The 115,343-nt window shown below is 40.7% G+C and carries 113 protein-coding genes, 1 tRNA gene, 1 other RNA gene and 1 pseudogene (1 of these 116 running past the window's edge); 30 read left to right on the forward strand and 86 right to left on the reverse strand.

Annotated elements, in window-relative coordinates:
• Nucleotides 1-460 precede the first annotated feature (460 nt).
• The 3 genes from fdxA to AC6CHI_RS12655 all read left to right on the forward strand — a co-directional run bounded on the left by fdxA (nt 461) and on the right by AC6CHI_RS12655 (nt 2,427).
• A complete protein-coding gene (gene fdxA / locus AC6CHI_RS12645; RefSeq protein WP_004938070.1) occupies nt 461-784 on the forward strand; it encodes a ferredoxin FdxA in 324 nt (107 codons plus the stop codon).
• Between the two features lie 137 nt (nt 785-921).
• Nucleotides 922-1,638 (forward strand): peptidase M15, encoded by a 717-nt coding sequence (locus tag AC6CHI_RS12650; RefSeq protein WP_498121653.1) that lies wholly within the window; start codon nt 922-924, stop codon nt 1,636-1,638.
• A 123-nt stretch (nt 1,639-1,761) separates the two neighbouring features.
• On the forward strand, nt 1,762-2,427 hold the full coding sequence (locus AC6CHI_RS12655) for an O-methyltransferase (RefSeq protein ID WP_498121655.1): 666 nt from the start codon (nt 1,762-1,764) through the stop codon (nt 2,425-2,427).
• 125 nt (nt 2,428-2,552) lie between these two features.
• Here the strand turns inward: AC6CHI_RS12655 and AC6CHI_RS12660 are convergent, their stop codons facing one another.
• From AC6CHI_RS12660 to AC6CHI_RS12695, 8 genes are all read right to left on the reverse strand, one after another.
• Nucleotides 2,553-3,395, reverse strand: coding sequence for a universal stress protein (locus AC6CHI_RS12660; RefSeq protein ID WP_458892431.1), 843 nt, complete (start codon nt 3,393-3,395; stop codon nt 2,553-2,555).
• A 122-nt stretch (nt 3,396-3,517) separates the two neighbouring features.
• Complete coding sequence (locus tag AC6CHI_RS12665; RefSeq protein WP_498121657.1) at nt 3,518-4,135, reverse strand: DapH/DapD/GlmU-related protein; 618 nt, start codon at nt 4,133-4,135, stop codon at nt 3,518-3,520.
• Nucleotides 4,128-4,724, reverse strand: coding sequence for an IMPACT family protein (locus tag AC6CHI_RS12670; protein ID WP_498121659.1), 597 nt, complete (start codon nt 4,722-4,724; stop codon nt 4,128-4,130). The genes AC6CHI_RS12665 and AC6CHI_RS12670 overlap by 8 nt, the downstream gene beginning before the upstream one ends.
• A gap of 120 nt (nt 4,725-4,844) precedes the next feature.
• On the reverse strand, nt 4,845-5,591 hold the full coding sequence (lptB, locus tag AC6CHI_RS12675) for an LPS export ABC transporter ATP-binding protein (protein ID WP_458892428.1): 747 nt from the start codon (nt 5,589-5,591) through the stop codon (nt 4,845-4,847).
• On the reverse strand, nt 5,591-6,157 hold the full coding sequence (gene lptA, locus AC6CHI_RS12680; RefSeq protein WP_498121661.1) for a lipopolysaccharide transport periplasmic protein LptA: 567 nt from the start codon (nt 6,155-6,157) through the stop codon (nt 5,591-5,593). The genes lptB and lptA overlap by 1 nt, the downstream gene beginning before the upstream one ends.
• On the reverse strand, nt 6,141-6,695 hold the full coding sequence (lptC, locus tag AC6CHI_RS12685) for an LPS export ABC transporter periplasmic protein LptC (RefSeq protein WP_458892426.1): 555 nt from the start codon (nt 6,693-6,695) through the stop codon (nt 6,141-6,143). Before lptC ends, lptA begins: the two co-directional genes overlap by 17 nt.
• Nucleotides 6,696-6,739: 44 nt before the next feature.
• Nucleotides 6,740-7,279, reverse strand: coding sequence for a KdsC family phosphatase (locus AC6CHI_RS12690; RefSeq protein ID WP_458892425.1), 540 nt, complete (start codon nt 7,277-7,279; stop codon nt 6,740-6,742).
• 3 nt (nt 7,280-7,282) lie between these two features.
• Nucleotides 7,283-8,260 carry a KpsF/GutQ family sugar-phosphate isomerase gene (locus AC6CHI_RS12695; protein WP_498121881.1) on the reverse strand — a complete coding sequence of 326 codons (978 nt, stop codon included), beginning with the start codon at nt 8,258-8,260 and terminating at the stop codon, nt 7,283-7,285.
• A gap of 254 nt (nt 8,261-8,514) precedes the next feature.
• Between AC6CHI_RS12695 and cysS the strand changes: the two genes are divergently transcribed.
• A complete protein-coding gene (cysS, locus tag AC6CHI_RS12700; protein WP_498121662.1) occupies nt 8,515-9,936 on the forward strand; it encodes a cysteine--tRNA ligase in 1,422 nt (473 codons plus the stop codon).
• Nucleotides 9,937-10,001: 65 nt separating this feature from the next.
• Nucleotides 10,002-10,077: transfer RNA gene (locus AC6CHI_RS12705), tRNA-Gly, on the forward strand.
• Nucleotides 10,078-10,655: 578 nt separating this feature from the next.
• Here the strand turns inward: AC6CHI_RS12705 and AC6CHI_RS12710 are convergent.
• The 3 genes from AC6CHI_RS12710 to AC6CHI_RS12720 all read right to left on the reverse strand — a co-directional run bounded on the left by AC6CHI_RS12710 (nt 10,656) and on the right by AC6CHI_RS12720 (nt 14,593).
• On the reverse strand, nt 10,656-12,002 hold the full coding sequence (locus tag AC6CHI_RS12710) for an OprD family outer membrane porin (protein ID WP_498121663.1): 1,347 nt from the start codon (nt 12,000-12,002) through the stop codon (nt 10,656-10,658).
• A gap of 86 nt (nt 12,003-12,088) precedes the next feature.
• Complete coding sequence (locus tag AC6CHI_RS12715; protein WP_498121665.1) at nt 12,089-13,477, reverse strand: MFS transporter; 1,389 nt, start codon at nt 13,475-13,477, stop codon at nt 12,089-12,091.
• A gap of 171 nt (nt 13,478-13,648) precedes the next feature.
• The gene (locus AC6CHI_RS12720) at nt 13,649-14,593 is read right to left on the reverse strand and encodes a dihydrodipicolinate synthase family protein (RefSeq protein WP_458892421.1); all 945 of its coding nucleotides are present in this window, start codon (nt 14,591-14,593) and stop codon (nt 13,649-13,651) included.
• Nucleotides 14,594-14,766: 173 nt separating this feature from the next.
• Between AC6CHI_RS12720 and AC6CHI_RS12725 the strand changes: the two genes are divergently transcribed.
• Nucleotides 14,767-15,696 carry a LysR family transcriptional regulator gene (locus AC6CHI_RS12725; RefSeq protein WP_498121667.1) on the forward strand — a complete coding sequence of 310 codons (930 nt, stop codon included), beginning with the start codon at nt 14,767-14,769 and terminating at the stop codon, nt 15,694-15,696.
• Nucleotides 15,697-16,365: 669 nt separating this feature from the next.
• On the opposite strand, the gene AC6CHI_RS12730 is transcribed toward AC6CHI_RS12725, so the two are convergent.
• Both AC6CHI_RS12730 and AC6CHI_RS12735 read right to left on the reverse strand, forming a co-directional pair.
• A complete protein-coding gene (locus tag AC6CHI_RS12730) occupies nt 16,366-17,691 on the reverse strand; it encodes an NAD(P)/FAD-dependent oxidoreductase (RefSeq protein WP_498121668.1) in 1,326 nt (441 codons plus the stop codon).
• A gap of 2,419 nt (nt 17,692-20,110) precedes the next feature.
• Nucleotides 20,111-22,165 (reverse strand): TonB-dependent siderophore receptor, encoded by a 2,055-nt coding sequence (locus AC6CHI_RS12735; protein WP_498121670.1) that lies wholly within the window; start codon nt 22,163-22,165, stop codon nt 20,111-20,113.
• Between the two features lie 486 nt (nt 22,166-22,651).
• Between AC6CHI_RS12735 and AC6CHI_RS12740 the strand changes: the two genes are divergently transcribed.
• Nucleotides 22,652-24,175: a cryptochrome/photolyase family protein gene (locus AC6CHI_RS12740; RefSeq protein ID WP_498121671.1), complete on the forward strand. Its 1,524-nt coding sequence runs from the start codon at nt 22,652-22,654 to the stop codon at nt 24,173-24,175.
• A 4-nt stretch (nt 24,176-24,179) separates the two neighbouring features.
• The gene (locus AC6CHI_RS12745) at nt 24,180-24,320 is read left to right on the forward strand and encodes a DUF2256 domain-containing protein (RefSeq protein WP_458892415.1); all 141 of its coding nucleotides are present in this window, start codon (nt 24,180-24,182) and stop codon (nt 24,318-24,320) included.
• A gap of 93 nt (nt 24,321-24,413) precedes the next feature.
• On the opposite strand, the gene AC6CHI_RS12750 is transcribed toward AC6CHI_RS12745, so the two are convergent.
• Nucleotides 24,414-24,668 carry a TIGR03643 family protein gene (locus AC6CHI_RS12750; RefSeq protein WP_498121672.1) on the reverse strand — a complete coding sequence of 85 codons (255 nt, stop codon included), beginning with the start codon at nt 24,666-24,668 and terminating at the stop codon, nt 24,414-24,416.
• 219 nt (nt 24,669-24,887) lie between these two features.
• On the opposite strand from AC6CHI_RS12750, the gene AC6CHI_RS12755 reads away from it, so the two are divergent.
• From AC6CHI_RS12755 to AC6CHI_RS12765, 3 genes are read left to right on the forward strand one after another with little or no spacing between them, the layout of a single operon-like run.
• Nucleotides 24,888-25,457 carry a nuclear transport factor 2 family protein gene (locus AC6CHI_RS12755; RefSeq protein ID WP_498121673.1) on the forward strand — a complete coding sequence of 190 codons (570 nt, stop codon included), beginning with the start codon at nt 24,888-24,890 and terminating at the stop codon, nt 25,455-25,457.
• Nucleotides 25,430-25,930, forward strand: coding sequence for a chalcone isomerase family protein (locus AC6CHI_RS12760; protein WP_498121675.1), 501 nt, complete (start codon nt 25,430-25,432; stop codon nt 25,928-25,930). The genes AC6CHI_RS12755 and AC6CHI_RS12760 overlap by 28 nt, the downstream gene beginning before the upstream one ends.
• A 17-nt stretch (nt 25,931-25,947) precedes the next feature.
• On the forward strand, nt 25,948-26,643 hold the full coding sequence (locus AC6CHI_RS12765; protein ID WP_458892411.1) for a response regulator transcription factor: 696 nt from the start codon (nt 25,948-25,950) through the stop codon (nt 26,641-26,643).
• On the opposite strand, the gene AC6CHI_RS12770 is transcribed toward AC6CHI_RS12765, so the two are convergent.
• The 10 genes from AC6CHI_RS12770 to AC6CHI_RS12815 all read right to left on the reverse strand — a co-directional run bounded on the left by AC6CHI_RS12770 (nt 26,640) and on the right by AC6CHI_RS12815 (nt 35,929).
• Entirely contained in the window at nt 26,640-27,965 is a 1,326-nt protein-coding gene (locus tag AC6CHI_RS12770; protein WP_498121677.1) for a sensor histidine kinase, read from the reverse strand. The two genes, AC6CHI_RS12765 and AC6CHI_RS12770, sit on opposite strands and share 4 nt — an antisense overlap.
• Before the next feature lie 28 nt (nt 27,966-27,993).
• Nucleotides 27,994-29,043, reverse strand: a complete 1,050-nt coding sequence (locus AC6CHI_RS12775; protein ID WP_498121678.1) for an SAM-dependent methyltransferase — start codon at nt 29,041-29,043, stop codon at nt 27,994-27,996.
• An 8-nt stretch (nt 29,044-29,051) separates the two neighbouring features.
• Entirely contained in the window at nt 29,052-29,831 is a 780-nt protein-coding gene (locus AC6CHI_RS12780; RefSeq protein WP_498121680.1) for a DUF1295 domain-containing protein, read from the reverse strand.
• A gap of 27 nt (nt 29,832-29,858) precedes the next feature.
• Nucleotides 29,859-31,058 (reverse strand): class I SAM-dependent methyltransferase, encoded by a 1,200-nt coding sequence (locus AC6CHI_RS12785; protein WP_498121682.1) that lies wholly within the window; start codon nt 31,056-31,058, stop codon nt 29,859-29,861.
• A gap of 6 nt (nt 31,059-31,064) precedes the next feature.
• Nucleotides 31,065-31,850, reverse strand: a complete 786-nt coding sequence (locus tag AC6CHI_RS12790; RefSeq protein ID WP_498121684.1) for a DUF1365 domain-containing protein — start codon at nt 31,848-31,850, stop codon at nt 31,065-31,067.
• A 21-nt stretch (nt 31,851-31,871) separates the two neighbouring features.
• Nucleotides 31,872-33,140: an NAD(P)/FAD-dependent oxidoreductase gene (locus tag AC6CHI_RS12795; RefSeq protein WP_498121686.1), complete on the reverse strand. Its 1,269-nt coding sequence runs from the start codon at nt 33,138-33,140 to the stop codon at nt 31,872-31,874.
• A complete protein-coding gene (locus AC6CHI_RS12800) occupies nt 33,137-34,120 on the reverse strand; it encodes an acyl-CoA desaturase (protein WP_498121687.1) in 984 nt (327 codons plus the stop codon). Before AC6CHI_RS12800 ends, AC6CHI_RS12795 begins: the two co-directional genes overlap by 4 nt.
• Nucleotides 34,121-34,226: 106 nt before the next feature.
• A complete protein-coding gene (locus tag AC6CHI_RS12805) occupies nt 34,227-34,805 on the reverse strand; it encodes a lipocalin family protein (RefSeq protein ID WP_498121688.1) in 579 nt (192 codons plus the stop codon).
• 223 nt (nt 34,806-35,028) lie between these two features.
• Entirely contained in the window at nt 35,029-35,430 is a 402-nt protein-coding gene (uraH, locus tag AC6CHI_RS12810) for a hydroxyisourate hydrolase (protein WP_498121689.1), read from the reverse strand.
• A gap of 10 nt (nt 35,431-35,440) precedes the next feature.
• Complete coding sequence (locus AC6CHI_RS12815; RefSeq protein WP_498121883.1) at nt 35,441-35,929, reverse strand: GlcG/HbpS family heme-binding protein; 489 nt, start codon at nt 35,927-35,929, stop codon at nt 35,441-35,443.
• Nucleotides 35,930-36,035: 106 nt separating this feature from the next.
• Between AC6CHI_RS12815 and AC6CHI_RS12820 the strand changes: the two genes are divergently transcribed.
• On the forward strand, nt 36,036-36,707 hold the full coding sequence (locus tag AC6CHI_RS12820) for a heavy metal response regulator transcription factor (RefSeq protein ID WP_498121691.1): 672 nt from the start codon (nt 36,036-36,038) through the stop codon (nt 36,705-36,707).
• Complete coding sequence (locus tag AC6CHI_RS12825) at nt 36,704-38,086, forward strand: heavy metal sensor histidine kinase (RefSeq protein ID WP_498121885.1); 1,383 nt, start codon at nt 36,704-36,706, stop codon at nt 38,084-38,086. The genes AC6CHI_RS12820 and AC6CHI_RS12825 overlap by 4 nt, the downstream gene beginning before the upstream one ends.
• 13 nt (nt 38,087-38,099) lie before the next feature.
• On the opposite strand, the gene AC6CHI_RS12830 is transcribed toward AC6CHI_RS12825, so the two are convergent.
• The 8 genes from AC6CHI_RS12830 to AC6CHI_RS12865 form a co-directional block, all read right to left on the reverse strand.
• Nucleotides 38,100-38,813, reverse strand: a complete 714-nt coding sequence (locus AC6CHI_RS12830) for an ABC transporter ATP-binding protein (RefSeq protein ID WP_498121692.1) — start codon at nt 38,811-38,813, stop codon at nt 38,100-38,102.
• Nucleotides 38,806-40,029 carry an ABC transporter permease gene (locus AC6CHI_RS12835; RefSeq protein WP_498121693.1) on the reverse strand — a complete coding sequence of 408 codons (1,224 nt, stop codon included), beginning with the start codon at nt 40,027-40,029 and terminating at the stop codon, nt 38,806-38,808. The genes AC6CHI_RS12830 and AC6CHI_RS12835 overlap by 8 nt, the downstream gene beginning before the upstream one ends.
• A complete protein-coding gene (locus AC6CHI_RS12840) occupies nt 40,026-41,252 on the reverse strand; it encodes an efflux RND transporter periplasmic adaptor subunit (RefSeq protein ID WP_498121887.1) in 1,227 nt (408 codons plus the stop codon). The genes AC6CHI_RS12835 and AC6CHI_RS12840 overlap by 4 nt, the downstream gene beginning before the upstream one ends.
• A gap of 608 nt (nt 41,253-41,860) precedes the next feature.
• Nucleotides 41,861-42,352: a flavin reductase gene (locus AC6CHI_RS12845; RefSeq protein WP_498121888.1), complete on the reverse strand. Its 492-nt coding sequence runs from the start codon at nt 42,350-42,352 to the stop codon at nt 41,861-41,863.
• Nucleotides 42,353-42,543: 191 nt separating this feature from the next.
• A complete protein-coding gene (locus AC6CHI_RS12850; RefSeq protein WP_498121695.1) occupies nt 42,544-43,575 on the reverse strand; it encodes a methionine synthase in 1,032 nt (343 codons plus the stop codon).
• Nucleotides 43,576-43,612: 37 nt separating this feature from the next.
• Nucleotides 43,613-44,605: a DUF1852 domain-containing protein gene (locus tag AC6CHI_RS12855; RefSeq protein WP_498121697.1), complete on the reverse strand. Its 993-nt coding sequence runs from the start codon at nt 44,603-44,605 to the stop codon at nt 43,613-43,615.
• A gap of 902 nt (nt 44,606-45,507) precedes the next feature.
• Nucleotides 45,508-46,734 carry a CaiB/BaiF CoA transferase family protein gene (locus AC6CHI_RS12860; protein ID WP_498121699.1) on the reverse strand — a complete coding sequence of 409 codons (1,227 nt, stop codon included), beginning with the start codon at nt 46,732-46,734 and terminating at the stop codon, nt 45,508-45,510.
• Between the two features lie 120 nt (nt 46,735-46,854).
• The gene (locus AC6CHI_RS12865; protein WP_498121701.1) at nt 46,855-48,072 is read right to left on the reverse strand and encodes an acyl-CoA dehydrogenase; all 1,218 of its coding nucleotides are present in this window, start codon (nt 48,070-48,072) and stop codon (nt 46,855-46,857) included.
• 228 nt (nt 48,073-48,300) lie between these two features.
• Between AC6CHI_RS12865 and AC6CHI_RS12870 the strand changes: the two genes are divergently transcribed.
• The 3 genes and pseudogenes from AC6CHI_RS12870 (at nt 48,301) to AC6CHI_RS12880 (ending at nt 50,743) form a co-directional block, all read left to right on the forward strand.
• Nucleotides 48,301-49,266: a LysR family transcriptional regulator gene (locus AC6CHI_RS12870; RefSeq protein WP_498121703.1), complete on the forward strand. Its 966-nt coding sequence runs from the start codon at nt 48,301-48,303 to the stop codon at nt 49,264-49,266.
• Between the two features lie 12 nt (nt 49,267-49,278).
• A pseudogene (locus AC6CHI_RS12875) lies at nt 49,279-49,401 on the forward strand (Sir2 family NAD-dependent protein deacetylase); the annotation flags it as partial.
• A 190-nt stretch (nt 49,402-49,591) separates the two neighbouring features.
• Entirely contained in the window at nt 49,592-50,743 is a 1,152-nt protein-coding gene (locus tag AC6CHI_RS12880) for an acyltransferase family protein (RefSeq protein ID WP_498121705.1), read from the forward strand.
• Between the two features lie 350 nt (nt 50,744-51,093).
• Here AC6CHI_RS12880 and AC6CHI_RS12885 read toward each other — a convergent pair whose 3' ends face one another.
• The 3 genes from AC6CHI_RS12885 to AC6CHI_RS12895 are packed head-to-tail and all read right to left on the reverse strand — an operon-like array spanning nt 51,094 to nt 53,078.
• Nucleotides 51,094-51,876 carry a glutathione S-transferase N-terminal domain-containing protein gene (locus tag AC6CHI_RS12885; protein WP_498121890.1) on the reverse strand — a complete coding sequence of 261 codons (783 nt, stop codon included), beginning with the start codon at nt 51,874-51,876 and terminating at the stop codon, nt 51,094-51,096.
• Nucleotides 51,877-51,887: 11 nt separating this feature from the next.
• Nucleotides 51,888-52,400: a ribonuclease E activity regulator RraA gene (rraA, locus tag AC6CHI_RS12890; protein WP_498121707.1), complete on the reverse strand. Its 513-nt coding sequence runs from the start codon at nt 52,398-52,400 to the stop codon at nt 51,888-51,890.
• Nucleotides 52,401-52,412: 12 nt separating this feature from the next.
• Nucleotides 52,413-53,078: an NAD-dependent epimerase/dehydratase family protein gene (locus AC6CHI_RS12895; protein WP_498121709.1), complete on the reverse strand. Its 666-nt coding sequence runs from the start codon at nt 53,076-53,078 to the stop codon at nt 52,413-52,415.
• Nucleotides 53,079-53,293: 215 nt separating this feature from the next.
• On the opposite strand from AC6CHI_RS12895, the gene rpsT reads away from it, so the two are divergent.
• Complete coding sequence (gene rpsT, locus AC6CHI_RS12900) at nt 53,294-53,560, forward strand: 30S ribosomal protein S20 (protein ID WP_458892388.1); 267 nt, start codon at nt 53,294-53,296, stop codon at nt 53,558-53,560.
• Nucleotides 53,561-53,689: 129 nt separating this feature from the next.
• Here the strand turns inward: rpsT and AC6CHI_RS12905 are convergent, their stop codons facing one another.
• The 3 genes from AC6CHI_RS12905 to AC6CHI_RS12915 all read right to left on the reverse strand — a co-directional run bounded on the left by AC6CHI_RS12905 (nt 53,690) and on the right by AC6CHI_RS12915 (nt 58,204).
• On the reverse strand, nt 53,690-56,371 hold the full coding sequence (locus AC6CHI_RS12905; protein ID WP_498121711.1) for a M66 family metalloprotease: 2,682 nt from the start codon (nt 56,369-56,371) through the stop codon (nt 53,690-53,692).
• Between the two features lie 189 nt (nt 56,372-56,560).
• Nucleotides 56,561-57,295: a phosphoglycerate mutase family protein gene (locus tag AC6CHI_RS12910; RefSeq protein WP_458892386.1), complete on the reverse strand. Its 735-nt coding sequence runs from the start codon at nt 57,293-57,295 to the stop codon at nt 56,561-56,563.
• 51 nt (nt 57,296-57,346) lie between these two features.
• On the reverse strand, nt 57,347-58,204 hold the full coding sequence (locus tag AC6CHI_RS12915; protein ID WP_498121713.1) for a 3'(2'),5'-bisphosphate nucleotidase CysQ family protein: 858 nt from the start codon (nt 58,202-58,204) through the stop codon (nt 57,347-57,349).
• 743 nt (nt 58,205-58,947) lie between these two features.
• Here AC6CHI_RS12915 and AC6CHI_RS12920 point away from each other — a divergent pair.
• From AC6CHI_RS12920 to AC6CHI_RS12935, 4 genes are all read left to right on the forward strand, one after another.
• The gene (locus AC6CHI_RS12920) at nt 58,948-59,622 is read left to right on the forward strand and encodes an HAD-IA family hydrolase (protein WP_498121714.1); all 675 of its coding nucleotides are present in this window, start codon (nt 58,948-58,950) and stop codon (nt 59,620-59,622) included.
• Nucleotides 59,615-60,055, forward strand: a complete 441-nt coding sequence (locus tag AC6CHI_RS12925; RefSeq protein ID WP_458892383.1) for an RNA-binding S4 domain-containing protein — start codon at nt 59,615-59,617, stop codon at nt 60,053-60,055. The genes AC6CHI_RS12920 and AC6CHI_RS12925 overlap by 8 nt, the downstream gene beginning before the upstream one ends.
• 147 nt (nt 60,056-60,202) lie before the next feature.
• Nucleotides 60,203-61,249 carry a recombinase RecA gene (recA, locus tag AC6CHI_RS12930; protein ID WP_498121716.1) on the forward strand — a complete coding sequence of 349 codons (1,047 nt, stop codon included), beginning with the start codon at nt 60,203-60,205 and terminating at the stop codon, nt 61,247-61,249.
• Between the two features lie 80 nt (nt 61,250-61,329).
• On the forward strand, nt 61,330-61,929 hold the full coding sequence (locus AC6CHI_RS12935; protein WP_498121718.1) for a regulatory protein RecX: 600 nt from the start codon (nt 61,330-61,332) through the stop codon (nt 61,927-61,929).
• A 25-nt stretch (nt 61,930-61,954) separates the two neighbouring features.
• On the opposite strand, the gene ffs is transcribed toward AC6CHI_RS12935, so the two are convergent.
• Nucleotides 61,955-62,051, reverse strand: an RNA gene (gene ffs, locus AC6CHI_RS12940) — signal recognition particle sRNA small type.
• Between the two features lie 287 nt (nt 62,052-62,338).
• On the opposite strand from ffs, the gene AC6CHI_RS12945 reads away from it, so the two are divergent.
• Nucleotides 62,339-63,223 (forward strand): YbgF trimerization domain-containing protein, encoded by an 885-nt coding sequence (locus tag AC6CHI_RS12945; protein WP_498121720.1) that lies wholly within the window; start codon nt 62,339-62,341, stop codon nt 63,221-63,223.
• A 41-nt stretch (nt 63,224-63,264) separates the two neighbouring features.
• Here the strand turns inward: AC6CHI_RS12945 and lpxA are convergent, their stop codons facing one another.
• The 12 genes from lpxA to rimO all read right to left on the reverse strand — a co-directional run bounded on the left by lpxA (nt 63,265) and on the right by rimO (nt 75,588).
• The gene (lpxA, locus tag AC6CHI_RS12950) at nt 63,265-64,053 is read right to left on the reverse strand and encodes an acyl-ACP--UDP-N-acetylglucosamine O-acyltransferase (RefSeq protein ID WP_498121721.1); all 789 of its coding nucleotides are present in this window, start codon (nt 64,051-64,053) and stop codon (nt 63,265-63,267) included.
• A gap of 7 nt (nt 64,054-64,060) precedes the next feature.
• On the reverse strand, nt 64,061-64,537 hold the full coding sequence (gene fabZ, locus AC6CHI_RS12955) for a 3-hydroxyacyl-ACP dehydratase FabZ (protein WP_241625106.1): 477 nt from the start codon (nt 64,535-64,537) through the stop codon (nt 64,061-64,063).
• 7 nt (nt 64,538-64,544) lie between these two features.
• Nucleotides 64,545-65,615 (reverse strand): UDP-3-O-(3-hydroxymyristoyl)glucosamine N-acyltransferase, encoded by a 1,071-nt coding sequence (lpxD, locus tag AC6CHI_RS12960; protein ID WP_498121723.1) that lies wholly within the window; start codon nt 65,613-65,615, stop codon nt 64,545-64,547.
• Between the two features lie 3 nt (nt 65,616-65,618).
• Nucleotides 65,619-66,113: an OmpH/Skp family outer membrane protein gene (locus AC6CHI_RS12965; protein WP_498121725.1), complete on the reverse strand. Its 495-nt coding sequence runs from the start codon at nt 66,111-66,113 to the stop codon at nt 65,619-65,621.
• Between the two features lie 47 nt (nt 66,114-66,160).
• Entirely contained in the window at nt 66,161-68,653 is a 2,493-nt protein-coding gene (gene bamA / locus AC6CHI_RS12970; protein WP_498121726.1) for an outer membrane protein assembly factor BamA, read from the reverse strand.
• A 37-nt stretch (nt 68,654-68,690) separates the two neighbouring features.
• Nucleotides 68,691-70,046, reverse strand: a complete 1,356-nt coding sequence (gene rseP / locus AC6CHI_RS12975) for an RIP metalloprotease RseP (RefSeq protein ID WP_498121728.1) — start codon at nt 70,044-70,046, stop codon at nt 68,691-68,693.
• A gap of 1 nt (nt 70,047) precedes the next feature.
• Nucleotides 70,048-71,244 carry a 1-deoxy-D-xylulose-5-phosphate reductoisomerase gene (ispC, locus tag AC6CHI_RS12980; protein WP_498121730.1) on the reverse strand — a complete coding sequence of 399 codons (1,197 nt, stop codon included), beginning with the start codon at nt 71,242-71,244 and terminating at the stop codon, nt 70,048-70,050.
• Nucleotides 71,245-72,069: a phosphatidate cytidylyltransferase gene (locus tag AC6CHI_RS12985; protein ID WP_498121732.1), complete on the reverse strand. Its 825-nt coding sequence runs from the start codon at nt 72,067-72,069 to the stop codon at nt 71,245-71,247. It lies immediately after the preceding gene.
• A gap of 3 nt (nt 72,070-72,072) precedes the next feature.
• The gene (gene uppS / locus AC6CHI_RS12990) at nt 72,073-72,825 is read right to left on the reverse strand and encodes a polyprenyl diphosphate synthase (RefSeq protein WP_458892372.1); all 753 of its coding nucleotides are present in this window, start codon (nt 72,823-72,825) and stop codon (nt 72,073-72,075) included.
• A gap of 5 nt (nt 72,826-72,830) precedes the next feature.
• The gene (gene frr / locus AC6CHI_RS12995; protein WP_458892371.1) at nt 72,831-73,385 is read right to left on the reverse strand and encodes a ribosome recycling factor; all 555 of its coding nucleotides are present in this window, start codon (nt 73,383-73,385) and stop codon (nt 72,831-72,833) included.
• Between the two features lie 79 nt (nt 73,386-73,464).
• Complete coding sequence (gene pyrH / locus AC6CHI_RS13000) at nt 73,465-74,193, reverse strand: UMP kinase (protein WP_458892370.1); 729 nt, start codon at nt 74,191-74,193, stop codon at nt 73,465-73,467.
• Nucleotides 74,194-74,244: 51 nt separating this feature from the next.
• Complete coding sequence (gene rimO, locus AC6CHI_RS13005; RefSeq protein WP_498121735.1) at nt 74,245-75,588, reverse strand: 30S ribosomal protein S12 methylthiotransferase RimO; 1,344 nt, start codon at nt 75,586-75,588, stop codon at nt 74,245-74,247.
• A 351-nt stretch (nt 75,589-75,939) separates the two neighbouring features.
• Between rimO and glnL the strand changes: the two genes are divergently transcribed.
• A complete protein-coding gene (glnL, locus tag AC6CHI_RS13010; protein ID WP_498121737.1) occupies nt 75,940-77,049 on the forward strand; it encodes a nitrogen regulation protein NR(II) in 1,110 nt (369 codons plus the stop codon).
• Nucleotides 77,036-78,511, forward strand: coding sequence for a nitrogen regulation protein NR(I) (gene glnG / locus AC6CHI_RS13015; protein WP_458892367.1), 1,476 nt, complete (start codon nt 77,036-77,038; stop codon nt 78,509-78,511). The genes glnL and glnG overlap by 14 nt, the downstream gene beginning before the upstream one ends.
• 50 nt (nt 78,512-78,561) lie before the next feature.
• On the opposite strand, the gene AC6CHI_RS13020 is transcribed toward glnG, so the two are convergent.
• Entirely contained in the window at nt 78,562-78,885 is a 324-nt protein-coding gene (locus AC6CHI_RS13020) for a hypothetical protein (protein ID WP_498121739.1), read from the reverse strand.
• A gap of 140 nt (nt 78,886-79,025) precedes the next feature.
• Here AC6CHI_RS13020 and AC6CHI_RS13025 point away from each other — a divergent pair, with 140 nt between their 5' ends.
• Nucleotides 79,026-79,931 carry a LysR family transcriptional regulator gene (locus AC6CHI_RS13025; protein WP_498121740.1) on the forward strand — a complete coding sequence of 302 codons (906 nt, stop codon included), beginning with the start codon at nt 79,026-79,028 and terminating at the stop codon, nt 79,929-79,931.
• 259 nt (nt 79,932-80,190) lie between these two features.
• On the opposite strand, the gene map is transcribed toward AC6CHI_RS13025, so the two are convergent.
• The gene (map, locus tag AC6CHI_RS13030) at nt 80,191-80,988 is read right to left on the reverse strand and encodes a type I methionyl aminopeptidase (protein ID WP_498121742.1); all 798 of its coding nucleotides are present in this window, start codon (nt 80,986-80,988) and stop codon (nt 80,191-80,193) included.
• A 301-nt stretch (nt 80,989-81,289) separates the two neighbouring features.
• Between map and brnQ the strand changes: the two genes are divergently transcribed.
• Together brnQ and AC6CHI_RS13040 are read left to right on the forward strand one after the other, a co-directional pair.
• Complete coding sequence (brnQ, locus tag AC6CHI_RS13035; protein WP_498121743.1) at nt 81,290-82,582, forward strand: branched-chain amino acid transport system II carrier protein; 1,293 nt, start codon at nt 81,290-81,292, stop codon at nt 82,580-82,582.
• A 489-nt stretch (nt 82,583-83,071) separates the two neighbouring features.
• Nucleotides 83,072-83,314, forward strand: coding sequence for a hypothetical protein (locus AC6CHI_RS13040; RefSeq protein ID WP_458892362.1), 243 nt, complete (start codon nt 83,072-83,074; stop codon nt 83,312-83,314).
• A 41-nt stretch (nt 83,315-83,355) separates the two neighbouring features.
• Here the strand turns inward: AC6CHI_RS13040 and AC6CHI_RS13045 are convergent, their stop codons facing one another.
• The gene (locus AC6CHI_RS13045) at nt 83,356-83,814 is read right to left on the reverse strand and encodes a hypothetical protein (protein ID WP_498121745.1); all 459 of its coding nucleotides are present in this window, start codon (nt 83,812-83,814) and stop codon (nt 83,356-83,358) included.
• 106 nt (nt 83,815-83,920) lie between these two features.
• Between AC6CHI_RS13045 and AC6CHI_RS13050 the strand changes: the two genes are divergently transcribed.
• Nucleotides 83,921-84,787: an alpha/beta hydrolase family protein gene (locus AC6CHI_RS13050; RefSeq protein ID WP_498121747.1), complete on the forward strand. Its 867-nt coding sequence runs from the start codon at nt 83,921-83,923 to the stop codon at nt 84,785-84,787.
• Between the two features lie 93 nt (nt 84,788-84,880).
• Here the strand turns inward: AC6CHI_RS13050 and AC6CHI_RS13055 are convergent, their stop codons facing one another.
• Nucleotides 84,881-86,413 (reverse strand): TerC family protein, encoded by a 1,533-nt coding sequence (locus AC6CHI_RS13055; RefSeq protein ID WP_498121748.1) that lies wholly within the window; start codon nt 86,411-86,413, stop codon nt 84,881-84,883.
• A 765-nt stretch (nt 86,414-87,178) separates the two neighbouring features.
• Between AC6CHI_RS13055 and AC6CHI_RS13060 the strand changes: the two genes are divergently transcribed.
• A complete protein-coding gene (locus AC6CHI_RS13060; RefSeq protein WP_498121750.1) occupies nt 87,179-87,643 on the forward strand; it encodes a MarR family winged helix-turn-helix transcriptional regulator in 465 nt (154 codons plus the stop codon).
• A 176-nt stretch (nt 87,644-87,819) separates the two neighbouring features.
• On the opposite strand, the gene AC6CHI_RS13065 is transcribed toward AC6CHI_RS13060, so the two are convergent.
• The 3 genes from AC6CHI_RS13065 to AC6CHI_RS13075 form a co-directional block, all read right to left on the reverse strand.
• Nucleotides 87,820-89,985 (reverse strand): malate synthase G, encoded by a 2,166-nt coding sequence (locus AC6CHI_RS13065; protein WP_498121751.1) that lies wholly within the window; start codon nt 89,983-89,985, stop codon nt 87,820-87,822.
• A 361-nt stretch (nt 89,986-90,346) separates the two neighbouring features.
• Nucleotides 90,347-91,495 carry a cell division protein ZapE gene (zapE, locus tag AC6CHI_RS13070; protein ID WP_498121753.1) on the reverse strand — a complete coding sequence of 383 codons (1,149 nt, stop codon included), beginning with the start codon at nt 91,493-91,495 and terminating at the stop codon, nt 90,347-90,349.
• A gap of 83 nt (nt 91,496-91,578) precedes the next feature.
• Nucleotides 91,579-92,586 (reverse strand): AraC family transcriptional regulator, encoded by a 1,008-nt coding sequence (locus AC6CHI_RS13075; RefSeq protein WP_498121755.1) that lies wholly within the window; start codon nt 92,584-92,586, stop codon nt 91,579-91,581.
• 200 nt (nt 92,587-92,786) lie between these two features.
• Here AC6CHI_RS13075 and AC6CHI_RS13080 point away from each other — a divergent pair, with 200 nt between their 5' ends.
• Nucleotides 92,787-93,695, forward strand: coding sequence for a LysO family transporter (locus AC6CHI_RS13080; RefSeq protein WP_498121757.1), 909 nt, complete (start codon nt 92,787-92,789; stop codon nt 93,693-93,695).
• Between the two features lie 63 nt (nt 93,696-93,758).
• Here the strand turns inward: AC6CHI_RS13080 and pyrF are convergent, their stop codons facing one another.
• The 28 genes from pyrF to AC6CHI_RS13220 all read right to left on the reverse strand — a co-directional run.
• A complete protein-coding gene (pyrF, locus tag AC6CHI_RS13085) occupies nt 93,759-94,439 on the reverse strand; it encodes an orotidine-5'-phosphate decarboxylase (RefSeq protein WP_498121758.1) in 681 nt (226 codons plus the stop codon).
• A 489-nt stretch (nt 94,440-94,928) separates the two neighbouring features.
• Nucleotides 94,929-95,294 (reverse strand): lipopolysaccharide assembly protein LapA domain-containing protein, encoded by a 366-nt coding sequence (locus tag AC6CHI_RS13090; protein ID WP_498121760.1) that lies wholly within the window; start codon nt 95,292-95,294, stop codon nt 94,929-94,931.
• Nucleotides 95,295-95,311: 17 nt separating this feature from the next.
• Complete coding sequence (locus tag AC6CHI_RS13095; protein WP_458892350.1) at nt 95,312-95,617, reverse strand: integration host factor subunit beta; 306 nt, start codon at nt 95,615-95,617, stop codon at nt 95,312-95,314.
• A 161-nt stretch (nt 95,618-95,778) separates the two neighbouring features.
• The gene (rpsA, locus tag AC6CHI_RS13100) at nt 95,779-97,455 is read right to left on the reverse strand and encodes a 30S ribosomal protein S1 (RefSeq protein WP_458892349.1); all 1,677 of its coding nucleotides are present in this window, start codon (nt 97,453-97,455) and stop codon (nt 95,779-95,781) included.
• A 110-nt stretch (nt 97,456-97,565) separates the two neighbouring features.
• Nucleotides 97,566-98,249 (reverse strand): (d)CMP kinase, encoded by a 684-nt coding sequence (gene cmk / locus AC6CHI_RS13105; protein ID WP_498121761.1) that lies wholly within the window; start codon nt 98,247-98,249, stop codon nt 97,566-97,568.
• 18 nt (nt 98,250-98,267) lie between these two features.
• Nucleotides 98,268-98,699 carry an SRPBCC family protein gene (locus tag AC6CHI_RS13110; protein ID WP_498121763.1) on the reverse strand — a complete coding sequence of 144 codons (432 nt, stop codon included), beginning with the start codon at nt 98,697-98,699 and terminating at the stop codon, nt 98,268-98,270.
• A gap of 74 nt (nt 98,700-98,773) precedes the next feature.
• Nucleotides 98,774-99,274, reverse strand: a complete 501-nt coding sequence (tadA, locus tag AC6CHI_RS13115; RefSeq protein ID WP_458892346.1) for a tRNA adenosine(34) deaminase TadA — start codon at nt 99,272-99,274, stop codon at nt 98,774-98,776.
• A 4-nt stretch (nt 99,275-99,278) separates the two neighbouring features.
• Entirely contained in the window at nt 99,279-100,403 is a 1,125-nt protein-coding gene (locus tag AC6CHI_RS13120; protein WP_458892345.1) for an enoyl-CoA hydratase/isomerase family protein, read from the reverse strand.
• The gene (gene ung / locus AC6CHI_RS13125; protein ID WP_458892344.1) at nt 100,400-101,113 is read right to left on the reverse strand and encodes a uracil-DNA glycosylase; all 714 of its coding nucleotides are present in this window, start codon (nt 101,111-101,113) and stop codon (nt 100,400-100,402) included. Before ung ends, AC6CHI_RS13120 begins: the two co-directional genes overlap by 4 nt.
• Nucleotides 101,114-101,155: 42 nt before the next feature.
• Nucleotides 101,156-101,752, reverse strand: coding sequence for a 6-pyruvoyl trahydropterin synthase family protein (locus tag AC6CHI_RS13130; RefSeq protein ID WP_498121765.1), 597 nt, complete (start codon nt 101,750-101,752; stop codon nt 101,156-101,158).
• Nucleotides 101,753-101,860: 108 nt separating this feature from the next.
• Nucleotides 101,861-102,808, reverse strand: coding sequence for a type II secretion system minor pseudopilin GspK (gspK, locus tag AC6CHI_RS13135; RefSeq protein WP_498121766.1), 948 nt, complete (start codon nt 102,806-102,808; stop codon nt 101,861-101,863).
• 37 nt (nt 102,809-102,845) lie between these two features.
• Nucleotides 102,846-103,478, reverse strand: a complete 633-nt coding sequence (locus AC6CHI_RS13140) for a type II secretion system protein GspJ (protein ID WP_498121768.1) — start codon at nt 103,476-103,478, stop codon at nt 102,846-102,848.
• 2 nt (nt 103,479-103,480) lie between these two features.
• On the reverse strand, nt 103,481-103,852 hold the full coding sequence (gene gspI, locus AC6CHI_RS13145) for a type II secretion system minor pseudopilin GspI (RefSeq protein WP_498121770.1): 372 nt from the start codon (nt 103,850-103,852) through the stop codon (nt 103,481-103,483).
• Nucleotides 103,842-104,417: a prepilin-type N-terminal cleavage/methylation domain-containing protein gene (locus AC6CHI_RS13150; RefSeq protein WP_498121771.1), complete on the reverse strand. Its 576-nt coding sequence runs from the start codon at nt 104,415-104,417 to the stop codon at nt 103,842-103,844. Before AC6CHI_RS13150 ends, gspI begins: the two co-directional genes overlap by 11 nt.
• Nucleotides 104,418-104,430: 13 nt before the next feature.
• Nucleotides 104,431-105,030 (reverse strand): TetR/AcrR family transcriptional regulator, encoded by a 600-nt coding sequence (locus AC6CHI_RS13155; protein WP_458892338.1) that lies wholly within the window; start codon nt 105,028-105,030, stop codon nt 104,431-104,433.
• Between the two features lie 54 nt (nt 105,031-105,084).
• Nucleotides 105,085-105,858 carry a TatD family hydrolase gene (locus AC6CHI_RS13160; RefSeq protein ID WP_498121773.1) on the reverse strand — a complete coding sequence of 258 codons (774 nt, stop codon included), beginning with the start codon at nt 105,856-105,858 and terminating at the stop codon, nt 105,085-105,087.
• 25 nt (nt 105,859-105,883) lie between these two features.
• A complete protein-coding gene (locus AC6CHI_RS13165; protein ID WP_458892336.1) occupies nt 105,884-106,225 on the reverse strand; it encodes a PilZ domain-containing protein in 342 nt (113 codons plus the stop codon).
• A gap of 11 nt (nt 106,226-106,236) precedes the next feature.
• Nucleotides 106,237-107,223: a DNA polymerase III delta subunit-related protein gene (locus AC6CHI_RS13170; protein ID WP_498121775.1), complete on the reverse strand. Its 987-nt coding sequence runs from the start codon at nt 107,221-107,223 to the stop codon at nt 106,237-106,239.
• Nucleotides 107,224-107,235: 12 nt separating this feature from the next.
• A complete protein-coding gene (gene kdsB / locus AC6CHI_RS13175) occupies nt 107,236-107,997 on the reverse strand; it encodes a 3-deoxy-manno-octulosonate cytidylyltransferase (protein WP_458892334.1) in 762 nt (253 codons plus the stop codon).
• Nucleotides 107,998-108,006: 9 nt separating this feature from the next.
• Nucleotides 108,007-109,011, reverse strand: coding sequence for a tetraacyldisaccharide 4'-kinase (gene lpxK, locus AC6CHI_RS13180; protein ID WP_498121776.1), 1,005 nt, complete (start codon nt 109,009-109,011; stop codon nt 108,007-108,009).
• Nucleotides 109,012-109,014: 3 nt separating this feature from the next.
• A complete protein-coding gene (gene msbA / locus AC6CHI_RS13185) occupies nt 109,015-110,742 on the reverse strand; it encodes a lipid A export permease/ATP-binding protein MsbA (protein WP_498121778.1) in 1,728 nt (575 codons plus the stop codon).
• Entirely contained in the window at nt 110,742-111,164 is a 423-nt protein-coding gene (locus AC6CHI_RS13190; protein WP_458892331.1) for an ExbD/TolR family protein, read from the reverse strand. The genes msbA and AC6CHI_RS13190 overlap by 1 nt, the downstream gene beginning before the upstream one ends.
• A gap of 8 nt (nt 111,165-111,172) precedes the next feature.
• Nucleotides 111,173-111,811, reverse strand: a complete 639-nt coding sequence (locus AC6CHI_RS13195) for a MotA/TolQ/ExbB proton channel family protein (protein WP_498121780.1) — start codon at nt 111,809-111,811, stop codon at nt 111,173-111,175.
• Nucleotides 111,812-111,840: 29 nt separating this feature from the next.
• On the reverse strand, nt 111,841-112,728 hold the full coding sequence (locus AC6CHI_RS13200) for a ParB/RepB/Spo0J family partition protein (RefSeq protein ID WP_498121782.1): 888 nt from the start codon (nt 112,726-112,728) through the stop codon (nt 111,841-111,843).
• Nucleotides 112,725-113,507, reverse strand: a complete 783-nt coding sequence (locus AC6CHI_RS13205) for a ParA family protein (protein WP_458892328.1) — start codon at nt 113,505-113,507, stop codon at nt 112,725-112,727. Before AC6CHI_RS13205 ends, AC6CHI_RS13200 begins: the two co-directional genes overlap by 4 nt.
• 23 nt (nt 113,508-113,530) lie before the next feature.
• On the reverse strand, nt 113,531-114,163 hold the full coding sequence (gene rsmG / locus AC6CHI_RS13210) for a 16S rRNA (guanine(527)-N(7))-methyltransferase RsmG (RefSeq protein ID WP_498121784.1): 633 nt from the start codon (nt 114,161-114,163) through the stop codon (nt 113,531-113,533).
• Between the two features lie 85 nt (nt 114,164-114,248).
• Nucleotides 114,249-114,938 (reverse strand): N-acetylmuramate alpha-1-phosphate uridylyltransferase MurU, encoded by a 690-nt coding sequence (murU, locus tag AC6CHI_RS13215; protein ID WP_498121786.1) that lies wholly within the window; start codon nt 114,936-114,938, stop codon nt 114,249-114,251.
• A protein-coding gene (locus tag AC6CHI_RS13220; protein WP_498121788.1) for an aminoglycoside phosphotransferase family protein crosses the window boundary here: on the reverse strand, nt 114,935-115,343 show its end. It continues 608 nt past the right edge of the window; 409 of the gene's 1,017 nt are visible here — the last part of the coding sequence; the start codon falls outside the window, past its right edge; the stop codon is at nt 114,935-114,937. The genes murU and AC6CHI_RS13220 overlap by 4 nt, the downstream gene beginning before the upstream one ends.

Genomic DNA, 115,343 nt, shown 5'->3' on the forward strand with positions numbered 1-115,343 from the left:
TAATGTCGTAATTATAAAGTTTGCCGTATAGTATAAAAAATTAGCGACTATAGCCAGTGCTGATCTTAAATTTAGGGCACTTTGTGACATAAATTGGCAATGAAACTTTTAAAGTTAATCTCAGGAAATAAACATTTCTAGTTAAGAAATAATCGTTTATTACATAATAATTAAATGAATTTAATATTACTTAATCAGTAGAATTTGATGCACTTTGAAGTTAAGAGTAATATTACAATAAAACAAACAACTCTAATACATTGTTTTTTATATATATTTAATTTAAACATGCGTCAAAGTGGTCTTTTTTAAAGCCTTTATTTAGATTGATTATCATTTACTTAGATGTATTTCATGCAATTGAATAACAAATATCAATAAAAGCAATTGTTAGTTCAGTACTTTTTTGCCTAAAATACGTCATGAGTAATTAAAACCATATTTTTAGGTAGCTGTCGCCATGACCTTTGTTGTCACTGAAAACTGTATTAAATGTAAATATCAAGACTGCGTAGAAGTTTGCCCTGTTGACTGTTTCTACGAAGGTCCTAACTTCTTGGTGATCAACCCGGATGAATGTATCGACTGCGCATTGTGTGAACCAGAATGTCCAGCAAATGCCATTTTCTCAGAAGATGAATTACCAGAAGGTCAAGAAGTCTTTATTGAGCTAAATGCTGAACTTGCACAAAAATGGCCAAACATTACTCAAATCGGTGACCAACCTGCGGACCGTGAAGAATGGAATGGTAAAGCAGACAAGTTACAATACTTGGAAAAATAAGCCTTAAAAAAGATCAGCAATTGTGCTGATCTTTTTTTATACCAAAAGCACACATTTGATTGCAAAATTTCCAAATTTACTTAAGTATTTTCGATTAAAATAAGCAACTATATTTCTAAGCATTTGATTTTTCATACATGAAGCATTTTTTCAAGGGTTTGCTCGGCTTGAGTATGATCCCTTTGGTTATGATTGGATGCAGCTCATCTCCTCATAAATCTGTGCAAGGCACTCCTCATGGTAAGCGTATTTACATACCTCAAGAGCGTGTCATTATCGAACGCCCTATTCCACCAAAGATCATTCCTTATACCTATAATAGCTGGGTTGCAGTAAGTAACAACTTAAGAAATGTGCGTGAGTACGAGATTTTCTTAGACAAAAATAATGTCGGGAACATTGTTCCTAGCTTCGAATTGTTAAGAACAGCACGTGACTGGCAAAAATGTGGTCGCTCGCAATATATGATCCCAACACGTGAATTATGGAATAACTTAATTCCGACGCTACGTGTATTTAAATATTTAGTTGCAGCGAAGGTACTCACGGATTTTGAAGTGACCTCGGTGTATCGCGACTTGCCCCTCAATCAATGTGCTGGTGGTGCGAGTTCTTCTCGTCATCTATTCAACTCCGCAATCGACTTTCGTATCGGACCTGAATACCCACAACCTGAAGATTATGCCTATATTGAACATACTAAATTTAAACTCTGCCAGTTCTGGGAACAGCACGGTCAAAGTTTAAATATGGGCTTAGGCTTATACTCATCTGGACAAATTCACATCGACACTCAAGGTTATCGTACTTGGGGACCAGATTTGAGCCGCTACTCATCCATGTGTAATTATTAAATGCTGAATTTCGCAGAGGTCTTTGACCTCTGTTTTTATTTTCATTGATTAATTTAGACAGAGAATTGCACTCTGTCTAGAAAAGTTTAAAATGCACTGATTCAAATTTTAGGCGCCAAGATTATGCAAAAAATGTGGTCAGAGATCGATAATTTTATCGATACACATTTAATTCCAGAAGATCCTATTCTTTTACAAACACTTGAAAATACAGCTCAAAAAGGCTTTCCTGACCACCTTGCTGTTGCGCCAAATCAAGGAATGCTTTTACAAATGTTGATTCAGATGAATCAATGTAAACGTGTGCTTGAACTCGGAACCTTTGCCGCTTATAGCACCATGTGGTTAGCGCGCGCCTTACCTGAAGATGGGTATATTCTCACCATTGAAGGTCGAGATACACATGCCGCACTCGGTCAAGAAAATATTGACCGTGCAAATTTACCCCAAACGGTTGAATTAAAAGTCGGACGCGCAGCAGATGTGCTTAAAGCCTTACCTGCGGATTTTGAACCTTTCGATTTTATTTTTATCGATGCAGATAAACAAAGTTATCCTGAATATCTTGAGCTGAGCTTGAGTTTATCGCATTCCGGTACGGTGATTGTACTCGACAATGTGATTCGTGCAGGCGACATTATCAATCCAGATAATCACAAACCAAGTATCGAGGGTTTACGCGAAACCTTTGCACGCCTTCAAAATCATCCAAAACTCTTGTCTTGCACTGCGCTGCAAACTGTAGGGAGTAAAGGTCATGATGGTTTCGCAATTGCGATTGTAAAATAACCGATAGCGAGCAAAAAACAACCTTCTGTATTTTCACTTTAAAATACAGACGTTTACATATCCTATCCATATAGTTATCCACATATAATGCGGATAACTATATTCAACACTCAATGTTTCAATATTTACTTCGCTACTAAAAGCGGTACTGTTGAATTCCTGAATATAGTGGTGGTAATACTGCCTAAGAAGAATTGATGAAGCTTGCTATGGCTAAATGCGCCCATGACAATTAATTTAATATCATGTTCTCGCTGATAATCCAAGATGTTTTCTGAAACATCACCATAACGATATTCAACCACTACATCTAAGCCAGCATCTCTTAAATATTGTGAAGGGTCATTTAGTATTTCAGGATGATCACCCACATACAGTAAATGACATTGCAATAAGCGCAATAAATCACTTTGTGCAATGCGATGCATCATCTTCACACAAGTAGGCGAATACTCGTAAGCAAAAATAAAACGTGTCGGAGGAACAAAGTTTTCTCCTACTGTTAAAACGGTACTACTCACACCACGAATAAAGTTTTCGACATTGCCACCGATCGGTTTGTTACGTTCTGCTGAGCGCTCCCCTACACGACCAATAACCGCAATATCATCCTCTTGGAGCACATGAAAACTTTGTTCTAGGAAATCCCCTTTTTCTTGTATATGGGTTGCTTCTAGGTCATATTTTTCTTTGACCATTTCAGAAATGTGGTTGAGTAAATTATTACTGTAATCCAGTGCCAATTGGCTTTGTTTTTGTTCAAGCTCAGCGAGTTCTTTCAGTAACATGGCATTACTTTCAAAGCCAATCACCCCACTGATTTCACCTAAATGGTAGCTTGCGGGATAGTAATCTAACACTTGTAATAACACGAGTTCGCGTTGAGTTTGTTTTGCGATCCAAGCCGCGGCTTCAGCGACCGCATTAATGCAAGGAGAAGAATCTATACAAGCTATTACCCGTTTCATTGTATGCCTCTCAATTAGCCTCTGGGGACTATAGGTCTAGTTGTTGACTCTAAACTTAGCACATCTATATGAGAGTTGGCATCTTTTGTGTAACCGAGAGTGATGAAAAATAAACAATTATTCTATTCACGGTAACGAATAAAGCGAGCTGGGTTACCCGCGACAATCTCTCTTTCCGCAACATCTTTGGTGACCATACTTTGCATGCCGACTATGGCATGATCCGCTATATTCACCCCATCTTTGACCCCAACGTGAGCACCGAGCCAGACATCTCGTCCAATTTCGATCCCTTGCGAACGTACGGGTTGCTGATAAATAGGCTGATCGAGTTGCATCCCATGATCAAATGCATACAAGTGGCTATATGCAGCAATACGAACCTGATCATGCAATTTAATCCCTGCACGCCCACCATCTAAAATGCAATGATGATTGATGGCGACTTCATTGCCGATGTCCAAAGGACCATGCAAGGTACAATCTGCAGCAATAAAGCAGTTATCACCAATGCGAATGGTCCGCCCACGTTCGGCAAAAATATGTGCCAAGGGAGAAATAAAACAGTTTTGACCAATCTCTACCGTTTCCATTTCTCTTAAATATTGTTGATATTCATTCTGCCATTGCTCCGCCCAAGCACGGTGTTTCGGTTTTAAACTCCAGTACAGCCAAGGCATGTAATTGAGTCGATGCTTATGCTGCTCACGATATTTTAATAATGGATCTTGCTCAGTCATGTTGCTCTTCTACCACCTTGAGTTGCTCTCTGCCACGGGTCACATCACGAATTTTATCCATTAATTCTGCAATCTGATGAACCTGTAATTGAATTTGTACGCTGACTCCATCTGCGGTGTATTGTTCCTGATAGTCAATGCTTTGCTGATTTAACTCGTATTGAAAAATCGGCCATTCTGAAAACTGACAGGCAAAATGCGCTACTTTCTTTTCAATCAGTTCAATTTTCTCTGCCAATAGTAGCGCTTGACCTGCACACCCACCATACGCACGCACTAAACCGCCAGTGCCGAGTTTCACTCCACCATACCAACGATTCACCATCACTAACACATTGGTCAGCTCATTGCCTTCTATGGTGGCAAGAATCGGACGTCCAGCTGTCCCCGAAGGCTCCCCATCATCATTAAAGCGGACTTGATGCCCAATCTTCCACGCCCAACATTGATGCGTCGTGGTTAAATCACGATTTTCCTCGAGAAAAGCCTTCACCTCCTGCTCGTTTTCTACAGGCACAGCAAACGCTTGAAATCGACTTTTTTTGATTTCTTCTTCATAAGTAACTTGGGCAGCAATGGTAAATGGCATATCAGACAGGAAATAACAGATAGAAAAAAGTAAGGTTCAATACTATATTGAAACACAAGCCTAAGAAAAAACCTCCATTTCAATGGAGGTTTTTATACGAATTATCATCAAACCTTGTGATTAGACCATGAAGTCTTCGCCCAAGTAGACCTGACGCACTGTTTCATTTTCCAAGATTTCTTGCGGTGTACCTTCAGCAATTACAGAACCTTCACTGACAATATAAGCACGCTCACAAATCGCCAAGGTTTCACGCACGTTGTGGTCGGTAATCAACACCCCAATGCCACGATCTTTGAGCGTACGAATAATGTCTTTGATGTCATTGACTGAAATTGGATCGACCCCAGCAAAAGGTTCATCAAGCAACATAAATTTCGGATCTGCTGCCAAAGCACGGGCAATTTCCGCACGACGGCGCTCACCACCCGACACACTCATGCCTAAAGAATCTTTAATATGCGTGATTTTAAAGTCCGCCAATAATTCCACTAAACGCTGTTGACGTTGTTGCTTGTTTAAATCTTTACGGGTTTCCAAAATCGCCATGATATTTTCAGAAATGGTCAGTTTTCTAAAAATAGAAGCTTCTTGCGGTAAATAGCCAATACCCTTGCGCGCGCGCTCATGCATGGCAAGATCGGACATATCCAAATCATCCAGATGAATTTCACCCTTATCCATACGTACCAGTCCTACCACCATATAGAAACTGGTGGTTTTACCCGCACCATTCGGACCAAGCAAGCCCACAATCTGCCCGCTTTGCATGCTAAAAGAAACGTCTTTGACGACCCAACGTTTGCTGTAATTTTTGGCAAGATGCTTAATACAAAGCGTTTGTGTTGCAGTATCAACTTGTTCCATTAATCACGCGCTCCTGGGAAGGATTTAGTACTTGAAGATGGAATCACAATTTGTACACGACCTGATGATGAACCTGTGCTGTTTGGTGTTCCTATCGCTTCAATATCCCCTTTATTCATACTGTATTTCAGGGTATTCCCGCGAATACTCGCGCCATCTTGTTCCAACAATGCACCACCAGACATGGTGATGATGCCTGTTTCAGCGTTATACACAATTTTTTGGGCCTGACCTTTGGCTAAGCCCTTATTGGCATCGAGCTGCTGTTGGAAACGCGCAGGTGAACCCGATGCAGTAATTGAACTGATTTGTTTTTTCTGGTTTAGATTAGCAACAATTGACGCTGCCTGTAAACGCATGGTGCCCTGCTCAATAATGACATTGCCTGAATAAGTGGTGATGCCTGTTTTTTCATTAAAGGTCGCGCGGTCAGCCACCAAGGAAATCGGCTGATTGCGATCTGAAGGAATCGCAAAAGCAGAAGATGCAGCCATAATAACGATACTGAGTACTGCCGCTTTTTTAAGGAAAGCTTTATGAGCTTGAAACTTAAGATTTTGGTTCATACTTTCCTCGAATATTAAAAAATTCGTATTGACCATCATTCAAATTGGCTTTCAATCCCTGACTGATAAATTCTGCCTGAGGAGATTGAACAGTCACTTGATGATCTGTTTCAATGACACGTGTTTGTGGAAATGCTGTCAGTTCATCTGTCAGAAATTGCATTTTCCCTTGCCCTTGATCAAGCAATTTAGTTGCAACAACTTGCTGGGACAGAATGACTTTTTTATTGTCCTCATACCCATTGGCTTGTTTGGCAAAAAAAGTCGCATCAACCGCGCCATTTTTATACATAGAAGCATTCAAGTTTTCGAGCTTAGAGGTTTGCTTTTGCATATCTTGCTCCAGTCGGTCGACTTGAGCACGGACATAGAGATTTCCAGCATCATCGGTTTGGGTTAAATTAATTTTTTCTGCCGAATAGGTCATACTCCGTGCAGATTCAATTTCTAATTTATTTCCCTTACCGCTGTAATAGTAATAACCACCACTTACAGCAGCAATTGCAATCGCCGTGATATATAAAACTTTGGTATCCATAAGTGTGGTTCTTCACTAAAAACAATTATGTACGTATATAAACATTAATGCGGGATTGAAATAAATTTTTCAAGTAGCTCTTGGTAAGTACCTTTTGCCATCAGGAGCATATCGCAGATTTCACGCACAGCACCACGACCACCCATGGCCTGAGTAACCAAGTCAGCACGGCGACGTACTTCAACATGACCATTGGGTACAGTGACTTTCATACCTGCAATTGCAAAAGCAGACAGATCGGGCCAATCATCCCCCATGTACAGACAGTCTTCAGGAGAAAGATTTAATTGTGCACAGGCTTCACGTAAAGCCACACCTTTATCTTCACGCCCTTGGAAAACCAAGTCTACACCCAAGTCCGACATTCGTTTTTCAACAATATTGCTTTTACGCCCAGTGATAATAATCACTTTAATGCCTGACTTTTGCACCAATTTCATGCCTAAACCATCACGAATATCAAAGGATTTTATTTCATCCCCTGTATTGGTTAAGGTCACAAAACCATCACTTAAAATCCCATCGACATCTAACACTAACGCTTGAATATGACGTGCTTGTTCTAATAACACATAAGATGCCATGGATTAATTTACCCCTGCTTGAATTAGGTCATGCATGCTAATTACACCAATCACTTTATTGGCATTATCAACCACCACAAATTGGTTAATTTTTTTATCGCGTAATTTCTCTAAGGCCTGCACAGCACGTGCTTCCTGTGAAATTGTCGCTGGATGTTGAATCATTACTTGCGAAACTGGAAGATTGACATCAAAACCTTGCTGTTTGTCGATGAGACGACGTAAATCCCCATCGGTAAAAATCCCCAATAAACGATCTTCACTGTCTACAACTGTGGTTAAACCCAAACGCTTGTTTGAAATTTCATATAACACTTTATTCATTGGGGTTTCAGGTGCAACCTTTGGCAGCTCATTGCCTGTATGCATTAAGTGTTTTACATGCAACAACAAACGCTTGCCCAAAGCACCCGCAGGATGCGAACGCGCAAAATCATCAGCGGTAAAGCCACGCGCTTCCAATAAAGCCACGGCCAAAGCATCACCCAAAGCTAAGGTTGCAGTCGTACTCGAAGTTGGGGCCAAACCAAGTGGACAAGCCTCTTGAATATTGCCCAAAGTCAGTGCCACATCTGCATTTTGTGGCATAGGCCCTGTATCGTCACCACTGATGGTAATTAAAGGCACTTCAAGATGTTTAATCAATGGCATGAGCATCATGATTTCATCACTCTTGCCCGAGTTTGAAATCGCAATCAGTACATCACCACGTACCAACATACCCAAATCACCATGTCCAGCTTCACCTGGATGCATAAAGAAAGATGGTGTACCCGTAGAAGCAAAGGTTGCCGCCATTTTACGACCAATATGACCAGACTTACCCATGCCTGTCACAACCAAGCGACCTTTGCACTGTAAAATAATTTCGCAAGCACGACTAAAACGCTCATCAATTTGAGTGGCTAAAACGCCTAATGCTTGTTCTTCTATGCGCAAAGTTTCTAATGCGGCTTTTTGAAAATCGATTGGATTCGGCATGGTTTGTAGATTCAACGTTGGCAACCTTAAACTCAATATGAGCTTATTTTAGGGTATTTAATCATTAATCCAATAATGATTTACCCTGTATCAAGTAAAAAAGAATTTTCGCAATTTTATCATATCTATGCAATTCACACGTTTCTAAATGTATAAGTTTTCACTTGCTTATAAAAATAACGCATAAAACTTTGTGAATCATGGACCTTACGTTATGATGAACCATCTTTTTGTTATCGCAATATGAAAGCCCTATGCAACCTTTTGTTCTATACAATTCAGAGCAACGTAAAAAAGTAGAATTTGTGCCACGTAAAGAAGGTCATATCGATATGTATGTCTGTGGTATGACCGTTTACGATTACTGTCATATCGGGCACGCACGTGTGATGGTTGCATTCGACTACATTATTCGCTTTTTGCGTAGTCAGGGCTGGAATGTCAAATACGTCCGCAACATTACCGACATTGACGACAAAATTATTAAACGCGCCAATGAAAATGGTGAAAGTATTACTGCTCTGACAGATCGCTTTATTCAGGCGATGAATGAAGATGCAGAAAACTTGGGCTGTTTACATCCTGATGAAGCGCCACGTGCCACTGACTATATTGACCAAATGCAAAGCATGATTGGGAACTTAGTCGATAAAGGTACAGCTTACCCTGCCAGCAATGGCGATGTGTATTTCCAAGTTGAAAAATTTGCCAAATATGGTCGTCTCTCTGGTCGCAAGCTTGAAGATATGCAAGCAGGTGCTTCAGAGCGCGTCGATGTTGAAGTAGAAAAGAAACATCCATTTGACTTTGTATTGTGGAAACACGCCAAAGAAAATGAACCGGCTTGGGCTTCACCATGGGGTAATGGACGTCCGGGTTGGCATATTGAATGTTCAGCAATGTCGACGTGCTGCCTAGGCAACCATTTTGATATTCACGGTGGTGGTTCTGACTTAATGTTCCCGCATCATGAAAATGAAATTGCCCAAAGTGAAGCTTCGACGGGTGAACAATATGTGAACTATTGGATGCATGTTGGCTTCATTAATGTTGATGGCGAGAAAATGTCAAAGTCATTAGGCAACTTCTTTACCATCCGTGATGTAATGGATAAATTCCATCCCGAAGTGATTCGCTACTTCATTGTGTCTTCACACTACCGTAGCCCTGTGAACTTCTCTGATGTAGCCTTAAAAGAAGCAAAAACGACCTTAAGCCGTTTCTATCATTCATTTAAAGCGTATCAACAAGTTTATGGCAACCATTTAGTTGAACAATTAGATGACACTCTGGTTGAACGCTTTAATGCTGCAATGCGTGACGACTTTAATACCGCAGAAGCAATTGCTGTCCTGTTTGAAATCAACAAAGAACTAAATCGCGCTGTAAAAGAAGAAAATGCTGAACAAGCTGCTGTCTTCTATGCAACACTTCGTCACCTCACCAACATTTTAGGTTTGGTTCAGCATGATGTTGAAGAGTTTTTAAAATCGGATATTGGTCAAGAAGCTTTAGGCTTGTCTGAATCTGAAATTGAAGATTTGATTCAACAGCGCCAAGATGCGAAAAAAGCCAAAGATTTTGCTAAGGCAGATGACATTCGCCAGTCTTTACTGGACCAAGGTGTAGTCTTAGAAGATACCCGTCAAGGTACTGTATGGCGTCGTGCTGATTAATTCAGCAGTTGTGCATATAGAGAGTTGACAGCTTATTAAAACTCTCTATAATGCACATCCATATTGCGGGAATAGCTCAGTTGGTAGAGCACAACCTTGCCAAGGTTGGGGTCGCGAGTTCGAGTCTCGTTTCCCGCTCCAAAATACGAAAAAGCCCTCATCGAAAGATGGGGGCTTTTTTCTTATTGTTTTTTAATAAATTTATTTATCATCAGAAATTCTTACACTCCAAAAAGCAACATTACAAAACTCCCCTTTTTTTAGTTTTCAACTATTCTGCTGGTAGATTGCTTGGCGCTCAACAGCTTTGTTGTACAAAGACTTATAAGCTAAATCTTTCCTATATCACTTACATTAAAGTCAGAACCAGAGGGTGAGATTACCCTAATTCTGTGAATTTATTTAAGACTACAATACCTCACATGCACTTGGTTAATCTGACTTGAAAAGTACTTTGCCAATAATTTATCACCGAATAATCTAGTGCTACTCAAATCAAGACCACAAATTTAAAAAAGCTCTGCTCAAAACCTGTGACCATGCGTAAAGAGAGTCAAAATAGAGATTTGATTACAAGACAGCATTGAATAGCGATATCGGAATAAGTTTGATTACAACCACATCCATTATGGAATAACCAACTCGACCACAAGTTCATTTACAACCACTCTCGCAGCCCTAGCCTCACCAAGTCAAAAGACTAAACCACTACCATTGTCCTAAAATTGGTGTGAATAATTGATTAAAAAACGATGCTGATCCCAATCTTTACGAGTCATACCGTTAATTTTTTCTCCCAACTGCCCTTTTTTAAACTTTGAGTCGTAGTTTAAGTAAGAGTAGCGAATATCCATGTTCTTCACCCAAGGAATGGCATAACTTAACGTTAAATCCAAGAATTTCTCTTTTCCTTCAAGATCACTACTAATATTGCTTTGATGCGCTCCAAAACCGTAAATATATTTAGCTTCTGTTTTTAGACCTTTAATCGTATCCTTCCAATCATACTTAAGCCGAAATGCAATAGCTGTTTCATCATTATTAGTAAAATCAGGTCCAATGCTTGAAGAGGTAGGAAATGGATTTGTACCATGGTCTTGCGTTAAAACATTGGCACGATCAGAAGATGTAGAAAAACTATCTTCCAACCAAAAACCATCAAATTTAGAAATAGCAAATCCCGCCTCAACATTCTGCTTTGACCAATTCAGATCCAAGAAATATCCTCGCCCTCGGTTATCAATCTCTTGCCCTTTAACGCAATCTAAATCAAATTCAGCACCACATTTGAACAAATTGCCATTATCACGAGAAAAAAATGCACCACTACTCAAGCGCCAATTGTTCTCTGCCACCGGAAGTTTGTATTGAAGTATTACGCCATACTTCTCCAAATAGTTTTTGCTTTTTAGATATTCCGCTGCAATACTCACATTCTGAGCCTGATATAATCCACCAATGACGCCAACATAAGAAATTCGTTCATTATTATCTGTGACCAATTTTTCAAAAGAATCCATACTGCGTGGCTTCCACCGATCATAATAAGAAATATAGGTCTTTACCTGATCATTAAGTTTTAACTTCATACTAGCTCCTGAGAATGTATCAGGAACTGCACGATTCGTTGTACTTTTAAGTAGTATTGAATCTTGCATTTGGCGCCCGACTTTAATCTCACCAATCTCTAAAATTTTGGCCTTAAGAAACAGTTGACCCAAAGTTGCAAAATTTTGATCTAATTTTCCATTTGGCTGAAGTTCTAATAATTGGGTTGTAGGTTTACCTGAGTCGAATAATTTCATCACTGCATACAACGATCCATCCATCCCCAACCAGTTTGCCCAGTAGTTAGATCGATAATTAAATTCAGCCCCTAACGCACTTTGCTCATAGCCGACTTCAGCAGGGTGAGCATTATTTAAGGTCGGATGAGCTATCCCTTCATCATTCCAATAACGAGTATTTAGTTTTAGTTCTAATGTACCCAAATGAGATGGCTGTTCTGCATTACTCCATGTACATATAAAACAGCCCACCACCCCACATAAAATATATGGATTCATTTAAAGTTCCTTTTTTTAGGCATGAATGACCTTTTGCCTAACTTTTATCGTTAGGCAAAATTCACCCTAGAGAGTCAAAAAGTTGTTTAAGGAGAGAGTTTTTCGAGCATTTGACCTTTGGTTTCTATGGCAAACCAGAACGTCACAAGCCCACCAACTAATGCAACCACAGCCAAGACACTAAAAACATATTGGATACCATAACCCGATACTACAAGCCCAACCATGAGTGGTCCAATTGCAGATCCCGCACGTAACCAAGCTGTACTAAATCCAATCCCCATGGCTCTTAGTCTGGTTGGATATAATTCGGCAGCATATAAATACAAAGAGAAAGAAATGGTCTGTAAAATTGCATAACTTAAAGATGCCAGAACAACAACCTCTGTAGCTGTTTTCGCCCCAAGTATAGACAGACTCATTAATGGAATGATGGCTAGAAAGAATGCCGCAGTATACCAAGGGCGACGCCCCACTTTATCAATCATTAACGCGCAGATGATCGAAGCAATAACCCCAACACCAGAAGTAATCCAACCGTAGCCTAAACTGGTTTGTAGAGATAAACCAAAATGTTGCTTATAAAGTGATGGTAGCCATGTCACCATTGCATTGTTCACCATATAGACACAAAACCACATACCCCAGAGCGTGAACGTACGCTTACGATAGATCCCTCTAAACAATTCACGCCAATCAGTTTTTGCCATAGATTGTGGATTAATTTCCTTCACAATTGGCTCAGGTAGAACTTTTCCACTTTTTACAGCCCCTTGTTCAAAAAGCGTTACTACACGGTCGGCCTCTTCAAAACGCCCTTTCGACGCTAACCAGCGCGGGGATTCTTTTAAGAAAAATCGTAAAGGAATAACCAACACTGAGGGAATAAGCCCGACGATAAACATGACCTTCCAGCCGTATATAGGCATTAAGAAATAAGCAGCCATTCCTGCAAACATCAATCCCAAAGGAAATAAAACTTCGTACAATAAGAAAAACTTGCCTCGTTTTTCCGCACCAATAAACTCATTAATATAAGCACTAGCGACAGGCACCTCCCCACCCGTTCCGACCCCCTGAAAGAATCGAAAGATTAATAATGATAGGCCACTCCAGGCAAATAAACAGGCGATGTCCATCGCAACAAAAAGCAGGATGGTAAATGAGAGAACTTTTAACCGACCGACCTTTTCAGCCAGTGATCCAAAGAAAACAGCACCAAATAATTGACCAACATATCCAGCAGCAATAATTGCGCCTACATATGCAGGGGTTAAATGCCATTCGCTAATCAGTTGAGGTAAAGCGAAGGCAATTGCGAGCACAGTATAGGCATCAAAAAATGTTGCTATACCAATCGTGACTCGCATAAATTGCAAGCGTCGCGTCACAGGAATTCGTTCTAGTCTTGCAATAATTTCAGCATTTTTTTGTTGATGATGATGAATTAACTCCATGTCTGCTAGATTTGTCATCCTCAATCTCCTTATCAACTACGTTCCTCGTAGTTTCTTTGTTATTCGCTGCAACTACCTGTCACCAGCAATGTCGTACTTTTTAATTATTATTTTTAGTTCATGTCCGAAATTTGCCTCAGGCAGCGTACATGATAAAAGGGCTAACGTAAAATGTTAGCCCTTATAGTATTAAGCAACCGCCTGTTTTTCAGACACTTTAGCAATACCCGCTAATCGCATCGCTTCATGAATCTCTTGCTCTGCTCCTTCTGCTAGCGGCAATAATGGCGAACGTACTGTTGCATGATCCAAAATTCCACGTGCAACCAGCGCATGCTTTAATGCCACCGTTCCTTCCATATGTGAACCACGATGGTAGACATTACGTGTCACTGGCAAAAGTTGATCATGAATCGCACGGGCTTTTGCATAATCTTTAGCCTTACCCGCTTTAATCATTTCAATTAAAAGTTCTGGCGCGATATTGCCATACCCGACTAATGCACCATCTACATCAAACATGGTATGTAATAGATATTCATCGTGACAGGTTAGAATTTGTAAATCTGGGCGTTCACGACGAATAATTGGAATTTCCACATCCCAACGACGCATATTACGCACGCCATTCTTCATCGCAAAAACACCTGGTTGAGCCGAAATATCCAATAAAGTATCTAAGTCATAAGTGGCTTTAGTCGCATCTGGATATTGGAAAAGAATGGAAGGTAGACCGCTCTCTTCATAAATAGCCTTATAACGATCCTGTGGAGCACCTTTTTGATAACCAAAACGTAACCAGCCATGTGATGGATAAACCAGACCAGCAGCGGCGCCAGCTTCAACTGCACGCTTAGCTTCTTGTGCAGCAACTTCAGTTCCTTCTAAAGTAATTCCTGCAATGACTGGAATCTTGTTATCTACCGACTTAACAAAACTTTCAATGACTTGTTGCTGCTCTTTTTGAGAGAGGAATGTACCTTCCCCTGCATGCCCCAGAACAACCAAACCTTTAACTCCATCAATGCTACCAAGCCAAGAACCTAGTCGTTGGATCGCAGCATGGTCAACAGCACCATCACGAGTAAATGGAGTCACAGGGGCTGGTGTTAAACCGCGTAAATCAATGCTCATCTTTTGCATCCTTGTAAATCATCAAGTTAAAGTTATAAAATTAATATAATTCAATAATTTAATTGAATATTTAAACTTTATGATTAAAGTATAGGATGTATCATTTTTTTCGAGAATCCGTTATTTTCTTATTTCAGCTATACTGAATTGGTATATCTCACAGGAGGGATTAAGTGAACTACATGCAATGGAAATTATTCTTAGATGCAAATGATTTAGGTAGTTTAAGTAAAGTGGCTCAGTTTTATAACAGCAGCCAACCGCACATCAGTCGACAATTACAAGAGTTAGAAGATTTCTGTGGTGGACGCTTATTTCATCGTACAGGTCGAGGGGTCACTCTCACGGATTTAGGCTTATTCTTACTTCCTAAAATCCGTCATTGGGTCAAACTCACTGAACAATTACAAAATGATATTCACCATTCGAGTAAGAATTTAATCGGTAAAGTGCGAATTGGTAGCATTCCCTCCACTGCTCACCCACTACTTACAACTGTTAGTCATCGACTTAAAAAGGAATATCCTCAAATCGAACTCTCAGTACGTGAAGGTCAAGGTGTCTTATTAGAAAAATGGCTTGAAGAAGGATCTGTCGATTTATCTTTACACTATCGATTTAATTCCGCTTCACAAAATGGAGATTTATATTTAGCGGAAGTAGAAACTTATTTAGTTGGCAAAAAAGAAGATCCTTTATTAAAAAATATGAGCATCAATTTTGCACAGCTTGATGGATTACCTTTAGTTACTTTTTGCAGACCAAATAGTTGGGTCACTCATTTAGAAAATATTGCACGCCAAAAACAAACCACCCTTAATATTGCTTTTGAAGCCGACTCCATCAGTATGCAAATGCATTTAATTGAAAGTGGCAATTATTATGGCATTTTAGGCCCTCAAGCAATTAAAAACCATGCCCCCGATAAGGGACTTACCGCAGTCAAAATCATAGATCCCAATATTAAACGCTATTTATCGTTATCCATGTCACCACATACTTATTTAACACCACCCTGTCGAAAAGTGATTGATATAATCAAAGATATATTGAAGTCAGGTGACCTCGATTTTTCTAGTGTCAGAGATGATTCTTTAAATTAGTAAAAGAATCTGATTTAAATAGCTCGCTATTTAACTATCTCCCTTAAATTCAAGCACTAAAATTGATGGCCATTGTAGTCAGCGATTGGTGACAATATTCAGCTTGATGTTTTTTATACCCTGCGAAGCAGTACTTCTCATTTTATAAGCAGGAGAAATCCACCACGACTCTTTGGAGATCGAATCGTAATCTCAAGATGCTTTAATCTTTTACAGAAAGAGAAATAATCAGAAGCGCTTCAATTAAATCCACATGATTCAATCAAGCCTTAAACCAAACCATCGACCATACATCAAGACCATCAAAATAAAGCTTTAATCATTAAATACCTTGAATAGCCACATCTAAATAGGTTTGATTTTGACCTTGTTTTCCACCCGATTAGCCACACCACGATCCAGTGGAATCAAACCAAATGCTGATATTCCCATGAGGGATTAGCATTCGGTTGCAAGAAGACCAATTCGCTGTACGGTAAATTTCGATACAGGCTTATTCATTTGAAAATTATATAGCTACATAAGCGTTTATGGACAGGTTTATACAACAAAGTCGAATAGCGCTCATTGAGTTAATTCAATTTTTAATCTTTGCACAATTTTACTGCTATAAACAAACCATTAAAAAGGTGGCAACTGCACATTGCTGTACAGTGCCACCTTGTTCAATTAATGCATTTTTAATTGCGGACGAGAAGACTTAGACAAAATATCTTTTAACATCAAAATACTGGTTTTAAATAAGCCGTGCAGTGCTATTTGATGAAATCTGTATAAAGACATATACATGACACGCGCCAAAAATCCTTCAATGTTGATATTTCCCATCACATGCCCAACACTATTCCGATCACTTAAAGACACCAATGATCCTTTGTCTTTAAAAACAAATTCAGGAAGTGGCTGACCCATTACATATGCATATAATGCTTTTTCTAAAAAAATGGCTTGTTGATTAGCAACTTGAGCGCGCGGTGCCAAAGGACGATCCTGACCGTGTGGGGTAAAGCTTGCACAATCGCCCATAGCAAAAATGCTCTCATCACATGTCGTTTGCAAGGTAGGTTTAACGATGAGCTGATTAATCCGATTGGTTTCTAGCCCTGCAATATTATTTAAAAAATCGGGAGCTTTAATCCCTGCTGACCATACTTTTAAATCGGCTGACAGTTGTGATCCATCATCGAAATAAATATTCGTTTCATCAATTTTCTTCACACGACTCTTGGTTCTGACATAAATTCCCATATTGAGCAATTCAATCTCGGCCAGATTTGAAATTTTTGGATTCAGTGCGGGCAATATACGATCAGTCGCCTCAATTAATGTGATTTGCACATTATCTGGCTCAATACTGTCTAGGCCATAGCGACAGAATTGATGCGCAGCAAAATGTAATTCTGCCGCCAATTCAACCCCTGTAGCACCTGCGCCAATAATGGCAATATTGAGTAAGCTTGGCTTATCATTTTCAATCAAGCTGTTCGCTTGTGCTTGCAAATATAAATTTAAAAACTCTTTTTGCAAGTAATCTGCCTGAGCGCGTGAGTCTAAACGCACACAATTTTCTTTAGCCCCTTCCGTATTAAAATCATTTGAAGTCGAGCCAACTGCAACCACCAAAATATCATACGACAGTGAACGGCTAGGTGCGATTTTTTCACCATGATGAGAACTTAATTCTTCAAGTTGTATCGTTTTATGCGTCCGATCAATATTGATCATCTTACCCAAGAAAAATTCAAAATTATTTTTATTGGCATGCGCAAAATAATTCAGTTCATCTTCATGAGAATTTAAAGTACCAGACGCCACTTCATGTAAAAGTGGTTTCCAGATATGCGTCAAAGCAGCATCCACCAAGATAATCTCGGCCTTATTTTTTTTCCCCAAGCGATTCCCTAGACGAGTGGCAAGCTCAAGCCCACCAGCTCCCCCACCCACAATCACAATACGCTTTCTAGGATGTCCGATTTCTATTTTGTTATACAGCATTGTTGTCGCTCCAATTGTTTGATGAATACAAAACGTACGATTCATATTCATCAAGCAATTGTTTAGGCATTTAAACTCAAGAAGTTGTTTCAAAATGTATCCTACTATAAAAAGATAAAAAAAGATGATAGTCAACATTTTATTTAGAAATAAATGAAACACACAAACATAAAATACTGTTTTTAATATATATTTTATTTAAAAATACTAAACTCGAGACTTGAAATGGGTGATTAACTATTGACATTTAAATTTTTCAATTATTTTTAAGATTTAGAATCATAGGATTCCAAACGCACTTTCTCAGCTCTTGCAATGTTCAATCACAATAAATATCAATAAAATTAAGATTCTAGGCACATGCTTTCCTAACCAAATGGTTAAGAAAGTCGAATAAATTAATAAATAAACATTCAACAATTAAATTTGAATGTTCTCATCTTTGTTTTTTTGAATATTTTTATTTCATATACTTCATACAAAACCGCTTTAAACTTCATGGTTATGATTGATCGTCGAGCAAAAAGACCTTCATGCTCAGAGCTTAAAATGCCTAAGATATTGCAAGCCATTCTCAAAATGAGCATTGAACTTTGAAGTAAAAGTTGAGACTTTAAGGGCTAAATTGAAATGAATAAAAGATAGCTAAATTGAGCAGTTCAGGCCCCATTAAACCCTCTCTGAATAGCCACTAGAATTCTAGACAATAAAAAAGCCCGACATCCTGTTGGGCTTTTTCGTATTGGTTCACTTGGTATAACTCCTGTCATACCTCACGTCCTGGTGTCGCACTTATCATTATTATTTTATGTGTTGGAACATCCTGTTCTCTATATCCTCATCATATAAAAAATCCCCATAGTGGCCTAGACGCAATGGTCTTTAATTCATGTCAGCCTGAGCGTACAACATTGCTCAAAACTTACCCCAAGGTTTATCCGCAGAAATTGCGGATAGTTTCGGGACTGGATGTATTGAGTTATCAGGGAAAAGTTAAAATATGAGTGTTTTTTGATCAACCTTATTGACTGTAAGTAACAAATTGGTTCAACAAAAAGCCGACTTGTTTCAAAGTCGGCTTTTTGGGTATTTTTTAACTTGAGTATAATTTTTAAGTATTTGATATTTATATTAATATACAAGTGTACTTCGTATAACGGCCATTATGTTAAATGGAGAGGTTAGATCCATCTTCCAGTAATAAAATCCACTTGAATTTTTACATTTATTTTCATCTTTCTATTGAGTGCTAAATTTTTTATTTCTTCTCATATAAATGAAAACACCGAGCTCTAAAAGTACGAAATAAGCTAAGTTCCTTAAGATAATTACTAGAAAGCTAGATTCACTCCAAATACTATCTGTTATAAAAAGGCATAGTATTAAAAAGATATGCACAAATAACGCCTTGGATTTTTCTTCTTTAGAAGCACTTAAGGCATTGCAATATCCAATTGCTATCAATCCTAATACTCCGATAAAGGTAGCTATTCCAAGTGGTATATATTCATGTAAATACAGATTTTTATCTAAAATAAAATTGAAAATTCCAGACAAAATACAGAGAGCTAAAAAAGATAGAAGTGAGTTTTTTATATAGAATTCATGGATATAGTATTTTACAGTTTGCATTTTAATGTATGTAATTAAGAATTATTTACAATAATATCAAATTTTAATTACTTATAAAATTTAAGATTCCCTAAAATTAACATAATGCACGTTATACGTAATGCCTGAAATTTCCCTATAAGCATCAATATCTTAGTTAAATCCGTTCCAGTACTCAACATACTGGAACGGTTTTTTAATGATTCTTCACGTTCCACACTTATTTTTTAATCAAATTTCTACTAATTTAATTATGTCTACTAAACAATTCTTAATTACCAACTTCAATGCTTTCTTAACAGTTGCTACTCCGACTCCAAATTCCTTTGCTCCCCTTATGATTGTTCAACTTTCTTCCGGCATCGCTGTATTATTTGAAAATAATCTATTTGATGCTTTCGACCCTTATACAAACCTTTAGTCTTGGCTTTAGCAGTGTCTTCCTTTGGACTTTCCCAAATTATTGTACGTTCAAATTCTGAAAAAGCTGTGAATATCTAAAATATGAATTTATTAATGGCTGATTGAATAACATAATAGCCACCTAAAATTGCTCGCACCATCAATTGATCTTCTAACAACCGAGCCAATAAATGAGGGAAAAATTATTATTCTGTTCTACATTTTCATAAGTCTGCCGTAATTACGAAGCCAAAATCATACCCGTTCAATTCGTTAATGCATTAAATGATTTAGAAATTAACTGCTTGATAATCCGTGTGAGTAAGACTTGGACTGCCACTATGTCTAGGATATTAGGGGCAGTCCCAAATAAGCAGGTATAAATATTTAATACCTGCTTCCCTTGTTAGAAACTATAACTCACTCCAAACTTCGCAGTACGAGGTTGTCCCGGATAAACATAACGGTTAAAGGCGCTGTCATCATACTCTTCGTTAAAGATGTTTTTGATATCAAAGCTTAAGCGTACATCTTTGTTCCAATCATAATAAGATATAAGATCCGTTGTCGCATAACTCCCCATGTTGTAGGTGTTATTGGCTGTTTGCCCTTTACGACTACCAACATAACGTTGGTTAATCCCTAAACCTAAACCATTGAATGTGCCTGATTTAAACTCATATATACTCAATAGATTAAATGAATCCTGAGGAATATTGGCTAAACGTGTACCTTTTTCCAACGTATTGTCTTTGCTAACAGCAGCATCTACATAAGCGTAATTACCAATAATTTTCCATTCAGAAGTGATGTTCCCAACTAGGCTTAAATCCAAGCCTTTACTGGTCACTTCACCCGCGGCAATGCTTTTGGTGGAATCTACTGGATCAAGTGTTAAGATATTTTCTTTCTTCACATAATAGATTGCCGTATCAAATGAAAGCTGATTATCTAACAAGGCATATTTTGAGCCGATTTCGTAAGAAATACCCTCTTCAGGATCAAACCCTTGGTTGTTACGATCTGCACCAGAGTTTGGTTTAAATGACTTACTAATGTTGCTGTAAATTGTGAATTGATCAGTCAAGTCATAAGTCAATCCCACGCGTGGAATAAATGCATTATTGTCCGTAGACCAAGACGTGTTATTCACAAAATTGCTGTAATCTTGTTGGTAGTTTTCAAAGCGCATCGCAATCAACGTATTTAAACGATCTGTGATACGAATTTGATCTTGCACAAATAAAGCTTGGCTTTTTAATTTTTCTCGGTCATGTGTCGTCACATTCACCAATTCTGGTAATGGAAGTGTGTCATACGGTTGATTGATATTGAGATCAAAAGCATCTTTAGAACGGATGATATAAGATTTATAGTCATACTCTTCAAGCTCAATCCCTGAAATCAAGGTGTGCTCTAGATTGAATAAATCAAAGTGACCCACCACATTGGCTTGAAAATTCTTATCAATCCAATCTAAGTTACGCCAATTATAGTTGCGAGTAATGACTTCACCATTGCTATCGGCTTTTACCCCATTGGCCTCAACAGCATAACCATGCAGATTACCATTTAAATATTGAGCACCAACATTCAATTTCCATTCTTCGTTGAGTGCATGTTCAACGCGGAACTGTAGCATGTCGTTATTGTTGTATAAGCGATTTCGATCTTTGCCTGACTCCCACCAATATTCCGAGGAATCAAAAGAGTTTTTTTGTTGTCCTTCATAACGGGTAAAACCGCGATCTAAGGCATGTTGATTACGTAAAAAATCAGCTTCTAATGTGAGCTTGGTCGCATCTGTAGGTTTCCATTGAATAACAGGCGCAATATTCCAGCGCTTAGAATCGACATGATCACGATAAGTATCCCCATTTTCACCCATTAAATTGAGGCGATAGGTAAGACTTTCATCGTCTGTTAAAGCCCCTGTCGTATCTACAGTGCTACGGTATAGACCTTCCTGATCTACACTTAATCCCAGTGTTGTTTTTCTTTCTGCTTGTGGTGTTTTACTGACAATATTAAATGTTCCACCCGGGTCACCACGACCATATAAACTGGATGATGCCCCTTTTAAGACTTCAACGCGTTCCACGGTACTGCTATCAGGGGCATTCGGATATCCACGGTTAATAGGAAAACCATTACGATAATATTCGCCACTGGTAAAACCCCGTGAAGTAAAGGTCGTTAAACCTTGTCCACCAAAGTTATTTGCCCGCCCTACACCTGCGACATCCAGCGCTTCAGATAAACGAGTTGCTTGAATATCTTTTAATACTGCTTCAGGAACAACCGTCACTGCTTGAGGTGTTTCTTTCAGTGAAGTATTGGTTCGAGTGGCTGAACTGGCTGAGCTGACTTTATAAGATTTTTCAGCATCTTCGGAAGAACTCGTCGCTTGTAAGCTGATGGTAGGCAGAGCACTGATTTGATCATTAGCAAATACAGGCATTATACAACTAAGAGGTAATAAGCTAGGTAATAGACGACGTTTAAACACAACAAGTTTCGCTAAATCTTAATGATAATGATTGTATATTACAAAAATCATCTACATAAAGCTATTGATTTGTTCTATATGCTTAACTTATATTTTATTAAAAATAAAATATAATTATTTAAAATCAATTTTATATAAGAATGCAGCTACAAACTCAAATTTAAAAAAGTTTCTTAAAAGTCACCCCAACCACTTTTAGAGTTAATGCTTTTACATTTTTCTAGTACAGCATTTGATCTGTTGATATCTATGTCAAATAAAGCACTATGTTCTAAGCCAAGATTGACAAAAGCCTTTAGAAAAAAGCCAGACACAAAAGAAGCCTATATTCTCTTTAAGCGTAGCGCATCACTTCCGAATTCTTAAACACATTGCTTCACAGAAAATTGATCTCTAAAACCTTACACTCCATTTAACACCACCTCAAAAATAAAAACTATGCGCTTTGGTTTAATTCTTGGTGATCAATTAAATCACCAACTCGCAACGCTCAAGTATTTAAACCAAGAGGAAGATATCATCCTTATGGCAGAAGTCCTCGAGGAAACAACTTACGTTGCTCATCATCCGCAAAAAATAGCGCTGATCTTTAGTGCCATGCGTCACTTTGCCAAAGAGTTAAAAGCACAAGGTTGGAAAGTACGTTACCACCCCTTTAAACGTGAAAGTGACATCAAAAAACTGGTTGATTTTATTGCCGATCAGCAACAACGCTACCCAGCAAACGCGCTGGTGGTCACGCAATGTGGCGAATATCGTTTGCAGCATGAAATTGAGAATACCTGGAGTGCTGCTCTAAAACTCCCAATAGTTTGCTTAGATGATGACCGTTTCTTTTGCAGTTTAGAGCAATTTAAGCAATGGTCGACTCAACATAAAACACTGCGCATGGAATATTTTTATCGAGATATGCGCAAGCAAACTCAATATCTCATGCATGAACAGCAACCCGTGGGTGGGCAATGGAATTTTGATCAAGCCAACCGTAAAGTATGGACAGGTGAACCGCCCTTTATTTCCGCATTAGTCTTTGAACGTGATCAAATAGATCAGGACGTGATTGAACTGGTCAAAAAGGAGTTTGCTCATCATATTGGCAATATTGAGTCATTCCATTGGGCAACCACGCGTCAAAATGCACTGCTTGCTTTAAATCATTTTATTGCTAATCGCTTACCGTACTTTGGTGATTATCAAGATGCCATGATTTATGGCTCAGATTTTATGTTTCACAGTCTGCTTTCACCTTATTTAAATTGTGGCTTACTATTGCCCCGAGAAGTCTGTGATGCTGCGCAACGCGCTTATTACAATGGTCAAGCCCCCTTGAATGCCGTAGAAGGTTTTATTCGGCAAATTTTAGGCTGGCGAGAATATGTGCGGGGAATTTACTGGTTATCTATGCCCGAATATCGCAACCAAAATACCCTCCAGAGCACAACCCCTTTGCCGCAGTATTACTGGACAGGTGAAACCAAGATGGCTTGTATGGCTGAATGTTTCCGCAATACCTTTCAACATGCCTACGCGCATCATATTCAACGTTTAATGGTTACGGGAAACTTCGCACTTTTAGCGGGTGTACATCCACAGGAAATCTGCGAATGGTATTTAGCGGTATATGCCGATGCCTATGAATGGGTCGAATTACCCAATACCTTAGGCATGGTGATGCATGCAGATGCGGGTTTAATGGCGAGTAAGCCTTACGCTGCATCGGGCAATTACATTCATAAAATGTCAAATTATTGCCAGCACTGTGCTTATAACGTCAAGACCAAAACTGAAGCAGACAGCTGTCCCTTTAATAGTCTGTACTGGTATTTTATGCATCGACATGAGACTTTATTTCGTCACAACCCACGCATGGCAATGCTGTATAAAACTTTTGATCGACTGCCAGATAAAGCTCAAATTATCGCCCATGCACAGTCCCTAATGACGCAACTGGATCAATTGTAAAACTATGAAAAAACAACATTTACCAGAAAAAATATGTGCCTATTGCCAACGCCCTTTTCTTTGGCGCAAAAAATGGCAACGCTGTTGGGACGAGGTAAAGTATTGCTCTGAAAGATGTAAACGCCACGCCCGTTCTAACCGGTAAACAGACCGCACCATGATTAGGATAAAGGCAATCAATATCTGGTGTACTACCCAGATGCATAACTAAGATGTGTTGAGGGCATTTCCGTTCAACTTAAGCATGTTTATACTGACGCGAACAGTAAGCCCGACTAATCTCGGGTGATCGTAATTGCTGATGTTTGCTCTTACGCCCAGCCATCCTTTTGCGCCATAACTTAAAGCTGCCCGCTTTCAAATTCTGCCGCATTAAACGTACAACTGCTGCTTCATTTAAACCATACTCCCGCGCAATAGCTTCAAAAGGCGTCCGATCTTCCCACGCCATTTCAATAATTCTAGATAGATCCTGTTCCACAAACTTGTTCACGCTATCCCCTTTTTCAAAAGCCAAATGTTTAACGCAGAGCGCATCTAAACCATTAGATTCAGTCTGGTTTAAGTCTATGCTGCTGCACCTCGAATCATAGAAAGGTCAACATGAATTTTTTGTGATGATTGACATTTCAAAGCTATTTTTTGACTGAATATTTTCACATTCACTTCACATCACTTTATTTAAATTAAATAAAAACAGAGGAAGCGTGTGATGAAAATTTTTACAACACTAATGACCACTGCGCTGGCTGTGCTCGGACTCTCGGCCTGTAAAAGTCTTCCAAGTTATAGCCCGGACTACACTCAAGCAGATCAGAATATCCAAGGGGTTAGCTTGAATGATGAGCTGGCCTACAACATAGGCACTCGCTTTGTCGCTGCCTTCAATACTTTGGGAACACCCGAGTTTGTGACTCAAGCGAGTGCTCTCTATGCAGATCAATTGTATATTAACGACACCTTATCGCAGTTTTCGAATAAGCAGGATTTAATCAAGCATTTTCAAGGAATGAATAACCGCGTCAGCAATGTCACAGTCAAACTCATCAGTGCGACCCATCACCAAGATTCAGCCTATATTCATTGGTATATGGCGTATGACTTCAAGATGTTTGGGCGGAGTAAAACTATGGCGTCATATGGCATTAGCGAAATCAAGATCAATGCAAAGCAACAAATCGTTTTCCAGCAAGATTACTGGGATCCAGCCAATGGTCTTTATCGTTCATTACCAGTTTTTGGAGGTGCTTACAAATGGGTCTTACCATTCAAAAAATCCTAATCTGCGTGGTCGGCACCACGACATTCATGCTGAGTCTTTCAACTGCTGCGGCCAGTTTAGAAAAATGTAGCAGTGCCCCGCTGATTGTGACCAAAAAAAATGTCGGTACGGTGAGCTATTTTGCAGCCAACTGCCAAAAGCCTTGGGAAAAGCAGACCATCCGCTTAGACTTCAACTATAACCACGACATTCCAGAATGGGCATTTAAGCAGGCAGCCACCTATTTCTTAAAGAAAAATGTGGCTAGCTATACTGAAAACTCACAGCTCAACCAAATTACCCAACTCTACCTGCCTGTGAAGCAGGGAGATCACTATAGTCTTTTCTATCAACATGAAAATCAGAGACTTGAATTAAAACTCAATCAAAAAAAATTAGGAGAAATACGTGATCCAAATGCCAATCAATATTTTAAAATCTGGTTTGGTGCTGCCCCATTTAATGCTAAATTAAAGCAACAATTATTAAATTAATCGGCATTTTTTAGCAGATGAGTAATCACTTTATCCTTATGGTCGAAGATCATTTCGAATTGGCGGCAACGGTATGCGAATTTTTGGAAGCGCATGGCTATGTGATTGATCATGCACGCAACCTAGATGCGGCTAAAACTTTACTCAAAACCCAGCACTACAACTTATTATTATTAGATATTAATTTACCCGATGGCTCTGGATATGACCTATGCGAATGGATTCGTAATCAGCAAAATTTGGATATTCCTGTGCTGATGCTTACTGCACGTGACACTCTAGATGACAAACTCAAAGGCTTTGCCGCGGGCACCGATGATTATTTAGTTAAACCCTTCGATTTTAATGAGCTGGTGATGCGCATTCGTGCCCTAATTAAACGCGCTTTGGGTGAAGTTGCCAATCATAAGCTGCAAATTCATGATCTTGTACTCGATAGTGCCACACAAACCGTCTGCCGTGCTGGTCAAAGCATAGAACTCCCCCCGATTCAGTTCAAATTGCTGAAAATTCTCATGCGCAATTCTCCTAAGGTCATTACCAAACAAGAAATCATGATTGAATTATGGGGCGACGAAGAGCCCGAAAGTGATGCCTTGCGCAGCCATATTTATAATCTACGCAAAATGATTGATAAGCCTTTTTCACAGAAACTCCTGCATACCGTTTCCGGTGTCGGTGTGAAAATTTCTATCGAATCTGGTGAGTATTAGTAAAAATACACCACCACAACCAAGCCCGTACTATGGGCTAAATCAAGTTCGGGATGCACAGACAAATAATATTCCCGATCAAACAGTTCGACGCGCCAACCGAGCTGTTTACACAGTTTCTCGACCAGTTGTAGACCTATCCCGTGCCCTTTAATTTCAAACCCGAGTTGCGTGCTATTTAATTGCTGCACTTTGGCATCATTCGGCAGATTGATCCCAATGCCATTGTCTGCAATAAGCAGGCTATGCTTTAGCTGAATGATGTGAATTTCAGACCCTTGCGAATAATTCAGTGCGTTTCTGAGGATATTACTCAGCACCATTTTGGTCATAGATGGATATAAGTTCCTGAGCTGCTCAGACTCATTCTGCTGTACATGAATCTGCATGCCTTTGCTTTGACTGACCGCATGCAATGAATCTACCAAATCCTCAATAATGTCAGACAATAACATCTGCTCTGCTGCCAAATGTTGTGTCGTATTTCGAGCAATGGCCAACAAGGTATCGACCAGCAGCTGCATATCATCAATGGTATTATTTAAGCGGGTAAAAACCTTATCTTGCCCGTATCGAGCCTGACAGAGCTGCACATTGCCTTTTAGAATCGTAAGCGGTGTACGCAATTCATGACTGACATCGCCCGTGAACTCGCGTTCACGTTGTATAAACTCACTCAGCACCTGATGATATTTTTCAAGGGCCTGTTTCAGATATTCTGCTTCCATATTGCCATTGGTATAAATATCCTGAAATGGCGATGCCTGCGTATTGCGATGTGCCCAGTCAATATGTTCCAAAGCATTTGCCAGCCGAGTGATAGGCGAAAAATAGCGTTTGGCGCGTCGGTTTGACCACCATAAAAAACTGTACAGAATGAACAGGCTCAACATGAGCGGTGCCAAACCAAACAGCCAGACTAACTTATTGACGTTACTTTCACCAAACACCAATAAAACATGCTGCCCATTCTGCTCCCCATATACGGTCATGCGTTCTTTACCATCTACCCAAATCCGATGTACGCCTAAATCTAAAGACAGATTTTGAAACTGTTCAGGCGGAGTACTGCTCGTCCAGCGATAACCATAAAGGTTTTTGGTATCTGGCAAATCAGCCTTGGGATCACGCTCTACCCTTGACCAGTAATGGGCCATTTCTTGTTCTAATGCGGTCTTTAACAATGAACCTTTAATCACCCAAGCACTACAGCCAATCCCGATAATAATCGACAGTGCAATCAGGCCAATTTGCAACCAGTAATAACGATTGAAAATTTCTGTTAACGCCTGTTTTTGGAAGTGCGCTTGGGATTTCCGCATACTATTTCCCTAGTTCAGTAAGCCTGCATCAAGTGGTCTTTTTGTGAAATAAGAAATGACCAATGACCCATTCTTGCCCCTGTTCAAAACCAAATAACTCTGCACATGCCATAAAAAAGATTCGCCAGCGTTGCCACCAAGCATCCGCGTCTTTACCATAGGTTTGCTCAAAGATAGGTTTGAGCTCCATGTGCTGTGCATCCATATTGTCTAACCAGGCATTGGCTGTTCGTTCATAATGCTGACCTGACCACTGCCAATGCTGTTCCAGTTCTAAATGCTCCTGAAAATGCAAAAAGGTAGATACCGAAGGCATAAGTCCACCTGTAAAGAAATATTTAGACATCCAATCATATTCAGACTTAATTTCAAACGGATAGTGCAAGAAACGGTGACAGAAGATATGACACCACAATAAACCATCTGGCTTGAGCCACCCATTAATTTTATCAAACAGTCGCTGATAATTTCGTACGTGCTCAAACATTTCTACCGAAACGACCCGATCAAACTGATCTGGACTTAGCTCCAAAACATTCACATCACAAGTCAGCACCTCAATATTCATCAGCCCGCGAATTCTGGCCTGTTTTAAAATATGTTCACGCTGGGTTTTTGAATTAGAAACTGCGGTAATACGCGCATTCGGGTAACGCTCAGCCATCCATAAAGTGAATGACCCCCAACCACAGCCGAGTTCCAAAATGTCTTGGCCGTCTTGCAGCTTGGCGCGTTCACTATACAGTTGCAAGGCAAATTCTTCCGCCTGATCCAATGTGGTCGTTTCATGAGGAAAATAACAGGCACTGTATTTCAGGCGTCTACCGAGTACGGCCTGAAAAAATTGCGTTGGCAACTCATAGTGCTGCTGATTGGCCTTATCGGTTTCTATTGCTATTTCACTCTGCTTAAGCATATTCAGCACATCCATATAGCGCTGTGCTGCCTGCTCAGGATCATAACGCCCCTCTTGAATCAGACGCTTTTTACTTAGGCCACGAATGGCTGCGCGAATCGCCTGATCTGGAATAAAACCACTTTCTACCAATTTTAATGACTTCTGAATTATATAATCCATGTGCGTACCTACTTTTTGGGTTTCCACGGAATGAACATTGATGTTCGTTGTTGGTAATCGAGATAATTTTGTCCCCGATTTTTAAGTGCTTGTTGTTCGCTAAATGGGATGCCAGTGAGGTAATACAAAAACAACCACATCAGCACTGGATAAATCCACAATAGATAGAGTCCTGCTGCCAATCCCAAAATGGGATAAGCAAACCAATGCATCCATTCGAAAAAATAATTGGGATGGCGCGAATAACGCCAAAGCCCCTGATCCATGGTTAGGCCACGATGTTGAGGCTGTTGTTTAAAACGATAGAGCTGCTGGTCTGCAAGGCTTTCCCCTACAAAAGCTAGGATTAAGATGAGTGCCGCAACGAGCAAATACACGGGATAAGCCGGACTCCAATCGTGTTGCGGTGTAGTCAACAATGCCCACATCGGCAGGTAAAACAAGATGGCTAGTCCCGCTTGAAATATAAAAAACAATAGGAAACCGACATGCTGAAATTTACCCATGGCACGGCGCATATTGGCATAACGTGTATCTTCCTGATGTTCAGCAAGATAACGTCGTAACAAATGTGCACTCAAACGGATAAACCAAAGACCGCTGAAAATTGCAATGAACAGGCGGATGGGCATGGGAGCGACATCCACCAAAATCGCGGTCAGAATAATATTTAAAGCCAGACAGCCACTCCAAGCCACATCCACAATACCGACACGACGATTGAAGGTTGCCCAGCCCCAACAACACAACATAATCCCTAGGTTCAAGAGCGTAAGCTTGACTAACATCATCTTCCCCTATGTCGATCTGCCCAATTAGTACGGGCTAGCTTCAAACAACATATGTACATCGCTAATCACGCCTTCTTTGAAGCCGCCTTCGCAATAACATAAGTAAAAGTCCCACATCCGAATAAAATTTTCATCAAATCCGAGCTGTAAAACCTGCTCCTTGGCATTCAGGAACCGCTCACGCCAAGCATGGATGGTCTGAGCATAACTCAGCCCAATATCATCGAGCTGTTTCAAGCGCAACTTCTGTTGCGAGGCGCTCTCGGTGAGCACACTAATGCAAGGAATAAAGCTACCCGGGAAAATATAACGTTTAATGAAATCAACCGTTCTCAATGCTTTTTCATAGCGTGCATCTTCGATGGTAATGGCCTGAATGAGCGCTAGACCCTGTGGTTTAAGTAAATCACGACACTTTTTAAAATAGGTCGGAAGATACTGCTCACCCACCGCTTCAATCATTTCAATGGAAACCAATTTGTCGTATTTACCTTCCAACAAACGGTAATCTTTAAGCTGCACATCAACGCGGTGGCTTAAACCCGCAGCTTGCACACGCGCCACAGCTTCATCAAACTGCGCCTGAGAAATGGTAATGGTGGTGACTTTGCAGCCATAATGCTGAGCAGCATAAATTGCAAAACCACCCCAGCCGCTGCCGATTTCCACCAGATGATCCAGCGGTTTGAGTTGCAGTTTTTGACAGATCAGCTCTTTCTTTAATTCCGATGCAGCTTCAAGCGACATGTCAGCATGTTCATACACCGCACTGGAGTACATCATGGATTCATCAAGAAAGAGCTTAAAAAAATCATTACTTAAGTCATAGTGTTCCGCAATGTTTTTACGGCTGCCACTGAGGGTATTTCTGCGGCTTTTGTACCAGTTTTTAAGGACAAACTGGCTGAGCTGCGCCACGGCATTTTGATTAATTTTATCTAAAACATCTCGATTACGCGCCAAAATCTGAATCAGCTCGACCAGATCGTCACTTTTCCAATCACCGCGAATGTAACCTTCAGCGGCACCTAACACACCTTGTTTAAAGATGAGCTGCATGACCTCTGGATTATGCACCTCAACCACCGCATGTAAATCAGAAACCTCTCCGACCGTACCATTCCACACGCCACGAAAACTGATTTGTCCATGACGTAGTTTCAGTAAACTTCTGAGTAAAAATGGCAGTGAAGCTTGCTCACCATAAAGAAATGCTTTCATCATGACATGTTAATCCTTATTTTTCTTCGGGTGCCGATAAAACGGCACCTTTTTCCACCATAACTGCAAGGCTTGAACATAGATTGAAGCCATCATTTTTAAAGGTTCTAAACTATATCTAAGAGCATAATAATGTTGCTGTGAAGGAAATGTGATGGGACGCAAACGAAAACGCATGGTGGCATCAAATATCTGTTTTTGTTGTTCAAACAGTTGCATATGAATCACATGCATATGCTCTGAAAAGTGGAATCGCCAACGATAATCCAAATTCATCGGCATAAACGGCGACACATGAAATGATTTTTCAAAACAAAACTCGTAGCCACGAAAACTGCTATGAACTTGCGCTGCATGCCGACAGTCATGCAGATACACCTTCCGTTCATTCCAAGGGGTATTGGTGATTTCACTCAAAATAAAAATGGGCTGCTGATGTTGAGAATCGAAAATGAAATAAAACACCACGGAGTTGAAGCGAAAGCCGAGACAGCGAGGTAAAGCCAGAATACGAATCTGCCAGTCAGGCAACAACTCAACCTCGGCTTGCTGAGCCAGCACCTGCTCGACTTTTTGTCTAAGGCTGCCAGAATAGTCGGTTAAAAAATCCGTACTATATAAATTCAGGATATTCCAGTGATGGGCAGACCAAAACGGTGACTGCGCCGTAATGCGTTCTAGTTGATCAGGATCAAACCACAAGTAATTCAACTTAGCTTCAAATGCATGAGCCTTCGGCATATAGCGCCGATGACGGATACTGGCCTCGGCAATCGCAAGCGGAGTATTCAACATCTGCAAGCTCCATGACTCATATCAAGATAATGTCGCTAAATAATCAACCACACGTGCCGCACTACGCGCACCATCTTCATGAAAGCCCCAGCCCCAATAGGCGCCACAATACGAAGTCCGGTTCACGCCCTGCTGCAACTCTTGCCAACGGGCTTGAGCCTGTATCGCTTTTTGGTCAAACACTGGATGACGATAATGTCGTTGCACCAAGATTTTGGCAGGGTCAATTTTCATATTCGGATTTAAGGTGGCAAAAATTTGAGTTTTACATTGCAGATTCTGCAAGTTGTTCATCCAGTAGCTAAAACTATATTGTGTTACAGCTAAATCTACACCAGCTTCTTCATCTGCTGTGACATGGACATGCCAACTCGCCCATTGCGAACGCTGCCTTGGCATAATCGAGCTATCATGGTGAACGACCATGCGATTATCTTGATAATCAAAGTTTTGTAGAATCTCTCGTTCTAAATCCGTCGCATCTTCTAATAATTGCAACGTATCATCAGCATGGCTGGCAAAAACAACCCAATCAAAGGTGTGCAGACCTGCATCTGTTTGCACTTCGACATAATCGGAATGTCGTCTGACGCTGTGCACCGCAAGATGCTCCCACTGAATGCTCGGACATTGCTGATGAATTGCCCGAATATAGCGATTTGAGCCATTTTTAACGGTTTGCCATTGTGGTCTTTCCTTTAACTGCAACATGCGATGATGCTGGAAGAAACTCACCACAAACTTATAAGGAATTTGTCCAACCTGATCGACGGGGGTTGACCACAAGGCACCACACATGGGATAGAGATGCTCATGTCGAAACTCTTCTGAGTAATGATGTTGGTTTAAATAACTTTCGATGGTCAGTTCAGGATCAGAATCAATTACGGATTGGTCTTTATTCTCTTGATAGAAGCGATATAAATCTAACAACATGCGCCGAAACTTTTGATTCAAAAAGTTTTGCGGACGCTTGAGTAGCGACCATTTTTTTGAAGGATTATATTGCAATCCCGTCACAACATTATTGACTGAAAAACTCATATCGCTGCTTTGTTTCTCTACCCCGAGTTGTGCCAGCATTTCACTAAACAAAGGGTAATTAAAATCATTAAATACAATAAACCCACTGTCTACAGCTATGCTCTGACCTTCAATCTGAAAATGATGGGTATCGGTATGCCCGCCAAAATAACTATTTTTTTCAAAGATTGTGACTTGATGCTGTGCAGATAATTTCCATGCCGCATAGAGTCCAGAAATACCCGAGCCTATAATCGCAATCTTCATGAAAAATCTTCCTTTTTTAATTTTTTTGCAACGATGTGAAGCGCTGTGGCATGCCGATGACTTGCTGTATACACACGCGCTGGAATGGGCTTTAAGCCCCAAACCAAACCAAACCACGACATTACTTTTAAAACATAATAAGTCACATCAATCTGCCACCAATAAAAGCCTTGTCGGGTACTGCCTGCATAGTAATGATGATTATTATGCCAACCTTCACCTAAGGTAATCATCGACAGGAAAAAGTTATTGCGGCTCTGATCTTGGGTATCAAAATCGCGTGAACCATATAAGTGCGCTAGTGAGTTAATACAAAGTGTGGCATGAATCAACAACACCGTTGAAATGACAAATCCCCACACCAGCAATTGCGGGCCAGAGGTGGCCAACTGCGGATACGCTACAGCCAGCCATTCACCCAAGCCATAAATAGCTGCCGCCGTGACTAACACCACTGGAAGGCTAAAACGGTCTAACCAGATCAACTCTGGGTATTTCAACCAATCTTTTACCACTTCTTTACGGATGTTGAAGTTCTGATCATTCAAAAACCAACCGACATGGCTATACCAAAACCCGTGGGTAGAAGAATGTGGATCCTGCTCGGTATCCGTAAAGCGATGGTGATAACGATGATGCGCTGCCCACCATAAAGGCCCCCGCTGTGCACTCATTGTGCCAATCAAAATAAATACAAACTGGACAATACGAGAGGTTTGAAATGTTTTGTGCGATAAATAGCGATGAAAAAAAGCCGTGATCGCAAACATTCGGATTAGATAGAACCCCAACATAAACAGTACAGCAAATTTCGACACCCCCACCCAAAACACAGCAAGACAGGCAAGATGCAATAAAATGAAAGGCGAAATACGCAGCCATTGGATGTTTAAGTCTTTAGGAGGACTGTCTGGCTGCACGGTTAGAGTTTTTGCATCACCCGACCAGCTGTCCATCCAGCGTAGAAAAAATTTGAACATTGTTTCTTCCGCATTTTGAGTTTTTATATTTGCCTTTCATTTTATGTAGCACGATATGAAATTTATGTGAAGTTCACCCATAAGTTGATCGTGCAACAAGAAAATCTCAATGGCCTTGAATGAGTGAGTTGGAATGAGGTGTGCGTACGAGTTTAGTCACATCATAACCATATTGACGCGCAGTTTGTAGGTAAGATTGATAGGTTGCTTCGTCAATTTGTGGACTACGCGACAAGATCCATAAGTATTTAGTACTTGGTCCACCCACCAATGCAACCTTGTAGTCAGGATCGACTCTTAAAACCCAGTAATCCCCTTTTGTGAAAGGAATCCATCTTAAGCCTGCAGGTAAAAAACTCACCTTTAACTGACTCTTCCCTGCATTTTGCGCATAAGCAACCCCCTGTGATGAAATCGTTTCACCAGTTTTGGTCTGGCAACTATTCACAACGCTCAGCGTCTGATCTGAATTGAGTGCATAATTTGCCTTGGTGTTACTGGCACAATGACGTTGAAAGTACATGGTCAAATGTGCGATTTCATACCATTGCCCGATATATTGATCAATCTCAATTTGACTGACGGCTTGTGGCTTGGATACTTCTGCTTGAGCCGACCATGATGAAAATAAACTGAGACAGGCTATCGCAGCACAACCTAAAGATTTTTTAAAGAAATTTGGCATGACTCAACCTATGGCATAACTGTTTAGTCAAACATACAGGAGCCACTTGTGAATAAAGCGTGAATTTCAATGGGGCTGAGCATCACTGCAACAGCATGCTTCAACCCTTTGAACATTTTTTAGCTTTATTCAGTATAAATTTAAGCGATTTAGGCTTTTGACCCATTTTTTAATAGGATTGCAATGCAGCAAAAAGGCTGGTTTTACCAGCCTTGGCGGATTGTTAATTGCCTCGGTAAGTCGAGTAGCCATAAGGACTTAACAACAAGGGAATGTGGTAGTGGCTGACACTGCCATCCACTTTAAAAATGACGGGAACTTCTGGGAAAAAAGTACTCTGATTATTCTTTTTGAACCAATCTCCTGTTTTAAACGTGACCTTATATACCCCTTGCGCTAATGGCTGATTTTCAGGAAAAAGTCCCGCAATACGACCATTCGCTCCTGTAAATTGCTGATTCAGCTTCACCCAGTGATTACCCGAACTCTTTTCCAGCACCACCTCAACATCAGCCGAAGGTAAACCGTTTTCTAGATTTAACACATGCACACTTAATGGGTTATTTTGTGCAAACGCCATTGATGCCAATAACAAAGTGGAAAGGGGTAAAAATTTCTTAAACATGATGAAATCCTTAATGGTTAAAACTAGACTGAATGGCTGCTTCAGCGCAATACTGGTCATTTTGGGCACCTCCTGCGCCCGCAACACCAATTGCACCGACCACCTGATTTTCATAACGCACCGGTAAGCCGCCACCTAACAACAGTAAATCTGACACGGTGGTTAAATTTTTTGCATCACTGTTTTCATGGGCATTTTGACTTAACAACAAGGTTGCTGTTTTGGTTGATAAAGCGGTATAGGCTTTCTTTTCGGCCGCGCCCAAATTATGAGGGCCCACACTTTCATGCCTACTCGCCATCAAGGTATTTCCTCCCCGATCAACCACCACCACAGCAATGTTGTGCTGTATTTTTTGACAAGCCGCCACCGCAGCATCTACTAAGGTTTGTGCGGCTTTAGAATCGAGTGAATAAACTTGATTCAATTGAACGGTTTGTGCAAAAGTACTGCTACTCATCAGCATTACTGTTAAAACAAGCCCTGTAAGTTTGTTCATCATGATTGCCCTGAATTAAGTTTTAAAAAATCTTATACAACCTGAATGATTTGAAGCATGACAATCACATTACAAAGTTGTCATCTTCAAAATGAGTCTGAGCAAAATGTGTATTCTGATTATCGAAGATGAAGTGAAGATCGCCTCATATCTGGTGAAGGGCTTAAATGAATCTGGCTACGCGGCTGAATGTGTTCATTCAGGACTCGAAGGCTTGGAGAAACTCAAGATGCAACCTTATACCTTGGTCATACTCGATGTGATGCTGCCCGATATTGATGGCTGGGCAGTGTTAAAAGTATTGCGTCAATTTTCCCAAATACCTGTGATTTTTCTCACCGCCAAAGACCAGATTATTGACAGAGTCAAAGGTCTGGAACTGGGTGCCGACGACTATCTGGCCAAGCCTTTTTCTTATATTGAGTTACTCGCACGCATTAAAAGTCTGCTGAGACGGCAACAGTATGTGCAAGAAAATGAGTTATGGATCGGCAACTTAAAAATGGACTTAATCCATCATAAAGTTTGGCGGAATGAGCAGTTAATTGAACTCAGTAAAAAGGAATTTAGTTTATTGCGCTTTATGCTACAGCACCCAAATGAAATTATTACGCGCAGGCAAATTGCTTCCGAAGTTTGGCATATCAATTTTGATACCGATACGAATTTTATTGATGTGGCGGTACGCCGCTTACGCAGTAAAATTGATGAGGGACATGATATAAAACTCATTCATACTGTTCGTGGCCTGGGCTATAAAATTTCGGTTGAAGCATAATGTTCAAGCGCCTTCGCTCTTTAGAACTCCGATTAACACTATTGGTCACATGGTGTGCTGCCATGGTGTTGTGTGCTGTGGCATTTATGACCTATCTGGGTATCAACCAGATTTTAATTGCCCAGCAAGATCGGGCTTTGGTTGAACGCATTGAGCGGCTAGAAATTTTGCTGCAAGACAGTCGCAATATCGAACAGATTATTGCTCGCCCGAAGCTGTATCAAAATATGTTGGGAAATCAGGATAATTTGTTTTTATTGATTCAGGCCGACCAGATTCTGATTAATATCAATCCACTTGGCATTCCACTGCCCGAATTTACCCATCAGCCCCAGATTCAATTCCGTGATTTATCGGCTCATGCTTACCCGACCCGTATTGCGTGGAAAACCATTCAAATCAATCAGCAACCCTATGTGTTAATTGCAGGCAAACAGTGGTCTGAACGTTTAGCCATTATCTCTCCTTTTCAAAAGCGTCTTTTCCTCTATGTATTTACAGGCATCTTGGCTATTTTCATACTCTGTGCCATAGCTAGCCGTCTGGGATTGAAGGCTTTAAGAACTCTGCGAGAACAAACCCACGCCATTAATATTCAGCAACTCGAGCAGCGACTCAATCTGATTCATCCCCCTCAAGAGATCGAACAGCTTGCATCCGATATCAACGCCATGCTTGACCGTATTGAAATGGGATATAGCCAACTGAATCGTTTCTCTGAAGACATTGCACATGAATTTAGAACCCCACTGAATAATTTAATCGGGCAAACCGAAATTTTACTCATGAGTGAACGCAGTCCCGCACAGTATCAGGAACTCTTGATTTCCAACTTAGAGGATTATCACCGTTTAAAAAGAATGATTGACAGTATGTTATTTCTCGCCCGCGCAGATGCGCATAAAGTTCGTTTAAACAAACAGAAAATTCAGCTCCAATCTTTTATAGAACATATGTGCAGTATTTTTGAATATCAAGCTGAAGAACAAGACTGCCAATTTGTGTTCAGGCTGGAAGCGACTGAACTCTGGGCAGATCCAGAACTGTTACAACAAGCCCTGTATAATCTGATATCAAATGCACTGATCCACGGCGGCAATCACCGAAGCATTTATGTGGTAAGCCAACGAAAGATGATCAATAACATGCATATGATTGAATTATCTGTGATCACCAGTGGCTTAGAGATTGCCCCTGAGCATTTGCCGCATATCTTTGAGCGCTTTTATCAGTGCAATTCCAGCAGACAAAACCCTCATCAAACGGGCGGTTTAGGGCTGTCGATTGTGGCATCCATTCTGACACTTCATCAGGGGATGTATCAGGTAGTTAATAGTGCAGAAGGCATATGCTTTGAACTGCTGTTCCCAGACGTGTGATCTACATTTGTCCTTATTTCATCTCGTTTTTGGAATCACTCTGAATTTTCCCATCCACCAGATTAATGGTTCGGTCACAGGTTGCCGATAATCTGGGATCATGCGTGACCAGCAACACGGCACAGTCATGTTCACGATGTACTTTGCGAAATAATTCAAACATTTCCGCGGCAGTTTGAGTGTCCAGATTGCCTGTCGGTTCATCGGCCAACAATAGTGCAGGCTTGGTTATCAGCGCTCGAGCTATCGCCACACGCTGCTGCTGTCCGCCAGAAAGCTCATTGGGTTTACGATCCGCAAATTTTTCCAATCCTACTGCGGCTAATAATTCATGGGCATATTGCAGTGCAGATTGATCAGGCTTACCCTGCTTCAGCATTAATGGCATCAGGACATTATTTAAAGCAGTAAATGCCTGTATAAGATGATGAAACTGAAACACAAAACCGATGCTACTCCCCCGCAGCGCAGTCCGTCTGACATCATCCATACCGCTTGTGGCCTGACCGAGCAAGTACAACTCGCCACTGCTGGGCTGATCTAATAAGCCCAGAATATTCAATAAAGTACTTTTACCTGAACCTGAAGGACCTATGAGCGCGGCAAAATCATTGCGCTCAATACATAGATCAATACCGTGCAGTACCTCCACTTCATTGGCTTGCCCAACGTTATAGGACTTTCGTAATGCCTCTAAACGCAGCACTTCCTGAGATAAATCAGACATGACGAATCGCCTCCACAGGGTCTAATGCAGCAGCTCGACGGGATGGGACTGCCGCAGCCAACACACCTGTCAATGTCGCCAACAATACTGCCAAAAGGATGAGCTGGATTGATATTGAAATATGAAACAAACGTGGACCAAACTGATTAAATACCCAGACTAAACCACAACTGACCACACTCCCTAAAATCGAACCGAGCAGCCCAAAAATTGCCCCTTGAAACAAGAACACTCTTAAAATCTGCGATTGGGTCGCCCCCGTCGCACGCAAAATCCCAATTTCCCGCGTGCGTTGCACCACGCTCACTGACATGACACTGGCAATGCCAAAAGCGACTGAAATCGCCACAAAAACAATAATCATGTTAGTCGAAAGGCTCTGAGCGGTAATCGCATTCATGAGTTGGGCATTGGTTTCAATCCAGCTTTCAGCTTTTAATCCCGTCAGGCGGCCGACTTGCGCGGCGATTTGATCGGCCTGAAAAATATCTTGAATCGTCAGATCAATCACGGTCACGCCACCCGGCAAATTAAGTAAAGATTGCGCCTGTTTCAAATCCAGATAAACATAACGCGCATCCAATTCACGCACGCCCAATTCAAATATGCCCGAGATATTCACCACCGCATTTTTCTGCTGCCCAGTATCTAGCCTTAATTTGCTCCCGACTTCTACCCCCAAATCTTTGGCCAATTGACGCCCAATCAAGACATTATCCGCACTGACACGTAATTGACCACTCAGCATATATTGCTTGAGCGGAATAATCTGTTGATAACGCTCCAAATTAATACCGACCAAGGCGACAGATTCAATTGCATCTCCACGCTGTACAAATGCTGGACCAGAAACCACAGGAGAAACAGCCGTCAATACCGGTAACTGATCTAAAGTTTCCGTAATCTGTTGCCAATTGTTAATCGAACGCAAGCGCTGCGCCCGCTTATCTTCTTGTAACAACTGAAGCGTTCCAGCTACTGGTGGCACAATCTGGTTCACCTCATCTGGTGAGAGCAAACGGATATGGGCCTGCGTGCCTAAAGTCCGTTCCACAATATTCGATTGTAAGCCATGAATTAACGCGCTAATGAACACAATCACCGCGACCCCAACGGCAACACCGACTGTGATCATAACAGACTGTGCACGACCCTCTCGCAAAAAACTGATTGCGATGGTCCACTCTGTCCAAAGTCGCCCAAAAAAGTTTTTCAATCGAATTTCACCGGTAATTCATTTTTGCTATCTGTCTGATCAGTTTGATGCTGCAATCCACGTTGCTTTTGCTCTACGCGGACTCGGGTGCCATCTTTAAGTGCTGATTCTGCATCGGCAAGGACTTGATCATCTTCTTTTAATCCAGCAACAACTTCCGACATGACCAAACCACGCAACCCCAGAGTGATAGAATGACGCTGAATTTTTCCATCTCTTACCAAAATAACCATGGCCTTTTTTCCACTGATACTGCTTAAAGCATCATTCGGAATGACCAGTGCTCGCTCACGTTTGTTGGTTTCAACATTGACCGATACCGTCATGTCTTGACGCAAAAAATCAGGGACTGGATCCACTGTTAATCGGACATCGACTGTGCCACGTTGAGCATCAATACTCGGGGCAATAAAGTTAATCTGCGCAGGAAAAGCTTGATCTGGATAGGCATCCGCGATCACTGTCGCTTTTTGTTGTAAAGCCAACAGCGGTAAATTGCGTTCATCAAAGGGGACTCGAATTTCAGTTGCACCATTCAGCGCAATGGTGAAAAGGGTCTGGCTAGGTTGTACCAGATCTCCGGGCTCCACATTCCGCGTTAAAATTGTACCTGAGACTTCTGCACGAATTTTGGTTTTGGCAAGTTGCGCTTGTAATGCGGCTAGTCGTTCACGCAGCATAGTCTCTTCAGCTTGCCCCGGAGCCAGTGCAGCAACTTTTAAGCGAGCCAATTCCAAATTATTACGAGCGAGTCTTTCTGCCTCTATCGATTTCTCTCTTTCCTCAGCAGATAATATGCCTAATTCGGTATTCCTTCTCCGTGCCGCTTCCCGCTCAGCTTGTTGTAACTGCACTTTAGCATTCGCCAAATCGACTTCCGCTTGTGGTCGTTTGGTCGTTGCGAGTTCTTTTAATTCTGCTTCTGCTTGTCGTACCTGCGCTGCAATTTCATCCGATTTGAGTAGCAAAAGCAGATCGCCACGGGAAACCCGATCGCCTTCTTGAACCAACCGCTCAAGGACCACCCCTGTAATTTCACTCCCAATTTGAGCCCGAGATACCGTTTCGACCCGTCCTGAGGCAACCACCGTCTGAACCAGTGGACTAGATACAACCTCATAACCAGATAACAATGGTCCCTGCCACCAGCGATATGTAGTAAAACTGACGACCAAAACCAGTAGAATGATCACGATCAGAGACTTATAGCGGGTAATGTGCAATTGCATTCTCAACTCAATTTTTAAAAAGAACACTACATTTGGTTAAATGTAGCCTCTGTGTCGATTTATCGTGTCTATAATGTCTTTAAGCCGATTGGCTGCTTCACTATTTTTCCTAATTTGATTGTATGTTTAAAGCATGCACCACGAAAATAAAAGCTGAACCCCGTTGATCTTGTGATTTATTTTGCGCTTTTTAGTGCAATGACTTTACTCATTATTCTTTCTGAATTTTATTCTAGCTATATTATGGTCAAACACCAATCTTTTGCAAAGCTGTCTTAGTTTTTTCTAAACCGACTCTAGGTTTATTTTTTCTTTCATCCACATTATTTAATAAAAGTATTCGATACCAATGCAAGATTACACCATCAGCAATCACGCTTTTGCTTCATGTTTCTAGCATGAGTAAACTTTGGAACATGAATTCTAGTCTCACTCTCCTCTCCAATTTTTAAAGGTGCTTATAGAAAAATAAGCACCTTCTCTTATTCTATTTTATAATTTTTATACCCTTAATTTTACCCTGTTCCACCCCTATCTCTTACTCCTTAAAAATCGAAATGTTACAGTCTGACCCTCAAGTTTAAGTCGTTATACAGCGAGATTTAGGCGATTTCCGTCTGTCCTACTTGATGATAAGCACGATTAAAATAAACTAAACTTTGATCTTGCTCACTCTGTTGAATCGCGACAATACGACAGATAAAAATCGTGTGTGTACCCACTTCTTGGATTTGATCAATCTCACAATCAAAATTCACCAAAGCATCCTTTAACACTGGTGCACCCGTTTCTAGCTCAGTCCAAACGCCATGTTCAAATCGCTCTTCAGAACTCATTTTAGAGGCAAATACATTCGAAATTTCCTCATGCTGTGCACCCAACACATTCACGGTTAAAATTTTATTTTCGACAAAATGCTCATGTGAACGCGATGCTTTATTCATGCAAACCAATAGGGTCGGTGGCGTATCAGTAACGCTACACACAGCAGATGCAGTGAAACCATGACGATCAGACATGCCTGCCGTAGTCACAACACTCACTGCGCTGGTTAACGAAGACATTGCATTTCTAAAGTCTGTTGCTTCAATCATCATCTTGTTCCTAAATTAAGTCCTAACTTGTGTTTTAGATTGAGTTCGCTGTGTGATTCGATTACATCTGCACTTGATCTAGACGTACGCTAAGTAGAATATTGTCTTACTATCAATTAAAGCGAGGGTCAGCTCTCGTAGAATTAAAAAACCATCCAATCCGAAAGCTGCCCCTTAAATCATACGAGTGCTTAGTACCCAGTTAGCTCTTTGCGCACGATTTCTGCACCTGCACTTAAGGCATTCAGTTTACCGCGTGCCACTTCACGCGCCAAAGGTGCCATACCACAGTTGGTTGAAGGATAAAGCTTATCCGCATCAACAAATTGGAGGGCTTTACGCAGTGTATTAGCCACTTCTTCCGGTGTTTCAATGCTATTGGTTGCGACATCAATCGCGCCGACCATGACTTTTTTACCACGAATCAGTTCAATTAGATCCATTGGCACACGCGAGTTTTGACATTCGAGTGAAACAATATCGATTTTAGACTGTTGTAATTTTGGAAAGGCTTCTTCGTATTGGCGCCATTCTGAGCCTAAGGTCTTTTTCCAATCGGTATTGGCTTTAATGCCGTAACCGTAGCAAATATGCACCGCCGTTTCACACTTCAAGCCTTCAAGTGCGCGTTCTAGGGTTGCAACCCCCCAGTCATTCACTTCATCAAAGAATACATTAAATGCAGGTTCATCAAATTGAATGATATCTACACCAGCAGCTTCTAATTCGAGTGCTTCTTGGTTCAAGATTTTGGCAAATTCCCAAGCCAGTTTTTCACGGCTTTTATAATGACCATCATACAGGGTATCAATCATGGTCATTGGGCCTGGTAGTGCCCATTTAATCGGTTGAGTCGTTTGGCTACGTAAAAACTTAGCATCTTCCACAAACACAGGTTTTTGACGCGATACTGCACCTACCACAGAAGGCACGCTCGCATCATAACGATTACGGATACGAACTGTTTCACGCTTCTGAAAGTCCACACCATCAAGATGTTCAATAAACGTCGTCACGAAATGTTGGCGAGTCTGTTCACCATCACTGACAATATCAATGCCTGCATGTTGCTGTTCTTGCAATGACAAACGTAAAGCATCTTGTTTGCCATCAAGCAGTTGCTCACCTTCGAGTTTCCACGGCGACCAAAGTTTTTCAGGTTCTGCCAACCAAGAGGGTTTCGGTAAGCTGCCAGCGGTAGATGTTGGTAATAAAATTGCCATTTTAAATCTTCTATCTCTATGTTCTATTTGGGGTAAATTAAGCAGCGTTACGCTCTACGTTATAATTGGCAGCCCATTGCTCAAGAATATCTTGATAAGGCTTAATAAAATTCTCTTCCGTCCATTTACCCTGTTTGACTGCAAGCTGACCACGTTCAACTCGGTCATAGACGATTCGCGTTAATGAGTAATCTGGGTACTCGAGACTGGCTTGATAAACTTGCGCCGCTGCTGAATTTGCATTGTAAATTTCAGGACGATAAATCTTTTGGAAGGTTTCCATGGTGCTAATCGCACTGATCAGTTCAAAATCGGTGTAATCACGCAGTAAATCGCCCGTAAAATAGAATGCTAAAGGTGCAACGCTGCCTTTTGGCATAAAGAAGCGAACCTGTAAGCCCATTTTGTGGAAATATTCATCGGTACGTGAGTACTGGTCTTGCTTATACTCAACACCTAAAATCGGATGTTCATTGGTGGTGCGGTGATAAGTACGTGCTGTTGAAACACTCAGGCAAATCACAGGTTGTTGGTTAAACTCTGCTTTAAACGTGTCCGAGTTCACCAAATATTGATAAAGCTTACCGTGTAAATCCCCAAAACCTTCGGGTGCATATGAAGTTGAGTTGTCTTTATTATGTTCTTTCAGGACTACGCTAAAATCATAGTCGCGGACATAAGACGAAAAGCTGTTGCCAATCATGCCTTCAATACGCTGATTGGTGTGATGATCGATAATGGTGCTTTTCAGCATCTCAATGATTGGGAAAGATTGACCATTACCTTCAATGTCTAAATCAGCAGAAATAATATCAATTTCAAGTGAATAGCGATCGCCTTTCGGATTGTCTGATTGGGCTAAAGCATTGAAACGATTATTAATCATTCGAAGCGTATTACGTAGGTTCTGCTCACGGCTTTCACCACGCGCCAAGTTGGCAAAGTTAGTTGTTAGACGTGTGCTATCTGCTGGCTGATAGTTTTCATCAAAACGAATACGTTTGATTGAACATGCAAACTTTTTACTCATGGTGATGGTCATCCTAATTTTGAGAAATTATCTAAATTGCTTGAATGGTGTAATTTATACCGTATTCCAAACATGAATAAAAATGATTTAGTCTCATCTAAAAGTGAGTAAAATTCATGTTTATAGATTTTATTGTCTGCCGAATAACGATGAGCTGAATAAATTCAGGCAAGTGTATCCTGAGCCCAGTACCATATCTAAGTTGCAATTCAGCAGATTAAGTTAAGCAATAGAATTGTTTTGGATTAAAAATTGTATATCGAAATAAATACGCGCTCGACACTCGTAGAGGGCATTTAAATCATGCCAAACTACATCTTAGGCGCTTGATTAATCCAAATTAAATCATTGATAAAAAAATTATTTTTATAAGCTAAGAATTAAAAAGCAATCATTCCACCCTATGATCCCAAAAACAGCAAGTACAGATCATGTGATGACTCCAGCTATACTAAATGCGTTGTCTTGTAACAAGCTGGAAGATAAAAACCATATAAAAAATATGGAATTGAAGCCGCAAAAACGTTCAGAACTACAATTGCTAAAATGATTGGATCAGCATCGACAAAGTGCCGTTAAAATTAAGCTGCATTGCATTCACTTATAAGGCGATAAACTGAACATAAGTTAATTTTAAAGTGAAATAAAGAAATCCATGCGAGCATCACCCTCTAAATTTACTCAATCAGGTCGATCACTCCTAAGCTAAGTTGGCTCGGAAATTAGAATGAATAAGTAGGTGCCCATTAAAGCCCTCCACTAGAGATATAACGTTAATAAGCGCCCCGAATAATCCTTTATAATGCTGAGCATGCATTCAGATAACAGCACATCGGAGTTAAACTTTTTCCGCCTGAAACTGAATTCAGTGCTCTTAGCAACTATTTCATTAACAAAAATGCTTAGGCTATTTTACTATCAATGATCCCCATCGCCTTTAACTGCAGTAATTCATGCTCTGCTTTAAATTCAGAAAGTACAGACATTGTATGCTCGCCTAATTGAGGTGGAGCGTGATGATATTCCACTGGTGTTTCTGATAATTTAATCGGAGAACCAATCATCTGAAACTCAGCATTAAGTGGATGTGGAAGATTCACGAGCATATCCCGATGTTCAAGCTGCGGCTCTTGTAATGCTTCTGCCACCGAGTTAATCAGCCCCACAGGCACTTTTACAGCATGAATCGCATTCACCCACTGTTCTGCACTGTTCTGTAAAAAATGCGCAGATAACAATTCAATCAATACTTCACGATGGCGTACTCGATCCTGATTACGAGTAAAACGTCCATCATCCAACAGAGCGGTATAGCCAATTGCAATACACAGATCTTTAAACTGTTTATCATTGCCACATGCCACAATAAACTCTTTATCTTTGGCCTGAAAAGCCTGATAAGGCACAATATTTGGATGGCTATTGCCCATACGTTGCGGAGATACCCCAGTCGTGAGGTAATTCATGCCCTGATTGGCCAGACCTGCAACCTGCACATCCAATAATGACAAATCAATATGTTGACCTCGCCCAATCTGCTGACGTGCCAATAGCGCAGCCTGAATGGCAATGGTGGCATATAACCCGGTTTGTAGGTCAACGACAGCCACACCAACTTTTTGTGCCCCCTGCCCTAGACCTTCTTTCTCGCCGGTAATACTCATCAAACCCGACATTCCTTGGATAATAAAATCGTAACCCGGTTCACTAGCGCGTGGTCCTGTTTGCCCAAAACCCGTAATTGAGCAATACACCAGATTTGGATTAATCCCACTTAAAGTCTCATAATCCAATCCATATTTTTGCAATGAACCCGCTTTATAGTTTTCAATCAGTACATCTGCGGTTTGTACCATTTGATGCAATAAGGCCTGACCTTCTTGTCGGGTAATATCAATCGCAACCGAATACTTATTTCGATTTGCAGCAAGAAAATATCCTGATTCATGCGTAGCTTGACCTGCTTCATCTAGCATCCATGGCGGTCCCCACATGCGGGTATCATCTCCACACTGAGGACGCTCGATTTTAATGACCTCAGCACCTAGATCTGCCAAAATCTGCCCGCACCAAGGTCCTGCCAAGACCCGGCTTAAATCCAAGACGCGAATTCCCCTTAATGCACCCATGTTTACTCCTTAATTACATCTCGAATTTTGCTTTTTAGTTTTTTAAGACAAACTCACTTGCAAGATGCCCTAACGAGCATCCTGACTTTAAGCAAAATAAATTTTTGATACGGATTTGAATTAGAACGCTGCGATGCCTGTTTGCGCACGTCCCAAAATTAAGGCATGAATGTCATGTGTACCTTCATAGGTATTCACCACTTCCAAGTTAACCAAATGACGTGCAACTCCAAATTCGTCACTGATGCCATTGCCGCCCATCATGTCACGCGCTAAACGGGCAATATCCAAAGCTTTCCCGCAATTATTACGTTTGATGAGTGAAGTACCTTCAACTGAAGCAATGCCTTCATCTTTCATCCGGCCAAAACGTAAGGCAATTTGTAAGCCCAGAGCAATTTCGGTTTGCATGTCGGCAAGTTTCTTTTGGATCAACTGATTTGCAGCCAAAGGACGACCAAACTGTTTACGGTCCATCGTGTATTGATGCGCAGTATGCCAACAGAATTCTGCTGCGCCCATTGCCCCCCAAGCAATACCGTAACGCGCACTATTCAGACACGTAAAAGGTCCTTTTAAACCACGCACCTCTGGAAAAGCATTCTCTTCCGGCACGAAGACATTATCCATCACAATTTCACCCGTAATGGAAGCTCGTAAACCGACTTTGCCATGAATCGCAGGGGCTGAAAGCCCTTCCCAACCTTTTTCTAAAATGAACCCCCGAATATCACCGACATTACCTTCGGCTGAAACTTCTTTGGCCCAGACCACAAATACATCTGCAATTGGGCTGTTGGTAATCCACATTTTTGCCCCAGATAAACGATAACCACCGTCCACTTTTTTTGCACGGGTAATCATGCTGCCTGGATCAGAACCATGGTCGGGCTCGGTTAAACCAAAACAACCTATATATTCACCTGTAGCTAATTTGGGCAAGTATTTCTGCTTTTGCTCTTCTGTGCCAAATTCGTGAATCGGCACCATCACCAGTGAACTCTGTACACTGGCCATGGAACGGTAACCCGAATCAACATATTCAATTTCACGTGCAACCAGTCCATAACTCACATAGTTTAGGCCCGTACCACCGTACTGTTCAGGAATCGTTGGACCAAGTAAGCCCAGCTCACCCATTTCACGAAAAATTGTCGGATCGGTTTTTTCATGGCGAAACTGTTCCAGCACACGCGGCTGCAATTTATCCTGACAGTAGGCATGGGCAGTATCACGAATCATGCGCTCCTCTTCAGTCAATTGCTGCTCGAGTAAAAATGGATCTTGCCATTTGAACTGCGTTTTAACCGTTTTTTTCGAGTTCACCATTTGATTCATTGCATCCTCTGCGCTGTTTTTTATCTAAATTGATGCTATGACTGAATCCGAATTAATTCAAACGAATAATTTGCATGCAGATATGCGGAATATGCATATCTTGATCCAACTGGCAAAATTAAATAAATTTGGATAGATTGCTATAGATGCTTCTAGGAGATTTTCCTTATAATTCGTACACAAGAATTTATGCATTTTTAAAATATTAAACTTGTCTGGTTGGTTTAAATGAGAAGAAAAATCCCCTCGATTCAAAACTTGATTTGTTTCGAGTCTGCCGCAAAACATGCAAGTTATACACACGCGGCGCAAGAGCTGGTGATGACGCAAAGTGCGGTATCGCGTCAAATCCAACAACTCGAGGAATTTTTACAGACCCAACTGTTCTCTCGTACTCGACATGGCATGGAGCTGACGGTTGCAGGCTCTCAATACTATGCCTCCATTAAACCTTACCTAGTCGGTTTAGAAAAAGTTACCCAAGAAGTTATCTCTCATAAAGGTTTAGCTGGCACGCTTAAATTAGGGGTTGTTCCGACCTTTGCAACACGATGGTTATTACCCAAACTGCATCACTTTAATTCATGCTACCCAGAAGTTACCATTCACTTAGAAACCAGCACCAAGCCCTTTCTTTTTAGCGAACATATATTTGATGCTGCAATTTACGCAGGAACACAGCAGCAAATTGAACACTGGCCAGGCACTCAGGCTCATTTATTAATGCACGAAGATGTGGTGGCTGTCTGCGCACCTTCACTGATTCAACAATACTTTCCCGATGCCCAGCCCTGCAACCATGACACCTACAACCTGCTGCCAGAACAAATTGCACAATTACCATTATTGCAACAGACAACTCGCCCCACTATTTGGCAGGAATGGTTTCAGGCGCATCAAGTCCATCAGCCTAAAGCGGATGAAGGACAACGCCATGAGTTATTTTCCATGCTCGCTGTAGCCGCTTCTCACGCCATGGGCGTTGCTTTGATTCCGCAAATGCTCATTGAGCAAGAACTGAAAAATCAAACATTGGTTATCGCCAACAATAGCCCATTACAAAGCCACCGTTCCTATTATTTGGTTCACTCTAGTCAGGAAACATCACCCATTCTGCAAAAATTTGTTGATTGGATAAAAGATGAAGTACAGTCCATCTCCATCATGAATGCAGTTACTCCCCCAATAAGATAATACGAGGATGCTATGCAAAAACTAGTGGTGTTTTCAGGTGCAGGAATGAGTGCCGAAAGTGGTATTCAAACCTTCCGTGATCATGACGGGCTTTGGGAAAATTATAAGATCGAACAGGTCGCTACGCCTGAAGCTATTTATAGCTTATTTTAAGTTTTGGGGGCTGGACTGTCACCAATTTCCTGAATCCTATTTTTTCTTACTCTAAGCTTTAATCAAAGTATGAGGCAAATATGAACATAATATAATTCAACAATTAAAATAATGTAGATAATATGAAATTGAGTGCCTAAAATACCCTTGCTATCTCTCAAATAAATTCACTATGATTTTTTTTCAAATTGATGCCCTTTATCTTTTTTTGCTACTCATTACATGTATCGGGTTTACTACGACTCTTCTAAGAAAAGTTCAATTTTTACCAATAGAAGTGATCCAACGCTCTTCACCACTCGATGGTTTACGCGGGATTCTCGCTCTTTCTGTACTGGCTCATCATTTCTACATTACCTATGTCTGGAAGACTGCCGGGGAATGGAAAAAACCTGAGTTTGTTTTAATTGATAATTTCGGGGGTACAGCAGTTTCCATCTTCTTTTTAATTACGGGCTATCTTTTTGTTAATAAAATGATGAAAGTAGATATTACTTGGAAACAGGTATATTTATCACGTGTAAAGCGGATCTACCCTCTTTATATTGCAGTATTCGCCTTCATTCTTGCGGTTACAGCATCTAATGTCCCGATTAGTGTTACGAATATTGGCGCATTCGTGAAATGGGTAAGTGATTGGCTTCTTTTTAAAGGTGGAAGTTTTGAAGGCTTTGAAAGTGGGCTCATCATTGCTGGTGTAGCCTGGACTTTAGCGTATGAATGGAAATTCTATTTCAGTCTTCCAATTATCTATTGTATTTACCACAAGAAAATTCCTTTAGCCTTATCACTAGTAATTATTGCAGCGTTACTTTTCTATATTTTTAAGGAAAAGTCCCATTACTACTACGCCCTATTTCTTCTTTCTATTCCTGCAATCAAGTTTAAAGACTGGTTTCAAAACTTTATGCTGGAGTCGCCTAAAGCGTCGAATGTGATTGTAATCGGACTAAGTGTTTTTTCTCTATTCTTTACTGAACCATATACCTTTGCTCAAATGATTCCATTAGCGATCATTTTTGCATTCATTGCAAATGGATATAATTTCTTTGGCGTGCTCTATAACAATGGTCTCAGGATACTTGGAGAAGTGAGTTACAGTATTTACCTTATTCATGGTGCAGTATTGTACTTTTTCTTCTCTATTATGGATGTTATAGACTTCAGCACTACGTCTTTACATACTTACTATCTTTCATTTCCTGCCGTTTTTGGTGTGGTAGTATTACTATCACTTTTAACTTATAAATTTATTGAAAGTCCTTTTTTAAGAAAAAAGGCTCCTGTATCTAAAAGTGATTCGGGATTAGTCAAAAATCGTTAAAAACGCCCTTTCGGACGGCTTTTTTACTAAATCAGGTTATATCTTTAACACAGTTGTTAATTCCACCACGCCTAGAATATTTTTTCTTGCCCGCAGAGTATTTCTATAGATTTGTTTTCATCTATCTCAATATATTCTTTTGTTTTTAAGCGGCGCGGCTCGAGGGTAATTAACAGCCTCCCGAAGGTGGATGCTGAATAGGTATCTAATGACATACGGAAATGTTAATTGTGTCTGCTCCAATGCTCATTACGGTTATTTATAAAGCCCTCACAACTTCGATCAGCGATTTCTTTGAGTATTACTACTCGGAATAATCCTAGATTATTCCGAGCTATTTCATACTTGAGCTATACACCGTATTGCTGTTTTAAATATTTCACAATCTGGGCTGATTCAAACATTTTTACTTGGGTATTCGGATCCACCAAATACGGCACTTGAATATCACGCCCCATCACAGCCATCACTTTTTCACGCTTACCCTCTTTAATCGGGACATATTTTCCTGGCTTTAAACGCAATACCGCAGGTCCCATATCTTGCCAGCGCTCTTTAGCCACATTATGAAATATAAATGGAAGTTCAAGTTCAGTCAGGACACTACGTACAATTCGCGTAAATGGACTCGCTTCAAAGCCCCATAATTCAAGTAACTGTTCTGGAGTCTCTCGATTGGTAACCTGTGGATTGACCCAAATGCCACGTGCACCATTAATCAAAGTCCCAGCAAATGCCACGACCGGTAATTTCGGATAGTGTGCAAATTTTTTCGGTGTTTTCCCTGTACGACCATAATGTTTAAACAAATGATGGATAATGTCCTGAGACTCATACATTTGTGATGAAGTATTTTCATCAATCAAAAAAGGAAATTGTGCTTTTCCACCTAACTGTTTCACCAAGTTGCGATATTTTGTCCCCCCTTTCGGACAAGGATAAACTTCATAATCCAGATTAAGCAGTGTTAACACTTCTCGCACACGGCGACAAAATGGTGAACCCTCAAACTCATAGAGCTTTAATGCTTTTTCAGGTTGTTGAGGAAAAGCTGTACCTGATACCCCACGCCCACCTTCAGTCAAAGAAGATGCCAAAGACTGAATGACTTTAATTTGATGATTCACAATAATTTATCCTTATTTTATAATTCAATCAGTTTATCTTTCGCGACAACAATACCATTGTTATCCGCATAAATATAATCGCCTGACTGAATGGTCACACCACCAAAATAAAGTGGAATATCAGTTTCACCTATGCCCTTACGATTACTTTTTTGTGGAATTGCAGCCAATGCATGTACTCCGAGATCCAATTCAGCAATCGCATCCACATCGCGTACACAACCATAAATAACAACTCCATTCCAATGGTTTTTTACAGCCGATTCAGCAATTAAATCCCCCATTAAGGCACAGCGCATGGAAGCCCCACCATCCACCACAAGGACTTTACCCGTACCATCTGTAGCCAATAACTCTTTTACTCGCGAGTTATCTTCAAAGCATTTGACTGTCACCACCTGACCACCAAAGCTTTTGCGTGCGCCATAGCTTTTAAAGAATTTTCCATCCATCGATGGCGTAACCACCTGAAGTTCTTTTTCTGGATGATCATCAAGCAAATCACAAGTTACAAAAGGTACTGCTGCCACGTCTTTCTCCATTTATTTGGCTTGTTGTATGCGTAAATTATCATAAATTTCAAACTTTTCAGTTTGAGTTTGCGCTGCCACGACCATAGTATGAGCCACTTGTTCAGCTGTCACTGGCTTATATTTAAAAGAATTGGGAACCAAATGAGACACCTTCTGATATAAACGCTGTGTTGCCCCTTCTAGCAACCGCTGTTCAGATCGTTCCCCCAGTAGCAATGAGGGTTGTAAAATTGAGGTCTTATATAAAGCCAACTCTCGAATATGCTGCTCTAGCTCACCTTTCACCCGATTATAGAAAATTGGAGACTTTACGCTCGCCCCCAATGCACTCACCAATAGGTAGTGAATCTCCATTTCCTCCAGCAAATCGGCAAAATGGGCATTGATCTCATAGTCAATATTGTAAAATTTTGCTTTTGAACCCGCTTTTTTCATGGTTGTACCCAAACAACTAAAAGCATGGCTATGACCATCGACGTCTTCATCATTTAAGAGCAGAAAGTCATCCAATACCAATTGATGAACTTTATTCATCTGACTCAACTGCACATCATAATGCCGAACCACAGCAGTAATTTGCTCGCAACTCCTTAATTCATTTAATTGTTTGATTAAAGCTCTACCGACTAAACCTGTTGCGCCAATCACGATGACCTTTTGAATCGAATTTATCATTTTTTGATCATTCTCCGTTGTTTAGCAGTAATCTAACGTTTTCTTTAACATTTTTCTGCATCTAAAATGTTGTCAAAGCATGTCAAGACTTGACTTCGTGGTCATGTTTAATCAAAATATGGCACTTGTTTACGGGCTGGTGATAGTTCTACTGATGTTGGTTTTCAGTATGAATTTCAGCCCGCCCAGACCAATCTAATTCAAGGAGTGCACGAGTGGCAAACTCTGCTCAAGCAAAAAAACGTGCTCGTCAAAACGTTAAAGCACGTAAACACAACGCAAGCTTGCGTTCTATGGTTCGTACTTACATCAAACGCACAGTAGCTGCTATTGCTGCTGGTGACCATGCTGTCGCTACAGAAGCTTACAAAAAAGCTGTTCCTGTAATCGACCGTATGGCTGATAAAGGTATCATCCATAAGAACAAAGCTGCTCGTCATAAGAGCCGTTTAAATACGCAAGTTAAAGCATTAGCTAACTAATTTGTTGTATTAAAAAAAGCCCTTTCGGGCTTTTTTTATATCTGCGATTTCGATCTTTTCTTTCTCCTCGCAATCATGAACAAGCAAAATAAAAAGCCCCTTCACTTTAATGAAAGAGCTTTCTCCTAATTAGTGTGCAAGCAAGAGCAAATTCTTAGGCTTTAAATAAGACAATATCAAATTGTTATTCGGCAATAACGTGGTCCACTTCTGATTTACACCATTAGTACAGTTATAACGAATAAGATCAGCACGATTGTCTACCAGATACCCCTTATTCAAATCAAAACACTGACTGCCTTGGCGGATGGATTGTGTATCTGCGGCCATCGTCCAAACTTGACTGCTTAACTGTGTTGAACAAGTCGCCAATGTAATTTTATTACCACCACCATTACTGGTTAAGCATTGGTCAATAGCCAATTTACTGTGAATACGCCCCAAAGCATCGAGAATCCACTGTTCCGAATCATCCGCCACGCAACCAGTTTGACCACTGATATATGGATTATATTGACCATTCGTCAATTTCTCGACTTTTAAACAATTGGTTCTATTCAATAAAACACTTTGTTCTTTATATAAAGTCGATGTTTCCATGCCCAACTGTGTAATAAACTCTGCTAATGCTGCTTTGGCCGCACTATTTTGAGCGGTTAAATCTTTTGCATAAACATTCATCCAACGATTGAGTCGGTAAATTTTTTGCTGTTGGCTTTCATATAGCGCCAAGACCTGTTGAGCTGCAACAGATAGTCCTGTTGGGTTATTGGCATAAGAGTCATATAACAATTGTGCATTTGGCGATAAGACCACAACCGACTTACCCGCCTGAGATAAGAGTTCCTGTTCAAGCACAGGTAACTCAATTTTAGCTAATGCCGTATAAGCATGATCCCGCCCTATTTGAACCGCAGATCGGATTTCATCTGTATATGTAGGGATATCAATACTCGATAAAAGCTTTTCTGCTTCATGGGCTTTTTTACAATACAAATCGACACGTCGTGGCTGATCGGAGATTGCCAGATTAACATGTAGCTTATTGGCAGCACTATTAACAGCATCCATGCGGTTCGGTGCCAAAGCTACTGTTTTATTTCCGCCTACATCATAAGAAACATTTAGCCAACATGCTGCGTCAGAAGTATTCGATTGATTTTCTGGGAGTTGAAATACATTACCCCAGTTACTTCGCGCAGCGGGATATAACAAACCCACCTGATTGACTGGGTCATATCCTCCCAAAATCGTATATACAGGAACCCCGAAGAGGCGTGGTTTTAAATAGTTTCCATCAGCACGGTTATACCAGACGCGTGTTGAATTAGGTACACGTGGTTGTACCACTTCCATTTTGCGGGTAGTGGCATTCCATTGAGTATAACCAGTAACCGAATTAGCATCCCACATGGCACGATTAAAGTGTGGTTGTATCTTTAATGAGGTACTGTAGCCCGTGTAGTGTGTAAAACGCGAGATTGAACTGGCAGAAGAGCCTCCTGCCATTGCATCCCAACCGTAAGGATATAACTGCTGAAAGTTAGGAACACCATTACTTCCATCCCCTAGACTTGTTGATCTCCAGTTGAGATTTCCGCGCATCTTATTACGGAATGCAATATACCCCCAACCACTGTCAGCATGATGCGCAGACCAAAAGTAATTGGTAGCTTGACCTTCTGCGGTCACAGACCCAGGGTAATGCCCCAAACCATAATGATGACCAATTTCATGACTGAACTCATTACCAACAGAATCAATCAGCGTCAGCATGCCATTGCCACCACTTAAGCCATGGGTTTGATCCCCGTTGCTATACTTACCACGAGCATGATGCACAATCACACTTTCAGTTAACTGAGGTTGCTCTTGACTTGCCATTGAGGCACTGGTTATCCCCCAATTAGCCAAGTTTATGCCAACGCTGAACGTCGATTTAGCGACATTTTCACGCATATCTCCCGAATACACCCCACCTTCTACAACACTATGGGTATCGTAAATTGAACCATTCGCCACCATTACCCGATTAAGCTTCATATCATCGTATTTAGCCACGATCATTTCGGCAGCAGGAATGGTTTGAAAATAGTCTGTTCCGGCTTTTTCAGGCTCCAATAGTATATAGTGCCCAGTCGACACTGGAGGGTCCGTAAGTAAGCCTAATCGGATATTATTTAAAACCAAAACGCCAGGCGGTGCAAAGTCAATCGATGTTTCTGGCAATTCGCCAATTCGACCATTTTGATCTGTAATTTTAAGTTTGAGTCCTGGCTTAACTTCACTCCAGTTTAACTTAGTTGACCATGCGCGTTTACTGTAAAGCACCTGTGGGCGCTGATCTTGATTGCTTTGATCAGAAAGTGGAATTTGTGATGGATCATCAAGTTTGACTCGACGGATCAATAAACCATCTTGATAAATTTCAAGTTCAAGCTGTTGAATATCTGCCATCTCAGCAGTAGGCGTGACCAACAGTAAAGCTTCTCGCTCCGCAGTCAAACGGGGCATTTTTTTTGCCTCATTTCCATTAGGGTCGACCACATGCGCCTGACCAAACTGAATCATCGCCTGTAACGATCCCGTTAAGTCGGAACGGATTTCACGTGTTGAAGCACTAGAGTCATAATCATAAAAACCCAATGTCTCATCAGCAACCACATCTTTTGTTGGCTCTGGATAAAGCGGTTGAGCTGGCTTTGTTTCGCTCGAGCCATCCCCATTGCTGCCTTCTCCCGAACCGCCACCACAACCAGACAACAAAATTGCCGTTATGCACAAACTCAATGCATGCAATCGGTAATACATCACGTTTTTCAACAATATCCCCAATTATTAGAAAGAAAATAATACAAAATGATAAATAATCTATAAAATCATAGATTTAAAATTGATTATATACTTTTCACTTAATTGAAAAATAAGAGTTTTAAACCTGAGTCACCACGCAAGTGATTGCACCCAATGTAAATAAGAAAAGAATCTCAGAACGTTTTTTTAATGGTGCTGTTTGAATTGTCGGATATTGAGCTCGTGAAGTTCACCACGCCAAATCCATTTTAGTTTTGAATCTAAAAATTCATCGCCCTCAAACCAAACAAATAAGCCTTCCATCATCTGTGGCCAATCTTCTTGGGTAATCACATTCCGGCCTGAGATTACCGCAATAATCGCGGCAATGATCGTATCATGGCTAACCGCTAGACTCAGGCCATTCTGTTGCTGTGGATGCGTGTTATAAATTAATTCCAAGACATCAACCACGCCATGAATCGGATGTTTCATGCCTGGCAAAGCATTATTCACAAAGCTATTAATAAAGCCTAAAGCCCCTTGTTCACGAAAATAAGGACCCGCCTGCTTTATATCCAACACAAAACTACCTGGCTCAACCAATAAGCCCTGCTGGACAATTTCAATATGATGGGTATTGGTTTGCGTACTCATAGCATCTGCACCCTGAATCATCAGAGCCGCAGTGTCTACACAACGTTGTATAGGGCTTGAAATACAATGCTGAATAATACGATCCGTCTGACCAATAAGATGTGCCCCCCAAGCTTGTGCCAAATCACGACCTTGCGAAGTCAACTGCAAGTCATAGCCAGCCAAACCCTGTCCGCTAACAATTTCCCGAATAGAATGCCGAGTAAATAAAGTGACGGGAGTGCTTGTATCTGGCAATAAATCAATTGCTTTAAGCATGCTGCGCGGGAGTCGTTCTAATGCCATGATATCTTCATATTTTTTTGTGTTTACACTGTACTATTCTAACCTTTTTGTTTAATGCCTGCTCAACATTCTTGCAAGCGCGGCCAAAGCCAGCTGCTTCATTTCACGGTTACGAAAGGCAATAAATCCCCCATTTAAAAGACTGTCCCGCTGATTATATAAAAATGGACGTCCTTTAAAATCTACCAATCCACCACCAATCCGCTCAAGCAAGCATTGCCCTGCACTGGTATCCCACTCACTGGTTGGATGAAAGCGCGGGTAAATATCAACTTTGTGTTCGAGCATCATACAGAACTTATACGCACTGCCTGCCTTAAACACCGTATAAGTCGTCATATTTTCCAGCACCTGCAAATACTCATGGTATTGGCCTTTTTGTTGCGAACTTTGACTTAAGCCGACTTGCACAGGTCCTGTTTGATTAGGTTCTGCACAATATTCAAACCATTGCTGTGTTCGTATTTGAAACTTTAAAGGCATACCTTGCCGTGGACAAATATACATCGTTTGTTCACCCGGGATCGCCAATATCGCAAAGACCGTTTCGGCACGCTCAACCAAACTTAAATTAATCGTAAATTCTGGACGCTTATGCAGGAATTCTTTAGTGCCATCCAATGGATCAAGCAGCCAGAAATTTTGCCATTGTTGACGCGAGGCATAATCCCCTTCTTCGGATAACAATGGAATATCTGCACTATATTGTGCCAAGCTTTCTGTAATAAATTGATTTGCCCTAAAATCGGCTTGTGTCACCGGAGAGTCATCATGTTTATGTTCAATATTAAAATTTTCACCCGAACAATACTGTTCGAATTCTTGGCGCAAAATTTCACATGCTTGCGTCATGATTGGCACAAGCTGCAAAATCATATCATCGCGGGGGGCTGGGGTTTTTATAAACATAATCTGCTCTTCATACACTGATCCATCAATTTCACGCACTTTAAAGGGGCTTCGACTCATCCATTAAACGGTATGAAATGATCAATATTTTCTTTTATCTTACGCCTAGTTACATTAAATTGCATAGTTAGTTTGTAATACACTTTAGTTCTAATACCCTTAAATAACAGCAAGAACTTAATAAATAGTCCATCATCATTCTTACGGTCAGTTATAAAGGAGTACATTCATCCTGAAACTAATTTCAAAAATGTGCTTATACTTAGACTGATTGCCACGAACTTTATGATCCAAACAGGAAAGGATCACTCAATACCTTATTTAAAATCAATCATCTGAAATCTTTTCTCGCGACCATCTTGCCATCGCTTCTTAAAATATAGATTGCCCAGCCGCATCATTCCCTGTGCATTATGTGGATGGACTAAAGTTGTTCAATATTCAGATTTAACCATATGATGACGCAGCGCAAATGGACTTATATCGTAGCCATAGGTGTTAAATCTGCACAATTTAAATATTAATAACAAATTAGGATATTCATCACGGACAAAGCAGTATGCCTGCTTCCAGACACAACATTCAGACAAGCAATGTATCTCCCGTATCAAAACACGCTCTGAACAATTTCAAATGATTCCTACAAGTTCTTTGTTGTATAGTAGGCCGATATAGTTCGAAGCTTCGTCCTATATCCTTTGCAACTTCAGCTTCTTGCTCCTCTGTTATATCAGGATTTTTTAATGGCTAAACCAATTGTGATATTCGATATGGATGGCACATTACTTGATCTCGCCTATGATGATCTTATCTGGAACCAATTACTGCCCATTCGTTATGCAGAAACTCATCAATGCGACATACAACAAAGTCAAAATATTTTATTTCAGTTTTACCAAGAACATAGCCATACACTAAATTGGTATTCATCCCGCTTTTGGTCAGCAAAAGTTGGAGTGGATGTATTGGCCTTACAACAAGAACACCAACACAAAGTCAGTTTACGCGCTGGATGTAGAGAACTGTTAGAATATTTAAAATTAAATCAATACCCTTGCTGGCTTGCCACCAATGCCGATTGCGCCAGCCTGAAATTCAAATTAGAACAAACAGGGATTGCTCCATATTTTGATGTAATTGTGAGCAGCGAGACCATGGGTCATGCGAAAGAATTTCCAGCATTTTGGGAAAAGCTGCATCAGCTGCATCCATTCAATATTTCTCAAGCGTATTTTATTGATGATACGGAGAAAGTTTTACGCGGTGCACAAAAATTCGGCTTACAGCATTTAATTAGCATACAACAGCCCTCATCTATAGGATTAATCCGTGACGAATCCGATTTCCCAATGTTAAAACATCTCACGGATTTAATTCCGCTCATCGAACAAGCCGAGGAACACAAGCAATATGCCTAAAGCAGAGCAACACTTACCTGCTGAAACCATGCGTATCGACAAATGGCTATGGGCTGCACGTTTTTTTAAAACACGCAGTATAGCGAAGTCCGCGATTGAAGGAGGCAAAGTCCATTTTGATGGTGAACGTGTCAAAGTTTCAAAAGAAGTCCGTATTGGTATGGAACTCACCATTCAACAAGGCTTTGAAAAGAAAACCGTGATCATCAAAGCCATTTCTGGTGTACGCGGACCTGCACCTATTGCACAACAACTCTATGAAGAAACCGAAGTCAGTATCGCAAAAAGAGAATTGCTTGCTTCGCAAAGAAAGTTGCATAATCTAGCACGTCCTGATCATCGACCTTCGAAGAAAGATCGTCGACAAATCAGTAAATTTAAACAAGAAAATGATCAACAATTTGACCAACATTGGTCTTATAATGATGATTAAATTAGTCGCGTCATGTTGTGTCGCACTAGATACAACAGGCATAGAATAACAGGAATAATTCTGTCACTATACTGAAGTGGAAAACGTTTGTAATGCAATACATCCACTTTAGTTAAAAATTAAGTGACATAGTTTTGAGGTTGTGAGATGGATGAGAATAAAAGCAAGGCGCTAAACGCTGCCCTAAGCCAAATTGAAAAACAATTTGGTAAAAATACAGTCATGCGCCTTGGTGACAATACCGTGCAAGCTGTTGAAGCGGTTTCAACCGGTTCTTTAACACTCGATATTGCACTAGGTATCGGCGGTTTACCAAAGGGTCGTATTGTTGAAATTTACGGTCCAGAATCCTCTGGTAAAACCACCATGACTTTACAAGCCATTGCACAATGCCAAAAAGCAGGTGGAACCTGTGCCTTTATTGATGCCGAGCATGCACTCGACCCTCAATATGCGCGCAAGCTTGGGGTCGATATCGATAACCTACTTGTTTCTCAACCTGACAACGGTGAGCAAGCACTTGAAATTGCCGACATGCTAGTTCGCTCTGGCGCAATCGACCTGATCGTAGTCGACTCTGTGGCTGCACTTACCCCACGTGCCGAGATTGAAGGTGAAATGGGTGACTCACACATGGGCTTACAGGCTCGTTTAATGAGTCAGGCACTGCGTAAAATTACAGGTAATGCGAAACGATCAAACTGTATGGTGATCTTCATTAACCAAATCCGTATGAAGATTGGCGTAATGTTCGGTAGCCCAGAAACCACGACTGGTGGTAATGCATTGAAATTCTATGCATCTGTACGTCTGGATATTCGTCGTGTAGGTCAAGTGAAAGAAGGCGACGAAATTATTGGTTCAGAAACCAAAGTGAAAGTTGTTAAAAACAAAATGGCACCTCCATTTAAAGAAGCACTCTTCCAGATTCTTTATGGCAAAGGTGTGAATCAGCTAGGCGAGTTGGTCGATCTTGCCGTTCAGCAAGACATCATCCAAAAAGCTGGTGCATGGTACTCATATCAAGGCAACAAAATTGGTCAAGGTAAGAACAACGTGATCCGCCACCTTGAAGAGAATCCGCAAATGGCTCAAGAAGTTGAACGCATTATCCGCGACCAATTATTAACCACAGGTAATGTCGCTGTAGAGGAAAAAGAGGAAGAAGAACCTGATTTACTACTTGATGCTTAAGCCATTAGGTACTCTACAAAATATACCTGCTATACCAAAACGCCCTTCGGGGCGTTTTTCAATCAAAGATTAGAAATAATATGAGCCCATCTAAATTTCCCAAACTACTAAATTATGAAAGCCTCAAACAAGAATTTGGAACATCCGATGCCGAACAGACGCCACTGCAAGCATCACCGACCACTCAGCCAGATCACGAAGGCATCGAGACTGAAGTCCCACAAAATACCGGGCTCACAGGCTCACGTTTGCGCTCTTATGCATTTGCTGTACTCACCCGCAAGGAATACTCCAAAGCAGAGCTAATAGAGAAGTTAGCGACCTATGCCGCAAATCGAGAAGAAGTGATCAACCTCGTTGAAGAACTATCTGAGCAGAATTATCAAAGTGACCAACGGGTTGCCGAAATTGTACTGTCGAGCCAAAAACGCAAAGGTAAAGGTCCGCAGCGGATTAAGCTGGCATTAAAAAACAAAAAAATTAACAGTGAACTAATTCAAGAAGAATTAAAAGAAATCAATTGGGCAGAACAAGCCTATCAGCTTAAAATCAAGAAGTTTGGCAGCAGCGTTGAAAAAGACCCAAAACTCAAAGCCAAACAAATTCGCTTTTTACAATACCGAGGGTTTGATATGGATGCAATTATGAAAGCAATTAATAGAAAAGAAGATGAGGAATAATGAATTATAATAAAAATGGTGGCAACCCTACCAGCAAAGCTTCGGCACATCACAATTCTACTACCGTTGCTACCTTCCGGTCCTGGCGGGGTTCGCAGAGTGCAATTGCGAAGTAACCGGCAGGGCTACCATTGCAAGAACAGAGTATAGAGATTTTTAATGAAGTTGCAAGCCCTATCCGAATAATTATCTGCCTAAGCTATTCTTTTGATTATTTAAAATACAGAATTAACCTTTAGGTACTTTTTGCCTTCATGATTGCCCACCAGGTTACTTTAAACATACGACAAGAACGTAAACATTTGTTGCTTTTCACTGCTTGAGCATTTTAAATGTGTGCATGATGAAATTTAATAAAGCCCATTCAAACACGTGGCTTTATACAAGCAATACAAAATGGATATATTTTATGATGCAATTTAAGCATGCGATTTATGCACTCGTATTTTTAAGCTCAACACATTTATATGCAAATGTCCCTATCGAAAGCCGTGGTTTAAGTCAAAGTGATGCTAGCTCTTCGTCTAGCTCAAGTTATGGCTCTTCAGTAGCAAATACACCAGTTGCCGAAGCCAATGTACCAACCAATATCAACTGGCAAATCATGCAAAAAAACCAACAGCTAGAAAATGATATTCGCACGCTAAGAGGTCGAATTGAAGAACAAGAAAATACCATTGAACAACTTAAAAACGAACTTAATAATCGTTATACCGATTTAGATCAGCGCCTAGAACTCTTACAACAAAAAATGGATCCGGACAGTGCAGCAACGGAGGATAACCAACAGGATACGTCTCCCAGCGTCAACACAACAACCACTGTAGCGCCCAAAACCAATAATACGACCAACACAAGCACACCAGCTGTAAGCCCTAGCACCAATCTAACTACAGCAGCAAATACAAACGCCGCCCAACAACCGACCGAGTTAGAAAAAGCAGCATATACTGTTGCTTTAGATGCCTACAAACAAGGTGGAGCTAAAAAAGCGATTGCTCCGATGCAAAACTTTATTAAAAACCACCCTAACAGCATCTATATCAGCAATGCGTATTTCTGGCTAGCCGAATTTAATCTAGCCATAGAACCGACCAACTACACTGAAGCGAAAAAGAATTACAACGTTGTGGTTAACCAATACCCACAATCATCTAAGGCCTCACGTGCGCTTTACCAACTGTATAGCATAGCCAAAGATGTTGACCGTAATACAGCATTGGCCAATCAATACAAAACTAAGCTGCTTAAACAATATCCTAAAAGTGAAGAAGCAGGTTATTTGAAGAAATAAAAAAAAGACACCTTAACGGTGTCTTTTTTTTATTTCACGTCTTAACGCACAATTCCACGTTCCGACTGCTCGAGAGAATCAATCAACAATTGGGCTTCGGGTACTGTTGGTAAAATGTCTTGTCGAATACGATCAACAGCTTCTACCATCGTTAAACCTTCTTTGTAAATCAGTTTAAACGCTGTACGCAAGCCCTGAATGACTTCTTTAGACCAACCTTTACGTCGCATACCTTCTACATTCATTGCAAAAGCATGTGCAGGATTGCCCGATGCCATAACATATGCTGGAACATCTTTAACAATTAAAGATGCCCCCCCCACCATGCTATAAGAAGCCAATTTACAGAATTGATGAATACCTGAGTTACCACCAACAATAACGTAATTACCAATTTGGACGTGACCCGCAACCCCCACGTTATTGGCAAAAATATTATGATCACCCACCATACAGTCATGTGCTATATGTGTATTAACCATCAACAGATTGTGACTACCAATTTTCGTTAAGCTCTGATCTTGGACCGTACCACGGTGCAAGCTGCAATGCTCACGAATAGAGTTATGATCACCTATCTCTAACCAAGTTTCTTCACCTTGGTATTTAAGATCTTGACAAACTTCGCCAATACTCGCGAATTGGAAAATTTCATTATTTTTTCCAATACGAGTATACCCTCCAACCACAACATGTGAATGAAGTTTCGTTCCAGCCCCAATCGTCACTTGTGGACCAATAATACAATATGGACCAATTTGGACATCTGGAGCAATTACTGCTGATGAGTCAATAATAGCGGTTGGATGAATGAATTCGTTATTGCTCATGCCTGCTCTATACTTTCTGATGATAAACCATGATTTCTGCGGTTGTTGCAACAACGCCATCTACAGTAGCAATACAGTTATATTTGTAAATACCACGTTTTTGCATAATCAACTCAGATTTTAATACAAGTTGGTCACCTGCAACCACCTGTTTTTTAAATCTTACCTTTTCTGCACCTGCAAAAAGGAACAAAGAACCTTCACTCGGCTTCTCATTGTTCATAATAAAGCCAAGAATGCCTGATACTTGTGCCAAGGCTTCAACAATCAGTACACCCGGCATAATTGGGTAATTCGGAAAATGGCCTTGCAGAAACTCTTCATTGATTGAAACGTTTTTATAACCGACAATCCCATTATCAGTTACATCAACAATGCGATCAACCAACAGGAATGGATAACGGTGTGGTAAATATTCACGAATTTGCTGAATATGCATTGGCAATTCTGGTTTCGTAAATGGTAGTAAAGTCGACTCAGTCATCATAATTCTATTTACGCAATTTAAAAGTTGATTCAAGGGACTCAATTTGAGCCTGCATATGATCAAGTCGTTTGACTAATTGGGTCAATGGCACATCTGCTAATTGTCTAAAGCGAACAACCGTACGTTTCCAATTCGGACTTTCAAATAATCCCGTGCCACCAGAGTAGCTTCCCGCTTTTGAAATATTATTTGTGACCATTGACATTCCCGTAATTGTCACATTATCTGCAATTGTAATGTGTCCAACTACACCACATCCCCCTGCTAGGATGCAGTTTTTGCCAATTGTGGTACTCCCTGCAATACCACTCTTTGCAGCAATCGCAGTATTTTCACCGATCTTGACGTTATGAGCGATTTGCACAAGGTTATCAATCTTAACACCATGTTCCAAAATCGTATCGTCCAATGCTCCGCGATCAATACTACAATTCGAGCCAATGCGTACATCATTGCCGATTTGCACTGACCCCAACTGCGCAATACGATGCCACTTGCCTTGATAGGGTGCAAAACCGAAGCCCTCTCCACCAATCACAGTATTCGCATGAATACGCACGCGATCACCGATTTTACAAGCACCGGTTAAAGTGACATGTGAATCAATAAATCCATCTTTGCCAATCTCAACATCATCATCAATGCGTACATGAGCCTGAATAATAGTGTTATCACCGACCACGCAGTTTTCACCTATCACCACATAATGACCAATATATGCCGAGTCAGAAATAATCGCTGAAGGATGAATTTTTGCCGTACTCTCAATACCAACTTCAACATATTTCTTTTCAAATACATGAGTCAGCATTGCAAAGGCCAGATAGGGATTCTGCACCAAAATAAAATTGTGGTGGGTCTGCAATTTTTCTTGTAAAGCAGGAGTAACAATTAAAGCACCTGCTTTGGAAACAAGTGCTTTATCCAAATACTTTTCATCAGTCACAAAAGAGATGTTTTGAGCTGTTGCAGTATCCAGACTTGCAAGCCCCTTAAGAATAAGGTCGGACTGACCTCGACACTCGCCTTGTACAAGACGAGCAAGAGCTTCTAAACTAGTTGTTTTAAGATTCATTGATTACTTAATTGCATTAACCTTTTGAATCATTTTATCAGTTAAATCATATTTAGCGTCATAGGCAAGCGCAGAGTTTTTATTCAAAACCACATCTAAATTATTTTCTTTACGTAATTGCTCAGCTGCTTGCTTGATGCGAGAGTCCAAAGTCTTATTCATAACCTGTAGAGAGGCTTGAACTTTACCTTGCAAACCTTGTTGAATACCGTTTAATTCATTCAACTTTGTTTGATATTCAGCACTCATTTTTTGCATTTCAGCTTCAGATAGTTTTGAAGCCTGCGCCTTTTGCTTCATCGTATCTAGCTCTTTACTGAGCTGCTCTAACCGTGTGGTCTGTGGCTTGATGCTTTGCTGCAAGCTCGCATTTTGAGCCTTTAAATAAGTACTGTTATCTACAACTTGTTCTAAATCCACCACCCCATAACCTGCAGCATGAACAGCAGAACTTAGTGAAACGGTTGCAAATGCTAAAGCTTTGATTATTTTATGCATGATTAAACCTTATTTTATATGCTTGTTAAGTTCAAAAAAGATCGTACTTAGAAAGTACGACCAATCTCGAATTGAATTTCTTTAGTTTCATCACCCGGCTTATCATTCAGCGGGAAGGCATAACTTAATGAAAGTGGACCAATCATGGTGATCCAAGTAAAGCCTACACCCACGCTATAACGCATGTTACCTAAATCAAAACCGTATTCATCTTTACAAGTCTGTTTATCTTCAGCAGAGGAGAAAACATCACACTGTGTATCAAATACTTGTGCACCTTCAGCAAACAGCACTGGGCGTACTTGACGTGTCCAATCCCCTTTAAACGGTAATGGTAAGGCCAACTCAGTACCGAATTGCACTAAAGCATTACCACCCACTTCTTCTGGTGACGGATCTGGTTCGCCTGTTTCACTATAGTATACGCCATCATATTTTGGACCCAAGGTACTGTTATCATAGCCTCGCACCGATCCATAACCACCTGCATAGAAGTTCTTATAGAAAGGCAAGTCATTACCATAACCCAGCTTACCATAGCCACGCAGAACAAAATCTTTCCCTAACGGTAAGAATGCCTGTGCATCATAGGTGATTTTTTGGTACTCAACATCACTTCCAGGTAAGGCAATTTCCGCATTGACACGGTGAGACTGACCTGATGTCGGGAATACTGGTCGATTAAGCGTATTATATGACCAGCCTAAATTTAAGTTATACGTTAAGAAGTTGCCTTTAAACTCATCTTCATATGTAATTAAATTATTTGCAGGACAATCTTCATAACCCGTGATATTGCCAGCACTATCTTTAATTGGCACTAAGTCAACATTACAGTAAGTTGATGTGCCTGAAGCCTTTCCACCATGTGCTAATAAATAATCACGCACATAGGTAGATACATAAGGACCAGTGGTAACTTCAGTTTGGTCAATATTTAAACCTGCACTAATACTTTGGTTTTCATCAATTGGATAACCAAAGTTAATACCACCACCAAAACTGTCAGTTACATAGTTATTGACGTTATAGTCGCTATCCAATTTAGTTTTACGGTAGTACATGTTATAACCACGACGCACCCCATCAATGGTGAAATACGGGTCAGTTACACTCAGGTTGTAGTAATCTTGAGTTTCAGAGCGTGATAAATCAATTGCAACACTATTACCAGTCCCCATAAAGTTGGTTTGGCTTAATCCTGCTTGGAATGTTACACCACCACTTTGCGAAAAACCTACTGCCAATGTACTAGTGCCTGAATGCTGTTCTTCAACACTAACATTCAAGTCCACCTGATCCGGCATATTCGGGATACGTGTCGGTTTAATATCCACAGTTTTAAAATAACCTGTGCGCTCTAAGCGAACTTTAGACAAGTCAATTTTTTCATTACTTGCTAAAGCACCTTCCATCTGGCGCATTTCACGACGCAATACTTCATCCGAAGTCTTAGTATTCCCCGTAAAGTTAATACGACGTACCGTAACTTGCTGACCAGGATTAATGTAGTAGTTCAGATCAACCACACGCGTTTCATTATTAATTTGCGGAACCACGTTGACTTCCGCATAGTAATAACCGGCATTACCATATTTACGTAGGAGTAACTGCTTAACCGCATTCACTTTTTCTTGCGAATAAGTCGAGCCATCTTTATAAATTTGCATGGCTTTCAATTCTTCTGGCTTATATAACGCATCACCCAAGAATTTACTTTCACCAAATTTAAACTGCTCACCTTCGTTTACAGAAACTTCAATAAAGATACGTTTTTTGTCTTCACTCAAGTTCAAACTTGAATTGGTAATATCAAAATTAATGTAACCTGCATTCAAATACAAGGCACGCAAAGCTTCTAGACTGGCAGCCATTTTTTCACGTGCATAGCGGTCATTACGTGAAACAATTGAGCTCCAACTACTTTCTTTGACTGCAAAAGCTTGCTGAATATCACTATCGCTAAATACAGTATTACCAATAACATTGATATCTACAACTTTCGCAGCTTTACCTTCGTTAAACTCAAGCAACAAATCTACGCGGTTATTTGGCTTAGCCGTGGTCGTTACTTTCACATCCGCATCGTAACGACCTTGCTGTACATACTGTTGTTCTAGCTCTGACTCTACAGTTTGAAGTGTTGATTTCTTTAACACCTCACCCTCAGCCAAGCCCATTTTTTTCAAGCCTTCTTCCAAAGCTTCTTTAGGAATAAGCTTATTGCCTTTTAGTTCAATTTTAGAAATAAGTGGGCGTTCAACCACGCTAAAAACAAGGGTATCACCTTGTTTGGATGCCTTAATATCATCAAACAAACCCGTAGCATACAATGCACGAATTGAGTTTGAAATAGCCTGATCATCAACACGATCACCACTATTTATTGGCAACATGGTATACACATTGGCAGGTGTTAAACGAACGAGTCCATCAATTTTTATATCACGAACAATAAATTCATCCGCTGCATATACTTGTTGTACTGCTGCCATAGCACTAACCAGTGCCAAAGGCATAAATAAATGTGTGTGCTGCATGCCAGTCTTTTCCAATGTTAATTTCAAAGCAACGTTGTTATAAACGCATAAAGTCATTAAATAATGCAAGGAGCATCATGCTACCCAGCAGTACCATACCAATTTTTAAACCAACCAATTGTATTTGTTCAGAAACAGGTTTACCACGAATTAGTTCGACAAAGTAATAAACCAGATGTCCACCATCTAGCATTGGGATAGGCAACAAATTTAATATTCCCAAGCTTACACTCATCAGCGCCATAAACGAAATGAATGTCTGCCATCCCATTTCAGCACTTTGCCCTGCAACTTTAGCAATCGTGATCGGCCCAGATAAATTCTCCAAACCAATTAAACCACGAACCATTTTCACAATTGAGTTGAGAATCATGGTACTAATTTGCCCAGTCTTATCCACTGCTTTACCAAACGCTTCCAGCGGACCATATTGAATGGTTTGCTTATATTCTTCAGGGATAACCACTTTTCCAGGATTGCTCTGCACGCCAAGCACACCAGATACATTTCCCATGTTATCTCGCTTACCTTGCGGCATGACCTCCAGATGAATCAATTGATTTTGACGCAGAACATCAATCTTCAGCAATTTTTCAGGTGAAGCTTGAACCACCTCAACCACATCAAACCAGTCTTTCATCTTCACGCCATCAATCGCCACAATACGGTCACCCTCTTTCATACCTTGACGAATTGCCGCACCATCTTCACTTAATTTCATGACGGTAGCAGGAATATATGGACGATAAGGAATAAAACCCAGACTATCTAAAGGGGATTGATTTTGATCTTTTAAAAAGCTCTGAATTGGCAATTCAAAGGATTGTGTTTGCCCATTTCGATCTGCATCGATATGAATCACACCCGATTCACCAGCACGATCCACCAAGGCAAAATTCAACTGTTCCCATGTGCTAGTTTTTACACCATCCACAGCTGTAATTTTATCGCCAACCTGCATTTGCGCCGCAGCAGCGGGTGTATTTACTAAGACCTTACCGACACGCGTGTTTAACTGTTCTTGAGCCGGTAAAAAAAGCACCCAAAACAGCAAAACTGCAAAAATAAGGTTAATCAGCGGCCCAGCTGCAACAATTGCAATACGTTTCCAAGGATGTTGGCGGTTAAACGCATAAGGTAAATCTGCTTCAGCAACATTTCCTTCACGCTCATCCAACATCTTCACGTAACCACCTAAAGGCAAAGCAGACAGCTGATACTGAATACCTGACTTCTTCGATGTCCATTTTAAAATAGTTGGACCAAACCCGATGGAATAAACTAAAACTTTAACGCCTAGTTTACGTGCTACAAAATAATGTCCGAACTCATGAATTGCAATGAGAGGCCCGAGCAATAAAATTGCTGCAACAATAATAAACAAGGCATTCATCTTAGCTTCCTTTACTGCTTACAAACTGCTGAGCAATTGATCTGGCAGTTGAATCGGCTTGTAGAATTAAATCAATAGAGTTTGCAGAACCATTTTCAACCTGATTCAAGGTATGTTCAACCACTATTGGAATATCCGTAAATCGAATCTGCTTTTGCAAGAAAGATGCCACCGCAATCTCATTCGCTGCATTTAATATTGCAGGAGCCAAGCCACCAGCTTGCATGGATTGGCGAGCCAATCTTAATGCTGGGAAACGCTGAGTATCTGGTTCCTGAAAATTAAGCTGATGATTTATAAATAAATCCAAAGCTGGAACATGAGTATCAATCCGCTTAGGCCATGCTAAGGCATGTGCAATTGGGGTACACATATCTGGATTCCCCATCTGCGCCAAAGTTGAACCATCAACATATTGAACCATGGAGTGAATAATACTCTGTGGATGCACCACAATTGTTACAAAATGTTCTGAAATTGCAAATAGATGACACGCTTCAATCAACTCCAGCCCTTTATTCATTAAAGTCGCTGAATCAACAGAAATTTTCTGTCCCATCGACCAGTTGGGGTGTTTACAGGCTTGCGCTGGTGTAACGTTATGCAGTTGTTCTAATGAATGATTTAGAAATGGACCACCCGAAGCCGTCAATAAAAGACGAGATACACCTAGCTTAGGCTGACCATTACGCTCTTCATTTATATACTGTTCGGGTAGGCATTGAAAAATAGCATTGTGCTCAGAATCTACCGGTAACAATAAAGCGCCATGCTCGCGCGCAGCCTGCATCATGATGTCACCCGACATCACCAATGCTTCTTTATTCGCCAACAAGACCCGCTTACCCGCCTGCACAGCTGCCAATGTCGGTAACAGACCTGCTGCCCCTACAATCGCCGCCATCACCACATCGACTTCTGGATGTCGAGCAACTGCTTGCAAGCCTGCTTCATCAAACAAGACCTCAATATCACAAAGATGTTCTTGTGTAAAAAGCTGACGCAATTCCGCTTCCTTGTCAGACGGAATCACTACGACCTTTGGTCGAAACTGTTTACATATCTGCACCAGCTCCTGAATCCGACTGAATGCGGATATTGCAAAGACTGAATAATCTTCAGGATGCTGTTGCAGTATTTTTAAGGTACTTTGACCAATAGAACCTGTTACACCTAAGATACAAACAGCTTGTGACATTTACAAATCTACGCCAATTAGTTTTAACACATACATACCCGCTGCAAAGATAGGTGCTGCAGCAAGCAAAGAATCGATTCGATCCAACACGCCACCATGTCCAGGTAAAATTCGACCAGAATCCTTGATTCCTGCGCGACGCTTGATCATCGACTCGAACAAATCACCGAGCACCGAACTAAATACAGTGACTATAGAGAGAATCAGGAACAAAATATGTTGAGCTAAAGTTAAATCTAGATATAAAACCTCAACCACAATGACAATGATCATTGAAGTGAAAATTCCACCATACAAACCTTCTATAGATTTATTTGGACTTACATCTGGGGCAAGTTTTTTCTTCCCGAACTTACGCCCAACAAAGTATGCACCACTATCTGCCCCCCAAACCAACAAGAACAGATACATCAACCACCATGGCGAACTAAACCACAACGCAAAAATTGCAGTCACGGCCGCAGCAACCAGCACAAAACCTAAGAAATACAGGCTATTGTTATACCAGCCATCATATTCTGGGTAGTTTTTTACCCAGTAGACACTGACCAACCAAGACAAAATGGACGCACACCACAATAAAAGTGCAATATCTTTAAAATATAGAGCTAAAGTTGCGACTGCAGCAGCAAGCAGTCCATAGCTCCATGCAAAAGGCTTGATAATGTGATTTGTTTTTCTTGGCATGAGTTTAAACCACTCATAACCAGCAACCCCAGCGGCAATCATCATCAGAATCAACATTGGATACTGTGATTGGGTGGCGAACATACAACTAAGTACCACAGCCACCAATACCAATGCGGTAATAATCCGCTCTAACATTTATTAATTCTCGATTTTATCTTGTTGAATTTGCTCAGATGTTTTACCAAAACGTCGCTCACGCCCTGCAAAAACTTCTAATGCATGATCAAACTCTTGCACATCGAATTCAGGCCATAAAGTTTCTGTAAAATACAACTCAGCATATGCTGCTTGCCAGAGCAAGAAATTCGACAATCGATAATCCCCACCTGTACGAATCAGCAAATCCACAGCCGGCAAATCTGACATACTAATATACCGCCCCATCAGCTCGGTATTGATTTGCTCAACTTCAAGCGCCCCAGCCTTTACCTCTTTGGCAATTTGCTGTGCCGCTTGAGCCATGTCCCACATACCACCATAACTGACCGCAATGGTCAAAGTCATTTCAGTGAACTTAGCAGTCCTTTGCTCAGCTTGCAACATCAACTCACGTAAATGCGGAGATAAGCGAGAACGATCACCAATAAATCGCAAGGCAATTTCAAATTTTTCCATTCGCGGGATTTGCTCATGAATTGTTTCTTCCAACAAATTCATCAGCAAATCCACCTCAAACTGAGGTCTATTCCAATTCTCACTTGAAAATGCGAAAACGGTTAAGGCTTGAATATTTCTTTTTCGACAATGCTCTACAATCGGATCAAGGACATTTTTACCTTCACGGTGTCCTGCACCTTTTTGCATCTGCATTTTTTTGGCAAAACGATTGTTGCCATCCATAATGATGGCAACATGTTTTGGAAGATGTGTAATGTCTTCAGATGCGGTCATTAATCTTAGACCTTCATCAATTCAGCTTCTTTTGCAGCCAAACGCTTTTCAACTTCAGCAACGTATTTATCCGTGATTTTTTGAATGTCATCACCAGCACGACGCTCATCATCTTCAGAAATTTCTTTTTCTTTCAACAATGCTTTGAGGTCACCTAAGACATCACGACGGATGTTACGAATCGCAACTTTGGCATTTTCTGCTTCGTTACGTGCAACTTTTTGCATGTCACGACGTGTTTCTTCAGTTAAAGCCGCCATTGGTACACGAATAGCATCCGCAGTGATTGGGTTAAGACCCAAATCTGATTCACGAATAGCCTTATCAATCGCAGCCACCATTGAACGCTCAAACGGCTGAACGATTAAAGTACGTGAATCTTCAACACCAACGTTAGCAACCTGATTTAAAGGCACATCAGAGCCATAGTAAGGAACCATTACGCCGTTCAGAATGGATGGATGTGCTCGCCCAGTACGAACTTTTGCAAAACCATGTTCCAACGAGTCAAGTGACTTGTTCATACGGTCTTCTGCGTCTTTTTTAAGATCGTTAATCATATGATCTTCCTTACTTAATTCTATAAGATGTAATTACTAAAATAGCGTGTAGTATAAAGAGCTTTCAGGCTCACGTACATTAGTTCGTAACGTGAGTCCCTTCTTTTTCACCCATAACTACAGAAAGTAACGCGCCAGATTTGTTCATATCAAACACTTGCAATGGCACATTATGGTCACGACATAAACAAATTGCTGTTAAATCCATCACACCTAACTTTTCATCCAACACTCGATCGAATGTTAAGTGATCATATTTTACTGCATCATCAAATTTGCTTGGGTCTTTATTATAAACACCGTCTACTTTAGTCGCTTTCAAAATGAGGCTCGCCTCAATTTCAATACCACGCAAACAAGCTGCTGTATCTGTAGTAAAGAATGGATTACCCGTGCCCGCAACAAATACACAGACTTCACCTTGAGTAAGATGACGAATTGCATCACGGCTTGAGTAAGACTCAACCACTGTACCAATTGGCAATGCTGACATTAAACGTGTTTTGATATTACGGCGTACCAACGCATCACGCATTGCCAAACCATTCATTACCGTCGCCAACATACCCATTTGGTCGCCTGTTACACGCCCAACCAAACCATCTTTTTGCAACTGGCTGCCACGATATAAATTACCGCCACCAACAACGATACCCACTTGCACACCCAAACCAACCAAGTGAGCAATAGATAAAGACATTTGATCTAATACTTGCGCATCAATACCCATGTCTTTATTTCCCGCAAGTGCCTCACCCGAAAGCTTAAGCAAAATGCGTGAATAACGTGGGTTCTTTGAATCTGACATTCCAAACTCCAAATTAACTTAATATCTATTTTTATCTTTTCAAGAATTCGCTTATGCCGACTTAATTCGAATCAGCTTGGCAAACAAGTCATATTCATCAGCATCGGTAATTTCAACTTCAAGTAAATCACCTGCTTTAATCAGACGCTTGTCAATATCCTCTACAAAGACATTCCCATCAATTTCTGGTGCATCTGCATATGAGCGTGCAACCGCAACTGGGAACTCTTCTTCGAGATCATCAACCAAAACTGTCATGACTTGACCAATACGTTTTTGAAGCTTGGCAGCAGAAATCTCCTGCTGTACTTCCATAAAACGCTCATAGCGCTCTTGTTTAATTTCTTCAGACACATGATCTGGCAGATCATTCGCAGTTGCCCCTTCTACAGGAGAATAAGTAAAGCAACCTACGCGATCCAATTGTGCTTCTTTCAACCAATCCAGCAACATTTGGAAGTCTTCTTCAGTTTCACCTGGGAAGCCCACCACAAAAGTTGAGCGAATCACCAATTCCGGACATTTTTCACGCCATAATTTCAGACGCTCTAAAGTGTTTTCACTATGTGCTGGTCGCTTCATCAATTTTAAGATACGCGGACTGGCGTGCTGAAAAGGAATGTCCAAATAAGGCAAGATTTTGCCTTGTGCCATTAAATCAATTACAGCATCTACATGCGGGTAAGGATAGACATAGTGTAAACGAACCCAGATCCCCATTTGACCTAAGGCTTCACACATGTCATAGAATTTGGTTTTAACTGGCTGACCATTCCAGAAATCCAGCTTATATTTGGTATCTACACCATAAGCAGAAGTATCTTGAGAAATCACCAAGACTTCTTTCACGCCTGCACGTTTTAATGCAGCCGCTTCATCAAGTACAGAACCAACCGGACGTGATACCAAGTCACCACGCATACTCGGAATAATACAGAAGGTACAACGGTGGTTACAGCCTTCCGATATTTTCAAATATGCATAATGTTTAGGGGTTAAACGAATCCCTTGTTCTGGCACTAAATCAATAAATGGATTGTGCTTAGGGGGTGCTGGTACATACTCATATACCGCCTCCATAACATCCTGATAGGCAGCCGCACCTGTAACTTTCAAGACATTCGGGTGCATTTCACGAATTTTATCTTCGTCTTTACCCAAACATCCCGTCACAATAACTTTACCATTGGCGCTCATTGCTTCGCCAATCGCATCCAATGATTCTTGTACTGCAGATTCAATAAAACCACAGGTATTAACAACAACCAAATCAGCACCATCATAATCTGATGCCACATCATAACCTTCAGTCTTTAACTGAGTTAAAATTCGTTCAGAATCTACCAATGCCTTAGGACAACCTAAAGAAACAAAACCGACTTTGGGGGACTTCATGAATCTGCGCTCCACTAGAATGCGCGTATTGTAAGACTTTTCTATTGATAAGAATAGGTGGAAAGTCGACTCTTTGTGTAATGCACCAAAATTAATCCACTGTTTGCTTTATATATTTACATTTGCACCATTTTGATACATTTTAAAAGTTATTTATCTTAGATCTTCGCCTTACAATTTTAATAAAGTCCAATTTCAGCGCATTTTTTTAATAAAGGTTCAACTTTGACACGTTGAATTTAAAGTTGGCGTGCATTTTGCTTAATTTGCATCAATTGCGTTCCAAGATTGGACTATAAATTGCTTTTTGAAGATGCCATTGCGCCATTTTAACACAGGATACCCTCGCTAATGGATCAGCCACATACTATCGACTACCGCGTTTTGGTGGACAATTTGACCACCGCAATTTTGCTTGTCGACAGTAAACTTAATATTTTTTATTTAAACTCATCATGCGAGTCATTGTTTGATATGAGTTTATTGCGAGCAAATGGGCAACCTGTCCTGAATTTGCTGCATATGCCAAATGATGAATTTAATACAGAAGAAGCATTATTAAACACTTTAGCTACAGGTCAACCTTATACACGTCGTGAAGCGACAATAAATGTTAACTTCAAAGACATTCACGTAGACTACACCGTCTCTCAACTCAATGCAGGCAAACCCTACCATCCTTTACTATTAATCGAGCTAAATCCAATTGATCGGATGCTGAAAATTTCCAAAGAAGAAAATTTAATTCAGCAACATCAAGTCGCACGCCAACTGATTCGTGGTGTCGCACATGAAATTAAAAATCCTTTAGGTGGCATTCGAGGCGCGACTCAACTTCTCGCGCGTAGCTTAAATAATCCAGAGTACGCCGAGTTCACTGACATTATTATTAGTGAGGTGGATCGACTGCGTAATCTTGCTGATACCATGCTCGGTTCACGTCAATTACCTAGCTATGAACCCGTGAATGTGCATGAACCCCTGGAACGCGTCCGCTCACTGATTGCCAATCAAACCAAAAAGAAAATTAAGATTACTCGAGACTATGACTTGTCACTACCTGAAGTCAAAGCCGATCGAGATCAACTGATTCAAGTAATGCTGAATATCAGCGTCAATGCCGTACAGGCTATGATGGAAAATAAAGATTTCTTTACCGAACATCAGCCTGAACTGATGTTAAGAACACGCATTCAACGTTTGGTCACCATTAATGGTGTGCTGAATCGTTCAGCGGTCAGAGTCGACATTGAAGACAACGGGCCTGGCGTACCAGAAGAAATTTTAGAATCAGTTTTTTACCCACTGGTCACAGGTCGTGCCAAAGGCACAGGCTTGGGACTCAGTATTGCACAAAACATAATGCATCAACATAACGGAATGATTGAATGTCAATCTGTTCCTGGAAAAACAGTATTTAGCTTATATTTACCTTGGGAGTCTAACCATGTCGCGAAATAAAATATGGGTAATTGATGATGATCGCGCCATGCGATGGGTGCTAGAAAAAACATTCAAAGAAGAAGGTTTCGATGTCACCAGTTTTGAAGAAGCTCAATCTGCTTTAGATCAACTTGCCACCGATGCCCCTGATGTCATTTTAACTGACATTCGTATGCCGGGAATTGATGGTCTGACCTTTTTAGCAAAAGTAAAGAGCAACTATCCTGATTTACCGGTCATTATTATGACGGCGCACTCGGATCTTGAATCAGCTGTATCGAGTTATCAAACAGGTGCTTTTGAATACCTACCGAAACCTTTTGATATTGATGAAGCTTTAGCATTGGTCAACCGCGCTATCTTGCACATCACCAAGCTACAACAACAAGAATCTGCCAAAACAGTTTCACCAATTCAGTCTACCGAGATTATTGGTGAATCTCCTGCAATGCAAGAAGTGTTCCGTGCCATTGGTCGCTTGTCCCAATCCCATATTACCGTGCTGATTAATGGCGAATCCGGTACTGGTAAAGAGTTGGTGGCACATGCTTTACATCGCCACTCACCACGTAGCAGCAAACCTTTTATTGCCTTAAATATGGCTGCCATTCCCAAAGACCTGATTGAAACTGAGTTATTTGGCCATGAAAAAGGTGCCTTTACCGGTGCCAATACACAACGTCAAGGCCGTTTTGAACAAGCCAATGGTGGCACGCTATTCCTCGATGAAATTGGCGATATGCCTTTTGAAACTCAAACACGATTATTACGTGTCCTGGCAGATGGCGAGTTCTATCGTGTCGGTGGACATATCCCAGTAAAAGTCGATGTGCGAATTGTTGCCGCAACCCACCAAGATTTAGAAAAGCTGGTCAATGAAGGTCGTTTCCGCGAAGACTTATACCATCGCCTTAATGTGATTCGTATTCACATTCCAAAACTTGCGCACCGTAGCGAAGATATTCCTATGCTGGCGCAGCACTTCTTGGCACGTGCTGGTAAAGAACTTGGGGTCAGCCCAAAAATCTTGCGTCATGAAACACAAGAATACATGCAGCAATTACCATGGCCAGGTAACGTGCGCCAGCTAGAAAATACCTGTCGCTGGTTGACCGTCATGATTACAGGTCGTGAAGTCTATCCAGAAGACTTACCTTCTGAATTGAAACAAATTCCGATTGAGAAATCTTCTGAACAAGCTGCAACACCTCATTTCGATCGTATCTCGCTCCATCACTGGGATGAGCTATTGGGTCAATGGGCAATTCAAAAACTCAAAAATGGCGAAATGAAAATTTTAGACATAGCCACGCCAATGTTCGAGCGCACCTTAATTAATGCCGCGCTACAACAAACGCGTGGTCGCAAACGCCATGCGGCTGAACTTTTAGGTTGGGGGCGTAATACACTGACCCGCAAACTCAAAGAACTCGGTATGGATACGGCGGATGATGACATCGAAGAAGAAATCGAAGGTTAATCCCCAATAAAAAAGCTCCTTTAAGGAGCTTTTTTATTCAATCACTGCCCTTAAATGGCTGCAAAACCTGTATAACGATACATATTCTCGACACCCAACTCCGAACGCACCAAAATCACACCTTCATAATGAGCTTTCTGGATTTCTTCAAAAAAATTAGCCGATTCATCTGCGTGAATTTCATCGACTGAACGTGGCATCTGCTGTTCAAAACGATCAGCAATAAACTCAAAACCCAAATCCATAGCAATAAACAAAGTGTGCTCACAAGGCTGAACATATTGTTCCTCAGACCAATCCACCACTGCATGCTGGCAAATTGGACAGCAGATATTACTGTCAGCCGAGTTCACCTCAATGATCTGTTGAAACATCTTTCATCATCTTTAGCAAATAAATGGCAGTCTAAAGGATTCATCACAAAATTTATATGTCATCCACATACGATTTTAAAATTGACAAGTTGCAACATTAAATCTAAATTTCAAATATCGTTGCATAAATGGAATTATAAATGTTATCCGATCTTGATGATTTTTATTGTTTTGCCCTAGTGGTCGAACATGGCGGATTTAGCGCAGCAGAACGAGCCACAGATATCCCCAAATCAAAACTCAGTCGTCGCGTTTATAATTTAGAAGAGCATCTTGGTGTTCGATTAATACAACGTAGCTCAAGGCATTTTGCAGTGACTGAAATCGGCATGAATGTCTACCGACACGCTCAAGTCATGATGAATGCTGCGCAAGCCGCACATGACCTAGTCGACCACCTCAGTGTAGAACCTCGCGGTGTGATTAAAGTCAGCTTACCCGTATCGATTGCTCAAAACGAAATGACCAAAATTTTGCCGGGCTTTCTCAAGAAATATCCTGAAATTAAAGTTCAACTTTTAGTGAGCAACCGACGAGTCGATGTCATTAATGAAGGTATTGATTTAGCCCTACGAGTTCGTTCAAATCTGGATGATGATCCAAGTTTGATTTTAAGAAAGTTTGAATATATCGAACAACATTTATTCGCCAGCCAAGCTTACTTAAATCAGTTTGGCGAATTAAAACAGCCTGAAGATTTAGCACATCATCATATTTTAAGCATGGCCGATGAACATTTAGATCAGCAAATTATTGTACATGACAATCAGAACCATCAGAAAAAAGTCAAAGTGAATCCAGTTGTGATGGGTTCAGATTTGATGATGCTAGCGCAATTAGCCCGTCAAGACTGTGGCATTGCCTTACTTCCAGACTCAATTGTGCAGGACTACCTGAAAACTGGTGAATTAGTTCGTGTACTGCCTGAGTGGAAAGCACCGCACGGCATTTTTCATGCCGTTTATCCGTCACGTAGAGGACAACTCCCTGCCGTTCGCGTCTTTATTGATTATCTTGTTGAGCATCTCACTCGAAATCCTGCATAAATATTCAAAAAAAAAGCTTATCCGAGGAGGATAAGCTTGAAAAAGAGAAACAAGAAACTACAGCTAGAATCTTGGCGTGCATTTTATGGATTGAGCACAAATCAATCAAATAGAAAAAAACAATAATAGAAGTCACTCAGACATTCTACAGCCCAGCGATCTATATCATCCTATTCTAAATAAATCAAAAATAACGATTAATATAGCCGATCAAGCACACCAATTAGACTTAAGTCTAATGCATAATTTCATCACTTTGTCACTTGATTTCAGGATAGTCTCCAGTCCCTTCAGGCCATGGCGTGAGCAATTCAAATCCCGTTTCCGTGACAGCAACCATATGTTCCCATTGTGCCGATAATGATTTATCAGTCGTCACCACAGTCCAGCCATCTTTTAGCTCTTTAACTGTACCCCGACCAATATTAATCATTGGTTCAATGGTAAAGACCATACCTTGCTTAAGCTTTAAACCCTGTCCTGGTTGACCATAATGCAGAACACTTGGCTGTTCATGATAAACCTTTCCAATGCCGTGCCCACAATAATCCTTCACCACACTAAAACCTTCGCGCTGCGCCACAGACTGGATCGCAAAACCAATATCACCTAGGGTTGCATCAGGTTTGACTGCTTGAATACCTGCTAGCATGGCTTCGTAAGTTGTATCGACCAGTTTTTTTGCCTCGGGTTTTATACTTCCCACATAATACATGCGACTGGTATCACCAAAATAACCATCCTTAATGATCGCCACATCAATATTAATAATATCTCCATCCTGCAAGATTCGAGTTGCAGAAGGGATACCATGACAAACCACCTCATTAGGAGAAATACACGTGGTTTTGGTGTAACCATAGTAGCCAATATTGGCAGGTGTGACTTTTAAGGTATTCACAATATAGTCGTAACAAATATCATCCAGATATTCGGTACTCACCCCTGGTTTAACATGCTCGCCAATCATTGCCAAAACCTGCGCTGCCAATCGCCCTGACACACGCAGTTTTTCAATATCTTGTTCAGTTTTAATGACTACTGAAGCAGCTAGCATATCCTCACCCTCTTAAATGATGCTGGCATTATAATCCTTTTCATTAAAAAAAGCCGTATTCGCAATCTCCTCCCCATTTCCAACCAGACTCAAGAAATGCAGGTCATTTGCGACATAAAAATATAAACCTTCTAAACAGCCTGTTTAGCATTTTTTCACCAATTTTCAGCAATATATTTAAAACACACCCTTAAATACTCGAAAGATTGTATAAAAAAAATTCATATTACCTATAAAAAATTTTCCCAAGTCCTTATTTTTCTACTAGAATCGCGTGTTTTGAGTCAATGCTTCTCCTGATATGACGAATCTTCGTACTAGAGATATTATTGCCTTAGGTTTTATGACCTTTGCTCTGTTCATTGGAGCAGGCAACATTATCTTTCCTCCTATTGTTGCTCAACAAGCAGGTGAACACGTTTGGCTAGCTGCCGCTGGCTTTCTCGTTACTGCTGTTGGTTTACCTGTAATTACCATTATTGCACTTTCACGTGTTGAAGGTTCAATTCAACTGCTTAGCTCACCCCTAGGCCGAGTTGCCAGCTTAATCTTAACAGTTGTCTGTTATTTGGCTGTTGGACCACTCTTTGCCACACCACGAACCGCGACAGTTTCTTATGAAATTGGGTTCTCATCTTATTTTGGTACATCAGCAAATAGCCTGTTTATTTACAGTGTCATCTATTTTGCTATTGTGACTTTGGTTTCACTATATCCAAACAAACTACTGGATACCGTGGGACATTTCCTTGCACCAATTAAGATCATTTCTCTAGCTATTCTTGGTATAGCTGCATTCTTAATTCCAGCTGGATACATTCCACCAGCAATTCATAATTATGCAACAAGCCCTGTATCTGAAGGCTTTGTCAATGGTTACCTTACCATGGACACTTTAGGCGCATTAGTTTTTGGTATTGTGATTATTCACGCGATTCACTCACGTGGTGTTACTGACAAAAAACTCGTGACCAAATACGCGGTCATTGCAGGCCTTATTTCCGGTATTGGCTTAACACTGGTTTATCTCAGTTTATTTAAGCTAGGCTTAGGCAGCCACGAAGTTGCACCAAATGCTGCCAATGGCGCAATTATTTTGCATGCTTATGTACAACATGCTTTTGGTGATTTGGGCTCAATCTTCCTAACAGGTATGATTTTCCTTGCCTGCATGGTAACCGCAATTGGTTTAACTTGTGCTTGTGCAGAATACTTTTCAGAACTGACTAAAATTCCATATAAAGTTTTAGTCTTCATTTTGATTGGTTTTTCTCTACTCATTTCAAACCTAGGTTTAACCAAACTGATTGCCGTGTCAGTACCTGTATTATGTGCAATTTATCCACCAGCAATCGTGGTCATTATGCTGAGCTTCTTTGCTAAGTTCTGGAAAAATCCACCTGCTGTAATTGCCCCTGTAACAGCGATTGCCTTTATCTTTGGCATTCTAGAAGGCTTAAAAGCTGCTGAATTAAATGCTTTTTTACCTGAAGCAATTCAACATTTGCCTTTAAATGAACAAAACCTCGCGTGGCTAATCCCATCTTTAGTGGTCTTGGTTATTGCTTTGATCTGCGACAAATTTAGAAAATAAACTTTCAATTTGTGATTAAAATCCGATTTTACCCAAAGACGATTTTAAGTGTGACCAATAAATGTCGGTTTTACCCAAATCAACCTTTATTGTTTACTTTTCGCAGCTTCAAGCAATAACTCGCCCTGCGAGTGATCACCCACAATCTGCAAATCCCTCTCCCATCAAAAACTGGTCTAATTTTTGCTTTATAAGACTTAAGCACAATTAAGTTTTTCCGAATATCGGATTAGGCTAAGTGTCAGGCATATAAATCTAGTTTAAACATGCATATCGTGTAATCACAGTATGCTGGGAATTTCATTACCAAATGAAATATGAACTATTTATAAAATAAACAATCCAACATATAAATTTTCATATATGCAATACTTTTTTCATTAAATAAAGGTATTCGCTATTGAAATACCCTTAAATACGCAGTACAACATAAGTAACCAATCCGACCAAAACACTTAGATTTCGGTCAAACTTATAGGAGGGATGGAGATGTTATCATTACATTTCAACAAGCAAGTCTTCATTAACGCTCTGAAGGCAAATAAAAACATGGTCACCTATTTAAGCACCACTGTGGCCTTAATGTTAACTTTGCTATTTCATGGATTAATTCAAGGACACCTAAAAGCCGAATATTTTGCCTACGCGCTTTTTGTCTCTGCTGCATTTTATAGCTGGGCGATTATTGATCAGAAATATCGTTCCCAGAAAAAGTCCAAGCAAACCGATTAACAAGATGGATGATTATTCATCCATCTTTAAAACTGTATTTCTCAAAATAAATATAAAATTGTGCCTATAAGCAACATCCCCGTTGCAAATAATTCCCCTACAATCAAAGCCAGCATAAAGCACAACATCATCCATTTCGGTAAAATCCGACTCCCTAGCTGGTGTGGAATTTTAAATTGATTGGAAGTATCTTTCAAAAAACCATGCAGAATATAACTAACAATTGAAGCACTAAAAAATATTAGATTAGTCAGCACAAATACCGTCGTCCAACTTTCAGACCAAACCGTAAGCTTAGCCATCACAGCTATAATTAAACTTGCAGGGGCGTACAACAAACTACTGCGATGTGCAATGTCTACATAATAATGGGCACGCGCTTGTACTGATTGTTTGATCTGCCAATATTTCCAAACCCCTGTCAGCATGCCTACCCATAAAAATACCCCACTAAAAATCACGGAAATTTTCACCGCAAATGTCCATCCATTTAACTCCATACCTACCCTTTTCTTCTGTTATTTTTGACTTTAAAGTCACAGATTATACAAGTTTCTTTTTAGAACTTAGATAAAGTAATGACAAACAACGAATCGAATAGTCATAATGAATACCACCTCACCCAAGTCCATTCAAATCAAATGTGCAGATGGATACCTACTCAGCGCCAAACTCTATCACACCCCCAATAGCGCAAATCAACCCTTTCCAGTCCTGATTTGCCCTGCAACCGGAATTGTTAAGGAGTTTTATCATGCTTATGCAGAATGGCTGAGTAGCTTGGGCTACACCGTCATGAGTTTTGACTTTAGAGGTATCGGTGCTTCCCTTCACGGTCCACTTAAACAGTCTAATGCCAGTATTGTTGACTGGGGTCAATTAGACATTACAGCAGCGATAGACTGCTTACTCGCACATACCGCTAAAGAAAAAATGATTTTGCTCGGTCATAGCGCGGGCGGGCAACTTTTAGGCATTAGCCCCAACCATGCTAAAGTCGCCAAAGTCATTGCCGTAGCAGGTTCCACAGGTCATGTTCACAACCTCAAAGGTAAAACCAAATTTCTTGCACCAGTTATGTTTCATATTGTTTTCCCAATTTCTAACAAACTGAAAGGCTATGGTGCAACCAAAATGATTGGAATGGGAGAAAATCTACCCAAGAAGGTTGCCAAACAATGGGCACAATTTTGCGGGACACAGGGTTATGTCATGCATGCGGTGAAAAAAGAAAAACTACCGGACTTTCATACTGAAATTACATGCCCGATTACTGCCATTTGGGCCTCTGATGATGAAATTGCTACCCCTGCTAATGTAAATGCTTTTCTTCAGCTCTATCCAAATGCCACTACCTCTATGATTGAACTTAAACCTCAGCAATATCAGCACAAAAGCATTGGCCATATGCACATGTTCCGCAAATCACACCGCAACTTATGGCAAGTTATTGAACAACAATTCAGGATCTAGTTTCGACATTTAGCCAACAACACGCTCCAATCTTGCTTAATAACCTTTTTATAAAAAAAGCCCGAGAATTTCGGGCTTTTTTATCAATCAAATTTAGTGACGATAAATAATCGTGACATATTTAATTCGATTCTCATCCAGTTCAGTCACTTCAAAGTGAACGCCATGATAATCTAATTGGGTACCCACCTTGACATCACCTTGGGTCTTATCCAGAATCAAGCCGGCAACACTCATATAACCCGCATCTTCTTCAACCAGATCCAGCATTCCCAATTCAAGTTCTAATTGGTATAAATCTAGCATTCCTGATGCTTTCCAAGTTTCTGCATCAATCTTGACTAAATCAAGCTGCTCATCTGCATCAGGGAATTCACCTGCGATTGCCTCAAAGACATCCAAAGGAGAAATCAAACCTTTAACATTTGCGAATTCATCGGTCACCAAAACCAAAGAACCTTTTGAAGTTCTAAGGGTATTAATGGCATCAATAACCTTCATTTTTTCAAAAATGAAAATCGGGCGCTGACGCTTAATCAAAGCTTTTAAAGCTTCTTCGCCATCATCCAAGACATCCAATAACTCTTTAGCACGTACCACACTAATTACTTTATCCAAACTGCCGCGACAAACTGGAAATAAACTATGTGGAACCGCCAAAACCTGCTCACGAATCTTCTCGGGAGTATCATTAATATCCACCCAAGAAATTTGATTTCGCGGCGTCATGATTGAAGCGACTGAGCGCTCAGCTAAGGTTAACACCCCTCCAATCATATAACGCTCTTCAGCAGCAAATGCTTCTTGTGCTTCAATTTGCTCAGCATCTAATTGGGATGACTCAACTTTACCACCCATCAATTTTAAGATTGAATCCGCAGTACGATGACGCAGTGGTATTTTAGATTCATGTTTCGCCACATTACGTTTTGAATATTGATTAAAGGCTTCAATCAAAATAGCCACACCAATACCCGAGTAAATATAGCCTTTTGGAATATGGAAACCAAAGCCTTCAGCAATCAAACTAATCCCGATCAGCAATAAAAAGCTTAAACAAAGAATAACTACTGTTGGATGACGGTTCACAAAACTGGTTAGTGGCTTTGATGCAAACAACATCACGATTACTGCAATCGTCACTGCCGCCATCATCACATAAATATTGTCCACCATACCAATGGCAGTAATAACCGAGTCGAGCGAGAAGACCGCATCAAGGACAATGATTTGCGCCACAACAGCCCAGAAACCTGCATAGACAACCGATGAGGTTGATTTGATTTCGGGCTTACCCTCCATCTTCTCATGCAATTCCGTCACAGCCTTGTAAACCAAGAACAAGCCACCAAAGAGCAAAATTAAATCTCGCCCCGAAAATGATAGATCTGCAATTTGTATCAGCGGCTTAGTCAATGTGACCAGCCAAGAAATAACGGACAAAAGCCCTAAACGCATAATTAATGCGAGAGAAAGACCAATAACACGTGCTTTATCACGTTGTTCTGGTGGTAATTTATCGGCCAAAATGGCAATAAAGACTAGGTTATCAATACCTAAGACAATTTCTAAAACGATTAGGGTAAGCAAACCAACCCAAATACCTGGATCTAATAAGAATTCCATTATTTCACCACCTCAAAAAACTCAAGGTGTAAATTCGACAAACTAGACCTGCACGGCGACGGATCCATGTATAACCTCTTTTCAACTATAGACGGTTTTATTATGCATACTCTTAAGACTTTGTAATTACTTTTTTTATTTTTTTACAAAATCAAAAGATTAGATTTGATTTCACACATAGATTCACATAATATTTAAATGTACAATTCAACAACACTGATTAAGTTGATTGTCACAAAACAAGAAAACCATTCAGTCACCATCCACATTTCATGATTTTTAAAAAGGAAATGAACTTAAATAAGTTATTGTTATATAAAAATATTTCAAAAATAAATGAATTAATTTCTTATATTAATGTGACTAACAATTGAAATGTTTTGTAAACAAAGCCAGTTTTAAAATTATTTTTTTACACTAAAATAACAAGAAGTTTGTTTTGCCATGCTGTTGTTACCCCCTAAGCGGTGCATGCGTGCAATTCAAATACAACAAATTTACAGGATGAATTGCTATGGCAAAGGAACAAGCATTAACCTTCACGACCATTGATTCTATTGCCAATGCTTGGACGATAAACAATGGAAATTTGAAGTGCATAAGAATAAACGAGCAACAACAGAAATACATTGTCGTCCCGCTTAATTTGGCTTAAAACTCAGACCAACCTCTTTGTTTTCAACAATTTCATCACAATTATATTGCTTAACGTGAGTTTTTCCTCATAAAATTAAGTAATATAAAAATAAATGACGGAAATCACAAATGACTAAAAAGTATGCGAAGTTTTTACCAAGCTCTGATGACTTCACCTTAGAAAATTTCCCGTTTTTTTGGGTGACTCAAGTTTATTCGCAGCACGTACAAAAGGTCGATCAAGTCCTAAAAAAATATGGTCTAGACAATTCACGCCGTCGTATCTTGCTCGCACTCAAATCCAAACCACATGCTAGTGTTTCAGAGCTCTCCGACATGGTCGTTTCAAAAATGTCGACCACAACTAAAATCGTTTACCGACTCAAGGATGAAGGTTTAGTTAATACTTACTCTTGTGAAGATGATGCCCGAATCACCCGTGTTGTACTAACGGAAAAGGGCAATGAAATGACTTATAAAATTAATGATTTAACTAATGCAGTGTTAGAACAATCTTTTGAAGGTCTTACTCCACTTCAGATAGAAAAAATGATGGATAGCCTGAAGCACATTTTTAACAATCTCAACCGTTAAATTATTCCCCCAGATAACCTCCTGATCTACTTAATATTAAACGATAAGTCGATCAGGCTATTACTTTAGTAATCCGAAATATAGCTTTAAGCTCTTCACCACCTATCCGCACCTCTATGCCATATATTTTCCCCATAAAAAAAGCCTCCGAAGAGGCTTTTTTCTTAACAAGCAACTTAGTCGCCTGTATAACCTTTTAATTTTAAACGTGCAGCATGTAACAACGGCTCAGTATAACCTGAAGGTTGTACACCACCCTTAAAGATCAAATCTGAAGCCGCCTGGAAGGCAATATTGTTATCAAAATCTGTTGCCATTGGTGTATACAATGGATCATCAGCATTTTGACCATCGACAATTTTTGCCATACGCTTAAGAACTTCTTCAACCTGTTCACGAGTAACGATGCCATGACGCAACCAGTTCGCAACATGTTGCGAAGAGATACGTAATGTTGCACGGTCTTCCATCAAACCTACGTTATTGATGTCTGGAACTTTCGAACAACCCACACCCAAATCAACCCAACGTACCACGTAACCCAAAATACCTTGACAGTTATTTTCAAGTTCGTTGTTAATTTCTTCGGCTGACCAATTGGTGTCAGATGCAAATGGAGGTGTTAACAAATCATCCAAAGAAAGCATTTCTTCTGCTTTTAATTGGTCTTGACGTGCCTTAACATTCACTTGATGGTAATGCATAGCGTGAAGCGCAGCACCAGTCGGAGATGGTACCCAAGCACACGAAGCTCCAGCATTTGGATGAGCCGCCTTAGTCGCCAACATATCCTTCATACTATCTGGCTTAGGCCACATACCTTTACCAATTTGCGCTTTACCTTGTAAGCCACACGCTAAACCAATGGCAACGTTACGGTTTTCGTATGCTGCGATCCATTTTTGTGTTTTCACTGCTTCTTTACGAACGACTGCCGCAGCTTCCATAGACGTATGGATTTCATCACCAGTACGATCCATAAAGCCCGTATTAATAAAGATCGTACGATCTTTTGCCGCCGCAATACAGTTCTTCAAGTTCACTGATGTGCGACGCTCTTCATCCATAATACCGATTTTAATAGACTTAGCCGGTAAACCAATGGCTTGCTCTGCGCGCTCAAATAACTCAACCGCAAAGGCAACTTCTTCTGGACCGTGCATTTTCGGTTTAACGATATACATTGAACCTTTACGAGAGTTTTTATTCTCGTTTTCACCACGAATGTCCGCAACGCTGAGTAATGGCGTTACCAAAGCATCCATAATTCCTTCAAAAATCTCTTCGCCATCAACCAAAATTGCTGGGTTAGTCATCAGGTGACCAACATTACGGAGAAGCATTAATGAACGACCATGTAAAGTGGTTGTACCACCAATCAAGTTCTTAATGGTACGGTCTTTATTCAAGCTACGAGTAATGGTCTTACCATTTTTCTCGATAGATTCTTGCAAATCACCCTTCATTAAGCCCAACCAGTTACGGTAGCCTTCTACTTTTTCTTCAGCATCTACAGCAGCAACAGAATCTTCTAAATCCTGAATAGTCGTAATTGCGGCTTCAAGCACTAAATCTTTTACACCAGCCGCATCCGTTTGACCAACTGGACTTGTCGCATCTACTTCAATAATCGCATGTAAGCCGTTATTGAGCAGTACAACTTCTGATGGACTCGCCTCTTCGCCATTAAAGCCCACAAATTGTGCTTCATGTGCCAAGCCAGTTGTTGAACCGTCTTTCAGCGTTGCAACTAATTTGTTATTTTCCACTGCATAACGAGTTGCATCAGCATGTGAGCCTTGAGCAAGCGGGAAAGTTTCATTTAAGAAGTTTTTAGCAAACGCGATAACTTTGTCACCACGTACCGGGTTATACCCCTTGCCTTTTTCTGCACCACCTTCTTCCGAGATGACGTCAAAACCGTAAAGTGCATCGTAGAGTGAACCCCAACGAGCATTTGCCGCGTTTAAGCAATAACGAGCATTACGCACAGGCACAACCAATTGCGGTCCTGCCAATAGAGCAATTTCTTCATCAACATTCTCTGTGCTGATCTGGAAATCTTCTACTTCTGGTAACAAGTAGCCAATTTCTTTAAGGAAAGCTTTGTAAGCCTCTAATTCAAATGTGTTGTTGCGGTGCCATTCATCAATTTTAGCCTGAAGATCTTCACGCTTTGCTAAAAGCGCTTTATTTTTTGGGCTAAGATCAACAACGACTTGCTCAAAGTTTTTCCAGTATGTTTCGCTGTCCAAACCAGAACCTGGTAAAGCTTCATTCTCGATGAAATCGTAAAGTTCTTTAGCAATCGCTAACTTACCTTTTTGAATACGTACAGTCATTGTCTTTCCTGATATTGCTACTTTTTATAACAAGAGATTCTAGTATACCGATTTATACTTTGCTGAATAGTAATATCACATTCCTAAATAGTAAGCATTTTCTTTAAAATAAATATTGACATCATCAAATTAAATGCTATTAAGCTTGTATTATTACTTCCATGAATACTCTTTTTACAGTGTATTAAGTTTTAGAAATGTCGAAATTAGACTTAAGTTCAGAACACACAACAAACTCATCCCAATTACTTATTATCATTTCTTGTTGAATCCCCACCATTTCCTATAAACAAGCAAAATGTCGATTTAACATACAATACTTTTAGCCATAAAAAAACGCCATTTCATGGCGTTTTTTTATTTATTCGTTAAAATCTTTAGCAGATTTCTCAATTAAACGATGCTCTGAATGCAAATATTCGTCCGACTGCATTTCCAGCAATCTTGAACGCGTCCGCTCAATTTCAAATGCCAATTTATCCCCTTGATAAATATCAATGATCGCATCTTCCGAAGTCAGCAATAATTTGACTCCTCGGTCATAAAATTCATCAACCAGATAAATAAATCGGCGGGTTCCTTCAGATAAATAATCCGTTAGATGCGGAACATTACTCACCAATACCGTGTTATAGATATTTGCAATCTCAATGAAATCAGCAGGACTTCTTGGTTTAAAACACAATTCCGAGAATTCACACCATAAAACATCTTCGGTATGACCAATCGTTTCAACTAAACGGCTATTAATCACAATCGGTTCTTGTGATTGGTGTTGTGTTTGAGTTAATGCCGTAAAACGTTGCGCAATCCAGACCTTATGATCATGTGTCAGCGGATGCTTGAACAACTGCGCCTGTTTTAACACGCGCAAACGATAATCAACCCCAGCGTCTACATTTAAAATAGCACAGTTCTTCTTCACCATCTCAATCGTGGGAATGAAGCGATCTCTATGAATGCCATTCTTATATAAACCATCTGGAGCAATATTCGAAGTTGCCACTAAAGTAACACCGCGGCTAAATAACTTTTGGAACAAATCACTTAGAATCATTGCATCAGTCACGTTCGACACAAAAAATTCATCAAAACATATGATTACTGCATCTTTGTAAATTTGATCTGCCACAGCATCTAGCGGATTGCGCTGACCTGACAATTTATTTAATTCACGATGCACAAATTGCATAAAGTGGTGAAAATGCATACGTGTTTTACGACGGAATGGAATCGATTCATAAAATTGATCCATCAACCATGTTTTACCACGACCCACCCCACCCCACATATACACACCCTGCGGGGAAGTTTGACGACGAAAGCGACGGAATGCTTTCTTCGATGCTTTATAGCGCTGAATCAATTCTTGCCAGACACGATCTAATTCATGCACAGCTTGAGCTTGTGCTTCATCGGGCATAAATTGTCCAGAAGCCAAGGCTTGCGCATAACGTTCAGCTGGCGATAAGGGTGCAAAGGCGGTGCTGTGAAGATTTAAATCCGACATATCTTGATTACTATTTTGGTCTGACGAAAGTATAACGAAAATTAAGAAACAATAAATAAAACTTTGGCATGAGTGCCAAAAAGCTACTTAGAATACTGCCTTGGACTTCGACCAAACCAACGTTTAAAGGCATGGTTAAAGGCTGCAGGTTCAGAATAACCCAGTAACTCAGCTATCATTTCTATGGTGTACTCCTGATATTCAATTAACCTCAAAGCTTTCTCTTTGATCAATTGCTCACGAATTTGTTTATAACTGCTGTTTAACTGCTGTAATTGATGTCTCAATGTACGTTCAGGAATATGTAATGCTTGAGCGGTTTCTGCCATAGTCGGAATAGAGCCATGCTGTAAATCCAAATAATCATGCACACGCTCTACCAAATCAGGCAATGCTGGCTCTTGTAAGAGCCGCTTCATTTCCGCCTTACATTTGTAATCGTAAATCCGAAAAGTCATCTGATCCGCTGATGGTATTTTAATATCCAGTACCGCCTCATCAAACCAGAACGCTGCTTGTTGCTGCGAAAATACGATTTCAGCCCCGTAATACGCCTGATATATAGACAAGATTTCACTATTCTCAGGCGGTGCAAACGGCAGTTCGACTTTTAACTGCGGTACGGAAAGCCCCATTTTTTTATATAATTCTCGAATAAATTTATACGTTCCAGCCAATTCAGATTGCGCACGGAGCATATTTAATTCATCCGTTAAATCCGGTGCGTCATAACACAATGCCACCTGATGATTTTGAAACTTCAGGCTTAACTTTGCCGTTAAATGCGTTAAAGGCTGATACGCTATGACTTTTTCCAAAGCCGTTCTTATGGTATCACTGGTGACCAACAACATTAACAAAGGTCCATAGCCAGCTAGAGCATAATGCTGACCTATATAAAGTCCCCGTTCAGGCGCAATATTCTGTCCTAAGACCTTTAATACATCTCGCTCTAAACGCGGGTGAATAATCGCTGTCGAATCCAGCGCATCTGCACTTAAACCAATACTACTCAATTGCTGATCAACATCAATCTCAGCTTTACGCATTGCTTGTATTAAATACATTAGACTGAGGATGGATCTTTTCATATTTGTTTCAATAAGGTTTAGAACCCATTTTTTAACCCAATTCTAAGCATTTGGAAATTGCCGAATCTATCAAACTACAATCGTATAAAAATATTACAGCCTTCTTGGCAGACTTAATCTATCACTATATTTATTTTAGATACCTGTATAATCCATAGCATTACGTTATGATGATGTAACTCTAATAAATCCTTTCATCTATGCAAGCCCTTATTCTGATCACCCAACTACTTGTCTGTTTAGCCACTGGGTATATTTTTGCGAAAAAAATTCCAACAGCATTTATCCAGTTTTGCTTTAAAGTATTGCCCTATTTTTCTTATATCCTACTCATTGCAATAAGCATGGAATTCACCCATGCCCTACAAGATATGAGCGGGTCTTCACAAATCCTCAGCAGTGCGATCACTTTAGCCTTATTCACAACACTCGGTGCTTTTTTTTGCTGCTTTGCCTTATATAAGTTTATCGGCCTACAACCCATGTCAGGCAAAATCTCACTCGCACTACTGTTAAAATCTTTTCTAAGCATTTCTTATGCCTGTTTAGCCCTAGCCGTTGGTTTTATTATTGCGAAAACCCTCGAGCATCATGCCGTTAGTTTTCAAGTAAATACTTGGTACCTTTTACTGGTGTTTATGTTTTTGATTGGACTTGATCTTGCCTTTAGTCCATTAGATCGATCTTGGCTTAACCTGAAAATTTTACTTGTACCTTTCGGCTGTATCATCGGGTCAATCGCAGGGGCTTTGCTAGCGAGCCTGTTTCTCAAGCACATTCAGCTCAAAGACATTATCATGCTCTCCCAAGGATATGGTTTTTACTCGATGAGCGGGATTGTGATTTCTGAGCTTAAATCGGCAGAACTTGGAAGTATTGCCTTAATCAATGATTTGTTCCGCGAAATTATCGCAATTTTACTAATGTATTGTATTGGTTGGCGTTACCCACGTTCTGCAATTGCTTCAGCAGCAGCAACCGCGATGGATGTTTCACTTCCAATGGTTAAACAAGCTTGCGGTAATGATTTCATTCCACACGCTATGGTCAGTGGTTTTATTCTTTCAATACTTGCTCCTATTGCGGTCAGTATTTTAGCCGCCATTTAAAATGCATTAATATAAAAAAAGCCGACATTCATGTCGGCTTTTTAATAACAATCTCTAAGAAGCTTAGATTGTACCAAGAATATCGCGCAAAGTTTGGCTTGGATTTGCCGACTGTGTAATCGGGCGACCAATCACCAAATGTGTTGAACCATCTAACATCGCCTGTTTAGGCGTTACAATGCGTTTTTGATCATCTGCATTTGCACCTTCTGGACGAATCCCCGGGGTCACCAAAGCAAAATCCTGTCCCAACATCTCACGAAGTAGTTTAGCTTCTTGTGCTGAACATACCACACCATCCAAACCACTTTCTTGAGTTAGCTTAGCCAAACGCTTAACTTGTTCCACTGGCTCGATATCTAAACCGATATCGCGTAAATCTTCACGCCCCATTGAAGTTAAAACAGTCACCGCGATTAATTGGGTTTGGTAATTACCCGCTTTTAAGCGTTCTACGCAGGTTTCCATCATTTTACGACCACCCGAGGCATGCACATTCACCATCCACACACCTAAATCTGCAGCAGCGCACACAGCCTGAGCAGTGGTATTTGGGATATCATGAAATTTAAGATCTAGAAAAACCTCAAAACCTTTGTCTTGTAAATTTTTAACAATAGATGGGCCTTCATGAGTAAAAAGCTCTTTACCCACCTTAACTCGACAAAGTGATGGATCAAGCTGATCTACAATTGTTAAGGCGTCATATTGGCTTTTTGCGTCTAGGGCAACAATAATACTCACGTGTCTAGTTCCATCACATAAAAATCGGCTAATTATAAAGTGATTAACTCAATCAACAAAGCGCGAAAGCTCGGATAATGAAAAAAACCTTGAATGGGGCATCCCTCATCTTAGGTCCGATATACGCATAGACCTTGTATCAACTTCCAAGACATCAACAATATGCACTTGATCAGCAGGATAACAAATGTAATCACCCTCACCCCAAAACACAGATTCCGCACTTCAATCCACTCGAACCAACCTTATTCACCAAAAATGAATTTAGTGGCATGCGTAAAACTATTAATGGCTTAATTACGCTTATTTTACATAGAAAAAATTTTCTTTAATGATCGTGATTCTTATCACAATGATTATGACTGCATTTTTAGGTTTAGGCTGTTTAGACTTTTCATAAGTAAAAAAATAGCTCTAACATTCACATGTAGAGCTATTCAATACAGATCATTAACATCATCGAATTGTTAAGATCATATCAATTCTTAATTACAATGGAGTACGTGGATTATTGTCTGGTTGAATATCCATGACTGTTTTCTCGTGTCTCACATTTGCCGCAGCTTCAGCAGCAGCCAATTGTGCCGCATGTATCTGCTCTTTACGTAGATGATCGATGTCTTTACGCAACCGCTTAATCTCCCAACTTGTTTGAAACACTCGGAATACTTGAACACCAAGTAATAATCCGACTACTACACCCAATGCCAAAGTCAGTAATAAAACCAAGCCTAAACGCATTGCTGGAACTTGTGTAAACAACAAATCGACCGTAACCTCAGTGCCATTTTGTAAAACCAAGGCCAAGGAGTAACCAAATAAAATGATTAATATAGCGACTAACACATAACGCATAGACACCCCACTTGTTATTATTTATTTATTGCTTCATTCACTGCATCACGAAGTGCCTTACCAGGCTTGAAATGCGGTACTGCTTTAGCAGCAACCTCAACAGATTTTCCTGTCTTCGGGTTACGACCAATACGTGGTTCACGATGATGTAAAGCGAAGCTACCAAAACCACGAATTTCAATACGGCTATCAGACGAAAGTGATGCGATCATTTGATCAATCATAATCTTAACAGCTTCTTCCACTAATGGTTCCGCTAAATGCGGGTTTTTTAGAGAAATACGCTCAATTAAGTCAGACTTATTAAGTGCTTCAGTAGTCATCGGCGACCTCTTTAATTATCAAGCTACTTGTACCTAAACTGATAATAACCTGTTTAAATACAAAACGGTAGCGCAATAATTAAATACTACGCTACCGTTTACAGTATTTGTGTAAAAAGTATTAGTTAATTTACATTAACAATACATTTTATACGACCTACTTAGTGGTTCATTTGAGCTTTGATCAAGTCACCAATAGTCTTAGGACCATTGTCTTGAGATGCAGAAGCTGTTTTCAAGTTAGCAACTGCTTCTTTCTCTTCAGCTTCGTCTTTCGCTTTGATAGACAAGTTGATAGAGCGAGATTTACGATCAACGTTGATGATTTTCGCTTCAACTTCTTGACCAACTTCTAAGAATTTAGTTGCATCTTCAACGCGATCACGGTTGATTTCAGAAGCTTTTAATTGAGCTTCTACTTCGTCAGCCAACTTAACAGTAGCGCCTTTAGCGTCAACTGCAGTTACAGTACCTTTAACCAAAGCACCACGTTCGTTAGCAGCTAAGAAATCGTTGAATGGATCGCTGTTCAATTGCTTGATACCAAGGCTGATACGGTTGCCTTCAGCGTCTACAGACAAGATAACCGCTTCAACAGTGTCACCTTTCTTGTAACGACGGATAGCTTCTTCGCCTTGTTCGTTCCAAGAAATATCAGACAAGTGAACTAGACCGTCGATACCGCCAGGTAAACCGATGAAGATACCAAAGTCAGTGATAGATTTGATCGTACCAGAAACTTTTTCGCCTTTGTCGTGGTTCTTAGCAAACTCTTCCCATGGGTTAGCACGAGTTTGTTTGATACCAAGAGAAATACGACGACGCTCTTCATCAACTTCAAGAACCATAACATCAACTTCGTCACCGATCTGAACAACTTTAGATGGGTGGATGTTTTTGTTTGTGTGGTCCATTTCTGAAACGTGTACTAAGCCTTCAACGCCTTCAGCGATTTCAGCGAAGCAACCGTAGTCAGTTAAGTTAGTTACGCGAGCTTTAACGATAGAACCTTTAGGGTAACGGCTCATGATCGCTAACCATGGATCTTCGCCTAATTGCTTAAGACCTAAAGATACGCGGTTACGCTCTTTGTCAAATTTAAGTACTTTAACAGTAACTTCTTGACCAACTTCAACAACTTCTGATGGGTGCTTGATACGTTTCCAAGCCATGTCAGTAATGTGAAGAAGACCATCGATACCGCCAAGGTCAACGAACGCGCCGTAGTCAGTAAGGTTCTTAATTGTACCTGTAACTGTTTGACCTTCTTCAAGCTGAGCAAGAAGAGCTTCACGGTCAGCTGAAGATTCAGCTTCCATAACAGCACGACGAGATACAACAACGTTGTTACGTTTTGCATCAAGTTTGATTACTTTGAATTCTAACTCTTTACCTTCAAGGTGAGTCGTGTCACGGATAGGACGAGTATCTACCAAAGAACCTGGTAAGAACGCACGAACTGGACCGATGTCAACAGTGAAACCGCCTTTAACCTTACCAGAGATAACACCAGTAACGATTTCGCCATCTTCAAAGATTTTTTCGAGTTTAGTCCAAGTTTCAGCACGCTTCGCTTTTTCACGTGATAAAACAGTTTGGCCCATACCGTTGTCAAGAGCTTCAACAACAACATCAACTGTATCGCCAACTTGAACTTCAAGTTCACGTTGTTCGTTTAAGAATTCAGCACGGTCAACTACGCCTTCAGATTTAAGGCCAGTGTCAACTGTTACCCAGTCAGAGTCGATGCTTACTACAACGCCTTGGATGACAGCACCCTTTTCAACGTTGAGGTTTAATTCGCTTTCTTCAAAGAGGGCTGCAAAAGATTCGGTCATGATATACCCGATAAAGTATGCGGTCTTGGATCAGACAAGGCCGGTTTAGTTATGCGTCTACATAGTCCCTTATAAAAACTGATCAAGCTATGCTTTCGCTAAAAATTTCTTTACTTCGCTAACCGCTTGTCTATATATTGAGTCATCAGATTAAACACTTCATCAATGTTTAATTCAGAGCTATCAATAATAAAAGCATCTGCCGCTGGCTTGAGTGGAGCAACTTCTCGCTCCATGTCTCGTTTGTCGCGAGCTTCAATATTAGCTAAAATGTCGTTTATTTTAACATCCAGCCCCATACCCTGCAACTGTTTTACTCGACGCTCTGCCCGAGATTGTGCTGATGCCGTCAAATAAATCTTGGCTTGAGCTTCTGGAAAAATCGCAGTGGCCATATCTCGACCATCAGCAACCAAGCCTGGCAATTGCGCAAAAGCACGTTGGCGCTCAAATAATGCTGTTCTAAGCACTGGAATTGCTGCAACTTTTGAAGCAAACTCTCCGACACGTTCTGTGCGAATTGTCTGCGTTACATCATCTCCATCCAGCAAAACTTGCGTTCCATTGGCAGTTGTCACAAATTTTATGTCTAAATTTGTTGCAATTTCGGCACAGCGCTCGAGCTGCTGTTCTAATTCATCTAATAAGTTTTGCTTATGCAACGACAAACCCAATAAACGGTACAAAGCACCAGAATCTAAAAGATGAAACTGATAATGCTGAGCCAGCTTTGCCGCGAGCGTACCTTTACCTGAACCACTTGGTCCATCGATGGTAATAATCTTAACTGTCATTGCCTTTCCGTTATTGCCTTATATAGATTTTGCGAGTTTTGAAAAACCTAGTTTAATCGCAGATTTAAGCTGTGCAAGAATTAATTTATTTACAAAAGGTACACGTGCTTGCAATTCAATCGTATACGTCACCATTGTCGACTCTGGATTTAAAGCTTCGAACTGAATAATACCAATATGATGCTTAATTAAAGGATTCTGAATAATTTTATATTCAATTCGCTGGTTTTCTTGCATCAGGGTAATTTCTTCTTTGAGTGGCTTGACTGGTCCAAAGCCTAAACGTCGTACCGAGCCGAGTCCATCAGGACGTTGCGGATCTGATGAATCTACAATGCGTTCAACCTGTATCGGGGCAAAAGCAACATTATAGGTTGCATGCTGCGCCAACAAATTGAATACATCTTGAAGAGGTGCATTAAATTTTTTCTGTACTTGGATAGAATCCACATGACTCTCCTAATTTGACAATTATTATTGTCATGAGATTCTACATGATATTCATCAAGAAGTTAGGAGATATTCTATTTTGCAAGTTTCTTTTCTTGCTTTTTTTGCTCGCGGCGCATTTTAAAAAATTCAGTCAACTGCTGTGAACATTGCTCTTGCAAACAACCTGCCACAACATCAAATTGATGATTGTAATACCCTGTTTCTAACAATTTACGCGCACTCACCAAGGAACCAGCCTTGGGTTCCAATGCGGCAAATACCACCCGTGAAACACGCGCGTGAATCAACGCACCAACACACATCGTACAAGGCTCTAAAGTGACATACAGCACAGAGTCTTCAGGTAAGCGATAGTTCTGCATATGCTGACATGCTTGGCGAATAGCTTGAATTTCTGCATGTGCAGTAGGATCCATTTTTGAAATAGGAGCATTATGACCACTACCCAAAATCTGATTTTGGCTGACCAAAACTGCCCCTACAGGAATTTCCTGCTGAGATGCTGCGATTGCAGCCTGCTCAAAGGCAAGCTGCATCCAATACTCATCGGAATAAAGTTCGAATTCAGACATTAAGTTAGGCAATTACACCATATTGTTTTAACAATTGATTCCAGCTGTCAATTGTGGTCACTGGCGGGTTAGCAGACAGGATACCTTTTAAGGATAAATCTGTGCCTTTATCCCATTCTGGAGCCAAATCTTTATCGACTAGACGCGCACGCACCCCCTCGACAAAGTCAGCATGGCGAATTTTCCAGTTAGAAATTTGGGTTTCTAATTCAAAGACTTCATTCCAAGAGTGAACCTGCTTACCCCACTGCCACAACAACCAAGTGAGCGCAGCCGTAGCTGGAGAACCTTTTTGCAAGTTTTCGCTGGCTTGACGTAACCAATCACTGCGCGCATCTCGCAAACCAATGATCGACTCATAATCATGTTCAAAATTGACACCACGACAGACACTTTGAATTACATCCAAAGAATTCTGTAGCGGTCCAGGACCTACAGGACGATGTAAACTATTTAAAGTATCATCAATTGCACGGAAATCACCTGCAGGGTAATGCCCCCAATCAATATTGATGAGTTTATCTAATACCTTATCACGATGCGCATCACAAATATGCGTCGCCCAACCAATGCTATAAGCACCCGCAGCAGTCATGATAGAGCCGGTTAAACCTGTAAATAAACCAATTGCACCACGGTCTGCCAAGAAGCGTGTCGCCCCGACATCAGGATATAAACCAATATTGATTTCTGGCATGGCAAGACGTGAATATGGGGTCACCATACGGAATGGCGCCGCCATAAATAGACCTAAACCACCACCCATGACATAACCTTCACCCCAAACCAATACTGGTTTCGCATAGTTATGCAGCAACAAATCCAGTGCATATTCTTGCTCAAAGAATTTATTTGCAGCATCTACTTCAGAGTTAATCACTAACTGGCGTAATTTACGTACATCACCACCTGCACAGAATGCTTTTGGTGTGGTTGAATCCAGCCAAATGGCTTTGACTTGATCGTCATGATGAAAGTCCTGAAAGACCTCTAATAAAGCCGTTACGATTGACTCATCTAAAGCATGTAATGACTTTGGGCGGTTCAGACGCACAATACGCCAACCATTTACCGCCTCTTCTACAAGAATGTCAGGATGATAACTTTTTAGTACGGGAGAATGTGTCATGCGTCCAGCTGCCAATCAATAGGCTCAATGCCATTTTGTTTAAGATAATTATTTGTTTTAGAAAAGACTTTACAGCCAAAAAAACCACCACGATTTGCAGCCAGCGGAGATGGGTGTGCTGCTTTTAAAATCAGGTGTTTATTTGGGTCAATTCTTTGTCCCTTTCGTTGAGCATATGCACCCCAAAGGATAAATACAATATGCTCTCGTTGCTCATTTAATACATCAATTACATGATCCGTGAAATGTTCCCAACCGCGCTTTTGATGTGATGTTGGTTGCCCAGCTTCCACAGTCAGTACACTGTTAAGTAACAATACTCCCTGCTCTGCCCAGTGCGTTAAATCACCGTGACGAGGAATATCAACACCCACATCTGCATGTAATTCGTGAAAAATATTGCGCAAAGATGGCGGAAGTGCAACACCTTTTTGCACCGAAAAGCTTAATCCATGGGCTTGATTCGGACCATGATAAGGATCCTGCCCAAGAATCACGACCTTCACTTGTGCTAAAGGTGTCGTATTGAATGCATTAAAAATCAAACCGCTCGGTGGATAGATTTCTTTCTGCGCTTGCTTCTCTAACAGCAAAAACTCTCTTAACTCATCCATTTTCGGGCTGAGCAAGAAATCGCTGAGTCCATATTTCCAACTTTCATCAAGCTGGACTTTATCCAACTTGTGAAGTTGTTGATCGGTATAAGACATGCTTATTTCCTAATCCCTTTAAATTCTTTCTTAATTTGTAAATTAAATTTTTACTTGTAAATCCACGCTCGGATTTTGAAATTTGTAGCCCTGTTTTAGCTTCTCGTACATAGCTGGATCAGTCCATTCAGCTTGAACTTGCTCAGAAAACACAATCTGGTCTAACGACAATCTACCCATCTGTTCATTTTCAATATCTTCTAAAAAGCTTTGTGCATATCCAGTATCGGTTTCATGCACGATAACCGAATACACTTCAACATCACCTTCACCATTTTGCGTTTCAGTTGAGGCTAAAATTTGTTGTGCTAGAAAGAAAAAAATACGGGAAAATTGTTCCGCTGACGGAGAAACAGGCAATGCAACCCAACGGGCGCTAAATTTCTGACAGGCTTGAATATATTCTGGATCATCCTGCTGCCAGAAGCAGATGGCATGGTCAAAGCTGTCAAAGATGTCTTTGATTAATCCTTTCAGCAAACCAAAATCATACACCATTTGACCATGATCCAATTTCGAAGCTTTAAGTAATAATTCAACTTTATAACTATGCCCATGAATCGAACGCTTACAGCGATCCGATGTGCAATTCCGCACAATATGCGCATTTTCAAACTTAAATAACTTACGAATTAACATGTGCCTTAATGGTATCTGTCTTCAATAAAATAATGCTAATTATAGAACAAAAGTGATCTAAAGCGCATTAATTTTACCATTTATCACGATCGAACAAACAAGAAATGTCTATTCTGGTGCAAGTGATCGGCTCACCACATAGACTTTCTTATCTTCTCGTAATAAATAGGTTCGAAATTGACGCTTTCGCTCACTCAGCATCACCTCAATTTTCGCTTGGAAATAGCTAGATTTCACCCCCATTAAGCTTTGTAGCGCAGTCCGTGTTTCCGAATTGATTTGCGCAAAAGGCGCAAGCCCCCATAATTCATCAGTATTGGAAAAGTGCTCCATAGACTGCTGTTTTTTTTCTAATTCCGCTTCTACAGCTTGTACATCGATATTTTCGCCCAAACTCGCCAAAATAAGCGCAGGTGCTGTATTTATATTCACCGCCACCGAGCTAAGCGGAATAGCACTCACATACGCTGATATTTGCAAATATTTTTCACCTTCAAAGCCACGTACCATTTTCAGTTCTTCAACGCTGTGAAACTTTGCATTGGCCGGCAGATAGGCAGGTGTAAGACCGCGATAATAGTTTTCTTCCGCCCCCATTGGACCCATGACTTCATTATCAGCATCCTGCCAATCAATCACCGCTTGACTCAACTCCGCCGGCAAACCCACATTGAGCAATATCCGTTCAAACCACTGCTTTGCAGCGACATTTACTTGCCCTGAGTCATTCACCAGACTATTGAGATTAAACTTTCCAGATTCATCCCTTAATTGTCCAGTTATGTATCCGTCCTCCACAGGAAATGCTGGCATTGGTTTGGCCCAGTTTTCCTGCAAATGATCGACGTCCGCTGCATTTTCTGCATCTTCTTCCAATAGTGCTGAAAAAAAAGTCTCTGCACTTTTGGCATACCAAAGAGATTGATTCTGACGAATCAAATACGCGGTGTTTTCTGTGGTAAATTTTTGTCGTTGAGCAATGGTTGCTGCCAAAATGGTTGCCAATGCTACCATGACTAAAATAGTAATAAGCGCAATTCCTTTTTGCTTTTTCATATGCGCTCCGCAATAGCAGGCAAACCTGATAATCGTCTCATGTTGCGTTATTCTGTTTATTTTCTAAAAAATCTGTATTGAGTAGGCTAAAAATCCACTCATATGCAATACCATTCACAGTCAAATTAATTTTTATACCCTTAGGTAATCGTTGTTTTTGCTCATTTTCATCTTGCTGCCCCGCTACATCTGGCCAAGATGTCCTCTCACCAGGATTCAGCACAGCAACCTGAAATTGCTCAACATTCTCCAGCATTACACTACTCTCAGGCTGAGTCTGTCCCAATGAATTTAGGCCACGTGTACGCAATCGATTTAAGGTTTGCGTATCCGATTGATATTGATATTCTACGCGCTCTTCAGAAGGAATACCTTGCAGCAATGGATCTGTCACTCCAACCTTACTGAAAATAAAACGCCCATTTTGCAACATTAATGCAGGTTGCAGTTCTCCATTCTGATTAGCTGTCAGTGGAGCTATTTGAACACTGTCTTTTAATATTTGTTGATAGGCTTGTTGTAAATCAGCCAATTTTTGCTCATGCTGAGTGTTACGTGCTTTGACCTTGATTAAATAGTCAAACACCTTCCACCCCAAAGCGGATAAAACTGCAAAAATTGAAATTGCAACCAACAGTTCAACCAAAGTAAACCCTGCTCGTTTTTGCATGATTATGTTCTATTATTAAAAAAGATCATATGTGTAACACCCGACTCAGCCTTGCCCGTTTCAGGATTAAATAATCGCACCTGAATCTCTACACGTTGCACATTTGGACTAATGGTCGATTGTGCTTTTTTTTCAATTTGCCAGTTTTCACCCTGTTGACTGATCTGTTCAGTTTGCGTGCCTTCCAACCACTGTGATTGTATTTGCATTTTTGCAATTTCATTTTGTGCAACAAATTGCGCTTTCGTCCTTAAAATGGCTTGTGCGGTCGCTTGTGTATATTGCATCGCCACTTTGGTCAACGCCATTGCCGCAGTAGCAAATATTGCCAATGCCACCATGACCTCTAATAGTGTGAACCCCTTATTTTTCATTGATTTTACCCAAGTGATCAATTTCGATTTCAGGACCTAATGGCTGTTGCGATAAATAAAACTGAATGCGAACTGGCTTTACCTCACCATTCCCAAACCAGATCAATTTAGGTGCTTGAGCATCTAAGAGCTTTGCATTCTGAGCATTTTCATATTGGTAATCAGTAGACTGAATCTGGAAACTCACATCGTCTGGCAGTTGTTGGGTTTTCATCGACGTATATTGATTCCAAGCCGATGCTGGTGTCGAATTAGTCTGATTCTTGTAGGTATTATTCGCAGCCGCCTGCCGTAAGGATTGATACTCGAAAACCGCATATTGAAATGGGCGTACATCTGTGGCAGGTTCTACATTCAGTGCCAGAATACGCGCTTGGTCATTTGCCTCACGACTGATGCGTTGCAGATCCATCAGGAAAACTTCGCGGGCTTGCATGGCTTTACGCTGTTCAATTCCACCAAAATTCATCATGATTAATGAAGTCACAATGGCTATGACAACAATCACCACCATGACTTCTACCAGTGTAAACCCACGAATCGAAGCCTGTTGATGAAAGCGCATCGCGTAAAATCTTTTATGAGTTAACTTGCTTGGGTAAGGCAAGTGCTTGATCAATATAAGCAACGCGTAACGTATCCCGCGAGCCTAAATAACGCTGATAAAAGCTAGAATTTAAGATAGCAGCTGCACCATGAGTTAATGACCAAATTGAAGCCAAATAATCACGCACTGACATCATGCTCTGAATAGAGGCCAAATACGTTTCTGTCATATTAATAATGAGTCGCAAACGATGGCGTCTAACTTTATATAATTCACTGAATAAGTGCTGAATGCCCTGCCCCGTGATTGACAAGCGCTCTTCAATTTGATGAAAAAGTACTGTCCGTTCCGGATGGTGTAAATGATGTAGCATAAAGAAAGCCAAATGCTCAGGAAATGCCTTAGCAGAGTCCATAATCATTTCCAACAACATGCGCTCATTGCGGATAATCAGCAGCATATAAAGCTCATCTTTACTTTGAAAATGCTTATAGAGCGTGCCTTTTGCTAAATCCAACTCCGCGGCCAAAGCATCGAGTGTCATACCTGATTCGCCATTTTCCAATAACAACTGTTCAGCCACTTGAAAAATTAAGGTTTCTCTTGCTCGAAACTGAGCTTGACGATCCATCTTCACTCTACACTCTCTTCAATTCTTATATTCAGTCTAAAACAATGCCGTCTATTACTTATTTTGCAGTAAGTTTTCAAAATTCTGCGAGGTAATCAAAGCCATTTCTTCCAGCGACTTATCATATACATCAGCCAAGGCTTTGGCTACATATGGCACATATTTTGGTTCATTTGTTTTACCACGGTACGGTACTGGCGCAAGATATGGACTATCGGTTTCGATGAGCACGCGATCCAATGGGACTTGTTTGGCCACATCTCTTAAATCTTGAGCATTTTTAAAAGACACAATGCCTGAGAAAGAAACATAATAACCGCAATCTAACACGGCTTTTGCAGTCGGCCAGTCTTCAGTAAAGCAGTGCAAAATACCATGAGTCGATTTTTCAGCGCGAATAATATCTACCGTGTCATGCTTTGCTGAACGGGTATGCACAACAACTGGTTTTTTCACAATTTTTGAAGCATGAATATGCCGAGCAAAACATTCTTTTTGTGCTTGAATAAAATCCGTACTGTGAAAATAATCTAAACCGGTTTCACCCAATGCCCAGACTTTATCTGCTTGAGCCAATTCAACCAAATACTCCGTAGTCGCTCGTGCCATGGTGTCCGCATTCTCACAAGGATGCACACCAACGGTATAGCCAACATCCGCATGCCGTGCAGCAATTTCAGCTAATGCAATATGATCATCTAAATCGACAGAAATACTCATGAATTTAGTCACACCAGCTTCACGTGCTTTTGCTAAAGCCATATCCAGATCTCCATTATAAGGAGTCAGATCAAGCATGGTTAAGTGGCAATGAGTATCTACAAACACAATTATTTCCTATTTTCCAACCAAATTACATGGTGTAACTATAACGCCCTTCAGCTTTAAAGCCTGCGAGAATTTTTTCTGCTTCAGCCTTAAAATACACCCCTTTTTCACCCATCAATTGCATACCAAAACCCTGAGGCTTAATACCATTTTGCTTTTGCGAGATCCAAATTACTTTACCTGTTAAGGGGATTTTTTGAGACTGATCAGGTAATGTGGTCAACACAAAAACCTCATCACCCAACTTGACTGCTTGCTTTGAAGGAATGAATAAACCACCACCAGACACATAAGGCATGTACGATTTGTACAGAGTTTCCTTATCTGAGATATTCGCATGAATAATACCGCCCATACGTGGTTGCATTGTTTTCCCCTTTAAACATTCATTAGTTTTATACACAGCTGATCGAGTACTAAATTTGTTTGTACGTTTTGCTCAATAAACTGCTTGGACTGTTGTAACTCAGAATATAAATCGAATAGTGCCTCTAAAGAATATTGCTCCGCGAGTTGAGTTAATTGCAAATCAATATTTTTAATCGGTTGATTTAGCTTGACACAAATCAGGTCTGCCAACAAGTACTCAAACATGTGGCTGAAGTCATCAAATGGCAATGCTTTTTGCCATTTGGTTGCAATTGCCATAGGCATATTTTTTTCTTGTACCAATCTTTGCCAATCCAAGACAAAATCCTGTCTTAAATTTAACCATTCTCTTTGGGCCAACACCAAAGCTTCCAGAGGCATATGATTGGATAAATTTAATAACAGATGAATTTGCTCTTGGCTTAATGCGGTCGGCAAATGCGATGTGAGATAAGACTCGGTTTGTTCCGAACTGATGCGGTCTAAAGCAAAATGTTGCAAGCGACTGCGAATCGTGGCCGGTAATTTCAAATAGTGCTCAGCCAGCAAAATGATTACAATCCGATCACCGGGTTCTTCTAGCGTTTTCAGCAAGGCATTCGCAGATGCTGTATTCAAGGCCTCAGCCGGTTCAATTACAATCACCCGCCACCCATCGACAGTCTGCTGCACAAAGGGTAATAATTCTCGGATTTTTTCGATCTTTATTTTTGCATTTTGCTTTTTATTCTCTTCATCCGTCGAAATATAGACATAATTGGGATGGGTATCAGATTTTAGCCACTGACAACTTCCACACTCACCACAAGGCATGTTTCGCACATGGCGTTGCTGACAGAGAATCCATGCCAAGAAATATTGCGTAAAGGCTTCTTTACCACAGCCTTTTTTTCCATAGAACAACAAACCATGTCCCAACTGTGGGAATCGCCCCGTCAGCGTATCCCACACCTGTTGTTGCCAAGGAAAAATTTGAGGCTGAATTTCTGTCTGCATTATGAATAAATCTTATTGAAAGTGATGAACATCCATCGCATTTAAGCGATCAAGATCTTCTTGTGTATCTACCCCAGGTGGCAGGTTCGCTTCAGCCACAGCAATCGCAATACGATGACCATTTTCCAATACCCGAAGCTGCTCTAGGCTTTCCAGTTTTTCAAGCACCCCCATATCCCAAGTCACATATTCCTGTAACAGGCTTACACGATAAGCATATAAGCCTAAATGACGGAATGCTTGCTCATGCAATGCTGGACTGGCATGTTTCGCACCATCGCGGTCATAAGGAATGGTGGCACGACTAAAATAAAGTGCTTGATTGAATTTAGATTTCACCACTTTCACAATACTGTCGCGCTTGAATTCATCCAGAGCATGAATCGGCTCACACAAAGTCGACATTGAACACTCTGGCTGGTTAACCAAAAGCTCAGCAACTTGTTTTACCAAGGTTGCAGGCAATAGTGGTTCATCCCCTTGCACATTCACAATAATATCGTCTTGATCCCAACCTTTAATACGCGCCACTTCGCTTAAACGGTCTGTACCTGAGGGATGATCCGCACTGGTAAGCACCACATCAACACCTTCTGCACGACACACTTCAGCAATACGTGCATCATCTGTTGCCACACACAGATCATCAAAGCCCTGAACTTTTTTAGCCTGATCAACCACACGTAAAATCATCGGACGACCGTGAATTTCCAATAGTGGCTTACCGGGTAATCTTGAACTGGAAAAACGTGCAGGAATGACGATATGTTTCATAGTTAACTCTTATTGAAGTTGAATGCCTAAATCAGTCAGTTGCTGATCTAGCACGCGGTAACAAGCACTGGAAAGAACAGCCTCTACAGGCACCACCCAAATTTCACGCTTGAAGTCGGGATACTGCTTTAAAATCGGGAGTAATTTTACTGCATCTTTTTCGGTCGTAATAATGGGATTACTGTCTTCAAACTGTAAGTCCGTTAAATCATAATCATAATGATCTGGAAATTCATGACATTGAAACTTCTGCACACCTATAGACTCCAGTGTGCGATAAAATCGTTGTGGAAAACCAATACCCACCACTGCATAAAAGTCTTGATCAGGATTAAAGCGACCTGCGTCATAAGCATTCAGTAAATAAGGCTCGCCAACTTCTAAATGCATATTCAATGCTGTTTCAGGTTGCGCTGCATGCTCTATGACGGTTCCACTCAATAGTCGACTTTTCGGTTCACGCAAATAACCTTCCGGTAACAATTTTTCATTACCTAAACCTCGATTACGGTCTAGAACAATCCATTCCAACTGGCGAGCCAAGGCATGATGTTGCAAACCATCATCGCTGATAATTAAATCCAACGCATGTTTTGCCAGCAATAACTCAATACTCTGCTGACGGTTCGACCCAACCACCATGGCAACACCGGTTGACTGAACAATCAGACAAGGCTCATCACCCACTTGATCAGGCGTCGCCTCCAAAGTCACCAGTGCAGGAAAAGGCCCTTTACCACCATAACCTCGACTAATAATCCCGACTCGCACATTTTTGGCTTGCAAATAATTAACCAGATGAATCAGCAGTGGTGTCTTGCCACTGCCACCAACAGTAATATTTCCAATAATCATGACGGGGACTGGTGCTGTATAAACCGATTTTAAACCACTGTCATACAGCTTTTTATTCAACCAGAAACCAAAATGATATAAGCAAGACAATGGACGTAGCACAATTAACCACTTCGCCTGATTATTCCAAGCATTTTGAATAAATTGTGCGACTGACATTGCTTAGTTTTCCTCGAAATTACGCTGATGTAACTGGAAATATGCACCACGCTTTGCAATCAATTCCGCATGTGAACCGTGTTCAACGATACGCCCTTGATCCATCACCACAATACGGTCTGCATTTTCAATGGTCGATAAACGATGTGCGATCACAATCGTTGTCCGATTTTCCATCGCGGTATCGAAAGCACGCTGAATAAAGTATTCAGACTCATTATCTAAAGCACTGGTGGCTTCATCGAGAATCAAAATTGGTGCATTTTTCAGAATTGCGCGTGCAATCGCAATACGCTGGCGTTGTCCACCAGACAAATTCAAGCCTTGAGCACCTAACTGGGTATCATAGCCCTGTGGTAAAGCCATAATAAAGTCGTGTGCATAAGCTGCTTTTGCCGCTGCAACCACTTCTTCATCTGTCGCATCTTGCAATAAGCCATAGGCAATATTTTCACGTACAGTCCGATTAAATAAAACCACTTGCTGATTGACCATCGCAATCTGTGAACGCAAGCAATTTACTTCAATTTCATCAATTTGATATTGATCTAATCGTAATTGACCAGAAGTGATTTCTTGGAATCTAGGTATAAGGTTGACCAAAGAGGTTTTCCCCGCACCAGAGCGTCCTACCAATGCTACTGTTTCGCCAGATTTCACCTGCAAGTTAAAATCTCGAATGGCATGATGACCATCGGGATAAATCAAATCGACATGATTAAACTCAATATTGCCTTTGAGCTTAGGCGTCAACGTTCCAGCATTTTTTTCTTCTGGCAAATCAAGAAGCTCAAAAACTGAGTGAGCCGCAGCCATACCCCGTTGTAGTTTTTCATTCACATCCGTCAATGCCTTAATCGGCTTGCTGAGCATACCTGCCGCAGTGATATACGCGACAAACTCACCTGCCGTTGTGTCTCTTAAAATTTCTGGACGTAAAGCAATCCACATGATGATAGCCATGGCAATTGACATAATGAACTGCACTATAGGGCTGTTCATCTGTTGTACCACCACCATTTTTAAACCACGCTTTAAGTTTTCAGTCGATGTTGCTTTGAATCGATCCTGTTCAAAGTTCTGCCCACCGAAACCTTTCACCACGACATTACCATTGACCGTTTCTTGCACCACATGGTTAACATCACCCATGGTGTCCTGCACTTGTAATGACAATTTACGCATACGTTTGGAAGCTTTACGAATAAGCAACCCAATTAAAGGAGCAAAAACCAGAATAATTAAGGTAAGACGCCAATTGGTATAAATTAAATAACCCAACAAACCCAAGGTGATTAAACCTTGTTGCACAATGGTTTTTAACGATTCAGAAGAAGCTGCTGTCAGCTGCTCCACGTTATACATAATCTTGGAGGTAATATGCCCAGTGGTATTATCTAGGTAATATTGAGAAGGTAAACGCATTAACTTTGCGAATACCTCTTGACGGATATCGTAAACCAGATTTCTTGAGATAACCGCAGTGAAATAGCCCCCAATAAAGGAGCCTACTCCACGGAAAAACATTAGCAATACGACTAAAAACGGAATCAAGTTTGTAAAACCTTGATCCCGATGTTGGATTGCTGTAATGATTTTTTCTAGCAACTTTGCAATAGATACTTCGGTTGCCGCGTTAATAGCAAAACCAATGACGATTAAAATCGCTACGCCCCAAAATCGCTTCAGATAACCCAGAAGACGTAGATAGACCTTGAAATCCTGATTCACTAATAACCTCGAGATGGTACTTTGGTACTGATATTAATATTGACAAAACCGAGTTGCCCTGCAACATCCATCACTCGAATAACATCTTGATGAGTTGCTTTCGCATCTGCTGCAATGACAAACATTAAATCACGTCGTTCGTTAGAAATCTGTTTAATTGCAGTACTCAGGTCTGCGACTTCTTTACTTGACAGTGCCTGACCATTAACTGCGTAATGTCCCGAAGCATCCACAATCACTTCAATCTTCTGATTGTATTGCTTTGGCGGTACACCTTGAGCATCTGGCAAGGTCAGGTTCATACGACTAAATTGATTAAATGTGGTCGATAACAGCAAAAATACCAAGATAAACAATAAGCAATCTATCATTGGTGTCAAATTAATATGAATATCTTCAACTTGCTTACGCTTGAATTTCATATTCCACCTTAACCTGCTTTACGAAGTTCATGCTCTTCAACAGCAGAGTTTTGGTAGAAAAGTGCTGCGTGGAATAATGTAGATTGCTGCTCTAATTCAGCCACATATTCCTGAACCAAACGTTGAAAATAACGATAAGCGAACAACGCTGGAATTGCAATTAGCATACCCGCTGCAGTGGTAATGAGTGCCTTAGAAATCCCTGGAATCATCATGGTCGGATTACTATTGGTACCAACATCAATCACCAAAAAGGATTCAATAATACCAACCACAGTCCCCAGCAATCCTAATAATGGTGCAACTGCACTGAGCGTACCCAAGAAATTAATGTTCTTTTCTAAATAGCCAATTTCTTGAGATGCCGTTGCTTCCATTTGTGCGCGTGCATATTGTTCAGACTGTTTTCGACTCTGCAAACCAGCAAGCAAAATACGCCCGAGACTGCTATTTTGCAGCGGATTACTTTGTTGTAATTGCTGAACAACCTGCTGAACATCTTGTCCACCAGTTAAAAACAACGCTTTTGGCAACACCATAGCTCGCTTCAATCGAACAAAACGCTCAATGACAATTGCGACCGTAAAAATGGAACACAAAACCAGTGGAATCATTAACCACCCACCAGCTTTTACTAATTCCCACATTATTCTTCCCCAAGAATTTTTAAAAAAAATTAATCAGCTAAACAAATATTCAAAATACCATCCAACTCATCTAACGAATGATAATGAATCACCAGTTTGCCTTTACCCTGCTTATTATGATCAATTTTAACATCTGCGCTGAAACGTTCAGATAAACGCTGCGTCAACTGTTGTAAATCTGATGCCACTTCCGATTTGGCTTTTTCGGTCTTGGGTGCCGTTAAATCACGCACCAACTGCTCTGTTTGACGCACCGATAAACTCTTCGCGATCACCAACTCAGCAACTTTTAATTGTTCTTTTGCTTTCAAGGTGAGGATCGCACGCGCGTGCCCCATATCGAGCTGCCCTTGCTGCATAAAATCTTTAACTGGTTCAGCCAAAGTCAATAAACGCAATAAGTTGCTCACCGTAGTTCGTGCTTTACCAACCGTATCGGCAATTTCCTGATGACTTAAACCAAATTCATCATGAAAGCGCTGTAAAGCCAGTGCCTGATCAATCGGATTCAAATCCTGACGCTGAATATTTTCAATCAACGCCAACGCAATTGCGACTTGGTCATTTAAATCACGCACTAAAGCGGGAATTTCAGTCAGACCCGCTAACTGTGCCGCACGCCAACGACGCTCACCGGCAATAATTTCATAAGGATGAGCTTCATCCGCAATTGGACGAATCACGATTGGCTGCATTACACCATGCTTCTTGATTGAAGCGGCTAATTCTTGCAAATCATTTTCTTGAATAAAGCGACGCGGTTGATACTCGCCACGTTTCAGCAAATTAACATCAATTTGTTTTAGCTGACCATGATCCAAAGCTTGTACTTCAAGTTGTAGTTTTTCTTTTTGGATTGACCCAAGTAAGGCATCCAAACCACGACCTTTGGCAAGTCCGCGTTTTTTTAAGGTCATGCTTTACTTCCTTTTTTCACTTTGCTTTTCTTTAACAATTCAGCCGCCAAATTTAAGTAAGCAACTGCACCCTTGGAACTTTTCTCAAAATAAATAATTGGTAAACCATGTGCTGGAGCTTCAGCCAAACGAACATTACGTGGAATTACTGAATCATAAAGTTTTTTGCCAAAATATTGCTCGAGTTCTGCAGAAACATCACGGGTTAAAGCATTACGCCCGTCGTACATGGTACGCAGCACACCAACAACTTCTAACTCGGGATTAAGTGCTTGTTGAATACGATCAATGGTTTGGGTCAAATCTGCCAAGCCTTCCAGTGCGTAATATTCACATTGCATAGGAATAATAACCCCATGAACAGCCGCTAAGGCATTCACGGTAATTAAGCTCAGGCTTGGTGCACAATCAACAATAATGTAGTCATAAGCATGATCAATGCTTTGCAAAGCATCACGCAAAATAAACTCACGGCCTTCTTGCTCGGCAATCGCTAACTCTACCCCAGCCAAGTCACGGTTTGCGCCAAGAACTTTATAACCAACTTCCGCTTTGGTGATTGCTGTTTCAATCGGCACTTCACCTAATAATACATCCGTCACCGAATATAAAAGGTCATTCTTTTGAATGCCTGACCCCATCGTGGCGTTACCCTGCGAATCCATATCCACAAGTAAAACTCGTTTTTTCAGCACCGCTAGCGATGCTGCCAAATTAACTGCGGTTGTGGTTTTTCCTACGCCACCTTTTTGGTTCGCAATCGCAATAATTTGAGCCATGGTAACCCCAGTCCTTCGAAAAATTAAATCTGTTTCAATAACAATAAATGGCGTTGCTCATCTAATCGAGGAACTTTTAACTCGATAATTTCACAACTATATTCATCTTTTAATGCAATAATTTCGTCTTCAGGAATCAGCCCTTTCATCGAGGCAATAATGCTGTTCTCATGCATATATGGTTGAGATGCTGTGACAAAATCAGTCAGCGAAGCAAAGGCACGACTGGTAATGACATCGAACTGTCCTAAATCACGAATACTATCTTCATCTTCAACACGTGTTTGTACTGCGATCACGTTTTTTAATTTTAAGTCAGCAATAAACTGCTTTAAAAAGCGAATTTTCTTACCGTTAGAATCTAACAAAACACAGTGACGTTCAGGTTGGCATAATGCAATGATCATACCCGGCATACCACCACCTGTACCAATATCGAGCAAACGACCTTCAGGTAAATCCTTCAGAATGCTGAGGCTATCTAACAGATGCTTCACCAACATTTCTTTGGGATCACGAATTGCCGTTAAGTTATACGCCTTATTCCAAAGAACCAAAGCGTCTTGGTATTTGAGTAATAAATTTAAAGTCTCGTCACTGAGCTCTAAACCTAAAGCCTGACTACCCTGCTTTAGTTCTTGAAAAAACGTGTGCATATACAATTAACGTCTCGAAAATGTTAGGTGAAGTATACCGATTTATCCATGAAGTCATAGTAGCTTGTGCTTAGTGAATATGCACTTAAGCGTACATGCCTTGCCGAATCTGCAAATCTAGGGCAGATAAACGCTCTGGCGTACCGACATCGACCCAAGATGCCTGCATTTTTTCTGCAGAAACACGTCCATCCAGCATGGCCTGTTTTAATAAAGGTGCCAATGGACGCTTACCATTTTCCAAGCCAGCAAACATCTCTGGGTGTAATACGGCTACTCCACTATAGGTTAGGTCTTCGCCCTGTTGCTCCTGCTCAAAGGTATAAGCACGACCATTCACCAAAGTGAAATCACCCTGTAAATGCTGTGGAGGATTCTTTACAAACACCAAATGCGCCAAATCCTGATCAAGTTGTACTTCCAGCAATGAGGCAAAATCAAAGGTGGTCCAGACATCACCATTGACGAGAATAAACGGCTCAGTTCCCAACAACGGTAAAGCATTAATAATGCCGCCTGCGGTTTCCAAACCTCCCTCTTCGCGTGTCCACAAAATATTGACCCCAAATTGCGAGCCATCACCCAATGCACCAATCAGCACATCGGCCAACCACGCAGAATTGATGACAATCTCGGTCACACCAATTTCTTTAAGTTTTTCGATGTGCCAAACAATTAGAGGCTTACCACCTACTTCAAGTAACGGTTTTGGCTTATAAAGCGTCAAAGGACGCATACGATTACCCAATCCCGCAGCTAAAATCATGGCTTTCATGCAGCAACAACCTCGTATTTGCCATATTTTTGTTCAAATTTCGGCATTACTTTAACCTGAATGAACTGCATAAATGGTTGTAGTTCTGCATAGGACTGGCTTTCTTCCAGCAAATACCACATCACACGCGGTAAATCTTTGAGATAACCCGATTTGCCATCACGCTCAAACAGGCGCACAAAAATGCCTAAAATTTTAATATGACGCTGAATGGCCATTAAGTCTGCATCGCGCTTGAATTGCTCAAAATCACGCCCTTCTTTAGCTGAAGCAGGCAACAAGTCATAAAACACTTTAAACCAACCATATACACGCGCAGGATCCCACTGTACATAAGCATCCCGTGTAATGGAGATCAGATCATAGGTATCCGCACCAATCACGGCATCCTGAAAGTCGATTACA

The sequence above is a fragment of the Acinetobacter sp. GQ146 genome (assembly GCF_059758585.1).

Coding starts and splice junctions, on each gene's coding strand:
- ispC (WP_498121730.1), bottom strand. CDS start 71,244: ATGTCACAAGCTGTTTGTATCTTAGGTGTAACAGGTTCTATTGGTCAA.
- AC6CHI_RS13155 (WP_458892338.1), bottom strand. CDS start 105,030: ATGGATCGTCAAGCTCAGTTTCGAGCAAGAGAAACCTTAATTTTTCAA.
- AC6CHI_RS12935 (WP_498121718.1), top strand. CDS start 61,330: ATGAGCCCATCTAAATTTCCCAAACTACTAAATTATGAAAGCCTCAAA.
- AC6CHI_RS12985 (WP_498121732.1), bottom strand. CDS start 72,069: ATGTTAGAGCGGATTATTACCGCATTGGTATTGGTGGCTGTGGTACTT.
- AC6CHI_RS12920 (WP_498121714.1), top strand. CDS start 58,948: ATGGCTAAACCAATTGTGATATTCGATATGGATGGCACATTACTTGAT.
- AC6CHI_RS13060 (WP_498121750.1), top strand. CDS start 87,179: ATGACTAAAAAGTATGCGAAGTTTTTACCAAGCTCTGATGACTTCACC.
- AC6CHI_RS12730 (WP_498121668.1), bottom strand. CDS start 17,691: ATGCTGTATAACAAAATAGAAATCGGACATCCTAGAAAGCGTATTGTG.
- murU (WP_498121786.1), bottom strand. CDS start 114,938: ATGAAAGCCATGATTTTAGCTGCGGGATTGGGTAATCGTATGCGTCCT.
- AC6CHI_RS12965 (WP_498121725.1), bottom strand. CDS start 66,113: ATGCATAAAATAATCAAAGCTTTAGCATTTGCAACCGTTTCACTAAGT.
- frr (WP_458892371.1), bottom strand. CDS start 73,385: ATGATTAACGATCTTAAAAAAGACGCAGAAGACCGTATGAACAAGTCA.
- AC6CHI_RS13020 (WP_498121739.1), bottom strand. CDS start 78,885: ATGTTTCAACAGATCATTGAGGTGAACTCGGCTGACAGTAATATCTGC.
- zapE (WP_498121753.1), bottom strand. CDS start 91,495: ATGTCGGATTTAAATCTTCACAGCACCGCCTTTGCACCCTTATCGCCA.
- AC6CHI_RS12830 (WP_498121692.1), bottom strand. CDS start 38,813: ATGTCTGATTTATCTCAGGAAGTGCTGCGTTTAGAGGCATTACGAAAG.
- AC6CHI_RS13025 (WP_498121740.1), top strand. CDS start 79,026: ATGTTATCCGATCTTGATGATTTTTATTGTTTTGCCCTAGTGGTCGAA.
- rsmG (WP_498121784.1), bottom strand. CDS start 114,163: ATGCACACGTTTTTTCAAGAACTAAAGCAGGGTAGTCAGGCTTTAGGT.
- AC6CHI_RS12710 (WP_498121663.1), bottom strand. CDS start 12,002: ATGAATCCATATATTTTATGTGGGGTGGTGGGCTGTTTTATATGTACA.
- AC6CHI_RS12915 (WP_498121713.1), bottom strand. CDS start 58,204: ATGTTTATAAAAACCCCAGCCCCCCGCGATGATATGATTTTGCAGCTT.
- recA (WP_498121716.1), top strand. CDS start 60,203: ATGGATGAGAATAAAAGCAAGGCGCTAAACGCTGCCCTAAGCCAAATT.
- lptB (WP_458892428.1), bottom strand. CDS start 5,591: ATGGAACAAGTTGATACTGCAACACAAACGCTTTGTATTAAGCATCTT.
- AC6CHI_RS12670 (WP_498121659.1), bottom strand. CDS start 4,724: ATGCCATTTACCATTGCTGCCCAAGTTACTTATGAAGAAGAAATCAAA.
- bamA (WP_498121726.1), bottom strand. CDS start 68,653: ATGCAGCACACACATTTATTTATGCCTTTGGCACTGGTTAGTGCTATG.
- tadA (WP_458892346.1), bottom strand. CDS start 99,274: ATGTCTGAATTCGAACTTTATTCCGATGAGTATTGGATGCAGCTTGCC.
- AC6CHI_RS12905 (WP_498121711.1), bottom strand. CDS start 56,371: ATGTATTACCGATTGCATGCATTGAGTTTGTGCATAACGGCAATTTTG.
- lptA (WP_498121661.1), bottom strand. CDS start 6,157: ATGAACCAAAATCTTAAGTTTCAAGCTCATAAAGCTTTCCTTAAAAAA.
- gspI (WP_498121770.1), bottom strand. CDS start 103,852: ATGAAAAATAAGGGGTTCACACTATTAGAGGTCATGGTGGCATTGGCA.
- AC6CHI_RS13055 (WP_498121748.1), bottom strand. CDS start 86,413: ATGGAATTCTTATTAGATCCAGGTATTTGGGTTGGTTTGCTTACCCTA.
- AC6CHI_RS12655 (WP_498121655.1), top strand. CDS start 1,762: ATGCAAAAAATGTGGTCAGAGATCGATAATTTTATCGATACACATTTA.
- AC6CHI_RS13140 (WP_498121768.1), bottom strand. CDS start 103,478: ATGCAAAAACGAGCAGGGTTTACTTTGGTTGAACTGTTGGTTGCAATT.
- AC6CHI_RS12870 (WP_498121703.1), top strand. CDS start 48,301: ATGAGAAGAAAAATCCCCTCGATTCAAAACTTGATTTGTTTCGAGTCT.
- AC6CHI_RS13205 (WP_458892328.1), bottom strand. CDS start 113,507: ATGGCTCAAATTATTGCGATTGCGAACCAAAAAGGTGGCGTAGGAAAA.
- AC6CHI_RS12775 (WP_498121678.1), bottom strand. CDS start 29,043: ATGGATTATATAATTCAGAAGTCATTAAAATTGGTAGAAAGTGGTTTT.
- AC6CHI_RS12795 (WP_498121686.1), bottom strand. CDS start 33,140: ATGAAGATTGCGATTATAGGCTCGGGTATTTCTGGACTCTATGCGGCA.
- AC6CHI_RS12665 (WP_498121657.1), bottom strand. CDS start 4,135: ATGACTGAGCAAGATCCATTATTAAAATATCGTGAGCAGCATAAGCAT.
- lpxD (WP_498121723.1), bottom strand. CDS start 65,615: ATGAATCTTAAAACAACTAGTTTAGAAGCTCTTGCTCGTCTTGTACAA.
- AC6CHI_RS12790 (WP_498121684.1), bottom strand. CDS start 31,850: ATGTTGAATACTCCGCTTGCGATTGCCGAGGCCAGTATCCGTCATCGG.
- AC6CHI_RS12820 (WP_498121691.1), top strand. CDS start 36,036: ATGTGTATTCTGATTATCGAAGATGAAGTGAAGATCGCCTCATATCTG.
- ung (WP_458892344.1), bottom strand. CDS start 101,113: ATGTCTTATACCGATCAACAACTTCACAAGTTGGATAAAGTCCAGCTT.
- AC6CHI_RS12800 (WP_498121687.1), bottom strand. CDS start 34,120: ATGTTCAAATTTTTTCTACGCTGGATGGACAGCTGGTCGGGTGATGCA.
- lpxA (WP_498121721.1), bottom strand. CDS start 64,053: ATGAGCAATAACGAATTCATTCATCCAACCGCTATTATTGACTCATCA.
- AC6CHI_RS13200 (WP_498121782.1), bottom strand. CDS start 112,728: ATGACCTTAAAAAAACGCGGACTTGCCAAAGGTCGTGGTTTGGATGCC.
- AC6CHI_RS12755 (WP_498121673.1), top strand. CDS start 24,888: ATGAAAATTTTTACAACACTAATGACCACTGCGCTGGCTGTGCTCGGA.
- glnG (WP_458892367.1), top strand. CDS start 77,036: ATGTCGCGAAATAAAATATGGGTAATTGATGATGATCGCGCCATGCGA.
- AC6CHI_RS12860 (WP_498121699.1), bottom strand. CDS start 46,734: ATGGGTGCATTAAGGGGAATTCGCGTCTTGGATTTAAGCCGGGTCTTG.
- AC6CHI_RS12740 (WP_498121671.1), top strand. CDS start 22,652: ATGCGCTTTGGTTTAATTCTTGGTGATCAATTAAATCACCAACTCGCA.
- AC6CHI_RS12865 (WP_498121701.1), bottom strand. CDS start 48,072: ATGAATCAAATGGTGAACTCGAAAAAAACGGTTAAAACGCAGTTCAAA.
- AC6CHI_RS13095 (WP_458892350.1), bottom strand. CDS start 95,617: ATGACTACTGAAGCACTTAATAAGTCTGACTTAATTGAGCGTATTTCT.
- AC6CHI_RS12880 (WP_498121705.1), top strand. CDS start 49,592: ATGATTTTTTTTCAAATTGATGCCCTTTATCTTTTTTTGCTACTCATT.
- kdsB (WP_458892334.1), bottom strand. CDS start 107,997: ATGAAACATATCGTCATTCCTGCACGTTTTTCCAGTTCAAGATTACCC.
- AC6CHI_RS13080 (WP_498121757.1), top strand. CDS start 92,787: ATGCAAGCCCTTATTCTGATCACCCAACTACTTGTCTGTTTAGCCACT.
- AC6CHI_RS12780 (WP_498121680.1), bottom strand. CDS start 29,831: ATGTTAGTCAAGCTTACGCTCTTGAACCTAGGGATTATGTTGTGTTGT.
- AC6CHI_RS12735 (WP_498121670.1), bottom strand. CDS start 22,165: ATGCCTGTATTTGCTAATGATCAAATCAGTGCTCTGCCTACCATCAGC.
- brnQ (WP_498121743.1), top strand. CDS start 81,290: ATGACGAATCTTCGTACTAGAGATATTATTGCCTTAGGTTTTATGACC.
- cmk (WP_498121761.1), bottom strand. CDS start 98,249: ATGACAGTTAAGATTATTACCATCGATGGACCAAGTGGTTCAGGTAAA.
- AC6CHI_RS12910 (WP_458892386.1), bottom strand. CDS start 57,295: ATGGCATTAGAACGACTCCCGCGCAGCATGCTTAAAGCAATTGATTTA.
- AC6CHI_RS12650 (WP_498121653.1), top strand. CDS start 922: ATGAAGCATTTTTTCAAGGGTTTGCTCGGCTTGAGTATGATCCCTTTG.
- AC6CHI_RS13165 (WP_458892336.1), bottom strand. CDS start 106,225: ATGCAACCACGTATGGGCGGTATTATTCATGCGAATATCTCAGATAAG.
- cysS (WP_498121662.1), top strand. CDS start 8,515: ATGCAACCTTTTGTTCTATACAATTCAGAGCAACGTAAAAAAGTAGAA.
- AC6CHI_RS13170 (WP_498121775.1), bottom strand. CDS start 107,223: ATGCAGACAGAAATTCAGCCTCAAATTTTTCCTTGGCAACAACAGGTG.
- AC6CHI_RS13130 (WP_498121765.1), bottom strand. CDS start 101,752: ATGTTAATTCGTAAGTTATTTAAGTTTGAAAATGCGCATATTGTGCGG.
- rpsA (WP_458892349.1), bottom strand. CDS start 97,455: ATGACCGAATCTTTTGCAGCCCTCTTTGAAGAAAGCGAATTAAACCTC.
- rseP (WP_498121728.1), bottom strand. CDS start 70,046: ATGAATGCCTTGTTTATTATTGTTGCAGCAATTTTATTGCTCGGGCCT.
- uraH (WP_498121689.1), bottom strand. CDS start 35,430: ATGTTTAAGAAATTTTTACCCCTTTCCACTTTGTTATTGGCATCAATG.
- AC6CHI_RS12850 (WP_498121695.1), bottom strand. CDS start 43,575: ATGGCAATTTTATTACCAACATCTACCGCTGGCAGCTTACCGAAACCC.
- AC6CHI_RS12770 (WP_498121677.1), bottom strand. CDS start 27,965: ATGCGGAAATCCCAAGCGCACTTCCAAAAACAGGCGTTAACAGAAATT.
- glnL (WP_498121737.1), top strand. CDS start 75,940: ATGGATCAGCCACATACTATCGACTACCGCGTTTTGGTGGACAATTTG.
- AC6CHI_RS12745 (WP_458892415.1), top strand. CDS start 24,180: ATGAAAAAACAACATTTACCAGAAAAAATATGTGCCTATTGCCAACGC.
- AC6CHI_RS13045 (WP_498121745.1), bottom strand. CDS start 83,814: ATGGAGTTAAATGGATGGACATTTGCGGTGAAAATTTCCGTGATTTTT.
- AC6CHI_RS13075 (WP_498121755.1), bottom strand. CDS start 92,586: ATGAAAAGATCCATCCTCAGTCTAATGTATTTAATACAAGCAATGCGT.
- AC6CHI_RS12895 (WP_498121709.1), bottom strand. CDS start 53,078: ATGATAAATTCGATTCAAAAGGTCATCGTGATTGGCGCAACAGGTTTA.
- AC6CHI_RS12760 (WP_498121675.1), top strand. CDS start 25,430: ATGGGTCTTACCATTCAAAAAATCCTAATCTGCGTGGTCGGCACCACG.
- AC6CHI_RS12690 (WP_458892425.1), bottom strand. CDS start 7,279: ATGGCATCTTATGTGTTATTAGAACAAGCACGTCATATTCAAGCGTTA.
- AC6CHI_RS12785 (WP_498121682.1), bottom strand. CDS start 31,058: ATGATGAAAGCATTTCTTTATGGTGAGCAAGCTTCACTGCCATTTTTA.
- AC6CHI_RS12845 (WP_498121888.1), bottom strand. CDS start 42,352: ATGATTGAAGCAACAGACTTTAGAAATGCAATGTCTTCGTTAACCAGC.
- fdxA (WP_004938070.1), top strand. CDS start 461: ATGACCTTTGTTGTCACTGAAAACTGTATTAAATGTAAATATCAAGAC.
- AC6CHI_RS12660 (WP_458892431.1), bottom strand. CDS start 3,395: ATGAAACGGGTAATAGCTTGTATAGATTCTTCTCCTTGCATTAATGCG.
- AC6CHI_RS12855 (WP_498121697.1), bottom strand. CDS start 44,605: ATGAGTAAAAAGTTTGCATGTTCAATCAAACGTATTCGTTTTGATGAA.
- AC6CHI_RS12945 (WP_498121720.1), top strand. CDS start 62,339: ATGATGCAATTTAAGCATGCGATTTATGCACTCGTATTTTTAAGCTCA.
- gspK (WP_498121766.1), bottom strand. CDS start 102,808: ATGAAAAAGCAAAAAGGAATTGCGCTTATTACTATTTTAGTCATGGTA.
- AC6CHI_RS12815 (WP_498121883.1), bottom strand. CDS start 35,929: ATGAACAAACTTACAGGGCTTGTTTTAACAGTAATGCTGATGAGTAGC.
- lpxK (WP_498121776.1), bottom strand. CDS start 109,011: ATGTCAGTCGCACAATTTATTCAAAATGCTTGGAATAATCAGGCGAAG.
- map (WP_498121742.1), bottom strand. CDS start 80,988: ATGCTAGCTGCTTCAGTAGTCATTAAAACTGAACAAGATATTGAAAAA.
- rimO (WP_498121735.1), bottom strand. CDS start 75,588: ATGAAGTCCCCCAAAGTCGGTTTTGTTTCTTTAGGTTGTCCTAAGGCA.
- uppS (WP_458892372.1), bottom strand. CDS start 72,825: ATGACCGCATCTGAAGACATTACACATCTTCCAAAACATGTTGCCATC.
- fabZ (WP_241625106.1), bottom strand. CDS start 64,537: ATGACTGAGTCGACTTTACTACCATTTACGAAACCAGAATTGCCAATG.
- AC6CHI_RS12695 (WP_498121881.1), bottom strand. CDS start 8,260: ATGCCGAATCCAATCGATTTTCAAAAAGCCGCATTAGAAACTTTGCGC.
- AC6CHI_RS12765 (WP_458892411.1), top strand. CDS start 25,948: ATGAGTAATCACTTTATCCTTATGGTCGAAGATCATTTCGAATTGGCG.
- AC6CHI_RS13150 (WP_498121771.1), bottom strand. CDS start 104,417: ATGCGCTTTCATCAACAGGCTTCGATTCGTGGGTTTACACTGGTAGAA.
- AC6CHI_RS13065 (WP_498121751.1), bottom strand. CDS start 89,985: ATGACTGTACGTATTCAAAAAGGTAAGTTAGCGATTGCTAAAGAACTT.
- AC6CHI_RS13040 (WP_458892362.1), top strand. CDS start 83,072: ATGTTATCATTACATTTCAACAAGCAAGTCTTCATTAACGCTCTGAAG.
- AC6CHI_RS13120 (WP_458892345.1), bottom strand. CDS start 100,403: ATGACACATTCTCCCGTACTAAAAAGTTATCATCCTGACATTCTTGTA.
- AC6CHI_RS13195 (WP_498121780.1), bottom strand. CDS start 111,811: ATGTGGGAATTAGTAAAAGCTGGTGGGTGGTTAATGATTCCACTGGTT.
- AC6CHI_RS13190 (WP_458892331.1), bottom strand. CDS start 111,164: ATGAAATTCAAGCGTAAGCAAGTTGAAGATATTCATATTAATTTGACA.
- AC6CHI_RS13050 (WP_498121747.1), top strand. CDS start 83,921: ATGAATACCACCTCACCCAAGTCCATTCAAATCAAATGTGCAGATGGA.
- AC6CHI_RS13090 (WP_498121760.1), bottom strand. CDS start 95,294: ATGCGTTATGTGTTAGTCGCTATATTAATCATTTTATTTGGTTACTCC.
- AC6CHI_RS12720 (WP_458892421.1), bottom strand. CDS start 14,593: ATGAGCATTGATTTACGCGGTTTAACACCAGCCCCTGTGACTCCATTT.
- pyrH (WP_458892370.1), bottom strand. CDS start 74,193: ATGTCAGATTCAAAGAACCCACGTTATTCACGCATTTTGCTTAAGCTT.
- AC6CHI_RS12715 (WP_498121665.1), bottom strand. CDS start 13,477: ATGACAAATCTAGCAGACATGGAGTTAATTCATCATCATCAACAAAAA.
- lptC (WP_458892426.1), bottom strand. CDS start 6,695: ATGGATACCAAAGTTTTATATATCACGGCGATTGCAATTGCTGCTGTA.
- AC6CHI_RS12925 (WP_458892383.1), top strand. CDS start 59,615: ATGCCTAAAGCAGAGCAACACTTACCTGCTGAAACCATGCGTATCGAC.
- AC6CHI_RS12805 (WP_498121688.1), bottom strand. CDS start 34,805: ATGCCAAATTTCTTTAAAAAATCTTTAGGTTGTGCTGCGATAGCCTGT.